General features: G+C 44.7%; 104 protein-coding genes, 1 riboswitch and 1 other annotated feature. Of the genes, 78 read left to right on the top strand and 26 right to left on the bottom strand.

The window, feature by feature from the left end; translation table 11 throughout:
- Positions 1-136 precede the first annotated feature (136 nt).
- From NBH03_RS10755 to NBH03_RS10735, 5 genes are all read left to right on the top strand, one after another.
- A complete protein-coding gene (locus tag NBH03_RS10755) occupies positions 137-1,135 on the top strand; it encodes a metal ABC transporter solute-binding protein, Zn/Mn family (protein ID WP_117539980.1) in 999 nt (332 codons plus the stop codon).
- A 9-nt stretch (positions 1,136-1,144) separates the two neighbouring features.
- Positions 1,145-1,855 (top strand): metal ABC transporter ATP-binding protein, encoded by a 711-nt coding sequence (locus NBH03_RS10750; protein ID WP_015513656.1) that lies wholly within the window; start codon positions 1,145-1,147, stop codon positions 1,853-1,855.
- The gene (locus tag NBH03_RS10745; protein ID WP_015513657.1) at positions 1,839-2,654 is read left to right on the top strand and encodes a metal ABC transporter permease; all 816 of its coding nucleotides are present in this window, start codon (positions 1,839-1,841) and stop codon (positions 2,652-2,654) included. The genes NBH03_RS10750 and NBH03_RS10745 overlap by 17 nt, the downstream gene beginning before the upstream one ends.
- Before the next feature lie 138 nt (positions 2,655-2,792).
- Complete coding sequence (locus NBH03_RS10740) at positions 2,793-3,812, top strand: glycosyltransferase family 2 protein (protein WP_117528871.1); 1,020 nt, start codon at positions 2,793-2,795, stop codon at positions 3,810-3,812.
- A 44-nt stretch (positions 3,813-3,856) separates the two neighbouring features.
- Positions 3,857-4,528: a zinc ribbon domain-containing protein gene (locus NBH03_RS10735; protein WP_250799590.1), complete on the top strand. Its 672-nt coding sequence runs from the start codon at positions 3,857-3,859 to the stop codon at positions 4,526-4,528.
- A gap of 186 nt (positions 4,529-4,714) precedes the next feature.
- Here NBH03_RS10735 and NBH03_RS10730 read toward each other — a convergent pair whose 3' ends face one another.
- Both NBH03_RS10730 and NBH03_RS10725 read right to left on the bottom strand, forming a co-directional pair.
- Entirely contained in the window at positions 4,715-5,770 is a 1,056-nt protein-coding gene (locus tag NBH03_RS10730; RefSeq protein WP_250799589.1) for a site-specific integrase, read from the bottom strand.
- A gap of 228 nt (positions 5,771-5,998) precedes the next feature.
- Entirely contained in the window at positions 5,999-6,433 is a 435-nt protein-coding gene (locus tag NBH03_RS10725; RefSeq protein ID WP_250799588.1) for a helix-turn-helix domain-containing protein, read from the bottom strand.
- Positions 6,434-6,615: 182 nt separating this feature from the next.
- On the opposite strand from NBH03_RS10725, the gene NBH03_RS10720 reads away from it, so the two are divergent.
- The 14 genes from NBH03_RS10720 (at position 6,616) to NBH03_RS10655 (ending at position 18,645) form a co-directional block, all read left to right on the top strand.
- Positions 6,616-6,801 carry a helix-turn-helix domain-containing protein gene (locus NBH03_RS10720; protein WP_250799587.1) on the top strand — a complete coding sequence of 62 codons (186 nt, stop codon included), beginning with the start codon at positions 6,616-6,618 and terminating at the stop codon, positions 6,799-6,801.
- A 41-nt stretch (positions 6,802-6,842) separates the two neighbouring features.
- Complete coding sequence (locus NBH03_RS16005; protein WP_331476121.1) at positions 6,843-7,202, top strand: hypothetical protein; 360 nt, start codon at positions 6,843-6,845, stop codon at positions 7,200-7,202.
- On the top strand, positions 7,199-7,555 hold the full coding sequence (locus NBH03_RS10710) for a hypothetical protein (protein ID WP_250799586.1): 357 nt from the start codon (positions 7,199-7,201) through the stop codon (positions 7,553-7,555). The genes NBH03_RS16005 and NBH03_RS10710 overlap by 4 nt, the downstream gene beginning before the upstream one ends.
- Positions 7,477-8,646: an AAA family ATPase gene (locus NBH03_RS10705; RefSeq protein ID WP_250799585.1), complete on the top strand. Its 1,170-nt coding sequence runs from the start codon at positions 7,477-7,479 to the stop codon at positions 8,644-8,646. Before NBH03_RS10710 ends, NBH03_RS10705 begins: the two co-directional genes overlap by 79 nt.
- 219 nt (positions 8,647-8,865) lie before the next feature.
- The gene (locus NBH03_RS10700; RefSeq protein WP_250799584.1) at positions 8,866-9,156 is read left to right on the top strand and encodes a hypothetical protein; all 291 of its coding nucleotides are present in this window, start codon (positions 8,866-8,868) and stop codon (positions 9,154-9,156) included.
- Positions 9,157-9,268: 112 nt separating this feature from the next.
- Entirely contained in the window at positions 9,269-9,658 is a 390-nt protein-coding gene (locus tag NBH03_RS10695) for a hypothetical protein (RefSeq protein WP_250799583.1), read from the top strand.
- Positions 9,659-10,239: 581 nt separating this feature from the next.
- Positions 10,240-10,770, top strand: coding sequence for a capsid assembly scaffolding protein Gp46 family protein (locus NBH03_RS10690; RefSeq protein WP_250799582.1), 531 nt, complete (start codon positions 10,240-10,242; stop codon positions 10,768-10,770).
- Between the two features lie 5 nt (positions 10,771-10,775).
- Positions 10,776-11,618, top strand: a complete 843-nt coding sequence (locus tag NBH03_RS10685; protein WP_250799581.1) for a phage major capsid protein — start codon at positions 10,776-10,778, stop codon at positions 11,616-11,618.
- A gap of 63 nt (positions 11,619-11,681) precedes the next feature.
- On the top strand, positions 11,682-12,557 hold the full coding sequence (locus tag NBH03_RS10680; RefSeq protein WP_331476119.1) for a sigma-70 family RNA polymerase sigma factor: 876 nt from the start codon (positions 11,682-11,684) through the stop codon (positions 12,555-12,557).
- Between the two features lie 158 nt (positions 12,558-12,715).
- Positions 12,716-13,711, top strand: a complete 996-nt coding sequence (locus tag NBH03_RS10675) for a rod shape-determining protein (RefSeq protein ID WP_015513659.1) — start codon at positions 12,716-12,718, stop codon at positions 13,709-13,711.
- A 115-nt stretch (positions 13,712-13,826) separates the two neighbouring features.
- Positions 13,827-16,049: an SF1B family DNA helicase RecD2 gene (gene recD2 / locus NBH03_RS10670; protein ID WP_250799579.1), complete on the top strand. Its 2,223-nt coding sequence runs from the start codon at positions 13,827-13,829 to the stop codon at positions 16,047-16,049.
- A gap of 17 nt (positions 16,050-16,066) precedes the next feature.
- Positions 16,067-17,092, top strand: coding sequence for a DUF6709 family protein (locus tag NBH03_RS10665; RefSeq protein ID WP_177999690.1), 1,026 nt, complete (start codon positions 16,067-16,069; stop codon positions 17,090-17,092).
- A 73-nt stretch (positions 17,093-17,165) separates the two neighbouring features.
- A complete protein-coding gene (locus NBH03_RS10660) occupies positions 17,166-18,161 on the top strand; it encodes a DUF4367 domain-containing protein (RefSeq protein ID WP_250799578.1) in 996 nt (331 codons plus the stop codon).
- Between the two features lie 10 nt (positions 18,162-18,171).
- Positions 18,172-18,645, top strand: coding sequence for a hypothetical protein (locus NBH03_RS10655; protein WP_250799577.1), 474 nt, complete (start codon positions 18,172-18,174; stop codon positions 18,643-18,645).
- A gap of 1,031 nt (positions 18,646-19,676) precedes the next feature.
- Here the strand turns inward: NBH03_RS10655 and NBH03_RS10650 are convergent.
- Entirely contained in the window at positions 19,677-21,062 is a 1,386-nt protein-coding gene (locus NBH03_RS10650) for a sigma-54 interaction domain-containing protein (protein ID WP_250799576.1), read from the bottom strand.
- A 325-nt stretch (positions 21,063-21,387) separates the two neighbouring features.
- Here NBH03_RS10650 and NBH03_RS10645 point away from each other — a divergent pair, with 325 nt between their 5' ends.
- The 22 genes from NBH03_RS10645 (at position 21,388) to NBH03_RS10540 (ending at position 46,979) form a co-directional block, all read left to right on the top strand.
- A complete protein-coding gene (locus NBH03_RS10645; protein ID WP_117539992.1) occupies positions 21,388-22,110 on the top strand; it encodes a ComF family protein in 723 nt (240 codons plus the stop codon).
- A 152-nt stretch (positions 22,111-22,262) separates the two neighbouring features.
- Positions 22,263-23,312 carry a sigma-54 interaction domain-containing protein gene (locus tag NBH03_RS10640; protein ID WP_250799574.1) on the top strand — a complete coding sequence of 350 codons (1,050 nt, stop codon included), beginning with the start codon at positions 22,263-22,265 and terminating at the stop codon, positions 23,310-23,312.
- A gap of 167 nt (positions 23,313-23,479) precedes the next feature.
- Positions 23,480-23,629, top strand: coding sequence for a 50S ribosomal protein L33 (gene rpmG / locus NBH03_RS10635; RefSeq protein WP_117528862.1), 150 nt, complete (start codon positions 23,480-23,482; stop codon positions 23,627-23,629).
- Between the two features lie 28 nt (positions 23,630-23,657).
- Positions 23,658-23,864, top strand: coding sequence for a preprotein translocase subunit SecE (gene secE / locus NBH03_RS10630; protein ID WP_015513667.1), 207 nt, complete (start codon positions 23,658-23,660; stop codon positions 23,862-23,864).
- A gap of 36 nt (positions 23,865-23,900) precedes the next feature.
- Complete coding sequence (nusG, locus tag NBH03_RS10625; RefSeq protein WP_215689789.1) at positions 23,901-24,443, top strand: transcription termination/antitermination protein NusG; 543 nt, start codon at positions 23,901-23,903, stop codon at positions 24,441-24,443.
- A gap of 86 nt (positions 24,444-24,529) precedes the next feature.
- Positions 24,530-24,955: a 50S ribosomal protein L11 gene (rplK, locus tag NBH03_RS10620; protein WP_015513669.1), complete on the top strand. Its 426-nt coding sequence runs from the start codon at positions 24,530-24,532 to the stop codon at positions 24,953-24,955.
- Positions 24,956-25,019: 64 nt separating this feature from the next.
- Positions 25,020-25,712: a 50S ribosomal protein L1 gene (rplA, locus tag NBH03_RS10615; RefSeq protein WP_215689744.1), complete on the top strand. Its 693-nt coding sequence runs from the start codon at positions 25,020-25,022 to the stop codon at positions 25,710-25,712.
- Between the two features lie 54 nt (positions 25,713-25,766).
- Positions 25,767-25,913 (top strand) — a sequence feature (ribosomal protein L10 leader region).
- 31 nt (positions 25,914-25,944) lie between these two features.
- Positions 25,945-26,439, top strand: a complete 495-nt coding sequence (gene rplJ / locus NBH03_RS10610; RefSeq protein ID WP_015513671.1) for a 50S ribosomal protein L10 — start codon at positions 25,945-25,947, stop codon at positions 26,437-26,439.
- Between the two features lie 25 nt (positions 26,440-26,464).
- Positions 26,465-26,836: a 50S ribosomal protein L7/L12 gene (gene rplL, locus NBH03_RS10605; RefSeq protein WP_215689745.1), complete on the top strand. Its 372-nt coding sequence runs from the start codon at positions 26,465-26,467 to the stop codon at positions 26,834-26,836.
- 168 nt (positions 26,837-27,004) lie between these two features.
- Positions 27,005-27,880, top strand: a complete 876-nt coding sequence (locus NBH03_RS10600; protein WP_250799569.1) for an N-acetylmuramoyl-L-alanine amidase family protein — start codon at positions 27,005-27,007, stop codon at positions 27,878-27,880.
- Positions 27,881-28,033: 153 nt separating this feature from the next.
- Positions 28,034-29,524, top strand: a complete 1,491-nt coding sequence (locus NBH03_RS10595) for a YARHG domain-containing protein (RefSeq protein ID WP_250799564.1) — start codon at positions 28,034-28,036, stop codon at positions 29,522-29,524.
- Positions 29,525-29,728: 204 nt separating this feature from the next.
- Positions 29,729-33,586 (top strand): DNA-directed RNA polymerase subunit beta, encoded by a 3,858-nt coding sequence (gene rpoB / locus NBH03_RS10590; protein WP_015513675.1) that lies wholly within the window; start codon positions 29,729-29,731, stop codon positions 33,584-33,586.
- A 17-nt stretch (positions 33,587-33,603) separates the two neighbouring features.
- Positions 33,604-37,329: a DNA-directed RNA polymerase subunit beta' gene (gene rpoC / locus NBH03_RS10585; protein ID WP_015513676.1), complete on the top strand. Its 3,726-nt coding sequence runs from the start codon at positions 33,604-33,606 to the stop codon at positions 37,327-37,329.
- 168 nt (positions 37,330-37,497) lie between these two features.
- On the top strand, positions 37,498-38,367 hold the full coding sequence (locus NBH03_RS10580; RefSeq protein WP_250799560.1) for a YitT family protein: 870 nt from the start codon (positions 37,498-37,500) through the stop codon (positions 38,365-38,367).
- A 122-nt stretch (positions 38,368-38,489) separates the two neighbouring features.
- Complete coding sequence (locus NBH03_RS10575; protein ID WP_250799557.1) at positions 38,490-39,692, top strand: ABC transporter substrate-binding protein; 1,203 nt, start codon at positions 38,490-38,492, stop codon at positions 39,690-39,692.
- Positions 39,693-40,032: 340 nt separating this feature from the next.
- Entirely contained in the window at positions 40,033-40,908 is an 876-nt protein-coding gene (locus NBH03_RS10570) for a branched-chain amino acid ABC transporter permease (protein ID WP_250799556.1), read from the top strand.
- 9 nt (positions 40,909-40,917) lie between these two features.
- Complete coding sequence (locus NBH03_RS10565) at positions 40,918-41,985, top strand: branched-chain amino acid ABC transporter permease (RefSeq protein ID WP_250799592.1); 1,068 nt, start codon at positions 40,918-40,920, stop codon at positions 41,983-41,985.
- Entirely contained in the window at positions 41,985-42,743 is a 759-nt protein-coding gene (locus NBH03_RS10560) for an ABC transporter ATP-binding protein (RefSeq protein WP_117541146.1), read from the top strand. Before NBH03_RS10565 ends, NBH03_RS10560 begins: the two co-directional genes overlap by 1 nt.
- 13 nt (positions 42,744-42,756) lie before the next feature.
- Positions 42,757-43,467, top strand: coding sequence for an ABC transporter ATP-binding protein (locus NBH03_RS10555; protein WP_117528225.1), 711 nt, complete (start codon positions 42,757-42,759; stop codon positions 43,465-43,467).
- Between the two features lie 24 nt (positions 43,468-43,491).
- Positions 43,492-44,121 (top strand): cytidylate kinase-like family protein, encoded by a 630-nt coding sequence (locus NBH03_RS10550; RefSeq protein ID WP_117528228.1) that lies wholly within the window; start codon positions 43,492-43,494, stop codon positions 44,119-44,121.
- Positions 44,122-44,292: 171 nt separating this feature from the next.
- Positions 44,293-46,314, top strand: a complete 2,022-nt coding sequence (locus NBH03_RS10545; RefSeq protein ID WP_250799555.1) for a M28 family peptidase — start codon at positions 44,293-44,295, stop codon at positions 46,312-46,314.
- A gap of 5 nt (positions 46,315-46,319) precedes the next feature.
- Positions 46,320-46,979 (top strand): GNAT family N-acetyltransferase, encoded by a 660-nt coding sequence (locus NBH03_RS10540; RefSeq protein ID WP_250799554.1) that lies wholly within the window; start codon positions 46,320-46,322, stop codon positions 46,977-46,979.
- A gap of 122 nt (positions 46,980-47,101) precedes the next feature.
- Here the strand turns inward: NBH03_RS10540 and NBH03_RS10535 are convergent, their stop codons facing one another.
- The 7 genes from NBH03_RS10535 to NBH03_RS10505 form a co-directional block, all read right to left on the bottom strand.
- Entirely contained in the window at positions 47,102-48,280 is a 1,179-nt protein-coding gene (locus NBH03_RS10535) for a UxaA family hydrolase (protein ID WP_221718578.1), read from the bottom strand.
- A complete protein-coding gene (locus tag NBH03_RS10530; RefSeq protein ID WP_178438442.1) occupies positions 48,280-48,591 on the bottom strand; it encodes a UxaA family hydrolase in 312 nt (103 codons plus the stop codon). Before NBH03_RS10530 ends, NBH03_RS10535 begins: the two co-directional genes overlap by 1 nt.
- 52 nt (positions 48,592-48,643) lie before the next feature.
- Positions 48,644-49,579: a thiamine pyrophosphate-dependent enzyme gene (locus tag NBH03_RS10525; protein WP_250799553.1), complete on the bottom strand. Its 936-nt coding sequence runs from the start codon at positions 49,577-49,579 to the stop codon at positions 48,644-48,646.
- A 12-nt stretch (positions 49,580-49,591) separates the two neighbouring features.
- Positions 49,592-50,773 carry a pyruvate ferredoxin oxidoreductase gene (gene porA / locus NBH03_RS10520; RefSeq protein WP_178438447.1) on the bottom strand — a complete coding sequence of 394 codons (1,182 nt, stop codon included), beginning with the start codon at positions 50,771-50,773 and terminating at the stop codon, positions 49,592-49,594.
- Complete coding sequence (locus NBH03_RS10515; protein ID WP_178438450.1) at positions 50,773-51,078, bottom strand: 4Fe-4S binding protein; 306 nt, start codon at positions 51,076-51,078, stop codon at positions 50,773-50,775. Before NBH03_RS10515 ends, porA begins: the two co-directional genes overlap by 1 nt.
- A gap of 2 nt (positions 51,079-51,080) precedes the next feature.
- On the bottom strand, positions 51,081-51,659 hold the full coding sequence (locus tag NBH03_RS10510; protein WP_250799552.1) for a 2-oxoacid:acceptor oxidoreductase subunit gamma family protein: 579 nt from the start codon (positions 51,657-51,659) through the stop codon (positions 51,081-51,083).
- Between the two features lie 136 nt (positions 51,660-51,795).
- Positions 51,796-53,343 carry an L-lactate permease gene (locus tag NBH03_RS10505; protein ID WP_221718580.1) on the bottom strand — a complete coding sequence of 516 codons (1,548 nt, stop codon included), beginning with the start codon at positions 53,341-53,343 and terminating at the stop codon, positions 51,796-51,798.
- A gap of 410 nt (positions 53,344-53,753) precedes the next feature.
- Here NBH03_RS10505 and glpK point away from each other — a divergent pair, with 410 nt between their 5' ends.
- The 9 genes from glpK (at position 53,754) to NBH03_RS10460 (ending at position 64,358) form a co-directional block, all read left to right on the top strand.
- Positions 53,754-55,247, top strand: coding sequence for a glycerol kinase GlpK (glpK, locus tag NBH03_RS10500; RefSeq protein WP_250799551.1), 1,494 nt, complete (start codon positions 53,754-53,756; stop codon positions 55,245-55,247).
- 98 nt (positions 55,248-55,345) lie between these two features.
- Positions 55,346-56,134, top strand: coding sequence for a sulfite exporter TauE/SafE family protein (locus NBH03_RS10495; protein ID WP_250799550.1), 789 nt, complete (start codon positions 55,346-55,348; stop codon positions 56,132-56,134).
- Positions 56,135-56,454: 320 nt separating this feature from the next.
- Positions 56,455-57,621: a diphosphate--fructose-6-phosphate 1-phosphotransferase gene (locus tag NBH03_RS10490; protein ID WP_015513687.1), complete on the top strand. Its 1,167-nt coding sequence runs from the start codon at positions 56,455-56,457 to the stop codon at positions 57,619-57,621.
- A gap of 63 nt (positions 57,622-57,684) precedes the next feature.
- Positions 57,685-58,521, top strand: coding sequence for a triose-phosphate isomerase (locus NBH03_RS10485; RefSeq protein ID WP_250799549.1), 837 nt, complete (start codon positions 57,685-57,687; stop codon positions 58,519-58,521).
- A 51-nt stretch (positions 58,522-58,572) separates the two neighbouring features.
- Complete coding sequence (locus NBH03_RS10480) at positions 58,573-59,364, top strand: ABC transporter permease (protein ID WP_015513689.1); 792 nt, start codon at positions 58,573-58,575, stop codon at positions 59,362-59,364.
- Positions 59,340-60,131, top strand: a complete 792-nt coding sequence (locus NBH03_RS10475; RefSeq protein ID WP_227081788.1) for an ABC transporter ATP-binding protein — start codon at positions 59,340-59,342, stop codon at positions 60,129-60,131. Before NBH03_RS10480 ends, NBH03_RS10475 begins: the two co-directional genes overlap by 25 nt.
- A 150-nt stretch (positions 60,132-60,281) precedes the next feature.
- Entirely contained in the window at positions 60,282-61,376 is a 1,095-nt protein-coding gene (locus NBH03_RS10470) for an ABC transporter substrate-binding protein (RefSeq protein WP_215689759.1), read from the top strand.
- A 223-nt stretch (positions 61,377-61,599) separates the two neighbouring features.
- Complete coding sequence (locus tag NBH03_RS10465) at positions 61,600-63,075, top strand: lactate racemase domain-containing protein (RefSeq protein WP_250799548.1); 1,476 nt, start codon at positions 61,600-61,602, stop codon at positions 63,073-63,075.
- A gap of 20 nt (positions 63,076-63,095) precedes the next feature.
- Positions 63,096-64,358, top strand: coding sequence for a phosphoglucose isomerase-related protein (locus NBH03_RS10460; RefSeq protein WP_250799547.1), 1,263 nt, complete (start codon positions 63,096-63,098; stop codon positions 64,356-64,358).
- 33 nt (positions 64,359-64,391) lie between these two features.
- On the opposite strand, the gene NBH03_RS10455 is transcribed toward NBH03_RS10460, so the two are convergent.
- The gene (locus tag NBH03_RS10455; RefSeq protein WP_250799546.1) at positions 64,392-65,459 is read right to left on the bottom strand and encodes a LacI family DNA-binding transcriptional regulator; all 1,068 of its coding nucleotides are present in this window, start codon (positions 65,457-65,459) and stop codon (positions 64,392-64,394) included.
- A gap of 128 nt (positions 65,460-65,587) precedes the next feature.
- Between NBH03_RS10455 and NBH03_RS10450 the strand changes: the two genes are divergently transcribed.
- The 16 genes from NBH03_RS10450 (at position 65,588) to NBH03_RS10375 (ending at position 83,862) form a co-directional block, all read left to right on the top strand.
- Positions 65,588-66,412 carry a sugar phosphate isomerase family gene (locus NBH03_RS10450; protein ID WP_215689762.1) on the top strand — a complete coding sequence of 275 codons (825 nt, stop codon included), beginning with the start codon at positions 65,588-65,590 and terminating at the stop codon, positions 66,410-66,412.
- Positions 66,413-66,501: 89 nt separating this feature from the next.
- The gene (gene nagA / locus NBH03_RS10445; protein ID WP_250799545.1) at positions 66,502-67,668 is read left to right on the top strand and encodes an N-acetylglucosamine-6-phosphate deacetylase; all 1,167 of its coding nucleotides are present in this window, start codon (positions 66,502-66,504) and stop codon (positions 67,666-67,668) included.
- 22 nt (positions 67,669-67,690) lie between these two features.
- Positions 67,691-68,842 (top strand): class II fructose-bisphosphate aldolase, encoded by a 1,152-nt coding sequence (locus tag NBH03_RS10440; protein WP_117528244.1) that lies wholly within the window; start codon positions 67,691-67,693, stop codon positions 68,840-68,842.
- Between the two features lie 39 nt (positions 68,843-68,881).
- The gene (locus NBH03_RS10435) at positions 68,882-69,601 is read left to right on the top strand and encodes a sulfite exporter TauE/SafE family protein (RefSeq protein WP_250799544.1); all 720 of its coding nucleotides are present in this window, start codon (positions 68,882-68,884) and stop codon (positions 69,599-69,601) included.
- Between the two features lie 186 nt (positions 69,602-69,787).
- On the top strand, positions 69,788-70,702 hold the full coding sequence (pfkB, locus tag NBH03_RS10430; RefSeq protein ID WP_178438497.1) for a 1-phosphofructokinase: 915 nt from the start codon (positions 69,788-69,790) through the stop codon (positions 70,700-70,702).
- 5 nt (positions 70,703-70,707) lie between these two features.
- Positions 70,708-72,615 (top strand): PTS fructose transporter subunit IIABC, encoded by a 1,908-nt coding sequence (locus tag NBH03_RS10425; protein ID WP_250799543.1) that lies wholly within the window; start codon positions 70,708-70,710, stop codon positions 72,613-72,615.
- 73 nt (positions 72,616-72,688) lie between these two features.
- A complete protein-coding gene (locus NBH03_RS10420; RefSeq protein ID WP_015513702.1) occupies positions 72,689-72,946 on the top strand; it encodes an HPr family phosphocarrier protein in 258 nt (85 codons plus the stop codon).
- Positions 72,947-73,086: 140 nt separating this feature from the next.
- Positions 73,087-74,739, top strand: coding sequence for a phosphoenolpyruvate--protein phosphotransferase (gene ptsP / locus NBH03_RS10415; RefSeq protein WP_215689766.1), 1,653 nt, complete (start codon positions 73,087-73,089; stop codon positions 74,737-74,739).
- 167 nt (positions 74,740-74,906) lie between these two features.
- Entirely contained in the window at positions 74,907-75,647 is a 741-nt protein-coding gene (locus NBH03_RS10410) for a DeoR/GlpR family DNA-binding transcription regulator (RefSeq protein WP_250799542.1), read from the top strand.
- 282 nt (positions 75,648-75,929) lie between these two features.
- Positions 75,930-76,673, top strand: coding sequence for an SDR family NAD(P)-dependent oxidoreductase (locus NBH03_RS10405; protein ID WP_250799541.1), 744 nt, complete (start codon positions 75,930-75,932; stop codon positions 76,671-76,673).
- 124 nt (positions 76,674-76,797) lie between these two features.
- Positions 76,798-77,670, top strand: a complete 873-nt coding sequence (locus NBH03_RS10400; protein ID WP_250799540.1) for an isocitrate lyase/PEP mutase family protein — start codon at positions 76,798-76,800, stop codon at positions 77,668-77,670.
- A gap of 28 nt (positions 77,671-77,698) precedes the next feature.
- Positions 77,699-79,003 carry a GntP family permease gene (locus NBH03_RS10395; protein ID WP_250799539.1) on the top strand — a complete coding sequence of 435 codons (1,305 nt, stop codon included), beginning with the start codon at positions 77,699-77,701 and terminating at the stop codon, positions 79,001-79,003.
- Positions 79,004-79,078: 75 nt separating this feature from the next.
- Complete coding sequence (locus tag NBH03_RS10390) at positions 79,079-80,233, top strand: hydroxymethylglutaryl-CoA reductase, degradative (protein WP_250799538.1); 1,155 nt, start codon at positions 79,079-79,081, stop codon at positions 80,231-80,233.
- Positions 80,234-80,468: 235 nt separating this feature from the next.
- The gene (locus NBH03_RS10385) at positions 80,469-81,884 is read left to right on the top strand and encodes a sigma-54 interaction domain-containing protein (RefSeq protein WP_250799537.1); all 1,416 of its coding nucleotides are present in this window, start codon (positions 80,469-80,471) and stop codon (positions 81,882-81,884) included.
- Positions 81,885-81,951: 67 nt separating this feature from the next.
- Positions 81,952-82,704: a substrate-binding domain-containing protein gene (locus NBH03_RS10380; RefSeq protein ID WP_250799536.1), complete on the top strand. Its 753-nt coding sequence runs from the start codon at positions 81,952-81,954 to the stop codon at positions 82,702-82,704.
- Between the two features lie 204 nt (positions 82,705-82,908).
- Positions 82,909-83,862, top strand: a complete 954-nt coding sequence (locus NBH03_RS10375; protein WP_015513705.1) for an L-lactate dehydrogenase — start codon at positions 82,909-82,911, stop codon at positions 83,860-83,862.
- 145 nt (positions 83,863-84,007) lie between these two features.
- Here the strand turns inward: NBH03_RS10375 and NBH03_RS10370 are convergent, their stop codons facing one another.
- The 5 genes from NBH03_RS10370 to tenA are packed head-to-tail and all read right to left on the bottom strand — an operon-like array spanning position 84,008 to position 88,585.
- Positions 84,008-85,108 (bottom strand): ABC transporter substrate-binding protein, encoded by a 1,101-nt coding sequence (locus NBH03_RS10370; RefSeq protein ID WP_250799535.1) that lies wholly within the window; start codon positions 85,106-85,108, stop codon positions 84,008-84,010.
- Between the two features lie 55 nt (positions 85,109-85,163).
- Positions 85,164-86,342 (bottom strand): M20/M25/M40 family metallo-hydrolase, encoded by a 1,179-nt coding sequence (locus NBH03_RS10365; RefSeq protein ID WP_250799534.1) that lies wholly within the window; start codon positions 86,340-86,342, stop codon positions 85,164-85,166.
- A gap of 54 nt (positions 86,343-86,396) precedes the next feature.
- A complete protein-coding gene (locus NBH03_RS10360) occupies positions 86,397-87,140 on the bottom strand; it encodes an ABC transporter permease (RefSeq protein WP_117541197.1) in 744 nt (247 codons plus the stop codon).
- Entirely contained in the window at positions 87,137-87,889 is a 753-nt protein-coding gene (locus NBH03_RS10355) for an ABC transporter ATP-binding protein (protein WP_117528296.1), read from the bottom strand. The genes NBH03_RS10360 and NBH03_RS10355 overlap by 4 nt, the downstream gene beginning before the upstream one ends.
- Before the next feature lie 36 nt (positions 87,890-87,925).
- The gene (tenA, locus tag NBH03_RS10350) at positions 87,926-88,585 is read right to left on the bottom strand and encodes a thiaminase II (protein WP_250799533.1); all 660 of its coding nucleotides are present in this window, start codon (positions 88,583-88,585) and stop codon (positions 87,926-87,928) included.
- A gap of 324 nt (positions 88,586-88,909) precedes the next feature.
- Positions 88,910-89,006: riboswitch (TPP riboswitch) on the bottom strand.
- Between the two features lie 175 nt (positions 89,007-89,181).
- Between tenA and NBH03_RS10345 the strand changes: the two genes are divergently transcribed.
- A complete protein-coding gene (locus NBH03_RS10345) occupies positions 89,182-90,093 on the top strand; it encodes a LysR family transcriptional regulator (RefSeq protein WP_250799532.1) in 912 nt (303 codons plus the stop codon).
- Between the two features lie 58 nt (positions 90,094-90,151).
- Here NBH03_RS10345 and atpC read toward each other — a convergent pair whose 3' ends face one another.
- The 10 genes from atpC to moaC all read right to left on the bottom strand — a co-directional run bounded on the left by atpC (position 90,152) and on the right by moaC (position 97,963).
- Positions 90,152-90,577, bottom strand: coding sequence for an ATP synthase F1 subunit epsilon (gene atpC / locus NBH03_RS10340; RefSeq protein ID WP_215689773.1), 426 nt, complete (start codon positions 90,575-90,577; stop codon positions 90,152-90,154).
- A gap of 17 nt (positions 90,578-90,594) precedes the next feature.
- Entirely contained in the window at positions 90,595-91,995 is a 1,401-nt protein-coding gene (atpD, locus tag NBH03_RS10335; protein ID WP_178440060.1) for a F0F1 ATP synthase subunit beta, read from the bottom strand.
- Positions 91,996-92,010: 15 nt separating this feature from the next.
- The gene (gene atpG, locus NBH03_RS10330; protein ID WP_250799531.1) at positions 92,011-92,907 is read right to left on the bottom strand and encodes an ATP synthase F1 subunit gamma; all 897 of its coding nucleotides are present in this window, start codon (positions 92,905-92,907) and stop codon (positions 92,011-92,013) included.
- Between the two features lie 23 nt (positions 92,908-92,930).
- Positions 92,931-94,433: a F0F1 ATP synthase subunit alpha gene (gene atpA / locus NBH03_RS10325; RefSeq protein WP_250799530.1), complete on the bottom strand. Its 1,503-nt coding sequence runs from the start codon at positions 94,431-94,433 to the stop codon at positions 92,931-92,933.
- A gap of 21 nt (positions 94,434-94,454) precedes the next feature.
- Positions 94,455-94,973, bottom strand: a complete 519-nt coding sequence (gene atpH, locus NBH03_RS10320) for an ATP synthase F1 subunit delta (RefSeq protein WP_250799529.1) — start codon at positions 94,971-94,973, stop codon at positions 94,455-94,457.
- Positions 94,951-95,403: a F0F1 ATP synthase subunit B gene (atpF, locus tag NBH03_RS10315; protein ID WP_250799528.1), complete on the bottom strand. Its 453-nt coding sequence runs from the start codon at positions 95,401-95,403 to the stop codon at positions 94,951-94,953. The genes atpH and atpF overlap by 23 nt, the downstream gene beginning before the upstream one ends.
- A gap of 57 nt (positions 95,404-95,460) precedes the next feature.
- Entirely contained in the window at positions 95,461-95,691 is a 231-nt protein-coding gene (gene atpE / locus NBH03_RS10310; RefSeq protein ID WP_015513717.1) for an ATP synthase F0 subunit C, read from the bottom strand.
- 44 nt (positions 95,692-95,735) lie between these two features.
- Complete coding sequence (locus NBH03_RS10305) at positions 95,736-96,422, bottom strand: F0F1 ATP synthase subunit A (protein WP_215689777.1); 687 nt, start codon at positions 96,420-96,422, stop codon at positions 95,736-95,738.
- Between the two features lie 394 nt (positions 96,423-96,816).
- The gene (locus tag NBH03_RS10300; RefSeq protein ID WP_250799527.1) at positions 96,817-97,254 is read right to left on the bottom strand and encodes an MOSC domain-containing protein; all 438 of its coding nucleotides are present in this window, start codon (positions 97,252-97,254) and stop codon (positions 96,817-96,819) included.
- Positions 97,255-97,489: 235 nt separating this feature from the next.
- Positions 97,490-97,963: a cyclic pyranopterin monophosphate synthase MoaC gene (gene moaC, locus NBH03_RS10295; RefSeq protein WP_117528314.1), complete on the bottom strand. Its 474-nt coding sequence runs from the start codon at positions 97,961-97,963 to the stop codon at positions 97,490-97,492.
- A 242-nt stretch (positions 97,964-98,205) separates the two neighbouring features.
- On the opposite strand from moaC, the gene NBH03_RS10290 reads away from it, so the two are divergent.
- From NBH03_RS10290 to NBH03_RS10240, 11 genes are all read left to right on the top strand, one after another.
- Positions 98,206-99,381, top strand: a complete 1,176-nt coding sequence (locus NBH03_RS10290; protein WP_250799526.1) for a CobW family GTP-binding protein — start codon at positions 98,206-98,208, stop codon at positions 99,379-99,381.
- Between the two features lie 442 nt (positions 99,382-99,823).
- Positions 99,824-100,774 (top strand): TIGR03943 family putative permease subunit, encoded by a 951-nt coding sequence (locus NBH03_RS10285; RefSeq protein WP_015513725.1) that lies wholly within the window; start codon positions 99,824-99,826, stop codon positions 100,772-100,774.
- 105 nt (positions 100,775-100,879) lie between these two features.
- Positions 100,880-101,911: a selenide, water dikinase SelD gene (selD, locus tag NBH03_RS10280; protein WP_250799591.1), complete on the top strand. Its 1,032-nt coding sequence runs from the start codon at positions 100,880-100,882 to the stop codon at positions 101,909-101,911.
- A 40-nt stretch (positions 101,912-101,951) separates the two neighbouring features.
- Positions 101,952-102,584 carry a sulfurtransferase-like selenium metabolism protein YedF gene (yedF, locus tag NBH03_RS10275; protein WP_250799525.1) on the top strand — a complete coding sequence of 211 codons (633 nt, stop codon included), beginning with the start codon at positions 101,952-101,954 and terminating at the stop codon, positions 102,582-102,584.
- A gap of 42 nt (positions 102,585-102,626) precedes the next feature.
- Entirely contained in the window at positions 102,627-102,863 is a 237-nt protein-coding gene (locus tag NBH03_RS10270; protein ID WP_250799524.1) for a putative Se/S carrier protein, read from the top strand.
- Between the two features lie 176 nt (positions 102,864-103,039).
- On the top strand, positions 103,040-103,462 hold the full coding sequence (gene rpsL, locus NBH03_RS10265; protein ID WP_015513728.1) for a 30S ribosomal protein S12: 423 nt from the start codon (positions 103,040-103,042) through the stop codon (positions 103,460-103,462).
- 158 nt (positions 103,463-103,620) lie between these two features.
- Positions 103,621-104,091 carry a 30S ribosomal protein S7 gene (rpsG, locus tag NBH03_RS10260; RefSeq protein WP_178440010.1) on the top strand — a complete coding sequence of 157 codons (471 nt, stop codon included), beginning with the start codon at positions 103,621-103,623 and terminating at the stop codon, positions 104,089-104,091.
- Positions 104,092-104,135: 44 nt separating this feature from the next.
- Positions 104,136-106,253 carry an elongation factor G gene (gene fusA, locus NBH03_RS10255; protein ID WP_250799523.1) on the top strand — a complete coding sequence of 706 codons (2,118 nt, stop codon included), beginning with the start codon at positions 104,136-104,138 and terminating at the stop codon, positions 106,251-106,253.
- Between the two features lie 170 nt (positions 106,254-106,423).
- Positions 106,424-107,611 (top strand): elongation factor Tu, encoded by a 1,188-nt coding sequence (tuf, locus tag NBH03_RS10250; protein ID WP_215689782.1) that lies wholly within the window; start codon positions 106,424-106,426, stop codon positions 107,609-107,611.
- Between the two features lie 211 nt (positions 107,612-107,822).
- The gene (locus tag NBH03_RS10245) at positions 107,823-108,833 is read left to right on the top strand and encodes a response regulator transcription factor (protein ID WP_250799522.1); all 1,011 of its coding nucleotides are present in this window, start codon (positions 107,823-107,825) and stop codon (positions 108,831-108,833) included.
- Between the two features lie 174 nt (positions 108,834-109,007).
- The gene (locus NBH03_RS10240; protein WP_250799521.1) at positions 109,008-113,450 is read left to right on the top strand and encodes a Spy0128 family protein; all 4,443 of its coding nucleotides are present in this window, start codon (positions 109,008-109,010) and stop codon (positions 113,448-113,450) included.
- Positions 113,451-113,961: the final 511 nt, after the last annotated feature.

The following is a 113,961-nucleotide window of genomic DNA, read 5'->3' as shown; positions in this document are numbered from 1 at the left end:
CCAATCCACAGCACCTTATATATCATAGTCGAACCTGTAGAAAAGGTAAAGAAAAGGACTATGACTTAATAGTTATGAAGACCTTGGAGAGGGTCTCTAAACACTACTACTATATAATACGAGAGAGTGTAATGATATGATAAAGAATAGAATAAGATTACTGCCGGTGCTTTTGCTTGCTGTGTGGGTGCTGGCAGGCTGCGGGCATCAGGTGGCATCCGCTGATAAAGCGTCTGACGGCAGACTGCAGGTGGTGACAACCTTGTTTCCTCAGTATGATTTTGCCAGACAGATCGGCGGCGATCATGCGGATGTGAGCCTGGTCCTGCTGCCGGGAATGGAGAGTCATATGTATGACCCGACACCGGGAGATATGATCCGAATTTCTGAGGCTGATATGTTTATCTATACCGGCGCCGAGATGGAGCCCTGGGCTCAGGAGCTGGCAGACAGTGTCGATATGTCGAAAGTAAAGGTTGTGGATGCTTCTTCCGGCGTTTCTATGATGAAGGAAGAAGATGAGGAACATGAACATGCGGAGGCGGAGGAAGATTCAGCCCATGCGGAGGAAGACAGTCATGACCACAGCAGCCATCACCATGAGCATACGTATGATCCGCATATCTGGCTGGATATGCAGAATGCCATACAGATGGTGAAGAATATCGAGGATGCCTTTTGTGAGGCAGATCCGGCCAATGCTGAGACGTATAAGGCCAATGCAGAAGCTTACATTGAGAAACTGGAGGCTTTGGACAGTGAACTGAAGTCAATCACAGCAGGCGGTAATCGCCGGGATGTTGTTTTCGGCGGACGTTTTGCCTATGGGTATTTCATTCACGGTTATGGCTTGGAGTATGAGAGCGTTTATGACAGCTGTTCGGCGGATACAGAGCCGAGCATGGCACAGATGGCGAATGTGATCAACTATATGAAAGAACACCATGTGAAGTATATTTTATATGAGGAGCTTTCAACGCCGAATGTAGCCCGAGCTATTGCAGATGCAACAGGTGCGCAGATGCTGATGTTTTCCACCTGTCATAATGTAACGAAGGATGAATTCGAATCCGGCGTGACCTTTATTGATCTTATGCAGCAGAATGCCGATACGCTGAAGAAGGCATTGGAGTAGGAGGAAGAAATGTCAATTCTGGAAGTCAGAGATGTGTCGATCATTTACAGCGATGATAAGCGTGTCGCTGTAGAACATGCATCTTTTAAGATAGAGGCAGGCGAGTATGCCTGCATCATAGGCAGCAACGGTTCAGGCAAGAGCACCCTTGTCAAGGGGATTGTGGGACTGGTGCCTGTTACATCCGGTGAGGTCATTCATGCACTGTCACCGGAGCAGTACGCTTATTTATCACAGATTACGGAGATAGAAAGAGATTTTCCGGCAACCGTCAGAGAAGTTGTTTTGGCGGGCATGCAGCGTTCCGGAAGACGTTTTCCTTTTTATACGCGAGAAGACAGGAAGAAAGCTGCAGATGCCATGGAGACATTGGATATTACAGATCTGGCAGATTACAGGATCGGCAACCTTTCAGGCGGTCAGAAGCAGCGTGTGCTTCTGGCAAGAGCTCTTTGCAGAGAACCGAAGCTTTTGATCCTGGATGAACCATGTGCAGGCCTTGATCCGGCGATCACAGCGGAGTTTTACAGTTTGATCGACCATATCAACAAGAAGCAGGGTGTGACCATTCTTATGGTTTCCCATGATCTGGATCAGGTGGAACAGTATGCCAGCCATATTATTATGATGAATCAGACCGTGGAATTCGACGGCGATCATGAAGCATGGTGTAGAAAGTGTGCACAAGAAGGAGGACATTATCATGACACAGTTAATTGAGGCCCTGTCTTATCCGTTTGTACAGAGAGCTATTGCAGCTGGTGTGATGATTTCTCTTTGTGCGGCACTGCTGGGGGTTATTCTTGTATTGAAGCAGTATTCCCTTATTGGCCATGGACTCGGAGATGTCGGTTTTGCATCCACATCCCTGGCCGTAGCGCTCGGACTGCCGGTTATGGCAGTTTCGATTCCAATTGTTGTGATTGCAGCCTGCCTGATCATGTTCTGGTCCCAGCGGTCTAAAACCGGCGGGGATACAGCGATTGGCATGGTAGCCACCGGTGCATTATCCATTGGTGTGATCATCACTGCCATGAGCAGTGGATTCAATGTAGATGTCAACGGTTATATGTTCGGCAGTATTCTGGCTATGAGCAGAGAGGATGTGATCTTCAGCGTTGTGCTGTCGATTGTCATTCTTGTGCTGTTTGTCGTATTTTATAATCGGTTGTTCCTGATCACATTCGATGAGAATTTCGCAAAGGCCAGCGGTATCAGAGTCGGGTTTTATCAGTTTTTGATTGCGCTGCTGACAGCATTGACCGTTGTTATGGGTATGCGGATGATGGGAAGTCTTCTGATCTCCAGTTTGATCATTTTTCCTGCGGTGATTGCGCGCAAGCTGGTTGTCAGCTTCAAGGCAGTGGCAGTATTATCCGTTTTTCTGTCTGTGATCTGCTTCCTGGCAGGGCTGATCCTGTCATTTGAGATGAATCTTCCAACGGGTGCCAGCATTGTTATCATCAATCTGATCGTGCTGATTGCAGTGACGATTTTGAATAAATTACGCGGAAGATAGGTCCGTTTAACCATTAGTTATAAAAAAGTAAGATTTTTATACTGGTATTTTATGGATTGACCTGTTAAGATATAACAGACAGGAGTTGTCTCCTGCTCATTATACGCTTAAAAACATCTAATCAGGAGGTTGGGAAGATTGAAGATTCTGTCTTTTGCGGTTCCTTGTTACAACTCGGAAGCTTATATGCGCAAGTGTATTGATTCACTGCTGCCGGGCGGCGAGGACGTGGAGATTATTATTGTAGATGACGGTTCCAGCGATGGCACAGCTGCCATTGCGGATGAATATGAAGCAAAGTATCCGGGGATCTGCCGTGCGATCCATCAGGAGAATGCAGGTCATGGTGGTGCAGTGAATACAGGTATTACCAATGCCAGAGGCATGTATTTCAAGGTTGTGGATTCAGACGACTGGCTGGATACAGACAGCTACAAGATTGTGCTGAATAGATTGAAACAGTTCAGAGAGGATCGCAAGCGTGTGGATATGTTTATCTGCAATTATGTCTATGAACATGTGGAGGATGGTACATCTCATACAATCGGCTATCATAAGGTGCTCCCGGAAGAGAAGATATTCGGATGGGATGAGGCGCGCCATTTCAGAATGGATCAGAATCTGCTGATGCACTCTGTGATCTACAGAACCAAAGTGCTGAGAGAGAGCGGGCTGAAACTGCCGAAGCATACATTCTATGTGGACAATCTGTTTGTCTATATACCGCTGCCGTATGTGAAGACGTTGTATTATTTAGATGTGGATCTTTACAGATATTTTATTGGACGTAATGACCAGTCTGTCAACGAACGCGTGATGATCAGCCGTATTGATCAGCAGATTTATGTGAACAAGCTGATGATCGATGCCTACTGCCTGCCGCAGGATGTATCCAATAAGCATCTGGCGCGTTATATGTTGAGCTATCTGGCCATGATCTGCTGCGTGACATCTATTATGCTTCTGATCTCAGGAACACCTGAGAATCTTGAGAAGCGTCGTGAACTGTGGCAATACTTCAAGAAGAAGTATCCGAGCATGTACTGGAGAGTTCGCCTTGGCGGCCGTGGTATTGTCAGCAATCCACCGGGCAAGATTTCCTATGGAATTGTTGTGCGATGCTACAGAATGGCTCAGAAGATTTACAAGTTTAATTAAGAGAAATGCCCGATGCTTCGGGAATATGAGTTGGGGGAATGACAATGCGTTGTCCGAATTGTGGCCAGCGCCTCGCAGATGAGGCGGGAAGATGTCCTGTCTGTGGGACAGTAATTGATGAAGAGACAAGAAGGAAAGCCATGAATGAAGATGATTTTGCTTCATCTTCATTTGAAGGTACACGTCAATCAATGGGAGAACAGGCATCAGCCGCACAGAGCGGGCGTACTGATCAGATGGCTCCGGATGAGAAGCGTTATCCGGCGAGACCGATGAAGTGGTACAAGTTTCTGATCTATTTTTCCTTGGTTCTGACAGGCTTTGCCAATATATGGACAGGTGTAGAGGCTGTTCTGGGGATGCAGTACGAGACGAAGAGTCAGGCAGCACAGGTTTATGCTGTCTATCCGGGGCTTCATGTGTTGGATATTGTTTACGGTGTGCTGTTGATTCTGTTGGGGGTCTATGCGCTGATTGTCCGCCAGTATCTGGCCGGATTTAAGGCGAAGGGACCGAAGATGCTGCTGATCATGTATATTGTTTCACTGGTTATTGAGATTACTTACATTGCAGCAAGCTCTCTGATCAGCGGGTTGAATCTTCTGACAGCATCCGAATCAGGAACGATGCTGATTTCAAGCATGATCGTGTCATTATTTATGATCGGGGCCAATAAGGTTTATTTCGATAAACGAGCACATCTGTTCAATAAATAGTACATTTTTGATTCAGAATACAAAGAGAACATGGGGAATGGCGCCGGATGGTGCGGTTCCCTTTCTTTTTGTTCATGAGCTGTAAAAACCAGTGGTAATTTATCAAAAATACGTTATAATACAACGAAAAGACCAGAAAACATTGAAAAACCTTGCTTTCTGGCCTTTTTATAATTCCATATGATACTATTTTGATACTAATTTGTTGAGTTTGTCGGCTACTTCCTGGTGCCGGTTCGGGTACAGATGCCCGTAAACCTTGTTGATCATCTCCGGGGTATCGCCGATACGTTCAGCGATTAGAAACGGCGTGAAGCCCATATCAATTAGCATAGATACGTGACTATGTCGGAGCTCATGTATCCGGATGCGTTTGATGCCGGTGCCCTCACAGCCGTTTTTTATTGCCGTCTGAAGCTTTGATTGTGTGACGGGCTGAAATATCCGGTCTTCTGGCTGCATGTCGTAAAAATGGGTCAGATATTCTTTCAAGACATCCACCAGGAACGGTGGCAGCGTAACAGATCGGACGCCCCGCACTGATTTTGGCGGTCCTACATGGTCGGCGCTGCCATAGCGCTGATAGGTTTTATTTACCAGTAGAGCGCCGTTATCCTGGTCAAAGTCTGCAAGGGTGAGCGCTTGCAGTTCCCCAATCCGTAACCCGGTAAAGAACGACACTTGAAAGGCCGTGTGTAATGCGGGATCTGTCACTGTATTCAGAAACTTCCGGAACTCTTCCAAGGTCCAGAAATTCAAGCGCCTAACACCGGCTTTGCCCATAGCCCCGGCAAGCTTGCACGGGTTCTGTTTGAGGCCGTAATATTTCACGGCGTAATTCAATATCTGAGCAAGGATGGAATGCACCAGAAAACAGTATGACTCGCTGTATTCCTGGTCAATAATAGCCTGCTGCCACTTCCGGACACTGGCCGGTGTGATCTTGTTGATTGCTGTATCTTTCCAGTACGGTGATATATGCTTTTCTATGGTCTGTTTACGCATTCTATAACTTGTGAACCGCACCCGGCTTTTATAATCTTTTAAAAACAATTCTACCAGGGCGGAAAACTTCATGTCTGATTCGCCCGCCTGCTGCGTGAGAAAGTCATTTTCCCACTCTTTAGCATCTCTTTGGAGCTTAAAGCCCCGCTTCATCTTCTGGCGCTTCTGGCCAGTCCAATCCGTATAATATAACTTCACATACCATGTACCGTGTTTTTCATCCTTGTATACCGGCATTGTATCCCTTCTTTCATTTCGTGGTGCTGGGGAGCGGCTTTGAAATGATTGAAAGGGTGTGCATAGTATTCCTACCCTTACGTCCTGGGAAGGCAGAACGATTCGTTCACCGTCTGCAGGGTGCCGAAATTTCGACGAAACGGGGGACTAATTCGGTTTCTATTTTTTTAGAAAGCAAGTTTACAAGTGTACTTTAAGTACGGCTGTTTTTGCCAACTTTGACGATAACTATTCGTCCTGATCGGAAGGGGCCGAAGATTCGGCGGCTGGGTTCTGATCAGCGCGGTATTCGGGTATTTTCGTGAGCATTTCTATTTGCTCGATGGCTTTTTCCTTACCCTGCTCATTAAGGCTTCTGTAATTGGTGAGTAATTTATTTTCTGCTTCCATGCTTCTATCCATTGCGGCAAAAGCTTGATGCATGAGGTCCATTATAGAATCAAAACGTAATGAAAAATCTGAACGTAATGAATCTACTGGAACATGTAGTGCATTGGCGATTTTCTGTAATGTTTCGATTTTGGGATTAACTTTACCGGCCTCATATTTTCTTATTTGCGATTCATACATATTGCATTTTTCAGCGAGCTGTTTCTGTGTAAGACCTTGTTGTATCCGGGTTTGTTTGATTTTTTCCCCAGTAGAAACATCTTTATTCGGCATATTTTTTCACATCCTTTCTATATTTCATAATAGCATGAATTTTAATATCTGTACAGATAAAAAAATATCTGTTTGACTGTTGACAGATAAAAAAGTATCTGATATGATGATTGTATCAGATAAAAATATATCTATTTTTTATCTGTCATAGATAAAAAAGTATCTGAAAGGAGATGTGTGAGATGCGAATTAACAAAGAGAAATATCATTTAGCTATGGCAAGAGCCTGCAAGAGCCGCAAGGACCTTGTTGAAGCAGGAATTCCACTTGGAACAATAACCCATGTAGGCAATAGCGAAATGAAACCGGTGACGGTCGGTAAGATTGCCCGCGTCCTGGGCTGTGACGTAACAGACATTATTGATTAACCCGCTGGGGAGCGGCTTTGAAATGGATGAAAGGAGAAAGCATGAAGTTTAAAACATTCAATCAAAACGAGGATGAACCGGCCAACGGCTGGACCGGCGAAACGGTACGGCATGCATTGCAGCAGGGGAAGAAACTTGTCGTTGATCATGGCGGTGACATCTGGGAACTTGACCAGGAAGGCCGCCCGAAAGAATACTGCGGGAAGATATTGAGAAAGGAGAAGCAAATGAGCGAATACATGAACGCCAAAGAACTGGCCGAGATGGTCAGCGTATCAGAAAGTAAAGCATACTGCTTTATCCGCCAGATGAATGAGGAGTTAAAAGCCAAGGGCTATTTTATCGTTCGCGGCAAAATACCGCGTAAATACGCCCGTGAGCGCTTCGGGGTGAGCGAATGAAGCATGAAGCCCTAGAAAAATTTATCAACAGCTTTAAGCCTATGCCGCTGACAAAAGCGTTCTTCCTGAAAATCTATGGCTATGAACTGACATGGTCTGGCAGCGCTGAAAGATGCCTGCAGAGATTGGAAGAACTTGGCAGCAGCAGGGCCCGCAAGCTTTACGCTGCAGTTGTGGCGGATTATGAAGAGAAACAGGAGAAAACGACTCAAGAGGTGGCCGCCTGGTATGCGAAACAGCTTGAGAGGCAATGGAAAAATAAGGAGGTGAGAACGTGGAACCAGAAAGAACAGATCCCGAATACTGGGAGCATCTATCAAAGGAAGAAGTTGCTATTGAGCTTGCTAAACTAGAGCAGCAGGAGAAACAGCAGACGCCCGCTGTCTGTGATCAGGGCAAAGCCCGGCCGGTGAAACAGAGTAAACCGGTTGAACTAGGCACGGCTAATTCAGTTGAAATAAAGGAACCGGAATGGTTGGTGCCCGGATATATACCGCGGTACGGTATAACAACACTTGGCGGCGAGGGTGGCACTGGCAAGACTTCCATTATATGCAACATAACAGCAGCCATCACAACGGGTAATTATCCGTTTTTTATGGATGGCGTTGATATTCCATTCAAAGGAAAGCCCGGCAAAGTGTTATTCTTTTCAGCTGAGGACTCATGGGAGTATGTATTGGCAAGGCGTCTAAAAAGTAATGGCGCTGATATGAATAAAATCAAATATCTGGCACCATCTGACCCGAATTTCGTTGACTTAAATCTAAATGCGCCAATGTTGGAAGATTTCATAAAAGCAGAACGCCCTGAGTTGGTTATATTTGACCCCATACAGTCATTCATACCGCCGAATTTAAAAATGGGTGACCGGAATGCCATGAGAAAATGCTTTACACCGCTTTTGGGATATGGAGAAGTCTATAAGACCACTTTTATTATAGTTGTTCATGTCAACAAGCAAAGCGGCGTCTATGGTAGAAAACGTATTGCAGATAGCTCTGATATCTGGGACTCTTCCAGATCGGTGCTGTTGCTAGGTGAAACACAAGAGAACGGCATTAGATACATGAGTCAAGAAAAATCTAATTACGGCAAATTGGAGAAAACCGCTTTATACGCTTTAAAAGATGGCGGGGTGCCGGTATTTAAGGCGTACACTAATAAAAAAGACCGTGATTTCGTGCTTGCTGATGCAAAAGAAAAGAGTATCCGGCCAAAGCTGGAGGATGCGAAAGAGTTTATTTTACTAGTTTTACAAAGTCAAAAACAAATGGAGGTAAAGGAATTAGACCAGTTGGCAAAGGATAGCGGAGTATCTGAGTATTCCTTAAAAAATGCAAAAGCTGAGTTGAAACAGGAAGGTCAAATACATATTTGGGCGGTTGGGTTTAAACCTAAGAAATGGCTTATATCTCTTAAAGCCAGTACAAAAACCAACTAATACGATTAAAAGCCTTATTTTATAAGAGGTTAGCGTATTAGTTGAGCACCAACGAATACGGCAAAATGCACGTACTTGTTGGGTGGTAGTGAATATGCACGTACTAGTTGACTACACTCTGGTACGTGAGAGCCTCTATTTATGCAGGTTTGAACCGTACTGGTTGGTTTTCTATGGGTATATAGGAATAGGCGGCGACTATTGAAAGGAGAATGAAAAATGAATGCATTTAGAGAAGGAAATAATAAAATGCGGGTGACTGATGAAATGAAAGAAATGATTAGATTATCTAACATTTTGAAAGAAGAATCCGGGCTTTCTTTCAGTGAGGTTATGGAAATGCTCAAGGTGTCAGCAATTCGCGACCTTAACGACACGCTTCATGATATCAGCAACACTATAGAACGTGAAGGGGAATTTATTCATGGGAGCATAGACACCATTGAAGAGGATATCCGCACCGGCAAGGCCTTTGTTAAAGGCGAGATTAGCACTTACAACCTTAACTAGATACATATTAACCAGAACATAAAAAAGCCCTCAGAGGAGGGCCACAGCCGGAGCTGTTCAAGATTTAGCACCCTTAGAATAGCACATAACCGGCGGAAAGGAAAGAGAAAAAATGACAATAAAGGAATTTGAATTACAACATGCATTTTGTATTCTGGTGAAAGCCTTGTCTAGCTGGTCGGTGGATGACTATGAACAGGCTCGGATTATAGCGTATTCGGTGCATTCGGAACACGTTGAGCAGGACTACATGCAGCGTGTTTTTGAAGAAGCTGACAAGCGCCGGCCGCTGCTGATCGAAGGTGTGGTGAACTCCGAGCAAACTCCGAGCGAACCCCGAAAATACACCCCGTGCGGGCTTCCAGTAAGACAGAGCACGGCCGAATTTGTAGCAACTGCACCGGCGAAAACTTTAAGTATGAAAGCAGCTTTGGACAGATGTTCGGCCAGAGAGCTTCGGCTTGTTTATTTCTTCATGAAAGGTCTTGGACTGATTGAATAATTTCCCCACCTGCTGCCATCGTTACCAGAGACGGCAGCAGGGCTTTAATACTCGGAAATACTCGGTTTCACATAGATATATATCACAGGCACAAATTTACAGGAAGAGAGGCGATACAATGGTAAGGTCTTGATAGAAAGAACTTGTCAAAACTTGACTTTTGAATTTAATGTTAATAAATGTTAACATTTGTTAGTATTTGTTAGTATTGAAATAGTTATATAACACGATAACGCGCGTGCACACAATGTAATTAATGAACACGATGCGCGCGCGGAAGAGTTATAAAATATCTTTTTATCGGTTTACAAAAAACCGATAAAGGAGTATAATAAAACTGCTCAGATATATGAGTGATTGTGTTTTTTTGTTAAGAACATGTCTGTCTAGCATCACACAAAGAAGAAGCGACGAAGACGAAGGCGCGGCCCATCCAACCCGCGCTTTTGTTGTATCTGAGCATTAAATACCTCACTTTCCCGGCTGGTATTCTCCGCCAGCCGGAAGAGATTTGTCATCTGAGTGCGGCGACACTGTAAAACGCGAATTAATAGACGGCGGTCTTTAAACGGGTAAAATGTATGGATGAATTAAACAACACCACTACAGAAGAAATGGACGGCACGAATGCCGCTGCTGAGACTTCCACAGACACAAAGGAAGTAAGCCCGGGCACTGAACAGAATGATTCTGATCAGACACCACCGGCGCCAGAAAAGAAGTATACGGACGCCGATGTTGACAGGATCATAGCTAAGAAGATAGCCCAGGAACGAAACAGAATGCAAAAGCTTTTCACTGAAGATCAGCAGGAAAGCGAACTTGATAGACGAGAAAGGGAAGTCACAAAACGAGAGCTGCGGGCGGATGCCATGGAGGCATTAGCACATGACGGGTTTCCGTGTTCTCTGGCGGATACGTTTAATTACAGCAGCAAAGAAGCATTTGATGAGAGTTATAAAACTTTAACAGATGCATTTCAAAAAGCTGTTAATGAAAAGGTCAGAAATATATTTATGTTTGATGATAGGGTTGCGCATGAAGCGCCAAAAGTAGGCACGGGAGCCCCTCCGGACCAGTCGCGCGCGGCTTTCTTTTCTGGCAAGAGATAAAATAAATGGCAATTAATTTAGTCACTAAATTTCAGCCCTATGTTGACGAAGCTTTCACAGCAGGAAGTAAGGCGTCAATGCTGACCAATAAAGACTTTGATTGGTCGGGGGCTCATACAATTAAGATTCACAAGGTGAACACCGTGCCGATGAGCGACTATGACAGAGCGGGCACCGGCGAAAATGCTTCCAGATATGGAGCACTCGGTAAGGTGGAAAACACTATTGAGGAAATGACACTGACAAAGGACCGTTCTTTCACATTCGTTATTGATACACTTGATAACGATGAAACAGACGGTGTGTTAAGTGCGGCCGCTGCATTAGGCAGACAGCAGCGCGAAGTTATTATTCCGGAGGTTGACACATACGTTTACAGCGTCATGACTGCCAACGCCGGTACAAAGGTAACAAGCGTAACGCTGACCAGTAACAATCTCTATGATGAGATCATCCAGGCCACAGAGACCATGGATAACAACGATGTACCGGATACCGGCCGTATTCTGACGGTAACACCGGCTACATACAGACTTTTAAAGAAGTGCCCTGATCTGGATATTGACTGCGATATCACAGCTGATCAGAAAGCAAAGGGCGTTGTTGGCATGATTGATGGTATGGACGTTGTAAAGCTGCCAGCTAAGCGACTGCCAGCGAAGTTCGGCTTCATGATCGCTCACCCAGTGGCGACCGTGGCACCGACAAAGCTTGAAGAGTACCGGACGCACGATAATCCGCCCGGCATTTCCGGTAAGCTGGTAGAGGGTCGAATTGTCTATGACGCTTTTGTTCTGGACAACAAAAAGATGGCCATCTATTACGAAGAGAACAAACCGGCTGAATAATCCATCCGGCTGTAGGAGCTGATATAATTCAGCACCTATTGTTATTGGGGGGGGGGCTCTGGAATGATTCCAGGGCCCTTTTATTGTTGGAGGGTATATTTTATGAACAATGAAGAATTAATTGAATTATGGGACGAGCACCGGCCATTTATTTATAAAATAGCTCTCCAATATTCCGGATATGCTGAAATGGATGATTTAATGCAAGAGGGATACTTAGGGCTTTACTCCGCTGCCATTCGCTTTGATCAGAACGCGGGGGCGTCATTTCTTACTTATGCGGCCTTCTGGATCCGCCAACGGATGCGCCGATACATTGAAAACTGCTGCAGTACGGTCCGGATATCTTCCGGAATGGCTGCCAGGGTCCAGAAATACAGAAAGCTACAATCAGACTATCAAAAACAGTTTGGTCACAAGCCCTCTGCTGACGAGATACGGGCGCTGATGGGAATAAGCCGGTCAGAAGACACCATGCAGCAGGCCATCAGAATGGGCACCATAGCGAGCCTGTCAGCCCCTACAGGTGAGGGTGATACCACTACCATCGGCGACACCATAGGTAACGAGGGCATAGAAGATGATATTATTGACCGTATCGACCAAGAGAACATGAAACGGGACATACATGCAGCCGTTGACAAGCTGCCGGACCGTGAACGCGAAGTGATCACCTTGCGATACTTCGAGGGGCTTACTATGGAACAGGTCGGAGAGCTTGAGAGCCGGAGCAAGGAGAGCGTCCGTCAATGCCAGGCTAAAGCCATGAGGCATTTAAGAAGCCCAAGCTACAGACGGCCATTAGAATGCTATGTGTTGTCAGACAGACAGCTTTCTGCAGCAATGCACAGCACTGTGAGCGGGTTCAATCGGACATGGACCAGCGCAACAGAAAAAGCGGCTTTTATCGGCCTTGCTGCCGATCGTGTGCGATACTAATTTGATACTAAAAAAGTGTATAGACTGTAAAAACTGTCTATTTTGAGCAATAAAAGTAGTGCAAAAATGCTAAAATATAGTGTATAATGTTGTGGAAAACGCAAAGCCAATACGTTATAATAAATAGAGATGCCAACGGGTAGAGAAAGGGGAAACATATGGCAAGTTCAGATATAGGAATTGACTTGGGTACAGCCAGTGTCCTTGTCTATGTGAGAGGCAAGGGAGTCGTACTGAAGGAACCTTCAGTTGTGGCTTATGATAAAGATACAAATGAAATAAAGGCCATCGGTGAGGAAGCACGTCAGATGATGGGACGAACTCCAGGGAATATTGAAGCTGTACGTCCGCTGCGTCAGGGTGTGATCTCAGATTATACTATTACAGAGAAGATGCTGCGCTACTTTATTCAGAAGGCTATGGGCAGAAAGACATTGAAGCGTCCGCGAGTCTGTGTAGGTGTACCGAGCGGTGCAACAGAAGTTGAGAAGAATGCGGTCTGGCAGGCAGCGCTGGAGGCAGGTGCCAGAGACGTGATGATTATTGAAGAGCCGATTGCAGCGGCCCTTGGAGCAGGTATTGATATTTCGCGTCCATGCGGCAACATGATCATTGATATAGGCGGCGGTACGACGGATATCGCTGTGATATCGCTGGGGGATACAGTTGTCAGCCGTTCACTGAAGCTTGGCGGTGATGATTTCGACGAAGCAGTGATCCGATATCTCAGAAAGCAGCATAATCTGCTGGTGGGTGATCGGACAGCGGAAGATGTGAAGATTCGCATTGGCGGCGTGTATGAGCGTGTCAGTCCGCTTTTGATGCAGGTGAAGGGCCGTGACCTGATCACCGGTATGCCGAAGACAGTGGAAGTCAGCAGCACAGAGATGCTAGAGGCTTTCAAGGAGAATATTATCCAGATTCTGGAAGTGGTTCATCAGGTACTGGAAGATACACCACCGGAACTGGCTGCAGACATTGCCACAAGAGGTATCTTGCTGACAGGCGGCGGCAGTATGCTCTTTGGTATGGATGACCTGATTGGAGAGACAACAGGCATACAGACAACAGCAGTGGATGATCCGATTTCTGCAGTGGCCATTGGAACAGGCCGTTATACAGAATTTATTGAGGGCAAACAGACGAGAGCCTGATGACAGACGAGAATGGATGGCGAATCAGATGCCGCAGCAGACTGCGGTATCCGGTTCGCTATTCTTGGTTAAGTTAGGGTATTAACCATCAATACATGATAGTAGGAGTAATGGAATGGAAAGCATACAGGGACTTGTGGAGCATATTGTCTATCACAATGACACCAATGGATATACAGTTTTTTCCCTGATGTGCCAGGGGGAAGAGATTGTCTGTGTGGGAAATGTCACTTCGCTGGATGAAGGAGAATATCTCAAGGCAGAGGGTGAATATACGGAACATCAGGTATATGGAAGACAGTTCAAGGTGACTTCCATGAGCGTGGAAGTGCCGGAGGATGAATATTCCATTGAAAGATATCTCGGTTCCGGGGCCATCAGGGGTGTGGGACCGTCACTGGCAGCCCGCATTGTCAAGAAATTCAAAAAGGATTCTTTCAGGATCATTGAAGAAGAACCGGAGCGCTTGGCTGAGATCAAGGGCATCAGTGAACGCAAAGCCAGGGAGATCTATCAGCAGTTTCATGAGAAGCAGGATATGCGTCAGGCCATGATGTTTCTGGCGAAATACGGGATTACAACAACCTTATCCCTGAGAATTTACAAACAGTACGGCGAGGAGATGTACCGGATCATTCAGGAGAATCCGTACCGGCTGGCCGATGATATGAACGGCATCGGTTTCAAATTGGCGGATGAGATCGCCAAAAAGGCCGGGATTGGTTCCCATTCAGATTTTCGAATCCGCAGCGGCATTATCTATATGCTGCAGCAGGGAACTCTTTCCGGGCATATTTACATACCGGCGGCATTGCTGGTGGAGAAGACGGCCCAGATGCTGGGGGTGGAAGAAGAAGCTGTGGACCATCTGCTTCAGAGCCTGCAGATGGACCGCAAGATTGTTGTGAAGAAAATAGACGATGTGTCGGTGGTGTATGGAGCCTCACTTTACCGCCTGGAGCTGGAGACCGCGGGACTTCTGAAGAATCTTGGTGTCGATTACAGCGTGGATGAGAAGGAAGTAGGAAAGGTTCTGGACCGTATTGAGAAAAGGGAAGGCATTGATCTGGATGATCACCAGCGTGAAGCGGTGTATTCTGCTGCAGGCAATGGGGTGCTTGTCATCACCGGCGGTCCCGGTACCGGTAAAACCACGACGATCAATGCCATTATCAAATACCTGGAATATGAAGGGTTGGAGATGCGTCTGGCGGCGCCGACGGGAAGAGCGGCCAAACGTATGTCAGAAGCCACAGGACGGGAGGCCCAGACCATTCACCGGATGCTGGAATTATCAGGCGGACCGGATGACGACCGCCTGCGAACACAGTTTGAGCGCAATCAGGACAATCCCCTGGAAACGGATGTGGTCATTATTGATGAGATGTCTATGGTGGATATCTATCTGATGAATGCCCTTTTGAAGGCCATAGCCGTGGGCACAAGGCTGATCCTTGTAGGGGATGTGAACCAGCTGCCGAGTGTCGGACCGGGCAATGTGCTGAAGGATATCATTGATTCTGAATGTTTTCAGGTGGTACGTCTGACGAAGATTTTCAGACAGGCACTGGAAAGCGATATCATCAAGAATGCCCATCTGATCAATGAGGGAAGGCAGATTGAACTTAGCAACAAAAGCCAGGACTTTTTCTGCCTGAAACGATATGATGTCCAGCAGATTCTGGGGGTCATGGTGCTTCTGATCAGAGACAAGCTTCCGAAGTTTGTCAATGCAAAGCCTTACGATATCCAGGTGCTGACGCCGATGCGCAAAGGAGAACTGGGGGTAGAGCGGCTGAATACCGTACTGCAGCACTATCTGAACCCGCCGTCCCCGGACAAGAAAGAGCGCGAATTTCATCAGGGTGTTATCCGTGAAGGGGACAAGGTCATGCAGATCAGGAATAATTATCAGATCGAATGGGAAGTGCTGGGACATTATAATCTGCCTTTGGACAAGGGCGTGGGCGTTTTTAACGGCGATATGGGCGTTGTCCGGGAGATCAATCATTTTGCGGAACAGCTGGTGGTAGAATTTGATGAAGGACGCAGGGTGACCTATGGCTTTGCACAGCTTGACGAACTGGAACTGGCTTATGCCATTACAATCCACAAATCTCAGGGCAGTGAGTATCCGGCTGTCATTATGCCGCTGCTGTCCGGCCCGCGCATGCTGTTTAACAGAAATATTCTTTATACAGCAGTGACCCGTGCCAAGCAGTGTGTGGCCATTGTGGGGGATGAGCATACCGTCCGTCATATGATCGAGAATGAAAAACAACAAAAGAGATATACGTCTCTGAATCTGCGTCTCAGAGAAATGAATACACTTTCATAGAATATCAGGGGGAGAATATGGAACGAATGAAAATCAGAAATCCAAAAATCAAAAAGTGGCGGGGACTGCTTATTTTGGCATTGATCGGAGCAATCATTACCGTGGCCATGGAAATTTATCTGAGTGATCATGCACTGACACCGGATCAGATCAGCAAAAAGGGGCAGTACTGTGCGGTTACAAGCCGATGGATGAGTGATGCCTTTGCAACGGAAACCATGAACGGTGAAGATACATATGATTATTTTCTTGTGTTAAGCGAGGATTCCGACAGATTTTTTATGATCAGAAGCTGGACGGATGATGAACAATGTCTGAAATACATTGATTCCCTTTATGAGAGCGGCGAATATGAGAAAATCGACCAGGAGTGGACCGGAGGATCGCAGCCGGTGGATGACGAGGTGAAGAATTATGCGATCCAGTATGTGTCCGAGTATCTGGGGATGAATCTGACGACAGATATGTATGATGACTATTTCTACAGTTACTGTATGGATCTCACCAGCATGGGGGATATGGATACAGTCATCGGCGGTATGCTGCTTATGTTTGCTCTGCTGCTGATCGGTCTGTTGGGATGCCTCATTTCAGCGATACGCTGGCACGGACGCATTGCATCCCTTAAAAGACAGGATTTCTTTCCGAAGTTTGAGCAGAATTGGATGCAGAGCGGCGAGAAGATGGACACAAAACATCGTCAGGTGGTAGTTGTCAAAGACTTTTTGCTGGTGCCTTCTTATAAGAATATCGTTATTCCGCTGGATCAGGCTGTCTGGTGCTATGTGCTGCCTCTGGCAAAGAAAAACTATGGCCTGTATATCATGGGAACGGACGGCAAAGCGGTTCTGGTGTGCCGGGTGAAGGAAAAGGGTTCCGTCTACGTCCGGGAATACCTTGAGCAGATTCATCTGTCGGCACCGTGGATGGCCATTGGTTATTCGGCCGAGAACCGTCAGGCATTCGGCGCCTACGAAAAAAGTGAAACGATTGCAAAAATAATTGCAAAAAAAGATAAAATGATGTCACAGTTTCCCTTCTAAAGAGGTTATATAAGTGTATGCTTCACGGAGGGACGCTAGTCAGTTATATTTCAAATGAAGGGGGAGTTGCAATATGTATGGAGAGACTGGAGAACCAAAGGACGGCAATACGAAGATTGCAGGTCAGGGACATTGCCGGACAGAGAATATGGAATGCGGCAAGGAACTTGATATGCAGAAAGAAACAGATAAACAGATTCTGTCAACGCTGAATCAGGACAATTTTCAGAATTCCTCTGGTGGAAAGAAAGCAGCGGAAGATGACGAGATGGGACTGTTTTCACAGGGGTTTATGGACCGCATGCGTGAGATGGTGTCGGAACAGTTTGGTGAGGAAGCCGCAGAACGGTTTATGGTACAAAATAAAGATATGATAAAAGAAGAAAAAACAACAAGCGCCGTACCAGAATCCGAAAAAAGATTGCCTCAAACAAAAAACGCGGATGTTCCCACCGAACAATCGGTACCGCTTACCGCAGAGCATCCGGATATCTCTGAGGAGACAGCCACTAAAGGGCCATCGAAGCGTTCATACCGTAGATGGGTCTGGCGCGCAGCTGCAGTACTTGTGGTTGTACTGGCGGGTTTTGGTGTGCACAGGGCAGGCAGTGTCAGTGCCACGAAGATACCTGCTGTGAACACGGCACCGGAGACAACAGCCGGCATTGATTATTCCAAGATCGGCTCGCTGAAGGATATTATATCAACCCTGGATTATACCAGTTTTCCGCAGGAGATTAAGCAGGTTTATGTGCCTGGGGTGATCGCGGAAGGGTATAAGGAAACTTCGAAGGAAGAAGGCTCAAAGTTTGTCAATATCTTTTATGAAAATGACGGTGACGGCTGGTATCAATATCGACAGGTTGTAGTTGAAAATAGTACTTTTCTGGATACAGAGGAGGGGAATTGGGACTCTCTGACTATCGGACAGTATCCGGGTGGGTATATCGATAAAGGCGAGACAGGGAATCTCTGGTGGTTTGATTATACCTATGCCTATCAGCTGCAGGGCAATCTTTCTGAAAAAGAGATGATAGCGGTGGCGGAATCCCTTTCGGCAGAAAAGTAGGGAATGTATTATGAGAAAAGTGATTGCGTTTTTGATGACAGTAACGGTCTGCCTGTCCTTGATGATCATGCCGGCCATGGCGGCGGAGGACTACCCGGAGGTGGGCTTCGACTTTGAAGCTTTTGAGGCCCAGGAGCGAATTGACGGCACACCGAAGGTGGCCAGATGGAAGTATACGTCTTCCACATCCCAGGGCATCGGTGTGAAGGATAAAATTGCGACGGCTAATATCAGTGTCACAGGATATAAAGGTACTGCCACACGCATTGTGGCCTATATGTATATCCAGCAGTTAAGCGGTGGCAACTGGATCACACTGGATTCCCACCGTTATGAATTCAACAGCTGGCATGGTTCTAAGGAGATTACTTATTCGCCGTGTCCGCACGGTTATACCTATCGATTGAAGGCATCCTATTATGTATATTCTGGTTCGCAGTATGAGTATATCTCTGCAACCAGTGCGAACTTCGTATACAATTAGGATAGATGATCTGCAGCAACTCCCCCCTAAAAGCTTACAGCTGTAGATTGTACCCTGCGGGGGCGCCCATGGCCGGAAAGCGAAGGTCTGGCGCCCCTGCATAAAATAACTTATTTTAGATCCTTTCTCAACCTCATATAAAGGATAGATGGCCCCTTCCGGGTGTTATAATTCGGAAGGGGCCGATTTTTTATTTACGCGAGCAACGAGCCAAAGTCCGTGCTTGCACGAGACCTTGGCGTTGCTAAGCGCCAGTGGCGCTTGTTTAGCAACGACCGAAACGGAGTGTAGAGGCCGCGATAACTTGAGAAACTCGCGGAGCGTGTTTCTCATAGTTTGCAGGAAACATGCATCAAGAGGTTCACGCAGGATTGGATGATGTCGGATGTTCTGCTGTCTGTGCCGGTTTATGTCGATGAATGATCGTTGAAAAAGGCGAATAGACCATGTATACTGAGCCTATCCCCGAAATACATAGAATAGTCATCGGAGGGAAGTGCAGTGGATATTGAAATGCAGGTACATCCTGAAACACAATAAAGCTGCGTATAACCGTTGGCGTCAGTCATTCGCAGCTTTATTGTGTGTTATATTATTTATAGGGAGGATGATTACCTGTTGGATGGGTGCCAACAGATAGCCATTATAACAGGATCAGTACAACAGTGTGACTGTCCTGGAGAAGATCGGGTAGGTGAATGTGGTTCAAGCATTCTTAATTATCTTCTCGCCTATATAATATAGCAAAAGGCGTGCCAACTTTTTTTGATATGGAAAAAGGCCATTTTTTGAAAAAATAAGCCAAAACAGGTCGATTTATTCAAAAAAACAGAAGATAGCGAAAATGATATGTCTATTAAATAGACATAATTAGCAGGCGAAGAATAGAAAATTACGTAAAATAAAGCAAAAGAAGCGTCTATAAAACGGACATGCATAAAATCACAATGTTCGTTTTATAGACACTTCCTGAGAATATAAATTCAAAATAACATAATAAAGATAAATGTACTTATAAAAATACAATAAAGTTATTCGTGAATGCCAAGATCCTTCATTTTTTTGTACAGCAGCGAGCGGTGAATACCGAGCTGTCTGGCCGCAGCCTGACGATTTCCGCCATTGTCCCGCAGGGCCTTGGTGATCAGTTGGCGTTCCAGGCAGGCAATCTCATAGTGATAATAGCCATCACTGCTCTCAAGGGGTGAAGACTTCCGGTAGGCCTGGATATATTCCGGCAGATGCTGAGGCAGAATCTCACTGCCTTCACAGATGATGGCCGCACGGTCGATGACGTTGCGCAGCTCGCGGACGTTGCCGGGCCAGTTGTGGAGACTCAGCAGATCCATGGCTTCCTGTGACATATGCAGCCGGGACTGATGGTACAGTCCTTCCTTCTGGGAGAGCATGCTGCTGCACAGAACCGGCAGGTCTTCAATACGCTCCCGAAGGGGCGGGATATTGATATTGATGACGTTCAGACGGTAGTAGAGATCTGAACGGAAACTGCCGTTTTGCATGGAGTTGGAGAGATTCTCATTGGTGGCGGCAATGACACGGGCCTTGAAGGGAACCTTCTTGTTGCTGCCAAGGGGAACGTATTCCTTAGATTCCAGGACACGGAGCAGCTTGACCTGCATGTCCATAGGCATGGTTCCGAGTTCGTCCAGAAAGAGCGTACCTTCGCCGGCCAGTTCGAATTTGCCGATCTTGCCGTCTTTGCGGGCACCGGTGAAAGCGCCGCTCTCATAGCCGAACAGTTCGGCTTCCAGCAATTCCTTTGGAATGGAGGAACAGTTCAGGCTGACAAAGGGCTGATGACTGACCAGACTGGCATTGTGGATGGCCTGGGCGAAGAGCTCCTTGCCGGTACCACTTTCGCCCTGGATCAGAACACTGGCATCACTGCGGGCAATGGTCTGTCCGAGATGCTTCAGGTTCAGCATTTTCTGATTGTTGGTGATGATATCGTCGAAGTGATACTGGGCAGCGTACATCTTGGCAATCTCACTCCGATAAGCCTTGAAGTTGTCTTCCAGCTTGGACATCCGGCTGTGCAAGTGGGCGATTTCCTTGATGTCACGGAAGATGATGGTACCGGCTGCACCGATGACTTCATGATTGTGAATCAGAGGGATTCGATTGGTGATGACCATGGAGCCATTGATCTCCTGAAGCTGCATCAGCTCCCTGACACCGGTCTGTGCCACAACGTGAAGCCGCGTGTTCTCAATGACTTCCGTGACGTGGCGTCCCACAGCGGCAGATGCCTTTATATTAAAGAATTTCTCATAGTACCATTTGATGATATAGCCGTCTTTATCGACGAGACACATACCATAGTGTTCGGTATCCAGAATATCGGACAGCGTATCAATACTGTCCGTCAGTTTGTCGAAGTATTCCTGATGCGTCATAATGTGATCCAACCTCTTGGTAATATAGATAATGCGAAGTGTTGACAGTATACGGATTCATTATAGCATAGATGCGATAAAAGGAAAAGGACAGCCAACGAACGGCTGCCCTTTTGGAGAAGGTATATTTATTATTTGGGGTGTAATAAAAATATAATGTATTGGGGGTTTACGCCTATTATATTATCACGGACCCGACTGTAAGTGTTCACAAATAATGCATGAAATATAGAAACTTTGTATACAAAATGACGCGTGTCAGGGGGCGATTAGACAATATGATTAAAAAATATCTAATTCCTATTGATATACTGGGGAAAATGTCATGAACTGGAAGGAATGGACGGCACTGCTGTATCCGCCGGAGTGCCCGGTATGTCAGAAGCTGCTGTCGGATACTGAGGACAGAAGGCGTCACATTCATGGTGACTGCTATCGGAAACTCAGACGGATTGTGGAACCTATGTGCAAACGCTGCGGCAAACCGCTTTTGTCAGCACAGCAGGAATACTGCTATGACTGTCAGAGACGGCCATCGGCCTGTGAAGCAGGACACAGTCTGTGGATGTATGATGCTGTCAGTTCAGAAAGTATATTTGCTTATAAGTATGACGGAAAGAGAGCTTATGCGGATTTTTACAGTCAGGCAGTCCTGCATTTTTACAGGGACTGGATTGAATCATTGCATGTGCAGCAATTGATCCCGGTTCCCCTCAGCCGGAGAAAGCAGCGGCAGAGAGGTTTTAATCAGGCGGCATTGCTGGCGGAGAAAATCGCCGAAGGGTTGTCGTTGCCTGTGAATACCCGGGGACTCAGAAGAATTCACAGTACTGCACCCCAGAAGAAACTGGGCAAGTATGAGCGGGGTGAGAATCTAAAGCATGCTTTTGTTGCGGATGCCCGGTATTTGCAGGGGGTCAGGCGGGTCCTTCTGATCGATGATATATATACCACCGGCAGTACGGTGAATTATTGTGCAGGGGCGTTGAAACAGGCAGGAATCGAGAAAGTCTGGTTTCTGACACTTTGTACAGGCGGTGTTTTTTAAGGAAAAGCGGAGAGATTGTGTACATATTGCAACGGTCATCCAATCAAAAACTGTGTCATATATTCACTTTTTAATGGAGAAATTGTTGCCTTTTGATTCACATAAAGCGTATAATAGAAGACAGAATACGACAGTGAAGAAGGTGGACATAAATGGATGCCGAAATGAACAGAAAGTTATCTGCTGTATCTCCGGAAGAAGTAGAGACGGATACAGTTAAGCAGGAATACGGAGAGCGGATGAAGAAAGAGAACGGATTTGAAAATTTCAAGGGCAATGATCCAAAGATCCGGCATATCAGGGAACTTGGTCAGCGTATTGCCCGGACAGATTTTCCCGTACTGATCACCGGTGAGACCGGTACAGGAAAAGAAGTTATCGCCAGGGCAATCCATATGGAGAGCGGACGCAGTGAAGAGCCTTTTGTGGCGATCAACTGTGGGGCCATCCCGGCGGAACTGTTGGAATCAGAATTATTTGGTTATGAAGGCGGTTCCTTTACCGGGGCTAAGCGTCAGGGAAAGATCGGCAAATTCGAGATGGCGAATAAGGGAACCTTTTTTCTGGATGAGATCGGAGATATGCCGCTGTATATGCAGGTGAAGCTCTTAAGAGTTCTGCAGGAGCATGAGATTGAGCGTGTGGGCGGCAGCGGACCGATTCCGATTGATGTGAGGATCTTATCGGCGACAAGGATGAACCTGATGGAGATGGTGCAGGCAGGTACATTCAGGGAGGATTTGTATTATCGTCTGGCTGTTGTTAATATACAGACGGTAGCTTTAAGAGCCTGCCCGGAGGATATTATTCTACATGCGTTGGATTATCTGGATGAATTGAACCGGCAGTACAAGACCCATGTGGATTTAAGCGATGGTGCAAGGCGGTGCCTCAAGGCACATAGCTGGCCGGGAAATGTGCGGGAACTGCAGAATGTGATATCCAGTGCCTATGCAACCTGTGAAGATTCACTGATCACACTGGATAATCTGCCGAAGATTATCACTGTCAATCAGAAAGAAGAGCAGATTATGGAGGATATAGAGCATCTGCCACTGAAGGAGAAGATGAACCGTTTCGAGAAGATGCTGCTGGAGGAGGCGCTGCGCAGCAACAAGAGTATGACAGCTGCAGCGACATCTCTGGGAATTGAGCGCAGCCTGCTGTACAAGAAGCTGAAGAAGTATCATTTGAAAGAATAAAAAAATTTCAATAAAATATTGACGAATAGGGTATAAATGTGCTATAGTTGTAAAGCTATGTAATGGAAGTGGTCTTTTTTTTATGCCTAAAATTAAGACCAGGTAACTTATCCTGCTTTAGCGGAGCAGGAGACACACTCAGATTAAATATAACGGAGGTGGAAGTTGTGCGCGTTAAGATAACATTGGCATGTACAGAATGCAAACAGCGTAATTACAACATGACAAAAGAGAAGAAGACTCATCCTGACAGAATGGAAACAAAGAAATATTGTAAGTTCTGTAAGAAACACACATTACACAAAGAAACAAAGTAATTTAGGATGACTGTGAGGAGTGAATAACATGGGCAATGCAACTAATGAGACAACTAAGAAAACAAATTGGTTGGACGCCATTAAAGCTCAGTTCAAGAGAATCATCTGGCCGACAAAGGAAGAAGCTGCCAGAAGGTCCGCTGTTGTCCTTGCTGTTTCCGTACTGCTTGGAGTAATTATTGCTGTATTAGACAGAGTTTTACTTCTGTTGACAGACGTAATTATTTCATTATAACAGAAGGGTGAGAATATGGCAGACAGGAATGAATATTTGGAAGACCCGATGTGGTATGTAGTTCATACCTATTCCGGTTATGAGAATAAGGTTAAAACGAATATTGACAAGTCTATTCAGAATCTTCATCTGGAGGACCAGATCCTTGATGTTCAGGTGCCTGTTCAGGAGGTCATTGAGGTAAAAGACGGCAAGAAGAAAACGGTTCAGAAGAAACTTTTCCCGGGCTATGTTTTACTCCATATGATCATGAACGATGAGACATGGTATGTTGTCCGCAATACCCGCGGTGTCACAGGTTTCGTTGGTCCGGAATCCAAGCCGGTTCCTCTGACTGAGGAAGAGATGACTGCAATGGGAATCAATATGAATGACGCTGAGAAGGATGAGCCGGATCAGATGATTCTTGTTGATATTGAAGAGGGCGACATGGTCAATATTGTATCTGGTGCATGGCAGGACAAAGAAGGCATCGTGCAGTCTGTGAATTCAGCGAATGGAACAGTAACTGTCGGACTTGATATGTTTGGCCGTGAGACAGCAGTCGAAATCAGTTTCTTAGATATCAGGAAAATGTAACATTTACGTACGGTTCATGACCTGGGTCATGGACAGTGGGAGGGAAATCCCCGACATTACCACAATTTTCAGGAGGTGCGCTAATAATGGCGAAGAAAGTAACAGGATATATTAAATTACAGATCCCTGCAGCAAAGGCTACACCGGCTCCACCAGTAGGTCCGGCATTAGGCCAGCACGGTGTTAATATTGTACAGTTCACAAAGGAATTCAATGCTAGAACAGCTGATCAGGCTGGTATGATTATCCCAGTTGTTATCACTGTTTATAATGATAGAAGCTTCAGCTTCATCACAAAGACTCCACCTGCAGCTATGTTATTAAAGAAAGCTTGCAAGATTGAGTCCGGTTCTGCAAACTCCAAGAAGCAGAAAGTAGCTACTATCTCCAGAGCAGAAGTTCAGAAGATTGCAGAACTGAAGATGCCTGACTTAAATGCAGCATCCATCGATGCAGCTATCAGCATGATCGCTGGTACAGCAAGAAGCATGGGTATCACAGTAGAAGACTAATACGAATACTTGTTAAATAACAGTGGGAGGGTCGCTCCCGATATTACCACAAGGAGGATTTATCATGAAAAAAGGTAAGAGATATGTAGAATCTGCCAAATTAGTAGATCGTACAAATCTTTATGATGTAGAAGAAGCAGTTAGTATCATTAAGAAGACAGCAAACGCAAAGTTTGACGAGACAATCGAAGCTCATATCAAACTGGGTGTTGATGGCCGTCATGCTGATCAGCAGGTACGTGGCGCAGTTGTACTGCCTCATGGTACAGGTAAGAAGGTTAGAGTACTTGTATTTGCTAAGGGCGACAAAGTAGAAGAAGCTCAGGCAGCAGGTGCTGATTTCGTAGGTGGACAGGAACTCGTTCCGAAGATCCAGAACGAAGGATGGCTTGACTTTGATGTTGTAGTTGCTACACCGGATATGATGGGTGTTGTTGGTCGTCTTGGTCGTGTACTCGGTCCTAAAGGCTTAATGCCAAACCCAAAAGCTGGTACAGTTACAATGGATGTTACAAAGGCTGTTAATGATATCAAAGCTGGTAAGATTGAATACAGACTGGATAAGACAAACATTATCCACGTACCAGTTGGTAAAGCTTCTTTCACAGAAGAACAGTTAGCGGACAACTTCCATACATTAATGGGCGCAATCGTTAAGGCAAAACCAGCAGCTGCTAAGGGTCAGTACCTGAAAAGTGTAACAATCACATCTACAATGGGCCCTGGTATCAAATTAAACCCAGTTAAACTTGTTTAATTATTTTTAATTTGTTGTGGTTTTTTGATTGACAACCAACATAAATGATGATATAATATCAGAGCAAAACTGCCAAAGACAGTAGGTGCCGTAAGGCATAAGGAGAAAACGCCTACCGAGGGAGATTATAGGTGTTCTTTATGAACTCGACTTATATCAAGACCTCTCTGGGCAGCCGGAGAGGTCTTTTTTGGCGGTACACACGATTATTCTATAAGGAGGTGCACCAATAATGGCAAAAGTAGAAATCAAACAGCCAATCGTTGATGAGATCGCTGGTTATTTAGCAGATGCTCAGGCAATGGTTCTGGTTGACTATCGTGGTCTGACAGTAGAAGAAGATACACAGCTTCGTAAGGCTTTAAGAGAAGCTGGCGTTGATTATAAGGTATACAAGAATACTTTAATCAAACGTGCAGTTAAAGGTACAGTATTTGAAGCTGTAACAGATCTTTGCGAAGGCCCAACAGCTATCGCAACAAGCGCTTCAGATGCAACAGCTCCAGCTAGAGTTTTATATGAAGCAGCTAAGAAAATGCCGAACCTTGAACTTAAGGGCGGTGTTGTAGATGGTACATTCTATGATGAGAAGATGATCCAGGTTATCGCTACAATTCCATCAAGAGAAGTACTGCTCGGAAAATTACTTGGAAGTATCCAGTCCCCTATTACCAACTTTGCTCGTGTTATTAAGCAGATCGCTGAAAGCAAAGAAGAAGTTGCATAAAATCTAAAAACGGAGGTATTTTAAAATGGCAAAATTAACAACAGCTGAATTTATCGAAGCTATTAAAGAGTTATCAGTATTAGAGTTAAATGAATTAGTAAAAGCATGTGAAGAAGAATTTGGTGTATCCGCAGCAGCAGGTGTTGTTGTAGCAGCAGCAGGCGCTGGTGAAGCAGCAGAAGAAAAGACTGAATTCGACGTTGAATTAACAGAAGTTGGCCCTAACAAAGTTAAGGTTATCAAAGTTGTTCGTGAAATCACAGGTCTTGGTCTTAAAGAAGCTAAAGAAGCAGTTGACAGCGCTCCTAAGACACTTAAAGAAGCTGTTAGCAAAGAAGAAGCTGAAGAAATCAAGGCTAAACTTGAAGCTGAAGGCGCTAAAGTTACAGTTAAATAATTGTACTTTTCAATTTGATATGGAAGGCATCTCTTCGGAGGTGCCTTTTGTTGTATGTGTATCCAGCAAAGCTGAACCACACTTGCCGGTGTGAGTCATCATATGGGAAACGTGAGAGGGCATATTTTTTTAATAATTCATTGCACTAAAAAGGAGATTTATACACAGATGAAGCAGAGAAAGCCTGGATGCTATATAGCTGCGGTGCTTCTGGCAGGATTAATGCTTGGGGGATGCGGTAATCCGAATGCTAAAGCGAATACGGCAGAATCGGTGTCGGCGAGTGATTCTGAGACAGTGTCTGAATCAGAGGAGATCGTGTCGGCAGAAGCAGAGACAGAAAATGGGTTTGAGACAGAAACTGAAATAGAAACGGAAACAGATCCGATTGTGATTGTGTTGGATCCTGGGCATGATTCGGAGTATTGCACGAGAAATCATCCGGATCTGGGGGTGAATGAGCAGGATCTGAATTTGACGATTGCGCTGGCCTGCAGAGACAGACTGCAGCAGTATCAAGGCGTGGATGTTTATATGACAAGGGAGGATGGCAGCTGCCCGGATGCCGAACATCAGGGAGAGTACTGCATTGAGAAAAGGACAGGATATGCCACGGATTTGGGTGCAGATCTTTTTGTAAGCCTGCATAATAACGGGACAACCGGTGTATACGGGGCAGAAGCCAATGGGACAGAAGTCTATGTGTCGAATTACAGTGCCTATACGGAAGAGGGCAAAAAGCTGGGACAGATGGTGCTGGATAATTTGGCACAGCTTGATCTAAATCCGAGAGGGGTATTTGTCCGGACAAAAGAGGAAAAAGGACATTATGATGACGGCAGTGTACAGGACTGGTATTATCTCATCAGTTACAGTGTGGAGGGAGGACATCCTGGGATGATCATTGAGCATGCTTATATGGACAATCCACACGACAATGCTATTTTGAAAGACGAGGCGCAGTTGAAGGCAATGGGAACGGCTGATGCAGATGCCATTGCTTCCTATTATAATTTGCAGATAAAGACAAAAACTGAGAATTAATGGAGAGATTCAGAACAAAATTTCCAAAATAATAACGAAAACCTTAAGATTTTGCAGATTGCGCGGGGGAGGAACAGTTCAAATTGACTTTAAAGGGTGAATGGTTTATAATTTGTAATATATATGTAACAAGTTGAGAATGGAGGGGAATGAATGAGCAATACAGAAGATAGAAATGATGAAACCATCAATTTGGATTTAGATGAGCATACATCTGCGGAAGATGCTGATATGGATGTGAATACAGAGGCGAATGCGAATGCAGATGATGATTTTGATTATCTGAAGGAAATAGAAGAGATTGAAGCTCAGGAGAAGGAGCTGGAAGAACAGCGCCAGAAGAAAAAAGAAGAGTTAGAAAGACGTCGTGAAGAGCGTGAGAAGGACGATAAGAAGAGTGCCGCACAGCGCAAACGTGAAATGAAGGAACGTAAGAAAGAGGCAGAATGGCTGGGAGAGCCTTTTGAGGATGACGTTGAAATCGTTCCGACTGCAAAGAAGAAAAAGAGCAAAAAGGGTCTTGTTGCAATTGTTGTTATTGTGTTGATCGCATTGGCAGGCGGTGCTGCTTTTGCTTACAAGATGCAGGCAAATAAGAAGGAACTGGCTGATTTTTCACAGAAAGTGGCTGCATTCCAGTCTGAGAAACTGGACGGCAGGGATTTTGGTTCCCATCAGTCCTATTTTACAGATTTCATGAAAGAGTGCCAGGATGCGATTGATGCCGGAGACCTCAAGAAGATGGAAGAACTGGACAAGAAATGGGGTGAAGTAGAGAATACTTACACAACCGTTTCCAACGGCAAGACGTCACTGGATGCTTTTGCTTCCGGTATTGATCAGGCACTTTCAACGTATTCCATCACAGATGATTATAAGGCCACATATGAGACATTGAAGAAAGATGTCGAAGCAGCTCAGAAGGACTGTGATTATGAGAAGGTCAGCGATTTCCAGAAACAGCTGGATGCCTTAGCTACGAATCTGAAGTCAGACAATCTGAAAGTGATCCAGAATCTGAAGAATGACATTTCCAGTGTCAGCCTCGACAAGGATTATGTCAGTGCGGATGACCAGAAGAAACTGGATGCCTACAGTAATGAAGTGGAGAAGTACACCAAAGAAGAGAATTACGCACAGGCAGTGACAACACTGAATTCCTGGAAGACAGATGTTACAGCCTTGAAGAAGACCATCGATGACAAGAAGGCGGCAGAGCAGGCGAAGGCAGAGTCAGAGGCTGAGGCAAAGCGTGCAGCTGAATCTAAGGCTGCAGAGTCCAAGGCAGCCGAATCAAAAGCGGCTGAATCCAAGAAGAATCAGACAACTGAGACGAAGAAGGACAGCAGTAAGAACAACAGCAGCAGTTCTAACAGCAGCGCATCGTCAGATTATGTTTTGCCGGGCAGCAGCAGTCAGTACCTGTCAGCTTCCGATGTGAAGAATCTTTCCAGCTATCAGCTGATGATCGCACGTAATGAGATTTATGCCCGTCATGGACGTAAGTTCAACGACAGTGAACTTCAGGCTTATTTCAACGGCAAGTCCTGGTATAAGGGCACTGTGAATCCGGAAGATTTCTCTACATCTGTATTTAATGATTACGAAATTAAGAATATTCAGTTAATTCAGTCTTATGAATAACACACAGGAGACTGTCGTACGAAGGAAGAAAAGTGCGGCAGTCTCTTTTTTATGTAAAAAATTAATTTACAGAACAGAAACTTGTTGACAGAACTTGAAAATTATGTTAGTATATATTACTGCATTATTATGGTATATTAGGCGCATTAGCCTGATAAGCAGATAGAACTTGTTGATTTATCATTCAGGGAGTGAAAAACGTCAATGAATAAAAGCAGAATTAAACCGGTTAAATCAGGTAGAAACATCCGTATGAGCTATTCCCGTCAGAAGGAAGTTCTTGAGATGCCGAATCTCATTGAAGTTCAGAAAAATTCCTACGATTGGTTCCTGAAGAAGGGCCTGAAGGAAGTTTTTGAAGACATTTCTCCAATCACAGACTATAGTGGTCATCTTAGTCTTGAGTTCACAGATTTCAGTTTATGTGAAGAGGAAGCAAAGTATTCCATCGAGGAATGTAAAGAGCGTGATGCAACATATGCGGCACCTTTAAAGGTGAAAGTTCGTTTAATTAATAAAGAAACAGATAGTTTCAGCGAGCATGAGATCTTCATGGGAGATCTGCCGCTGATGACAGCAACAGGTACATTCGTTATCAATGGTGCTGAGCGAGTTATCGTCAGCCAGCTGGTACGTTCCCCTGGTATTTACTATGGTGTGGGTCATGATAAGCTTGGTAAGGAGCTTTACTCCGCAACTGTTATCCCGAACCGTGGTGCATGGCTGGAATATGAGACAGATTCCAACGATATTTACTATGTACGTGTGGACAGAACACGTAAGGTACCTGTTACAGTGCTGATCCGTGCACTGGGTGTTGGTACGAACCAGGAGATCATCGATCTCTTCGGTGAGGAACCAAAGATCATGGCAACACTGTCCAGCAACAAAGATGTATCAGACAGTTACCAGAGCGGTCTGCTTGAATTATACAAGAAGATCCGTCCGGGTGAACCTCTGGCTGTAGAAAGTGCTGAGAGTCTGATCAATGCGATGTTCTTCGATCCTAGAAGATATGATCTGGCTAAGGTTGGCCGTTATAAGTTCAACAAGAAGCTGGCATTGAAGAACCGTATCACAGGTTTTGCACTGGCTGAAGATGTTGTAGATGAGACAACAGGCGAGATTATTGCAGAAGCAGACACAATGGTAACAGAAGATCTGGCTCAGAAGATCCAGAATGCAGGCGTTGCTGCTGTGTATGTTCAGACAGAAGAACGTGTTGAGAAGGTCCTCTCCAACATGATGGTAGAGCTTACTAGTTTCGTGGATGTTGATCCAGAAACACTGGGCATTACTGAAAAGTATGTTTATTATCCGGTTCTTCGTCAGATCCTTGATGAGAACGAAGACATTGAAGATATTAAGGATGCAATTAAGAAGAACGCAGCAGATCTTGTTCCTATGCATATCACAAAGGAAGATATCTTTGCTTCTATCAACTACAACATGCATCTTGAATATGGTGTGGGCAATGCAGATGATATTGACCATTTGGGCAACCGTCGTATCAGAGCTGTCGGCGAGCTGCTTCAGAACCAGTACAGAATCGGCCTTTCCAGAATGGAACGTGTGGTACGTGAACGTATGACGACACAGGATCTGGAAGGTGTTTCTGCACAGTCTCTGATCAATATCAAGCCTGTAACTGCAGCAGTGAAGGAATTCTTCGGAAGCTCCCAGCTGTCACAGTTCATGGATCAGAATAACCCACTTTCTGAGTTAACACATAAGAGACGTCTTTCTGCCCTGGGTCCTGGCGGTCTTTCACGAGACAGAGCCGGTTTCGAAGTTCGAGACGTACATTATACACATTACGGCAGAATGTGTCCTGTCGAGACGCCTGAAGGCCCTAACATCGGTCTGATCAACTCCCTTGCAAGTTTCGCAAGAATCAATCAGTACGGTTTCATCGAGGCACCTTACAGAATCCTTGACAAGACAGATCCTAAGAATCCGCGTGTTACAGATGAGGTTGCTTATCTGACAGCCGATGAAGAAGATAAGTTCAGAGTTGCACAGGCCAATGAGCCAATCGATGAGAACGGTTACTTCGTGAACAAGACAGTTTCCGGTCGTTATCGTGAAGAGACAACATCTTTCCAGCGTTCACAGGTGGATCTGATGGATGTATCTCCTAGAATGGTATTCTCTGTTGCGACATCTATGATTCCTTTCCTGCAGAACGATGATGCGAACCGTGCCCTGATGGGTTCCAACATGCAGCGTCAGGCCGTTCCTTTGATGCTGACTGACTCACCGGTAGTCGGCACAGGTATGGAAGCCAAAGCAGCCGTAGACTCAGGTGTCTGCGTTGTTGCAAAACGCGGCGGTGTTGTAGAGCGCTCCGCATCTAATGAAGTCATTATCAAGGCTGATGACGGTACAAGAGACACTTACAAGCTGCTCAAGTTCTCCGGATCCAACCAGGGTGCATGCTACAACCAGCGTCCGATTGTATTCAGAGGCGACAGAGTAGAAAAAGGCGATGTTCTGGCCGATGGTCCTTCTACATCACAGGGTGAATTAGCCCTTGGTAAGAACCCACTGATCGGTTTCATGACATGGGAAGGCTACAACTTCGAGGATGCCGTTCTGTTAAGTGAACGCCTTGTACAGGAAGATGTTTATACATCTATCCATATTTCCGAATACGAAGCAGAAGCCAGAGATACAAAGCTCGGACCTGAAGAGATCACACGTGATGTACCGGGTGTCGGTGATGATGCGCTGAAGAACCTGGATGAAAGAGGTATCATCCGTGTTGGTGCTGAGGTTCGTGCCGGAGATATCCTTGTTGGTAAGGTTACACCAAAGGGTGAAACAGAGCTGACAGCAGAAGAAAGACTGCTCCGTGCCATCTTTGGTGAGAAAGCACGTGAAGTCAGAGATACATCCCTGAAGGTACCACATGGTGAATATGGTATCATTCTGGATGCAAAGGTATTTACAAGAGAAAACGGTGATGAACTGTCACCTGGTGTTAATCAGTGTGTACGTGTTTATATTGCACAGAAGAGAAAGATTTCCGTTGGTGATAAGATGGCCGGCCGACATGGTAATAAGGGTGTCGTTTCCCGTATTCTGCCTGTTGAAGATATGCCATTCCTTCCAAACGGTCGTCCGCTTGATATCGTGCTGAACCCTCTGGGCGTGCCTTCACGTATGAATATCGGACAGGTCCTGGAAATCCATCTTGGTCTTGCTGCAAGAGCACTTGGATTCAAGATTGAGACACCTGTATTCAATGGTGCCGATGAAAATGACATCATGGATACACTGGAACTGGCCAATGATTATGTCAATACATCCTGGGAAGAATTCTCCGCGAAGTGGAAAGATACCCTGGATGAAAAAGTATACAATTATCTTGATGAGAACAAGGCTTACAGAGAAGAGTGGAAGGGTGTTCCGATCAGCCGTACAGGTAAGGTTCAGTTAAGAGACGGCCGTACAGGTGAAGAATTCGACAGCCCGGTTACAATCGGTTTCATGCATTATCTGAAACTGCATCATCTGGTTGATGATAAGATCCATGCACGTTCCACAGGTCCTTATGCCCTTGTTACACAGCAGCCTCTTGGTGGTAAAGCTCAGTTCGGCGGACAGCGTTTCGGTGAAATGGAGGTTTGGGCACTGGAAGCATACGGTGCAGCATATACACTTCAGGAAATCCTGACATTCAAGTCCGATGATGTGACAGGTCGTGTGAAAGCATACGAAGCCATCATCAAGGGCGAGAATATTTCCGAGCCGGGTATTCCTGAATCCTTCAAGGTATTGCTCAAAGAGCTGCAGTCACTGGCACTGGATGTCAGAGTCCTTCGTGATGACCAGACAGAAGTTGAACTTGGTGAAACGGTTGATTACGGTGATGACGATTTCAACAGCATCATGCAGGGCGATGGCGGTTTCAGATTTGATACAGAAGAATCCCTTGGCGATTATGTCCACAAACAGCAGACTGTCAACAGTGATGGTGAGTTTGTAGATGTTGAAGATGAGGGCAGTGCCGATGACGATACAGAAGAGTTTTATGGAGAAGATTCTGACAACGAATAGAGAAGGGAGTGCCATTCATGCCAGAAACAGTTAGTAATGAAGCTTATCAGCCAATGACTTTCGACGCCATTAAGATTGGTCTGGCTTCCCCTGAGAAGATCAGACAGTGGTCCCATGGCGAAGTCAAGAAGCCTGAAACGATTAACTATAGAACATTAAAGCCTGAGAAGGATGGTCTGTACTGCGAAAAGATTTTCGGACCTAGCAAGGACTGGGAATGCCATTGCGGTAAGTACAAGAAGATCCGTTACAAAGGCGTAGTCTGCGATCGATGCGGCGTTGAAGTTACAAAATCCAGCGTTCGTCGTGAACGTATGGGCCACATTGAGCTTGCAGCTCCGGTTTCTCATATCTGGTATTTCAAGGGTATCCCTAGCCGTATGGGTCTGATCCTGGATATGACACCGAGAAACCTTGAGAAGGTTCTGTACTTTGCATCCTATGTTGTGCTGGATAAAGGCAGCACAACACTGGAGAACAAGCAGGTATTATCTGAGAAGGAATACCAGGAAGAGTGCAAGAACTTCGGTGAAGACAGTTTCCGTGTAGGTATGGGTGCAGAAGCGATTATGGAGCTTCTGCAGGCCATTGACCTTGAAACAGAGGCTGTTCAGCTCAAGAAAGACCTGAAGACATCTTCAGGCCAGAAACGTGCAAGAATCATCAAACGTCTGGAAGTTGTTGAAGCTTTCAGAAGCTCAGGCAACAAGCCTGAATGGATGATCATGACCGTTATTCCGGTTATTCCTCCGGATATCCGTCCAATGGTACAGTTAGACGGCGGACGTTTTGCAACATCCGATTTAAATGATCTGTACAGACGAATCATTAACAGAAATAACAGACTGAAACGTCTTCTTGAACTGGGCGCACCTGACATTATTGTCAGAAATGAAAAGCGTATGCTTCAGGAAGCGGTTGATGCCCTGATCGATAACGGTCGTCGTGGCCGTCCTGTTACAGGTCCTGGCAACAGAGCGCTGAAATCTCTTTCAGATATGTTAAAAGGTAAACAGGGCCGTTTCCGTCAGAACCTTCTTGGTAAACGTGTTGACTACTCAGGTCGTTCCGTTATCGTCGTTGGTCCTGAACTTAAACTGTATCAGTGCGGTCTGCCGAAGGAAATGGCTATCGAGCTGTTCAAGCCTTTCGTCATGAAAGAACTCGTATCCAGAGGCATTGCACACAACATTAAGTCTGCCAAGAAGATGGTAGAACGTCTTCAGACAGAAGTTTGGGATGTACTGGAAGATGTTATCAAAGAACATCCGGTTATGTTGAACCGTGCACCTACACTGCATCGTCTTGGTATCCAGGCCTTCGAACCTGTACTGGTAGAAGGTAAGGCAATCAAGCTGCATCCGCTGGCTTGTACAGCTTTCAACGCCGATTTCGATGGTGACCAGATGGCTGTCCATGTACCGCTGTTTGTAGAAGCTCAGGCAGAATGCCGTTTCATTCTGCTTTCTCCAAACAACTTGTTGAAACCTTCCGATGGTGCGCCTGTAGCCGTTCCTTCACAGGATATGGTCCTTGGTATCTACTATCTGACACTTGAGAAGCCTGGGGATAAAGGTGAAGGTATGTTCTTCAAGGATGTCAATGAAGCACTCCTTGCTTATGAGAACCACATTATCACACTTCAGGCTCCGATTAAGGTCAGAAGAACAGGTATCGTGGGTGGAGAAGAGGTAACAAGAGTTGTTTCCTCCACACTGGGCCGTTTCATCTTCAATGAAGGTATTCCTCAGGACCTTGGCTATGTAGACAGAGAGAACCGTGATAATGACCTTGTACCGGAGATCAACTTCCTGGTAGCGAAGAAACAGCTGAAGCAGATCATTGACAAGTGTATTCATACACATGGTGCAACAAAGACTGCGGAAGTTCTGGACTACATCAAAGCAACAGGTTATAAATATTCAACAATCAGTGCCATCACTGTATCTATTTCAGATATGACAGTGCCTGAAGCTAAGAAAGAGCTTCTTGCAAGTGCTGAAGCAACAATTTCCAAGATTACAGCACAGTACCGTCGTGGTCTTGTTACAGACGAAGAACGTTACAAAGCTGTTATCGAGACATGGAAACAGACAGATGACCAGCTGACAAAGGCTCTGTTGGATGGTCTTGATAAATACAACAACATTTACATGATGGCCGATTCAGGTGCCCGTGGTTCCAACCAGCAGATCAAACAGCTGGCCGGCATGCGTGGTCTGATGGCTGATACATCAGGCCGTATCATCGAGTTGCCGATCAAATCCAACTTCCGTGAAGGTCTTGACGTACTGGAGTACTTCATTTCTGCCCATGGTGCCAGAAAGGGTATGTCCGATACAGCCCTCCGTACAGCCGATTCAGGTTACCTGACGCGTCGTCTTGTTGATGTATCCCAGGATCTGATCATTCGTGAAATCGACTGTAGCGAAGATTCAGAGAACATTCCGGGTATGTGGATCGATGCATTCATGGATGGTCGTGAAGTTATCGAAAGTCTGGAAGAACGTATGACTGGTCGTTACGCTGCTGCCGATATCGTAGATCCTGCAACAGGTGAAGTCCTTGTAAAAGCAGATCACATGATCACACCAAAGCGTGCAGCTATGGTTGCAGAAGCAGGCGTGACAAAGGTGAAGATTCGTACAGCACTTTCCTGTCGTTCACATCTTGGTATCTGTGCGAAGTGTTACGGTGCCAACATGGCAACTGGTCAGGTTGTTCAGGTGGGTGAAGCTGTCGGTATTATCGCCGCTCAGTCCATCGGTGAACCTGGTACACAGCTGACAATGCGTACTTTCCATACCGGTGGTGTTGCTGGTGATGATATCACACAGGGTCTTCCTCGTGTCGAAGAACTTTTCGAGGCAAGAAAACCAAAGGGTCTTGCCATCATCGCAGAGTTCGGCGGTACAGTTTCTATCCGCGATACGAAGAAGAAACGTGAAATCGTTATTACAAACGACGAGACAGGTGATTCCAAAGCATACCTCATCCCTTACGGTTCCCGTATCAAGGTTCAGGAGGGACAGGTACTTGAAGCCGGTGATGAACTGACAGAAGGTAGCGTCAACCCACATGATATTCTGAGAATCAAAGGCGTGCGTGCGGTTCAGGATTACATGATCCAGGAAGTACAGCGTGTATACCGTCTGCAGGGTGTTGAAATCAACGATAAGCACGTTGAGGTTATCGTTCGTCAGATGCTGAAGAAGATTCGTATCGAGAACAGCGGAGATACAGAATTCCTGCCTGGTACACTGGTTGACGTCCTTGACTTCGAGGAAATCAACGAGAACCTCAAGGAACTGGGTGAGAGACCGGCTGAAGGTGTCCAGGTTATGCTTGGTATCACAAAGGCTTCTCTTGCTACAAACTCCTTCCTGTCAGCTGCGTCCTTCCAGGAGACAACAAAAGTCCTGACAGAAGCTGCTATTAAGGGTAAGGTTGACCCACTGATCGGTCTGAAAGAAAATGTTCTTCTCGGCAAGCTGATTCCTGCCGGTACAGGTATGAAGCGTTATCGTACCATCAAACTGGATTCAGAAATCGACGAGAATGAAGAACTGACACTGGCCGATGATGACGAAGCATATCTTGATCTCAGCGACGGCATCTCAGGTGAAGAAGCAGATGAAGATATGGCTGAAACAGAAGAAACAGCTGTTGAAACTGCACCTGAAGAAGCAGAAGATGATGCATTCGACGGTGAATCTGAAGACGATACAACAGATGAAAACTAATCGTTATGAAGGTCTTGAACTTTCATTAACATAATACAAGTCTAAGAAGCAGTATGGTTGCTGATCACATCGTATCAAAGGCCATACTGCTTTTTTACTATCTGCTTTCATAAAACAGGCCTTTGCGGGATGACGACAGGCCTGAATCATGGATACGGAGGCGTAAATGTGAATAAAAAACTGAATGTGAAAGGTTTTTGTACGGATCTGGCCTATGATCTGGTTGGTTCCGTATTGTATGCAGCCGGTATTGTCTGCTTTGTTAATCCGGCGAATATGGCTCCGGGCGGGATGTCCGGTGTGGCCATTTTGTTAAATTATCTTTGGGGACTGCCAATCGGTACCATGACCATTGTGCTGAACATCCCTCTGCTGATTTTGTCCTATATTTTCCTTGGCAAATCTCTGACATGGAAAACAGTGAAATCACTGGTGATCAGCAGTTTAATGGTGGATTTGGTCATGGCCAGATATGCACCGGTTTATGCAGGTGACCGAATGATTGGCGGCGTTTTTGGCGGTGTACTGATGGGTGCCGGTCTGGCGATTATTTTCCTGCGGGGTTCCACAACCGGCGGTACGGATATTATTTCTTTCCTTGTGAAGAAGTGGTATCCTCATGTGCCTATCGGCCGAATGATCATGGTGGTGGACTGCATTATCATTGGTGTATCTGTCCTTGTATTCGGCAATCTGGAATCTGCCCTGTATGGTCTGATTTCCCTGTATTGCTGTTCTATGGTCATTGACAGTATTATTTATGGTCTGGACAAAGGCAGTATGGTGATGGTAGTTTCAGAGAAGAATGATGAAATCGCGGCACAGATCATGGATGAACTGGAACGCGGCGTTACCTTGCTGAAAGGTCAGGGAGCCTATACCGGTACGGACAGGGATGTGCTGATGTGTGCAGTACGCAAGCAGCAGTTTGCCAGAGTCCGGGCGATCATTTACGAAAAAGACCCGAATGCTTTTGTGATTGTCAGTGAAACCAGTGAAGTTTTGGGCGAGGGATTCAAACAAGTGTCCGGCCTATAAAGACAAATGCTTATTTGTCTTTAGCACAATGACAAAGTGAAGAGATATGACTGGAAACTGTTGACAAATGAAAGTCATAATAATAAAATTGAACGTAAAGCATGAGAGAAGGAGGATTTAAAATGAAAAAGTTAGTTAGTTTCATGTTAGTTGCTGCTATGGTAGCGGCAACATTAACTGGCTGCGGCAGTTCAGATAATGCAAAGTCAACTGAGGCAGCTGGCGAATCAAGTGCCGCTGGCGAATCAAGTGCCGCTGCAGGTACAACATTTAAGATTGGTGGTATCGGCCCTGTGACAGGCGGTGCTGCTCTGTACGGTCTGGCAGTACAGCGTGGTGCGCAGATCGCTGTTGACGAGATCAATGCAGCAGGCGGTATCAATGGTACTCAGATTGAGTTCAATTTCCAGGATGATGAAGCAGATGCTGAGAAGTCAGTTAACGCTTACAACTCCCTGAAAGACTGGGGTATGCAGATGCTGATGGGTACAGTAACAAGTACACCATGTGTTTCTGTAGCTGCTAAGACAGCAGAAGACAATATGTTCCAGTTAACACCATCCGGTTCATCCGTAGAATGTGTACAGAACGACAACGCATTCCGTGTATGTTTCTCTGACCCAGACCAGGGTAAGAAATCCGCACAGTACATCGGCGAACACAAACTGGCTACAAAGGTAGCAGTTATCTATGATAGCTCTGATACTTATTCAACAGGTATCTATGAATCTTTTAAGAGCGAAGCAGCTAATCAGGGTATCGAAGTTGTAGCAGAAGGTGCATTCACTGCTGATAACAAGACAGACTTCTCTGTTCCTCTTCAGCAGGCACAGGCAGCTGGTGCAGAACTTGTTTTCCTGCCAATCTACTATACAGAAGCTTCTCTGATCATTACACAGGCTAACAAAATGGGCTATGCACCACAGTTCTTTGGTTGTGACGGTCTTGACGGTCTGATCGGTGTTGAAAACTTCGACCAGTCTCTGGCAGAAGGCGTTATGCTTCTGACACCATTCGCAGCAGATGCTCAGGATGATCTGACACAGAAATTCGTTTCTGCATACAAGGACAAATACGGCGAAACACCTATCCAGTTCGCAGCAGATGCATATGATGCTATCTATGCAATCAAGCTTGCAGCTGAGAAAGAGAATGTGACACCTGATATGAGTGTTTCTGATATCTGCGAAGCTATGAAGAAGGGCATGACAGAGATCTCTCTTGAAGGTCTGACAGGTACAATCACATGGACAGCATCCGGTGAACCTGATAAGGAACCTAAGGCTGTTAAGATTGAAAACGGTGCTTACACAGCCATGGAATAATCGGTGTGTCTGACGCGATTGTACAATCGATTTAGATTTTACTAAAAGATAAAGGGGACAGGATTTTCCTGAGCGGGAATTGAAGTGGATTCCTGAAGGAAGATCTGTCCTCTTTTTTATTAGGTACATGGAGAATTACCGGACAGGCCGGACGGTCGGACTGGATACCGAACTGCGTTGGCAAGACATCATAGCATAGCTATAACTTCTGATTAGAGCTGATATCAGCAATCGTTATAACCTGCATTTATGAGGCGGAAGTCAAGAGGTTGAATTCAGATTTTTCATGTGCTATACTTTTTGATAAGTATCTAAAAAAATACAACAGAGAGGTGTTATTATGCAATTTATTTCTTATTTGATTAATGGCATCAGTCTGGGAAGTGTTTATGCGATTATTGCTCTGGGGTATACAATGGTATACGGCATTGCCAAGATGCTGAACTTTGCCCACGGTGATATCATCATGGTCGGCAGCTATGTGGTTTACATTGCTGTCAGCTCTCTTGGACTGAATCCGATTCTTTCGGTGGTTATATCAGCCATTGCCTGCCTTGTTCTGGGTGTTGTTATTGAGAAGGTGGCCTACAAGCCTCTGCGACATGCATCCAAATTGGCCGTATTGATTACTGCCATCGGTGTCAGCTATTTTCTTCAGAACGTAGCACTGCTGATATTTGGTGCAAACACGAAGTCATTTACATCCGTTATACCGGCGGTTTCTCTGAAACTGGGATCTCTGACAATCACAGCTGAGACAATTGTTACCATTTTAGCCTGTGTGATTATCATGATCTGTCTGACTTTATTTATCAATAAGACAAAGGCAGGACATGCCATGCAGGCTGTATCTGAAGATCAGGATGCGGCACAGCTCATGGGTATCAATGTCAATGCGACAATTTCCCTGACATTTGCTATTGGTTCAGCACTGGCTGCCGTTGCCGGTGTGCTCCTTTGTTCTGCATATCCGTCCTTGACACCTTATACAGGTGCCATGCCGGGTATCAAAGCCTTCGTTGCCGCTGTATTCGGCGGTATCGGCTCTATTCCGGGTGCGCTGATCGGCGGTATCCTTCTTGGTGTGATCGAGATCCTTTCCAAAGCCTATATTTCTTCACAGCTGTCAGATGCCATTGTATTCGGTGTCCTGATCGTTGTTCTGGTTGTGAAGCCGACAGGTATCCTTGGTAAGGTAATACAGGAGAAGGTGTAGGTGACAGTGATGAAGAAGAAATTGAACAAAACAACAAAGAGCAATCTGATTACATATGCAATGGTGGTCATTGTCTATATTATTGTACAGCTGCTTGTTTCAGGCGGAGCCGTTTCCAGTCTGATGAAAGGCCTGCTTGTGCCATTATGTGTTTATTCCATTCTGGCTGTTTCACTGAACTTAACAGTCGGTATTCTCGGTGAGCTGAGCCTTGGTCATGCAGGTTTCATGTGTATAGGTGCTTTTACAAGTGCGACATTCTCAAAGCTTACCAATGGTGTGATCCAGCCTGCAGGGTTCAGATTTTTCCTGGCAATTCTTGTGGGTGCGGTATTTGCAGGTATCTTTGGTCTTTTGATCGGTATTCCTGTTCTGAGACTGAAAGGCGATTACCTGGCCATCGTTACACTGGCTTTTGGTGAGATCATTAAGAACATTGTCAATGTTATTTATCTTGGCCGTGACAGTCATGGTATTCACTTTTCTATCAAAGATGCTGCCTCCCTTGGAATGGATGCGGACGGTGAGATGATCATCAAAGGCCCTCAGGGTATCACGGGTACACCGACGGATTCCACATTTACCATCGGTATTGTCCTGATTCTTGTGACATTATTCATTGTTTTGAATCTGATTCATTCCAGATCCGGACGTGCGATTATGGCGATTCGTGATAACCGTATTGCAGCAGAATCTGTTGGTATTAATATCACAAAGTATAAGTTAATGGCATTTTCCATCTCAGCTGCACTGGCAGGCGTGGCAGGTGTGCTTTATGCCCACAATCTGTCCACGTTGACAGCTCTGCCGAAGAACTTTGGCTACAACATGTCTATCATGATTCTTGTATTTGTTGTTCTCGGTGGTATCGGCAATATCCGTGGTTCCATCATCGCTGCAGTTCTGCTGACAATGTTGCCTGAACTTTTACGAGGTCTGAACGACTTCCGTATGCTGATTTACGCTATTGTACTGATTGCGACAATGATTATTACGAACAATGAGAAGATCATGAATACAATCCGTCGTTTCCTGCCGAAGAAGCAGGCACAGCCGGTAAAGGAGGAGACGAAATAATGGCAATGCTTGAAGTGAAGAACTTAGGAATATCCTTTGGCGGTCTGCGTGCGGTAGACGGTCTGGATATGACAATCGAAAAGGGTGAACTGTACGGACTGATCGGACCGAATGGCGCCGGCAAGACCACCGCTTTCAATATGCTGACAGGTGTCTACAAACCGACAGACGGCGTGATCAAGCTGGATGGTGAAGACATCACAGGCAAGAGTACTATTGAGATCAATAAGGCAGGTATCGCCCGTACATTCCAGAATATACGTCTTTTCTCGGAATTATCTGTTTTGGACAATGTCAAAGTCGGCCTGCACAATCATTACAAATATTCTACAATCGCAGGTATCTTAAGACTGCCTGCTTACCGTAAGGCAGAGAAGGAAATGGATGCGAAAGCCATGGAGCTTCTGAAGGTGTTTAATCTTCAGGATGAATGGGATTACAAAGCATCCAATCTTCCATATGGTAAACAGCGTAAGCTGGAGATTGCCCGTGCCCTTGCAACGGAACCGAAGCTTCTGCTTCTGGATGAACCGGCAGCCGGCATGAACCCGAATGAAACAGGAGAACTGATGGATACCATCCAGTTCGTATGCAAGAACTTTGATATGACGGTTCTTCTGATTGAACATGATATGAAACTTGTATCCGGTATCTGCCAGAAGCTGACGGTATTGAACTTCGGTCAGGTACTGGCTCAGGGCAAGACAAGTGATGTTTTAAATGACCCGAAGGTTATCAAGGCCTATCTGGGAGAATAAGGAGAGTAGTATCATGTCAATGTTAAAAGTCACAGATTTACAGGTATATTACGGTGTGATCCAGGCGTTGAAAGGCATCTCCTTTGAAGTTAATGAAGGAGAAGTTATCGCGTTGATCGGTGCCAATGGCGCCGGCAAGACAACCATCCTGCATACCGTTACCGGCCTGATCAATCAGAAAGCCGGCAAGATAGAATTTGAAGGCAAGGATATTTCCCATACACCGGCCTATAAGATTGTAGCAGAGGGCATGGCTCATGTGCCGGAAGGCAGAAGGGTCTTTGCAGAACTCTCTGTTTATGATAATCTAATGATGGGAGCCTATACACGCAAAGATAAGAAAGAAATCGCAGAGACACTGGCAATGGTTTACAAGCGTTTCCCACGTCTTGAGGAACGTAAGAAACAGATGGCCGGTACATTGAGCGGCGGTGAGCAGCAGATGCTGGCTATGGGCCGAGCGCTGATGTCCAAGCCGAAGATCATCCTGATGGATGAGCCTTCCATGGGTCTTTCTCCGATTTTCGTTAATGAGATTTTCGATATCATCAAGGCTGTCAGTGCCAGCGGTACAACCGTTCTTTTGGTAGAACAGAATGCCAAGAAGGCACTGTCCATTGCTGACAGAGCTTACGTCCTTGAGACAGGCAAGATTATCCTTGAAGGCGATGCAAAGGTATTGATGAATGATGAGAGAGTCAAGAAAGCTTATTTAGGCGAATAGAGGGATCTTTGAAGGAGGGGTTTTATGGGCAGCAACAGAATCATTACAATTGCAAGACAGTACGGCAGCGGCGGTAAGACCGTTGGTCAGATGCTGGCCAAAGATCTGGGCATCGACTGTTACGACCGTGAGATTTTGCGTATGGCTTCTGATGACAGTGGTCTGAATCTGCAGATGTTCGGCAATCCGGATGAACGCCGCAGAAACACATTTCTGACCCGGGCTATCAAGAAAGTCTACAAAGGTGAAGTGATTCCGCCGGATAGTGATGATTTTGCATCATCTGACAATCTTTTCAACTATCAGGCAAAGATTCTGAAAGAACTTGCAGAACAGGAATCTTATGTTGTCATCGGGCGATGTGCGGATTTCATTCTGAGAGACAATCCGAATGTTGTCAGCGTATTCATCCATGCACCATTTGATTACTGCGTAGACCGCGGTCTTGAGAAACAGAGTATGACAAGGGCGCAGATGGAGAAATACATCCAGAAGACAGACAAACAGAAGGGCGATTACTACATGTATCACACAGGCCAACACTGGTCCGATGCACGTAACTATGATCTCTGTCTGGACAGCAGCAAGCTGGGGTTTGAGGGATGTGTAGAGGCGATCAAGGCTTATATGGCGGTTCGCTTTAAAGAGCAATAATATAAAACGGGCTGCGAAGCCTATTTAGTACTAGAAAAGCAACACTATGAACGATTTATTTATGAATTCGTTCATAGTATTGCTTTTTTCTTATGATTCTGAAAAGAAATATGATATTATAATTAACAAGAATATTAATTTATTGATTGACGAGCGGAAAGAAGGCATAAAATGACAACAGAGCAGCAGTACATCGCATCATTAGACATAAAAGCATCCTACAATCTGGCCAAGCAGATGGAGGCCTACCGCACGAATCCTGTTCTCGGCTACCGACCGGCGGGCTCAAAGGCAGAGTTTGAGACTGGGGAGATGTTGAAGTCTTATATGGAAGATTTGGGACTATCCAATGTCCGTAAGGATGAGATTAAAGTGGACGGTTGGGAGTTTGAGAAGGCGGTTTTAGCCTATGCAGATGCAGCAGGCGAGAGACAGGAAGTTCAACTGGGTGCTTATCAGACGGATTTTGTGACAAAAGGCGCAGAAACATTTCAGGTTGTTTACGTGGGTAAAGGCGGCGAGAAAGATTATGCCGATAAGGATGTGACAGGAAAGATTGTGCTGGCGGAGATCAACCAGAGGGATGAATGGTGGATTAATTTTCCGGTGTATCAGGCCCATGAGAAAGGGGCAAAAGCGCTGATCGCTGTTCAGATCGGCGGATATGGACAGGTAGACGAGAAGGCTTTGAATGCCCAGGATATCGCGGGACCTCCGGAGGCAGCAGCTTTTTCTATGTCCTTTGAAGATTCTGAGAAATTGAAGGCATGCCTGGATGAAAAAGGTGAGATTACCGTCACTCTGGATGCCAGCAGCCGGGTCATGCGGGATGTTTCTACTTATAATATTCTCGGGGAGATTCCGGGCAGACGATCGGATCGAATGATTCTTCTGTCGGCTCATTACGATTCCTATTTCAGCGGTTTTCAGGATGACAACACGGCGGTGGCCATGATGCTTGGCATTGCCCGGGCTTTCATTAAAATGGGCTATCAGCCGGAGAATACATGGGTATTCTGCGCCATGGCTGCGGAAGAATGGGGCATTGCCGATTCCAAGTACGACTGGTCAACCGGCGCTTATGCGGAGGTGTTTAATGTCCATCCGGAATGGGCGGGCAAAGTGATCGGTGATTTCAATTTTGAATTGCCGGCACTTTCCAACGGCAATCTGGATGGTATTCGCTGTACATATGAATACAAAGACTTTTTTGAAGATACATTAAAGACACTGCCGGCACTTTCACCGGCCTATCCGGAAGGGGTTCTTGTATCGGCACCGATTGAAACCTGGTCGGATGATTTTTCCGTGGCTATCAGCGGCATTCCATCCATGGTCAATGAATTCAGTGCAGGTTCATTTATGACTACACACTATCACTCGCAGTATGACAGTGATGCATATTATAATGAAGCGGCTTATCGATTCCATCATGAACTTTACGGTCTGCTTTTGATGCATCTGGACAGACAGTCTGTGGCACCGCTGAATTTTGCGGAAGTTTTTGAGCAGGCATCTGCCAGCCTGGATGTGCTGATGTGCCAGAAATCCGGCAGCAGGGTTACTGCACTTTTGAACCTTCTGGGTCAGACAGAAGAGGTGGCAGAAGAAGTTTATGACCGTATTTATGATATCAATGAGGCGGGAGTGGATTCTGAACAATGCCGTGAGGCTGAGAACATTCTGCTGAAAGTATTCAAGATGGCTCAGGATAAATATGTTCGTCTCACATGGGAAGATGCGGTCGTGTTTCCGCAGGAGGCGGCTCAGAATAATCTGCGGTATCTGAAAAAAGCCATTCGCGCTTTGAAACGTAAGACACCGGATGCCGAGGCAGCTTTTGAAGCTTTATATGAGATTGATAATAATGCCTATGCTTTCCAGTTTTCAAAACAGGTCTATGAGCGGTTTACAGATTATGTTCTTGACCAGAATTCAGACCGTCTTCAGTGGGGACGGGGACGCATTGTACATCATGAAAATCTCTATGATTTGGTGGCACAATTGATGGATAAATATCATCAGGGGGCGACAGATTTTTCAGATGAGATCGTGGAGCTTGAAAAGGTTGCAAAACGGCAGAAAGCCTACCTTAGAGATGATATCGAATACATGCTGCAGTCCACAGAGAAAATGTTGCTATTGCTTCAGGCAGCCAATGAACGGCTGAAAAATATACAGGAGAAAAATTAATTATTATGGAAAGTGAAAGACTATATCAGGTGCAGAAAGAGGACCTGCCGAAACTGGAGAATTTGCTGACGCAGTGTTTTAGAGAGGACCCGCTTTATCATAGCCTGATTCCAAACAAAGACGTCAGGGAAAGGTTGATGCCGGAGCTTTTTAAATGTGATCTGACGGAGTTCTATGAATGCTGTGATATTTATGCAGACAGCCCGGAATGCAACAGTCTGTTGGTGGTTTCCGATGAAATGGAACCCTATGAGCATTTATTTAAAGCGTATTTTACAGAAATTGCGGCAGCATTAAAGACGGATGGTTATCTTCTAAAAGAAGATGTTTCCATGCATACATTCTGGAATTTCATTCTGGGGAGAGATTACTTGAATTCTGCATGGACAGACCAGCTGCATCAGAAACATCGCCTTCATGTAATTTATCTGGCGGTGCGACCGAATATGCAGCATCATGGGTTAGCGGATGTGCTGATGAATGAGGTGATTCGATATGCCGACAAACATCGGATGATGGTGTCTTTGGAGACACACAATCCGGTGAATGTGGAATTTTATCAGCGTTTTGATTTCAAGGTTTTTGGTATTGTACAGAAACACTTTGATCTGAAGCAGTACTGTCTGATCCGTGAAATCAGGAAAAGAGAATCTGCAGCAAAGTAATTGAAGGCTCAGGGAAGCAGGTTCACAAGAAATAGAAGATAAAATACATAAAGAATGCCGTCGCATCCGGGATGATAGAAATCTCCGGTGCGACGGCATTTTGTGGTAGAGTAGACCTTTTATCAGATGACAGGTCCGAGACAGTGGATATCGATGGAAGTAAAGTACTGGATGGCCTCATTTCGTGTCATTTCCCCGTTCAGGACACGCAGCATTTTCTCAAAAGCAGCTTCGCCGACTTCATTGATACTGTTTTTGCCCTCAATAATGACACCGGCGTTGAGATCCATATCGTTTTTCATCCGTTCGTAAGTATTTGGATTGCCGCAGATTTTGATCACCGGCATGCACGGAAAGCCCTGAGGGGCACCGCGGCCGGTGGAAAACATCATAAACTGGGCGCCTGTTGCAGCCATACCTGTCAGGATTTCCGGTTCACGTCCCGGAGTATCCTTGATCCAGAGGCCTTTGCAGCCGGCAGCATGCTGAGGATATTCAAGAACACCCTGAATCGGACGGCTGCCGGATTTCATAATAGCTCCAAGACTCTTTTCTTCAATAGAGCTTAATCCGCCGGCGATATTGCCCGGTGTTGGCTGACCTTTTCTCATATCGCAGCCGATGGCTTTGGCACGTCCCTCCATTTCATTGACGATCTGGTAGATCTTCCGGCCGACAGGACCGTTTTCACCGCCCACGGCACGGCGGGCCAGAAGATGTTCACCGCCAATGAATTCTGTTGTTTCGCCAAAGATAACTGTTGCACCAAGATCCACCAGTTTGTCAGCAACATAGCCGATGACACAGTTGGAAGCGATACCGGAAGTTGTATCAGAGGCACCGCATTTAATGGACATAACGACTTCGGAGATATCTGTTTCTTCACGCTGCAGGCCGGAAATTTCTATGGCCATATTCCGGGCGATATCGGTACCTTTCTGGATGGCGTTGGAGACACCGCCAAGTTCTTGAATACGGATAATTTCAACGTGTTTGCCTGTGGCAGAGACCTCTTTATACAGGCGTTCAACATCAGTACCTTCACAGCCCAGGCTGACGATCAGTACAGCTCCAAGATTCGGGCTTTTGCCGAGACTGATCAGTGTGTCCGTAACTCTTTCAAGATCCGGCGGCATCTGGCAGCAGCCCTGATGATGCGGAAATGTGACACAGCCCTGTACCTGTCGGCAGATGGCTGAGGCAACATCTGATGCGCAGGTAACACTCGGAATAATACCAACATAATTTCTGATACCGACCTGACCGTCAGGACGGCGATAACCATTGAATGTATAACCCATTACACTGTCCCTCCTTCCAGATCACCGCGTCCGCGCTGACTGTCCATGTTGTGGATATGGACATAATCACCTGCAGCAATATCCCTGGATGCGGCACCGATGGCCTCACCGTATTTAATAATTTCTTCGCCCTTTTTAATATCGCAGAGGGCAATCTTGTGTCCGTAAGGAACATCAGACAATAATTGAATTTCAAAGTGGTGGCCCTTTTTGTCTGCGACGTTGGCGATCATGCCGGCTTTGACGTCGTTGGTAAAGACGGTGGCCACATTATCGTGGTCAATTGCTTTTAATGCAAAAACTTCAGCCATTGTAAGTCATACGCTCCTTTCAGTTTTTCAGTTGCTGTTTTGTAAGTCATGATTATGCGTTGGCTCTTGTCAGAAGATTTTCCCAGCGTCTGTCGATTTCTCTCTGGATATCTTCAATGAGATGTTCATTTTCCGGTTTGAAAAGGTGGGCAAAACGTCCCTGACTTCTCAGGAAATCTTCAATTGGCAGTTTTTTCTTTGGAATGTAATTGACAACCCATTTTTCACCGTCATAACATTCAAATAATGGCCAAAAACAGGTATCCACAGCAGCTTTGCACAGATCAATGATATCCGGTGTATTATAGCGCCATCCGCGAGGACACGGTGCCATAATATTGAGGAAAGCGGCCCCGGGTGTGTATAAAGCTTTCTCGGATTTGATATGTAAATCCCTGAAATTTTGGACAAATGTTGTCTGGGCAACATATGGTACGTGATGAGCTGCGATTACTTCAGCCAGATCTTTGCGGTTTTGCGGTTTGCCGTTGCTGACTGTACCGACAGGTGTTGTTGTTGTATCCGCATACAGAGGTGTTGCAGAAGAACGCTGGATACCTGTGTTCATATAGGCTTCATTGTCATAGCAGACATAAACCATATCGGTGTTTCTCTCCATAGCACCGGAAAGGGACTGGAAACCGATGTCATACGTTCCGCCGTCGCCGCCTACAGCGATAAATTTGTAAGTACCGTCTATTTTGCCTTTTTTGGACATGGCTCTGTAAGCAGCTTCCACGCCTGAACAGGTTGCACTGGCATTTTCAAATGCTGTGTGAATGTAGGAATCCTGCCATGCTGTGTATGGATAGATAAAAGTGGAAACTTCCATACAGCTTGTTGCATTGCAGATAACTGCATGGTCTTCAGGATGAACAGCTTTCATCACATTTCTAAGGGCAATGGATGCACCGCATCCTGCACACATTCTGTGACCGGCAGTCAGTCTGTCGGGACGTTCCATATATTCTTTAAAATTATATGCCATTTCGATTCCTCCTTATCCCTTCAGGGACAGATAACGATATGTCTGTCCGACTGTGCCGTCAGCGGCAATTTTCATCATATCCTCATAGACACTTGTAAGGCTTGCAACAGTAACATCACGACCGCCGAGACCATATACATAATTAACGAATTTCGCGTGGATGCCGGCATCATAAAGTGCACATCTGACATCGGCGCCCAGAGGACCTGTGACCGTATTGAAACTTTCTGTACGATCCATGCAGGCAACAACTTTGACATTCTTTAATGCTTCTGCAATCTGGGATGCCGGGAATGGACGGAACATGCGGACTTTGATCAGGCCGGCACGGATACCCATGCTGCGGAGTGCATCAACAGCGTCCTTGCCTGTGCCGGCAGCACTTCCCATGATGACCATGGCATAGTCAGCATCTTCCATGCGGTAGGATTCAAAGAAGCTGTATTTTCTGCCTGAAATTCTCTCAAAATCTGCAGCAACATCTAACATAACCTTTTTGGAATTTTCCAGTGCCTGAAGATTAGCACGTTTGGCTTCCATAACATAAGGCGGATTCGCATAAGGTCCGATGGCCAGCGGCTCGGATGCATTCAGAAGATAGTGTTCGGGTCTGTATTCACCTACAAAATTTTTGACAACATCGTCTTCTAACAGTTCGATATTTTCAACACCGTGGCTGATGATAAAGCCATCCTGGCAGACCATGATCGGCAGACGGACATCCGGATGCTCGGAAATACGGAAAGCCATGACCATATTATCATAAGCTTCCTGGTTATTTTCTGAGAACAGCTGGATCCAGCCGGCGTCACGGGCACCCATGGCATCAGAGTGGTCACAGTTGATGTTGATCGGCCCGGAGAGAGCACGGTTGACAAGAGCCAGAGCCAGAGGCAGTCTGTCGGAGGCTGCCACATAAAGCATTTCCCACATATAGGCAAGGCCGCAGGAAGAAGTTGCGGTCATGGCGCGGGCACCGGCTGCGGAGGCACCGATGGTGGCACTCATGGCGCTGTGCTCACTTTCTACGGGAACAAAAACAGAATCGACTTTGCCATTGGCAACATAGCTGGAAAAATACTGAGGGATTTCTGTTGATGGCGTAATTGGAAAGGCTGCGACAACGTCAGGATTAATCTGGCGCATGGCAGTTGCAATTGCTTCATTACCGGATAATCTTTCTCTGATTGACATTATTCGTCACCTTCTTTCATGGTGATGGCACCGAATGGACATACTTTGGCACAGATACCGCAGCCTTTGCAGTGCATCAGGTCAAAATCTTCACGTTTCTGGTTTTTTACAGGAATGGAGGAATCCGGACAAACCGGCACGCACATCAGACATTGTTTGCATTTGTCCATATCCAGAACCGGCACATTGACACGCCATTCACCTGTATTGAATTCAGGAGCCGTGGCACCGCCTGTTACAACAGTACCGGGATTCAGATTCTGCCAGGTAACATCAATATCCTGTTTTCTGATATCAGTTTTCATACTCAATGTACCTCCTTTAAAGCAATTTCCAATGCTTTCATATTGCCGTCAATAATGGATGGCTTGGAAGCAAATTTATGGGCGTAGGATTTGCGCATATCTTCCAGAAAGGCCTTTTCCTCCATAACTCCGGTAATTTTGACAACGGCTGCCAGCATCGGAGAATTCGGAAAATATTTGCCAAGAGTTTCAATGGAAATCTTTCGGGCGTCAATGGTATAAATATGACCGTGATAACCTTTTTCCTCAAGAAGCGGTTTTAATTCATTGCTGCTTTTATGGGAGTTGATGATGATTGCACCGCCTTCCTTGGTACCGGCAGTAACATCGACGCTTTCAATTAAAGACTCATCGACAACAACCACGTAATCCGGCTCATAAATATTGGAATGAACGCGGATCGGGTTACGACTTAAACGATTATAAGCAGTAATGGGAGCTCCCATTCTTTCAGGACCGTATTCCGGGAAGCCCTGAACATAGAGACCATTATTGAAAGCAACATCAGCCAGCAGGAGGGCAGCCGTTTTAGCACCCTGACCGCCGCGGCCATGCCATCTGATTTCAATTAAATCCTTCATTTTCTTACCTCCTTTGATTTGTAAAAAATCCTCAAAAATGATTTTTATAAAGGATAAGACGCTTCAGATATCCAGCGGAATATCCAAGCGTCTTATCTGATATGTGTTCAAAGTGAACACATTGAAATGCGGGTTGTTAAAGAACAACAGCCAGCAGATAGGACATAATACATACGATGACACCTAATACAATACAGATACCAACAGTCTTTGTCATGATCTTGCCGTCAGAGCCTTCAAGTCCGATCGCAGCAACACCGATGGCGATACTCTGAGGGGAGATCAGTTTGCCGATACCGCCGCCTGCAAGGTTGGCGGCAACCAGCATAACAGGGTTGGCACCGATAAGTTCAGCAACCTCATACTGCATCTTGGCAAATAATACACCGGAAGATGTTGTGGAACCTGTTACGAATGTACCGAGGATACCGCAGATTGGTGCGAACAATGGGAAAATAGATCCGGTAAGATCAGCAAGTAAAGTTGCGATGGCTGTTGTCATACCGCTGTAGCCCATAACCTTGGCAAGAGCGATGATGGCAATAACAGTGACCATGGCTTTCCACATGTTCTTTAATGTCTGGCCAAGTGTTGAAATCATTTCGCCGATACTCATATGCTGGGCAAAACCGCCGATGATGCCGGCAAGCAGGATCAATGTTCCGGCATTGCCAATCCATGCCAGCTTGATGGTGGCGGCACCTTCACCGGCATATACAGAGAAAGCTGTTGAAAACTTGCCAAGGAAGGCGTTGATCGGTGGAACAAGCTTGGATGTACCAAGCAGGAAAACAAGCATCAGGATATACGGAAGCACAGCGGCACCCATACCGAATTTAACATCAGAAGCCTCTTCTTCACTGGCTTCGATCATATAAGCAGGATCTGTTGTAGGCGGCATTTTCTTTGCAAAAACGACCAGAACGATCAGACAGATCACACAGCCGATAAGGTCGACAAATTCTGCACCTACAAAATTACCAACGATGGCTGCAGGGATGATATAAGAAAGAGCAGCAACGATGGTGAAAGGAATCATGCCTTCAAAAGGTTTCTTGGAACCGCAGGCTTTACCGGTCATCCATACGATGATGAATGGAACGATAATGGCCGGAATAATCAGCATGTTGATGGCAGGACCCGATAAAAGAGCTGCATCAAGACCAACAGCGCCGGCTGCGGATGTTGTAGGAATGGCAACGGAACCGAATGGCGGTGCAATGGAGTTGGCAACCAGGCAGACAACAGCGGAGAAGATTGGGTCAAAGCCGAGACCAACCATCATAGCTGCAGGGATAGCAACAGGTGTACCAAAACCTGCGATGGCTTCCATGAAACCGCCGAAGCCCCATGTAAGCAGCATAACAAGGACACGCTTGTCATTGGTTACAGATGTAAGAAGGCGTTTGATCATTTCCATAGCACCTGTTTTTACACAGATATTGTAAGTAAACATGGCTGCCAGAATGATCAGACAGATTGGCCAGATCGCGCCGATACCACCTTCAATGGCTGCGGTCAAAGCTTCAGGTACTGTCAGGCTGAATGCCGGAATAACAAGACTCTCTACAATGGAGATAGCCAGTGCGATCAGACATCCGATGTAGCCGGGCATTTTCAGTACAAGAAAGGCAATGAAAAGCCAGATGATAGGAAGTAATGCAAGAATGAATTCCACGAACATAAACGTCGCCCCTTTCCCCTGACAATATATACAAAAAAAGATGCCTTTTGGATGTGCTTCACGGACAAGATGTTGTATATATTGCCTAAAAATAAATAGTGTACCGATGCTCAGATAATAAAAATGATGATCTGAGTGGTTAAACATAATTTAAGTATAATACAAAATGACGAAAAAGTCCATTAATAAAATGAAAAATTATTGAAAATAACAAAAGAAGATTAACACATTCCGTCAATTCATCGACAATAAATGAAATTATCAGATAAAACAGATGCGCTGTATTGTATCTGTATAAATACAATCAAATATGTTATAATAAAAGCGACAATAATCCGTGTGCATAGAGGACGGAATTTTGACCTTAGTTTTTGGGAAGCACAAAAAGGGGAATAAGGGGGATTTTACATATGTCGAAGTATATCATTTCACTGGATCAGGGAACCACAAGCTCAAGATGCATTTTATTTGACCATGGAGGAAGAATTGTCAGCGTGGCGCAGAAAGAGTTTACTCAGATTTTTCCGAATCCGGGGTGGGTGGAACATGATCCTATGGAAATCTGGCAGAGTATTCAGGATGTGATGGCAGAAGCCATGGGGAAGGCACATGTCACTGCGGAGAATATTGCCGGCATCGGTATTACCAATCAGCGTGAGACAACGGTTGTCTGGGATAAAAAGACGGGTAAACCGATTTACAATGCCATTGTCTGGCAGTGCAGAAGAACAGCACCTATCATTGAGGATTTGAAGGCAAAGGGCTATGAAGCCTTTATCAAGAAGACAACGGGGCTGATCCCGGATGCTTATTTTTCCGGGACAAAGATTAAATGGATTCTGGATCACGTGGAAGACGCCAGGGAGCGGGCAAAAAAGGGTGAACTGCTCGTTGGAACCATTGATACATGGCTGATCTGGAATCTGTCCGGCGGCAGGATCCATGTAACGGATTATACCAATGCCTCAAGAACCATGCTGTTTGATATTCACAGCCTTTGCTGGAATGAGCGTTTGCTGGAAGTTTTGGATATTCCGATGACTATGATGCCTGAAGTGAAACCGTCCAGCTGCATTTACGGGTATACAGATCCGGATGTAACCGGCGGCACCATCGCTATTTCAGGGGCAGCGGGGGATCAGCAGGCAGCTTTGTTTGGTCAATGTTGTTTTGAAGAAGGCATGGCCAAGAATACATATGGCACGGGATGTTTCCTGCTAATGAACACAGGGCATCATGCCGTTGAATCTGAGCATGGGCTCCTGACGACCATTGCAGCAGGCACGGATGAAAATGTGGAATATGCTCTGGAGGGTAGTGTATTTGTGGCAGGAGCGGCTATTCAGTGGTTAAGAGATGGCCTGGAGCTTTTGAAAAAATCATCGGAGTCGGAAGCATTTGCTGAAAGCGTGGATGATACGGCCGGCGGTTATGTGGTGCCTGCTTTTACGGGATTAGGTGCCCCTTATTGGGATCAGTATGCCAGAGGTGCGGTTGTCGGTATCACAAGAGGCTTTACAAAGGCCCACTTTATCCGGGCAACCCTGGAATCACTGGCTTATCAGGTCTATGATATACTGAAAGCTATGGAGAAGGATGCAGGTATTCTGCTGACGGATCTCAGGGTAGACGGCGGTGCCTGTGCCAACAATTTCCTGATGCAGTTTCAGGCAGATCTTCTGGACCGACATGTGCTTCGGCCGGAATGCATTGAGACAACGGCCCTTGGCGCGGCGTATCTTGCAGGGCTGGCTGTGGGCTACTGGAAGGATAAGGATGAGATCAAACAGAATTGGTCGCTGTCCAGGACATTTATTCCGGATATGCAGAATGAGAAGCGTGAGAAACTGCTTCGGGGCTGGCACAAAGCGGTTCGATGTGCTTTTGATTGGGAAGAACACTAAAAAAAAGGGATATAAAGCAAACGTTTTGCTTTATATCCCTTTGATTTTTGCCAGGTGAGTGTTATGCTTACATCATGTTAATGGAGGTGTAATGAAATATGATAGTGGTATTTTTTGCGGTCAGCCTGTTGGCATCCATCGTGGGCTCCATCTGTGGTATCGGCGGTGGTGTGATCATCAAGCCGGTATTGGACGCCATGAATGTGATGAGCGTATCATGTATCAGTTTTCTGTCCGGCTGTACGGTTCTGACTATGTCGGTGGTATCAGTATACAAGAACATGCGTGCCGGCAAGAAACTGAATCTTCGGATTGCGACCTTATTGGCCGTTGGTGCAGCTGTTGGCGGTGTGGCCGGCAAGATGATGTTTATGGCAGTGAAGACATCCGTGGGCAATGAGAATTTCGTAGGCATGGTGCAGGCGATCGTGCTGATTGGCGTGACAGGTATAACGTTTGTGTATACAATCTTTAAGAAGAAAATTCACACACTGACACTGAATAATGCAGCTGTGTGTGTGATTGTGGGCCTGGTGCTCGGCATTATGTCAAGTTTCCTTGGTATTGGCGGCGGCCCTATCAACCTGATGGTTCTGGGATTTCTCTTTTCGATGTCCACCAAAGAGTCAGCATTGGCATCCCTGTACATTATTGTCTTTTCACAGGTGACCAGTTTGGTTCAGACCGTCGTTACGGGAACGATTCCGCCTGTACAGCTGTCTTATCTTGTATTAATGGTCATCGGCGGTCTTCTGGGCGGTACGATTGGCAGTAAGATCAACAAGAAGATTGAGGATGAGAAAGTTGACAAATTGTTTATGGCATTGATGTTTATCATCATCTGCATCAATATTTACAATACTTATAAATTCGCAGTTGCTCTTTAAAAAGCAAACGTTTGCGTCAAAGCTTTAGCAGACTAAAATGGTTTTTGACCTTTTTAGTCTGCTTTTTTGTCACAAAAAGTCGGAATAAATTTCCAATTTTGTGTTAAAATTGAATATATCAAAATTGTATCGTTGAAAATACACAAAAAAAATTTTGTAAAATGTGCAAAAAGTAGGATAACGTTTGGATAAAATAGGCCTTATTTTAAACAAAAACTGTGTTAGGATAAGTATATCAAAAGAAACAAAGCATTGACAAAAAATGTAAAACATTTGTGCACATTATATAATTGTGTACAAAATGATAGGAGTGCAGATAAATGGCAGATAATCTTTTAGTTGTACATGGAGGCGGACCGACCGCAGTAATCAATGCATCTTTGTATGGCGTTATCCGTGAAGCTAAAAAGAATCCATCAATTGGAAAGGTTCTGGGAGCAATTGGCGGAACAGGCGCAATCTTTACAGAACAGTTTCTTGATCTGACAGCATTTTCAGATGAGAAGCTGAAACTTCTGCTTCACACACCGGCTTCGGCCATCGGATCATCCAGATATCCGCTGTATGAAGAAGATTATGCGAAGATGCCTGAGATTTTCAAGAAACACCATATCGGTTATGTTCTTTTAAATGGCGGGAATGGTACGATGGATGCATGTGAACATATTTATGAAGTTTGTCGGGATCACGGCATCGGTGTTGCAGGTATTCCGAAAACGGTGGATAATGATATTGCAATGACAGATCATGTACCGGGCTATGGCAGTGCCGCCAGATATCTGGCAGCAACGACACAGGAAGTCGGAGAGGATGTTAAGTCACTTCCAATCCATGTCAGTGTCATTGAGGCCATGGGAAGAAATGCCGGATGGATCACCGCAGCATCAGCCCTTGCAAGACGTAAGAAAGGTGATGCACCGCATCTGATCTATGTGCCGGAAAGACCATTCCATGAAGATGAATTTCTGGAAGATGTAGAAAGACTTTACAAGGAAAAAGGCGGCGTTGTTGTTGTTGCCAGTGAAGGTTTGACGAACGTGAATGGTGAATCCATTGTTCCTCCGATTTTCAAGAGCGACAGAGCTGTATATTATGGCGATGTCAGTGCTTATCTGGCTGAGTTGGTCATTAAGAAACTGGGTATCAAAGCCAGAAGTGAGAAACCGGGTATCTGTGGAAGAGCATCTATTGCCCTCCAGTCACCGGTGGACAGAGCAGAAGCAATTCTGGTAGGTGAGCTGGCTGTCAAAGCTGTGACTAGCGGCAATGGTGGACATATGATCGGCTTTAAACGTCAGCCCGGGGATATTTATCAGGTTGAACCGGTACTTGTACCGCTGAAGGATGTCATGCTTTATGAGAGAAAGCTTCCTGAAGCTTATATCAACGAGAGAGGCAATGACATCACGGATGAATTTGTGAAATGGTGCGAACCGCTGATCGGTGGCCCGCTTCCTGAATTCCTGAATTTCAGAGATTATATCTAAAAGTTTCTTATCCATATACTGGGAAGAGAATAGATGATACAATATAGGGAGGAAATTGTAACAATGAAACATATTTATCTGAATCTGAAGAGATTTGATATTCCAACAGAGGCAGGCGGCGTCAACCGCATCGCTTCGCCGGCGGAATGGGGACCATATATTGTCTCCCACACACAGGATCAGCTGGCGGCCTACAATCCAAAGGATGTAGAGTTTGCCATGTTTTTCCCGGAAGCCCATCTGATTGGTGCTGTTTCAGCAAGAAAAGCAGACAGTGCATTGAAGATCGGACCACAGAGTGTTCTGGGACAGGATACAGCCGTTGGCGGCAACTTCGGTGCCTTTACTTCAAATCGTACAGGTAATGCCATGAAAGCCATCGGGTGTGATGCTGTACTGATCGGTCACTGTGAAGAGCGCCGTGATAAGCTGAGTATCATTGCTGAAGGCAAGGGTACAGATGCAGCAGCTGTCAACCGGATCCTGAACAAAGAGATTAAGGCAGCTATTGCAGCTGGTTTGGATGTACTTTACTGTATCGGGGAGAATGCCGATGAACAACCAAGATGGCAGGAAGTTCTGAAGGAACAGTTGACAGTAGGTCTTGAAGGCGTAGACAAGAGTAAAGTCACCATTGCCTATGAGCCTGTATGGGCCATTGGACCTGGAAAGATTCCGCCGGATGCAGATTATATCCGGAAGATTGCTTCTTATGTCAAGGAAGTGACAGATGGCATGGATGTTGTCTATGGCGGCGGCTTAAAGACAGACAATGCGAAGATGCTTGCATCCGTCAAAGAGATTGACGGCGGTTTGATCGCGTTAACAAGATTTTCAGGAGAGATTGGTTTTTATCCAGATGAATATCTGGAGATCATTAAGACTTATCTCGGATATTAATTTACAGTACATATCGTTTACAGACAGAATTTAAAATGGAGGTTTTTTAGAATGGGCAAGAAGAGCAAAGGCGCTGATTTTGTCGGAAAGATTCCAAAGGGTGTCTGGCTGCTGATTTCATTAGTAGTAGCATTGATATTATGGACAGTTTTATCAATCATCCCAAGTACATCCAGATGTTTTCCGAATGCGATTAAAGTTATTGGTTCCATCCAGACGATGGTTTCAAGAGGTTTACTGTTCAAGGATATCGGAAGCAGTTTAATTTCCGTATTACTTGGTTTCCTGATCGGTTTCGTTACAGCCGTTCCGGTTGCGTTCCTGATGGCATGGTACAGACCTGTAAGATTCATCATTGAGCCATGGATCCAGTTCATCAGAAACATTCCACCACTGGCTTACGTACCATTGGTTGTTATCGGTGTTGGTGTCGGTCGTACACCTCAGGTCATCGTTATCTGGCTGGCTACATTCCTTACAATGACAGTCACAATTTTCCAGGGTGTTATCAACGTGGATGAGACATTGATCAAAGCTGCAAGAGTACTTGGTGCAAAGGATTCAGACCTTTTCGTTAAGGTTATTTTCCCAGCAACAACACCATTTATTATCACAGCTATCCGTCTTGGTATTTCAACAGCCCTGACAACACTGATCGCTGCCGAATCAACAGGTGCAGTTGCCGGTCTTGGTATGCGTATCAAAGCATTATCTAACTCTTATGAAACAACACCAATGCTTCTCTACATTATTATCATCGGTATCATCGGTATGCTGGCAGAGAAGATTCTTAAATATTTTGAAAGGAAGTTAACAGGATGGCAGGAAAAGAGGGAAATATAAAAGTCAGTATTCGTAATGTCGTAAAGAAATACGACACACGAAATGGTGAAATGATCGCTTTAAATGGTGCCAATCTTGACATCATGGAGAATGAGTTTATCTGTGTTATCGGACCTTCCGGCTGCGGTAAGTCCACACTTTTGAATATTATCGCAGGTCTTCTGGAACCGACATCCGGTGAAGTTATCGTAGATGGACACAAAGTTGAAGGTACAGGCGTGGATCGAGGCGTTGTCTTCCAGCAGTATGCACTGTTCCCTTGGCTGACAGTTAAGAAAAATGTTCAGTTTGGTCTGAAACTTCAGGGCAAGTCTCAGGCAGAAATGGATGCCATCGCTGAGAAGTATATCAAGATGGTAGGTCTTGAGAAGTTTATAGATTCTTATCCGAAGGAATTATCCGGTGGTATGAAACAGCGTGTGGCCATTGCAAGAGCTTATGCCGTTAATCCTTCTGTTCTTCTTATGGATGAGCCTTTTGGTGCTCTGGATGCCCAGACAAGAACACAGCTTCAGACAGAGTTGTTAAAGACATGGCAGGAAGAGAACAAGACATGTTTCTTTGTTACCCATGATATTGAAGAAGCCATCGTACTGGCATCAAGAGTTGTCATCATGAGTGCACGTCCTGGACGTATCAAAGAGATCATCGATATTGATATTCCTCATCCGAGAGATCAGGCAACAAAGATGAGTCCGAGATTCGTTGAATTGAAGAATTACATTTGGAGTCAGGTATATCAGGAATATCTGGAAGTTCAGAAATAATAAGTGAATTATTATCTTACAGACCGCACAGAAGCGTCATCTTCAGGAAATGACTGCTCTGCGCGGAATGTGAGATTATAATGATACAGGTGAACGGCGTAATGAACCGGTCACCGACACACTTTTTTTAGGAAAAGGAGAGATTGGGAAATGAAAAAAAGAATCATGGCAGTTGTTGTAACAGCAGCAATGGTAATGGGTGCTTTAGCAGGATGCGGAAGCTCATCTGCAAAAGAAACACAGGCACCTGCATCAACAGAGGCAGCATCAGAAACTGCTGCAGCATCTGAAACAACAGGGGAAACAGAAGCATCAGATGCAGCTTCAGGTGATCTGACACATGTGAACGTTGCTTACATGGCAAACTACGCATCACTGTGGCAGGTAGCAACAGCAATCAACAAAGGATACTTCAAGGATGAAGGTCTTGATGTTCAGCTTTACATGTTCCAGGACGGTCCTACAGAAATCGCTTCTATGGAATCCGGTTCAATTGATGTCGCTTACATCGGACCTGGCGCACACAAACTGTGTATTAAAGGTCAGGCAGATATCTTCTGCTTCTCACAGCTCGGCAACGCAGACTGTGTAATGGGTCTTAAATCTCATGGTGTAAACTCCCTTGAAGATCTGAAGGGTAAGAAAGTTGCTTATGCATCCGGTACATCTTCAGAAACAATCTTAAAGAGAGCACTTAATTCCGTTGGCCTGACAATGGATGATATTGAAGCATATGATATGGAAGTCAGCAACATGGTAAGTGCAATCGTTTCCGGTTCTATCGACGCTTGTGCTCCTTGGTCTCCAAGCTCAACAACAATTGCAAACGAACTTGGCGATGATGTTCAGACATTCTGTACAAATACAACATTCTCTGATATCGCAGCTGACTGTGCAAGCTGGATCTGCATGCCAAGCTACGCAGAAACAAACAAAGACGTTCTTGTGAAATTTACAAAGGCTCTTTACAAAGCAATGGATTTCGCTTCAAACCCAGACAACTATGATGAAGTTGCAGGTTATGTTGCTCAGGAATGCGGTACAGACAAAGAGAGCGCACTTGCTCAGACAGGCGACGGTGCTTGGCTTGACAGCGCAACACTTCTTAAATATGTAGGCGATGGTACAATCAAAGGTTACTATGAAGTACAGCAGAAGAACTTCATCGACAATGGTGATGTTGAATCTGAAGTGCCTGTAGACGACTATGTATTATTCGACGTTATGGAAGAAGCAGGTAAGTAATCTGAATTTTTAATTCTTTACTGCAGGGCAGTATCTGCCATCTTTAACAGTAAAATGGCAGATAAAAGCAGGTGCCTTGTGGCTCATTACCATGAGGCACCTTTTGTATGCCGAAAAATGTCAAATTTCGGTGTACCGGGTGGCGGCCTATCCGCCGGGTTTCCAATTTTCTGGAAACAGACGACTTATAACTCAGATAATATTATAATCGGGAGGAAATAACATGAAACTTGATTTTGAATATGGATTAGGCACAATGCAGGCAGAACTGCCGGATAATACAGATGTATTTATTTCTGGTGAAACAGTGAAGGATCCTGCATGTATTCCGGAGGACCAGTTAGAGGCTGCATATCTTGAGAGCCTGGCACATCCGATCGGCATGCCGACATTAACAGAGCTTGCACACAAAGGTACAACAGTTACGATCATTGTTCCGGACCGTGTTAAAGGCGGCGAGCAGCCAACAAGCCATAGAAAATTAAGCATAAAATATATTTTAAAAGAACTTTATGCAGCAGGCGTAGAAAAGAAAGATATCCTGTTTATCATTTCCAATGGCCTTCATCCGAGAAGTAAAGCATCCGATGCCAAGGCAATTTTCGGTGATGAACTGTTCAATGAATTCTGGCATTCAGGTCAGATCATCAGCCATGACAGCGAAGATCAGGAGCATATGATCTATCTTGGTACAACAAAGCGCGGTGATCCTGTTTATATGAACAAATATGTTTATGATTCAGATCTGCCGATTCTCATCGGTCACGTACAGGGCAACCCTTACGGCGGTTATTCAGGCGGTTACAAGCACAGTGCAACAGGTATCACAAACTGGAGATGTATCGCCAGCCATCATGTGCCGTCTGTTATGCACAGAGACGACTTTACACCTGTTAACGGCGGCAGCTTAATGAGACATAAATTCGATGAGATCAGTATGCATATGGAAGAGAAGATGGGCCATCCGTTCTTCTGCTGTGATGCCGTCTTGGATACTTATTCAAGACAGATTGCGATTTATTCCGGTTACGCTAAGAAAATGATGCCGATCAGCTGGAAACTGGCAGATAAGAGAACTTATGTCCACTGGGCAGAGAAGAAATACGATGTACTGGTATTTGGTATGCCTCAGAAATTCCACTATGGCGACGGCATGGGCACAAACCCGATCATGATGATGCAGGCTTTAAGTGCACAGGTACTTCGTTTCAAGAGAATCATGAGCGATAATTGCGTCATCATCTGTTCATCTGCATGCAACGGCTATTTCCATGATGAATTATGGCCATATCTGAGAGAACAGTATGAGCTGTTCCAGCATGATCATATGAATACACTGCCGGATATCGATCGTTACGGTGAATATTTTGCAACAAATGAAGAATATATCCGCAAATATCGTTTCTGCAATGCGTTCCATCCATTCCATGGTTTTTCCATGATGTCCTGCGGTCATATTGCTGAAATGAATACAAGTGCCATTTACATTGTCGGTGCTCAGGAACCTGGCTATGCAAGAGGCATGGGCTTAAAGACAAGAGCGACATTTGAAGAAGCCCTTGAAGATGCCAAGAAGAAATTTGTTGGTCAGAATCCAAACATTCTGGCGCTGCCTCTGACATACAAGAGAGCAGCTGTTCATTTGTGCATGAAGAATCCTGAAGAGGACTGCATGGATGAATATGGGCATCGTCACTAATACGGAGGCGTTTGAACAATATGATCCAATTTCAGATGTTTGATCATCAGCCGGAACGCTGTGAAAAATATCATCAGATGCTGAAGGACAATCTGCCGGTGCTTGAGGGCATCGGCAGTGAAGCCGATTTTGAAAAATACGGAGATTCTCTCGGATGGTTTGATATCGATACATGGGCCAATGAGGCGGAATTAAGTGCCATTGAAGAACTGGCAGCAAGGGTGCGCCGGGATGCAGATGTTTTTGTTCTCATTGGTGTGGGCGGTTCCAATAATGCAGCCCGCTCAGTGATTGAAGCTTTTCCGGAATGTGATGGGCCGGAGATCGTCTATGCCGGCAATTCACTGTCACCATGGGCTTTTGAACAGGTCATGAACAAGATTAGCGGCAAGTCCGTTTATATTGACTGTATTGCCAAGAACTTTCAGACACTGGAGCCGGGATCGGCATTCAGGGTACTGAGAGAATATCTTTATGAAACATATGGGGATAAGGCCAATGAGCGTATCATTGCAACAGGCTCCCGCAATAGTCTGTTGGAGACTATCTGCAAAGAGCATGGATACAGCTTTGTAGAATTTCCGCAGACAGTGGGCGGCAGATATACAGCGGTAACGGCCGTGGGACTTTTGCCTATGGCCGTGGCCGGCATTGATATCCGTGCCCTTGTTAAGGGGGCAGCCGATATGGCAGCTGAGTTAAAAGGCTGCAGAGACATCACACAGTCTGCTTATCGCTATGCGGTGGCAAGAAATCTCTATTATAACGAAGGATACAGAATGGAAATGCTGGCATCCTTTGAACCACAGCTTCACTGGTTCTATAAATGGTGGATCCAGTTATTTGCGGAGAGTGAAGGCAAAGAAGATCAGGGACTTTATCCGATCAGTGGTGAATACTCAGAGGAACTGCACTCTGTCGGACAGTTTCTTCAGGATGGCAGCCCTGTGATCTTTGAGACATTTTTACATGTGAAAGATCCGCAGGCGTCCATGATCGTCCATCCGGATGGTCGTGTGAAGGATGATTTTGATTATTTGAATGGCAAAGACTTCAGAGAGATCAATGAAGCTGCTTATGGAGCCACACTTCGTGCCCACAGTGAAAAGATGCCATGTATGGTGCTTGAGGTTGAGAAATTAACACCGTACAGTTTCGGAGAGATCTTTTATTTCTTTATGTATACATGCTATGTATCAGCGGGAATTCTGGGCGTGAATCCGTTTGACCAGGAAGGTGTGGAAGCCTACAAACAGCGTATGTTCAAAGCCCTTGGCAAGTAGAGGTATTTGGGCGTTAAAAAGAACAGGCCTCTCTTAATGAGAAGCCTGCTGACGTAAGGTTGAGAAAAGTCTGCGGTCACGGTTGAGGGGACAGCAGCTGTCACGTTTGGCAATATAATAAGGCAGAAAGGTTTTAAGCGGCATCCGGTGGCCGCCGTTTACACGGTCAAGGAGCACCTTGAAAGCCATTTTGCCCAGTTCATCTGTCGGAATATGAACGGTAGTGAGCATCGGAGACATATATTGTGCGATATCGATATCATCGATACTGATAACAGAAATATCTTCAGGTACACGGAAGTTCAGCTTTTTTAGAGCATGAAGAACACCGATGGCTGTACGGTCATTGGCACAGAGGATGGCGGAAAGGTCATCACATGTTCTGGCCAGCATTTTCATGCCTTCGTAGCCGCCCTCGGATGTCTGATGGACATTGGCGGTGTTGCGCTGGGCAAATGGCAGATCAAGTTTGGACAGGGCTTCCTTGTAGCCGCTGAAGCGGGGCTCCTTATCCTGCTCACCGATATAGCCGATAACACTATGACCCAGGGATTTCAGATAGGAAATCGCCGTATAGACAATTTCACTGCCGTCACAGACAACCTGATCGAATTGGAAATCCATTGGGATTAGGCCGGTGTAGACAACATTCTTGCTGAGATTGCTGACCAGAGAAGCAATCCGCTGGTCGTAACGGCCGAGAACAACAATACCGTCAGCGGGAAACTGGGTAAGCTGAGCAGCAGTTTCAGGTCGGCCAAGGTCTTGGGAAGTAAAAGAGTAGCGAATGAAATAGCGACTTTTGATGGCTTCCAGTTCCAAAGCCTTTACGATCTGTGAGAAGAAAGGATCTGACATATCCGTATGGGTTCTGGCATAAACACAGGCAATGGACTTGGGATCCGGATCGCGAAGCTCGGCAGACTGTCCAAGCTTCAGATTGCGGGCTGTTTTATTCGGTGAATAGCCGGTACGACGGATAATCTCCCATATACGGGCCTGCACTTTGGGACTGGCTGCTTTTGTATTTTCCTGATTGATGACACGGGAGACTGTGGATACAGAAACTCCCGCTTCCTTTGCGATTTCTTTAAGCGTCATAGATGAACCTCACTGATAGATAAGATGACCGGTTAACGAAAGGGTCATCTGTTATTCCGTTGACAAAGTGTCTATATAGTAGTATAGTACAAAATGTTTTTTTTTACAATAAAAGGTGGTAGCATAACATGAAACATGAATATTACCAGTATAATGCAGAGGAGATCCTGTCCAAAGGACCAAAGTTCCCTCTGATTATTATGAAAGACAATGCAGAAGTTTTTAAATCCATGGCAGATGAGATGGCAGATACGATCGTTGAGCATAATGCAAAAGGTGAGAAGACTGTATTTATCTGTCCTGTAGGCCCTGTAGGACAGTATCCTTATTTTGTTGACAGAGTCAACAGCGAGAAAATCAGCCTGAAAAATGTCTGGTTCATCAATATGGATGAATATCTGGATGATAACAAAGAATGGGTGAGCATCGATCATCCGTTAAGTTTCAGAGGCTTTATGAAACGTACTGTTTATGACAAAATCAATCCTGAACTGGTGATGCCGGAAGTACAGAGAATCTTCCCTGATCCAAAGAATCCGGGTCACATTCCAGAAGTGATCGGGCAGCTTGGCGGTGTGGATATCTGCTTCGGCGGTATCGGTATCAATGGCCATGTTGCTTTCAATGAAGCAGACGGAAGTCTCAGCAATGAAGAATTTCTGGCACAGCAGACACGTGTCTTAAAGATCACGCCTGAAACAAGAACAGCCAATGCGATTGGTGATTTTAACGGTGCCCTTGAGGATATGCCGCATTACTGCATCACAATCGGCATCAATGAAATTTCCCATGCACGTAAGATCCGTCTGGGCTGCTTCAGAAACTGGCATCGTGCCGTTGTAAGACGTGCTGTTTATGGTGAACAGACATCTGAATTCCCAGTCAGCTTATTACAGAATCATTCGGATATTAATCTGAAGATTACTGAATTTGTAGCAAGCCTTACAGATTAATATGTTTATCATAGGCGGGGCGTTCAGCAAATGGAAGTATGATTCCCTGCATTTACAGCAGTGTTAAAACAGACAGAGGCGATAACAAAATGAAAACATTAATAAAAAACGGACAGGTTTATATGAACCGCCATTTTGAGAAGAAAGATTTATTGTTGGATGATAGAAAGATTGCTGTGATCGGAGATTTTCTTGAGCCGGAAGATGCAGATACAGCAGTATATGATGCGGAAGGCTGTTATGTCACACCGGGATTTATCGATGTGCATACACATGGTGGTTTTGGTGTGGATGTCAATGCAGCCACACAGGAAGATTACGAGAAAATCGGCCATTTCTTTGCAAAGGAAGGCACCACATCCTGGCATTGCTCTATCTTGACGGATACTGAAGAGCAGACAGACTGGTGCATTAAAGAAGCTGTGAAGCATTATGAAACCAATACAGCAGCAGGACAGCCGCACGGCAATTGTGCGGATCTGATGGGAATCCATCTGGAGGGACCGTTCCTGGCATCGGAGTACAAAGGGGCGATGCCAGAATATCTGCTTCGTACAGCGGATATGCCGCTGTTAAAGCACTATCAGGAGACAGCAGGCGGTTTTATTCATTACATAACTGTATCACCGGAAGTTGCAGGTATTCCGGAGCATGTCAAAGATATCACTGAGATGGGCATCAAAGTGGCTATCGGTCATTCCGGTGCGGATTATGCCACATCCTGGAAATGTATCGATGCCGGTGCAGCAGCCGCAACCCATACATTTAATGCGATGCGCCTGTTCCATCAGCATGAGCCGGCCATCATGGGTGCGGTTCTTGAATCGGATGTATACTGCGAAGCTATTTGCGATGGCCGACATCTTCATCCGGGTTCTGTCCGTTTCCTTTTGAAAATGAAGGGGTATGACAGAGTCATTGCCATCACAGACTCCATTATGGCTGCAGGACTGCCGGACGGCAACTACAAACTGGGAGTCAACGATGTCATTGTTGAAGAAGGTGATGCCAAACTCAAAGACGGTACAAGAGCCGGCAGTACCCTGACAACGGGACAGGCATTCAGAAATCTGATGAAATTCACCGGCGAAAGCCCTGAGAAGATTCTACCACTGCTGACAGAGAACCCGGCCACCATGTTAGGACTGCAGAACAGCATTGGCTTCATCAGCGAAGGCAAAGATGCCGATGTGTTGATCATGGACAGCGAATTCCAGATAAAAGAAACATTCGTCAAAGGACGTCGAATTATTTAGAAAATAGAGAGGAGTTTTAAAAATGCCATTAATTCCATTAAGACCTTTACTTGAAACTGTTGATAAATATCACTATGCGCAGGGTGCTTTCAATGTCAACGCTGTTGCTCAGGCAAAAGCGGCCATTGAAGTGCATGAAATGTTCCGTTCTGCAGCAATCCTGCAGGGTGCAGATCTGGCCAACGGATTCATGGGCGGCCGTACAGATTTCCAGAATGCAACTCTGGAAGACAAGAAGATCGGTGCAAAAAATATTGCCAATGCCGTCAAGAAATATGCTGAGGATTCACCTATTCCTGTTGTTCTGCATCTGGATCACGGCAAGAACTTTGATTCCTGTAAAGCAGCCATCGAAGGCGGTTATACATCTGTTATGATCGATGGTTCTTCACTGCCGTTTGATGAAAATGTAGAGCTGACAAGAGAAGTTGTTAAATATGCCCATGAAAGAGGCGTTTCTGTTGAAGGTGAGCTGGGTGTATTAGCCGGTGTGGAAGATCACGTATTTTCTGCAACATCAACTTACACAAACCCATTAAAAGCTGTTGAATTCTTTAAGAAGACAGGCGTAGATGCGCTGGCTATCTCTTATGGTACAATGCACGGTGCGTCTAAAGGAAAAAATGTTAAACTGAGAAAAGAAATCGTTATTGCCATCAAAGAGTGCATGATGCATGAAGGTATCTTTGGCGTTTTAGTTTCTCATGGTTCTTCAACTGTTCCAAAATACATTGTTGATGAGATTAATGCCCTGGGCGGCAATATTCAGAATGCCCATGGTATTTCTGTAGATGAACTGAAAGCAGCTATTCCTTGCGGTATCGGCAAGATCAATGTTGATACAGATATCCGTCTGGCTGTTACAAGAAACATGAAAGAATTCTTCCATAACTATCCGGAGAAACGTAACAGCCCATCCATCGGCGGCGTCTATAAACTGCTTGAAGAGAAAAAAGATCAGTTTGACCCTCGTGCATTCCTGCCTCCGATCATGGATACCGTTATGTACGGCAATATTCCTGATGAAGATGTTGCTGCTCTGGTTGCTGTCATCGAAAAAGGTGTTAAAGAAGCTATTGGTACACTGATTGTACAGTTTGGTTCATTCGGTAAGGCACCGCTTGTTGAGCAGGCAAGTCTTGATGAAATGGCTGAACGCTATAAGAAGATGTAATTGCGTCAATAATAGAAGGTAAAGAAGGAATTGTACAACATGGTCTGGCTGATTGTTGCGACACTTGCTGCTAGTTTTATTAAGGGTGTCTGTGGATTTGCCAATACCCTTGTATTTACCACGATATTGAGTTTTTCGTTCAATAACATTCAAATTACGCCGATGGATCTGATTATTGGCTACCCGGCCAATGTGATCATTGCCTGGAAAGAGCGCAGGCAAATTAACTGGCGAATCAGCCTGCCGGTGGCAGCTCTGATCATTTTCGGCAACATTCCCGGCATTTTTATGCTGAAGAATGTGGACACGCGAACCATCAAAGTGATTTTCGGTTTTTTCATTATCGCCATGGGCATTGAGATGCTGATGCGGGAGAAAGCCGGAAAGAAGCAGAAACAGTCAAAAATCATACTTGGACTGATTGGTGTGCTTTCAGGTCTGTGCTGCGGACTTTATGGTGTCGGTGCACTGCTGGCGGCGTACATGGATCGTGTGACTGAGGACAGCCATGCATTCAAAGGCAATCTTTGTTTTGTATTCTGGATTGAATGTACATTCAGACTGATTGTCTATCCATGCATCGGCATATTGAACTGGCAGATCTTTCGTCAGGCGGTATGTATGATTCCGTTTATGGTGCTGGCGCTGGTTTTTGGCATGAAGTGCTGCGGACATTTGAACGAAATGGTCATCAAGAGGCTGGTCATTATCGTGCTGATATTGTCAGGAATTGCACTTGTTATCCAAAACCTTTGTTAAAACATCTTATGCCCAATCACTTTTCATTATACAAGAGGTGTCGGCTGTGACTGATTTGGTCACAACCGACACCTTTTTTGTGCATATTCAACCAAAATCGGTCATTATTTTTGTGAAGTAGTTTGATTGAATTTGACTGAATCTGGCGTTATAATATGAACATAATAAAGAGCAGGAGGTAACAAGATGATTTATACAGTGACTTTTAATCCATCACTGGATTATATCGTTGCAGTAGACGATTTTCAGCTGGGACTTACCAATCGAACAAGTTCAGAATTAATCCTTCCTGGAGGAAAAGGCATTAATGTTTCAACATTATTAATGAATCTTGGTATAGAAAGCACAGCACTTGGTTTTATGGCCGGTTTCACAGGTGATGAGATTGTCCGTGAGCTGCAGGAAATGGGTGTGAAATCTGATTTCATTCGTATTGATGAAGGCATTTCAAGAATTAATCTGAAGTTGAAATCCATTGATGGCACAGAGATCAACGGCAGTGGACCGGCAATCAGTGCTGACAAAGTTGAACAGCTGATGGTTCAGCTGGATGCACTTGGTGAAGGCGATGTTCTTTTCCTGGCAGGCAGTATCCCATCATCTATGCCGGATGATATGTATCGCCGTATTATGGCAAGACTGGAAGGTAAAGGCGTGATGATCGTTGTGGATGCAACAAAAGATTTATTGCTGAATGTTTTGGAGTACCATCCATTTTTGATCAAACCGAATAATCATGAGTTGGGTGATATTTTCGGTGTAGAGTTAAAGACAAGAGAAGAAGTTGTTCCTTACGGCAAAAAGCTTCAGGAAATGGGGGCACGCAATGTGCTGATCTCCATGGCCGGCGAAGGTGCCGTTCTGATCGCAGAAGACGGACAGGTATTTGATAAGCCTGCACCGAAGGGCCATCTGGTGAACGCAGTAGGCGCGGGCGATTCTATGGTCGCAGGTTTTATGGCCGGATGGATGGACAAACAGGATTATGAGCATGCCTTCTGTATGGGTATTGCATCAGGAAGTGCCAGTGCATTTTCTGAATATCTGGCTACAAAGAGCGAAATTGAAGCAATTTATAAACAGGTAAGAGTGGAGGATTAAAAACCATGAGAATTACTGACTTATTGGATAAGCAGAGTATTTCCCTTAATGGTGCGCCGAAAGATAAGAAAGAGGCGCTTGATCAGGTCGTAGATCTGATGGCAAAAAGCGGCAAGATCAACGATGTTGAAGCTTACAGACAGAGAGTTTATGCAAGAGAAGAAGAGAGTACAACCGGTATCGGGGAAGGTATTGCCATTCCTCATGGTAAATGTGATGCTGTTACAAAACCGGGGCTGGCAGCTATGGTTGTCAAAGACGGTGTGGATTTTGATTCCCTGGATGGTGAACCGGTGCATCTGATCTTTCTTATTGCAGCTCCGAACACAGAAGATAATATCCATCTGGACGTATTGAGTAAATTATCAGTTCTTCTGATGGATGAGCAGTTTACAGCAGATCTGCTGAATGCCAAATCTGTGGATGAATTTCTTGAAATCGTGGATAAGGCTGATGACGAGAAGAGCGATATTGATGAACGTCTGGCAAATACCGGTGAAGCTGAAGGTGCGCAGGCAAAACTTCTGGCAGTAACAGCCTGCCCGACAGGTATTGCGCATACGTATATGGCGGCAGAAGGCCTTGAGAAGGCTGCAAAGGCAAAGAATTGTTTCATCAAGATTGAGACAAGAGGATCTGGCGGTGCAAAGAACGTGATCACCGATCAGGAAATTGCTGAAGCAGACTGTATTATCGTTACAGCGGATACTCAGGTACCGTTGGATCGTTTTGACGGTAAGAAAGTCATTATCCGACAGGTGTCCGATGGTATCAGCAAGGCGGATGAACTGGTAGATCTGGCTCTGTCAGGCAATGTACCTGTTTATCATGCAGCTGAAGGTGCTAAGACAGAGGTTAAATCTTCCAGCGGCGGCATCGGCCATCAGATTTATGCACAGCTGATGAATGGTGTTTCACATATGCTTCCATTTGTTATCGGCGGCGGTATCCTGATCGCCATTGCATTTCTGATCGATGGTCTTTCAATTGATATCAATTCACTGCCGGCGGATCAGAGAGCCAACTTCGGTACCATTACACCAATCGCAGCGATGTTCAAACAGATCGGCGGTGTTGCATTTGGCTTTATGCTTCCGATACTGGCAGGATTTATCGCCATGGCCATCGGCGACAGACCGGCACTTGCCCTTGGTTTTGTAGGTGGTATGATGGCTGCAAATGGTAAATCCGGTTTCCTGGGAGCTTTGGTTGCAGGTTTTGTTGCCGGCTATCTGATTCTTGCACTGAGAAAAGCTTGTGATAAACTGCCGACAGCACTTGAGAAGATTGCACCGGTTCTGATTTATCCGGTGGTGGGTATTCTGGTAATGGGATTCTTTATGATGTTCATTGTAGAGCCGATCATGGGTGGTATCAATACAGGTCTTAACAATGCCTTGACAGGTATGGGAAGTTCAAGTAAAGTGGTATTAGGATTAGTTCTCGGCGGCATGATGTCCATCGATATGGGCGGCCCATTCAATAAGGCGGCTTATGTGTTCGGTACAGCAGCTATTGCAGCGGGCAATTATGATATCATGGCAGCAGTTATGATCGGAGGTATGACACCACCTTGTGCCATTGCCCTTGCAACGATCCTGTTTAAAGATAAATTTACAAAAGAAGAAAGAGAGTCCGGTCCGACAAACTTTATCATGGGTCTGGCCTTTATTACAGAAGGTGCCATTCCATATGCGGCTGCGGATCCACTGCATGTTTTACCAGCCTGCATCGCAGGTTCAGCTGTTGCAGGCGGAATTTCAATGTTCTTTGGATGTACACTGATGGCACCTCACGGCGGTATCTTCGTATTCCCGGTTGTGGGCAATGCATTGATGTATCTGGTTGCGCTGGTTGTAGGTATGGCAGTTTCTACAGTATTACTTGGTTTGTTAAAGAAAAAGGTTGCTTAAGTTAAAGATTGAAATAATAAATGATGATTGTCAATAAAGTCAACGAATAATATGAATTGAGGAGGAATTTATCATGAAGGAATTTAAGTATGTGATCACAGACAAAGAAGGTATCCACGCTCGTCCAGCCGGTGAACTGATCAAAGTTGTTAAAGGATTCAACAGCACGATCAAGATTGCCAAAGACGGCAAAGAAGCAGACTGCAAGAGAATGTTCGCTGTTATGGGTCTTGGCGTTAAGAATGGTCAGGAAGTTGTCTTTACATTTGATGGTGAAGATGAAGATGCTGCATGTGAAGCAGTCAGCAAATTCATGAAAGAAAATCTGTAATTTATAATTATTGTAACGACGGCGTTATAAGGAGTTAAACGTGTTCCCGTATCAGCGGGGCGAATTGAAGAGACTGTTGCATGATGGGTGCCCTGTAATGGGTTATGCAGCAGTTTTTTCTTTAACGGAGGAGAATCAGGATGCAGATATATAAAGGTAAAAGTGTTTTTGGCGGTATTGCCATTGGTAAGATCAGTGTTTACAAAAAAGATGAACAGCTTGTTAAGCGTGTCAAAATTGAAGATGCAGATGCAGAAATGGAGAGATACACAGATGCCCGTAATATTGCGGCTGCACAGCTTCAGAAGTTGTATGATAAAGCGTTAAAAGAAGTAGGAGAGGCTAACGCTGCTATTTTTGAAGTGCATCAGATGATGCTTGAAGATGAAGATTACAATGAATCTGTTGAGAATATTATTCATTCCCAGATGGTGAATGCGGAATATGCGGTTGCCTCCACAGCAGATAATTTTGCCCAGATGTTTGAGGCCATGGACGATGATTATATGCGCGGCCGTGCGGCAGATGTCAGAGATATTTCAGAACGTGTGATCACTGTTCTGGCAGGCGGTGCAGGCAGCGGACTTGATTCTGATGAACCTGTTATTATTGCGGCAGACGATCTGGCACCATCAGAAACCGTTCAGCTGGATAAGGATAAGGTTTTATCCTTCGTTACAGCCCACGGTTCAGAGAATTCCCATACGGCCATCCTTGCACGTACCATGGGTATTCCGGCATTGATCGGTACCGGTATTGATCTGGATGAGACCGTTGACGGCAAGCTTGGTATTGTAGATGGTACCAATGGTGTTGTTTATGTTGATCCGGATGCTGAACTGCTGGAAGAAATGAAGAAGAAACAGCAGGAAGAGCAGGAGAAAAAACGTCTTCTTCAGACATTAAAGGGCAAAGAAAATATTACACTTGACGGTCAGAAAGTGATGCTGTATGCTAATGTAGGTAATATCAAGGATCTCGGTATTGCGCTGCAGAATGATGCAGGCGGTATCGGACTTTTCAGAAGTGAATTTATTTATCTGGGACAGGATCATTATCCGACAGAAGAGGAACAGTTCCAGATTTATAAGACTGTGGCAGAGACTATGGCCGGAAGAAGAGTTATCATCCGTACACTGGATATCGGTGCTGACAAGCAGTGCGATTACTTTGAATTGGACAAAGAGGACAATCCTGCAATGGGGCTCCGTGCCATCCGTATCTGTCTGACACGTCCGGAGATTTTCAAGACACAGTTGCGTGCGCTTTTCAGAGCCAGTGTTTACGGCAATATCAACATTATGTATCCGATGATTATCAGCGTTGATGAGGTCCGTCAGATTAAAGCCATTGTTGAAGAAGTGAAGGCCGAACTGGCAGAACAGGGAATTGAATACGGCAATCCGGCACAGGGGATCATGATCGAGACACCGGCCTCTGTGATGATGAGCCGGGAATTGGCAGAAGAAGTAGATTTCTTCAGTATCGGTACTAATGACCTGACACAGTATACACTGGCCATTGACCGTCAGAATTCAAAACTTGACAAGTTCTTTGATTCCCACCATCCAGCAGTCCTTCGTATGATTCAGATGACCGTTGAGAATGCTCACAAGGCAGGTATCTGGTGTGGTATCTGCGGTGAATTGGGCGCTGATCAGGCTTTGACAAAGGATTTTCTGGCGATGGGTGTCGATGAGCTTTCTGTATCTCCGGGAAGTATTCTTCCGCTTCGTAAGATTATCCTTGAGACCGATGTCGAAGCGTATAAGAAGTCAAAACAGACAAAATAATACAAGATTCACTCGACATAAACAGATGAAGGATGTCTCTCATTTGCAAATGAAGATTAAAATAGGCAACAGATTAATTCAGACTGCGTCACCATCAGGTGGCGCTGTCTTTGCAGAGTAGAAGAAGTAACTGCGAGGGTACAACGCAGCTGCAATAAGAGGAAATTATGCTGACAGAGCAACGATATGAAACAATTTTACGAATGTTGGATGAAAGAGGAAGTGTGACGGTCACAGAACTGAAAGACCTGCTGGATGCTTCGGAATCTACGGTGCGCCGTGATATCACAGCTCTTGGCAAAGCCGGCCGTCTGATCAAGGTTTTTGGCGGCGCCGTTGCGATGGAGCATATTATGACAGGCAGCGAACCGACAGTGGCTCAGAAGGTAGAAGTGAATAAGGAAGAAAAGTGTCGGATCGCGTCTTATGCAGCCAGACTGATCGAACCGGAAGACTTTATTTTCCTGGATGCCGGTACCACAACGGGATACATGATGGATTATCTGGAGGAGAAGAACGCTACATTTGTCACCAATGCGGTGGCGCATGCCCAGAAGCTGGCCGAGATGGGGATGAAAGTGCTGTTGGTAGGCGGTGAGCTGAAGAGTTCCACAGAAGCGATTGTCGGGGGACAGGCGACGGAGATGATCCGTCGGTATCATTTCACGAAGGGATTTTTCGGTACCAACGGTGTGACGAAGAAAACGGGATTTACCACACCGGAAGCCAGTGAAGCGGTTGTCAAAGAAATCGCTATGGCTCATTGCCGCGACCGATATGTTCTTGCGGATCATGACAAATTCGGTAAAGTCAGTTCCGTAACCTTTGGAGCTTTTCAATCGGCAATTATCCTGACGGATCGCAAAGTTCCGGGAATTGAGGACGCCGGGAATGTGATTGTGGTATAAAGAGAATGAAATATTGCTGGCACGGAGTATCAGCAAAATAAATTATGAAAAATAAAAATCCACTTTTGTAGAAAAGTCTATGAAAGTGGATTTATTTTTCTACAAAAGTAGACGAAATAATAGAAGTGTAAATAGCATGAGGAAAAAAGTCATATATATTCTGAAATTAGGCATGAAATAGCTGGATTTTAGGGATTATATGGCTTTTTTGCGTTAAAAAACCATGTGGCACGGGAATTGCTTTTATATTAGGTATCAAAAATAAAACAGGGGGAATAAAACATGAGATTGGAAGGAAAAACAGCAATTATCACAGGTGCAGCGAATGGTATCGGTGCAGAAATTTCAAGACTTTATGCACAGGAAGGAGCAAAGGTTGTTCTGGCGGATTTGGCGTTAGAGAAAGCACAGGAAGTGGCAGATGCCATTGTGAAGGAATCTGGCTCAGAAGCCATCGCTGTTAAGTGCAATGTGGCATCAAAGGAAGAAGTCCAGAACGTGGTGGATATCTGTGTGGAAAAGTTTGGGAAAGTGGACATTATTGTTAATAATGCGGGAATTACTTTACCGGCCTGCCCAATTGAAGATATCAGTCCGGAACAGTGGAAAAGGGTGCTGGATATTGATTTGATGGGAACAATTTATGGCACTCAGTGTGTGATTCCGATTATGAGAAAGAATGGCGGCGGAAAAATTATCAACATGGCATCCATTGCAGGACAGGTAGGCGGTGTATTTACAGAAGCGACTTATCCGGTATCAAAGGCTGGGGTGATCTGCCTTGCGAAAGCCGTTGCCAAACAGGTGGGAAAAGATAATATTACTTGCAATTGTATAGCACCGGGGACGGTTTTGACAGCGATGACCGAGACACTGGGGTCGGCAGATGCTTCATTGAATGTACCGCTGCACAGACTTGGAAATGTCAGAGATATTGCCAATGCAGCATTATTCCTGGCATCCAATGAAAGTGATTTTATCACAGGCGCCACTATTGATGTCAACGGCGGCATGGGAATGAGATAGCCGGTGACAGAAAAATCAATTTGTCATATGAAAAATGTTAAATCTGAGACAGCGTTGAAATTCGGTGTCGGGATTTACAGGAATAATTGAGAAAAGAAAGTCTATGAATGCGGAGGAAAGAAAAATGATGGATATGCATGAAAAAAGAGAAAAATTACAGGAGTATTTAAGAGAGCCGGGTTGTACACCGATTATGTGTGCATATGATGTATTAAGTGCAAAATTAATTGAGAATGCAGGATTCCCGATTGTTTATACAGGCAGTTTTATCACAGGTGCTTCACAGTTTGGCATGGCAGATGTAGGACTTGTTCAGCTGAAAGATTTACTGCCGCTGGCAAGAGAAATTGCCAAAGAAGTTGATCTTCCGATTATTGCGGATGTAGATAACGGCTGGTATCATGCAGGCAATATCTGGCGTATGATTCATGAATTTGAATATGCAGGTATTTCCGGTATTCAGGTGGAAGATGGTATTATCGGCAAACATGTAGGCGGCGAACCGATTGATATGTCAAAAGAAGTGATGTGTGACCACATTCGTGCTATGGTAGATGCCAGAACAGACAAGAATTTTATGATTATTGCCAGAACAGATGCCCTCTGGCTGAAAAATGATTGGGAAGAAACAATTGACAGATGCAACGCTTATCTTGAAGCTGGTGCAGATGCGTGCTTTATCACATTTGCAGGCTCCATCAAAGAATTGAAGGAATATAGAGACCGCATTAACGGGCCTGTTGTCACAACAGCTATTCATTTTGAGGATTCTATTGCGGAGGAAACAGAAGCCGGAGCTAATATGTCCTGTTATTGGCCGACAGCATTATATGCTGCGTTCTCGGCGGTTAGAGCAACCTTGGAAAAATTCAAAGAAACACAGGATATCACAAAAATTGATTATGATTTCGAAGAACATGAAATCATGGACATTCTTCCATATGATAAATACTACAGAAATATGGAAAAATTCCACGGCGCGGATCAGTATAAATAATTCGTACAAATGATAATGGGGGGAAATCATGTTACAGGTTTTATTTGTTTTTTTGACACTGGCACTGGTTATTTTTCTTGTATTTAAAAAATGGAATATCATTCTTGTATCCATCGTGGCAGCGGCAGTTCTGGCAATTTTGGATGGACAAAATATTCTCACAGCTTTAACGGATACATTTATGTCAGGTGCATCCACCTATGTCAAAAACTTCTTCCTGCTTTTCTGTGTAAGTGCTTTATTTGGTAAAGTAATGGAGGAAACAGGCGCAGCGGCAGCCATCGCAAAGTGGCTGACAAAGCTTTTGGGTGAGAAATTTGCGATTCTGGGTGTATTTTTTGCAGGTATGTTATTAACTTATGGCGGTATTTCAGCACTGGTTATCGCGTTTACCATGTATCCGATTGCACTGGCGGTATTTAAGAGCGCAAATCTTCCGAGAAGACTCATTCCGGGCGTTATTGCCGCAGGCTGTTTTACATTTGCGGCGACTGCATTTCCGGGTACTCCTCAGACAATTAATCTGATTCCGCCTCAGTATATCGGCACAACGGTGAATGCAGCGCCGGTTTTAGGTATTGTTTGTGGTTTGATCGGTACATTTTTACTGGTTATTTATGTTTATCATGAAGGCTCCGCTGCCAGAAAAAAAGGCGAAGGCTTTGAGGCTGATGAAAAAACAATAAAGATTCTTGCAGAAGCAGAAAAATTAGGGGACGGTGTGAATCCGATTCTTGCGCTGGTTCCGATTATTGTTATTATTGTTCTTCTGGTAGCAGCAAAAATGAATGCACATATCGCATTGTTGATTGGCAGTATTTTATGTGCAGTGCTGTTCCACAAAAATCTGAAATTATCAGGCATTCAGGAATTACTTGTGGCTGCTATCGGCAGCGGCACCAATGCAGTTATTACAACCGGCTGTATCGTTGGTTACGGTACAGTGGTATCTGCCAGTGCAGGCTACGCTATTCTCAGTGATGCGCTGATTCATATGGGCGGTAACCCGTTAGTGTCCTTTGGTATTGCCACAACTGTTTTGGCCGGTGCAGCCGGTTCAGGTACAGGTGGTCTGGCGATTGCCATGTCCAACATTGCACCGGAATATATTGCCATGGGTGTGAACCCTGAGGTGCTGCACAGAATCGGTACAATGGCCGCAACAGGTTTGGATTCCCTTCCTCACAGTGGTGCAGTTGTTGTGTTGTTGACATTATGCGGTATGACCCATAAAGACTCTTATAAACAGATTTTTGTTACGACTGTTGTGATTACATTGATTGTGGCTTTTATCGGTATTGCCATTGGAAGTGTGATGTATCCGATAGGATAGCAGATAAGAATAACCATATATTAAAATCCAGGATATGAATCATAGTTTTTATAAACCATAGAAAGAAGGTATGGTATGGGAAAATATGCAGATATAACAAAAATGACAGTGGATGAGAGGCTGCAACAAATTGCAGATATGACGCAAATGTCAGAATCCGATATCGAGATTTTAAAAAAGAAAAATGCTCTTAGTCTTGAAACGGCTGACAGTATGATTGACCACGTTATTGGTACTTATGCTTTGCCAATCGGTGTAGCCAGAGGTTTTGTGATTAATGGCAAAGAGTATGTTGTTCCGATGGTGTGTGAGGAACCATGGGTTGTCAGCTGTGCGGAAAAAGGTGCGCTGCTGGCGGCAGAATGTGGCGGTTTCAAAGCCACCCATACGGGTTCGGTGATGATTTCGCAGATTCAGCTGACAGGTATTAAAAATATTGAAACCTGTTCTATGATGATCCTTGAGCATAAAGCAGAAGTCTTGGCTAAAGCCAATGAAGCAGACCCGGTTCTTGTATCCATGGGCGGCGGTGCTTTTGAGGTGGAGACAAGACCTTTGCAGACAGAGGAAGGACCGATGGTGATTGTTCATCTTTTGGTAGATACAAAAGATGCCATGGGCGCCAATGCAGTGAATACAATGGCAGAGAAGGTGGCTCCTCTACTGGCTGAAATTACAGGCGGCAGACCGTATCTGCGAATTCTGTCCAATCTGGCAGTACATCGTCTGGCAAGAGTCCGTGTGCATGTAACAAAGGAAGTGCTGGGCGGAGAAGCTGTTGTGGATGGTGTTTTGCAGGCTTATGCATTTGCAAACAATGATCCATACAGAGCTTGCACCAATAATAAAGGTATCATGAATGGTTCTAGCCCGGTGGCATGTGCAACAGGAAATGATATTCGTGCACTGGAAGCAGGGGCTCATGCATATGCAGGTATCAGCGGCCATTATCGGCCGATTGTTCACTGGGAAAAGGATAATAACGGCGATTTGAATGGTATGATTGAATTGCCGACGGCTGTAGGTATTGTAGGCGGCACAACTAAAACCCATCCACTGGCTGGGGTAATGCTGAGAATGATGCATGTGGAAAGTGCAGAAGAATTATCGATTGTCATCGCAGCTACAGGACTTGCAGAAAATCTCTGGACACTCCGAACACTGGCAACCGGCGGTCTTCAGGCTGAATTTGTGCCATCATTGGAAAGAAGACAGGAAACAGAAGAATAGAGTAGTTTCGAAACAATCATTAGAAATGGAAAAACGTCCGTTAGGGCGTTTTTCTGTTATATTTTTGGTATTTTTTAGCTATGGGAAAAAGAGAGATGAAAAGAATTATCCCGAATGAGTAATGAACTTTTGAGATATTTGTTGTAAAATAGAAAGGTAATATAATTTTGATGCATGGGGAGGCATGTCAAGGGTACACTTTGTTTTTATGAGGTAAAAAGGGGGAGCAACAAGCATGCAGGATGAAATTGAATTATTACATATGATTCTAAAAAACTGCTTTGGAAATATTTTTGTTATAGATAAGGATGCCAATATTGTCTATGTGAATGATAATGCGGCCAATGCCCTTAGATTGCCGGCGGAAGAACTGATGAGGATGAGTGCCTATGAGTTGTTGGACAGAAAACTGGCAAGCAGTGTGGCTGCTTTAAAAGTGCTTGAAACGAAACAGGAGCATATCCAAGCAGTTACTTTTGCAAATGGCAATACCATGGCGGTGAATGCCCGGCCGGTTTTTGATGAGAATGGTGATATCAAAAACGTTGTTGTTTTCAGCCAGGAGCAGAAGGTCATCGAGCATTTTATGCAAAGTATTCAGCATGAAAATCAGGTCATCAGTCAGACATTATCCCATGTGCTGCAGGATTCAGAAAATAATGAGCTGATTGCTGTCAGCGATACGATTAAGCACTGCCTGATGATGGCAAAAATAGCCGCATATCGGGAGAGTACCATTATGCTTTATGGGGAATCTGGGGCCGGCAAAGAGGTGATTGCCAGATATGTACATCAAAATAGCCAGAGAAATAAGAAAATATTTTTGCCGGTTAACTGTGCGGCTATTCCACATGAATTAATGGAGTCGGAATTTTTTGGTTATGAAAAAGGGGCTTTTACAGGGTCAAGCCGTTATGGAAAGCTGGGATTGTTTGAATTGGCCGATGGCGGCACAATTTTTATGGATGAAATCGGTGAACTGGATTTGTCTATGCAGTCGAAACTTTTGAGGGTGCTCGAAAGTAAAGAGATTATGCGTGTGGGCGGAACAAAGATTAAGAAAGTGAATGTCCGGGTGGTAGCTGCAACCAACCGTAATCTGCAGGAAATGGTAAGCAGGGGAGAATTCAGGGAGGATTTATTTTATCGTTTAAATGTTATTCCGATTACTGTGCCGCCACTTCGGGAGAGAAAAGAAGATATTGCTGTGTTTGCGGACTATTTTATGGAAAAACTAAATCGCAAATACAATATGAATAAGAAATTTACCAATGAAGCAGTGACTGTTTTTCAGGCTTACAGGTGGCCGGGAAATGTCAGGGAAATGCGAAATATTGTGGAGCGAATTTTTGTCGTTGTTCAGGATGATATCATTACAGCCCGGCATGTCCGTGAAATTTTGGGTATCGGAAAGAATGTGCAATTTGATAATGAGAATGAAAAAGAACAGCCAAATTCTTTGATAGCATGTGACGAGCAGACCATTCATGAGGCAACGGAAGCATTTCAACGGCAGTATATAGAAAGTATATTGAGGAAATTCAATGGAAATGTTGAGAAGGCTGCAGCGGCAGCAGGAATTGGACGGTCGGGCTTCTATAAGAAAATCGATAAGCTGGGAATGAACAGCAAGGCTTTTAAAGAAAAATAGACAAAAATTAGTAGGTTCTATGATATAATAAATCCATTGGATCAATTTTAAGGAGGACAATTTCTGAATGAAAAAAAGAATTTTGGCGGTTGTGATGACAGCGGCTATGGTGCTGGGAGCACTTACAGGCTGTGGTCAGTCTTCTAAGGATGATAAGACAGAATCAGCCACAGCAGCAGAAACAGAAACTATCAGCTATGATGTACTGACCCAGGTGCGTGTAGGTTATATGCCGAATTATGAATCTCTCTGGGAAGTGGCCACAGCGATTAATAAAGGTTATTTTGAAGAGCAGGGACTGGATATCAAGTTATCTTCTTTTCAGGTTGACGAGGCGGGAATAGGGTTAATGGCATCAGGGTCTGTTGATGTGGCTTATATCGGAGCGGATGTGCATAAGCGGTGTATTGAAGGCGCGGCGCAGATTTTCTGCAGTAGCTTGAAGGTTTCCGGTGAAACTGCCGATTGCCAGGGCTGGGGATGCCTGCCGGGTTATGCGGAGGCCAACAAGGATATCCTTGTGAGATTTACAAAGGCACTTTATAAGGCTATGGATTATGGCTCACAGGAAGTCAACTATGATGAAGTGGCCGGTTATGTTGCGGATATCTGCGGTGCAGATAAAGCAACTGAATTGGAACAGGCAAAAGAAGGCAGCTGGATTGACAGCAAGACACTTCTTCAGTATCTGGGAGACGGTACATTGAAGAAATACTATGAAAGCCAGCAGAAGAATTTCATCGATGCTGGTGATGTAGACAAGAAAGTACCGATTGAAGATTATGTACTGTTTGATGTGATGGAAGAAGCCGGCAAATAGTGTTTTATAACTTTATAAATGAGTGAAGAAAGAGATGAACAAATCGGAAATGGATGCGTTTGTCTCTTTTTTTGTGGAAATTAAATGTGTAAAATTGAATACATAATACAAAATACTAATATTTTGATTGAATACTGTATACAATAATGGTATAATCAAATTACAAAAGAGATAAAACATTATTTGACATAAGGAGGTACCGTTATGGGTAGAGAGATTAATCAGAGAAAAGCAGCGATTATTGGTTGTGGTTTTGTTGGTTCAGCAACAGCATTTACATTAATGCAGAGTCAGCTTTTTTCAGAGCTTGTTTTGGTAGATGTAGATTTTGACAAGGCAGACGGAGAAGCAAAAGATATTGCTCATGGTATTCCTTTTGCGGGTCAGATGAAAATACATGCAGGGGTCTATGAAGATTTGAGTGATGCGGCTATTATTATTGTGACTGCCGGAGCCGGTCAGAAGCCGGGAGAGACAAGATTGGATTTGGTGCATAAGAATGTGGCGATTTATGAAAGTATTATTCCGAGAATTGCAGAACAGAATAAGGATGCGATATTATTGATTGTTTCCAATCCGGTAGATATTCTGACTTATACAGCTTTGAAACTCAGCGGCTATCCTGAGAATCGTGTACTTGGTTCAGGAACGGTTCTGGATACAGCACGATTAAAATATGCTCTTGGTGAGCATTTGAGTGTAGACAGCCGGAGTGTCCATTCCTTCATTATCGGTGAACATGGTGACAGTGAGATTGCCGTATGGAGCAGTGCCAATGTGGCAGGTGTGCCGCTAGACCAGTTCTGCGAGATGAGAGGCCACTATAATCATGAGACAGCTATGAAGGAAATTGCAGAATCTGTTAAAAACAGCGCTTACGAGATTATTGCCAAGAAGCATGCCACTTATTATGGCATTGCGATGTCTGTAAAACGTATCTGCGAATGCATTATGCGCAATGAAAAGTCTGTTATGCCGGTATCTTCAATGATGCATGGTGAGTATGGAATTGAGGGAATGTGTCTGAGCATGCCGGCTGTTGTCGGCAGTGAGGGTGTAGAGACTCATGTGCCGATTACTATGAACGAAGAGGAAACAAAGAAACTGCAGGAATCAGCAGCAACATTGAAAGAGATTATTGAGGATATTAAACTGTAAAAATCTTAGATGGCATAAGGAATAATGCGTAAATGAGCCGGGAGAACACAATTTTGTGAAGCTCCCGGCTTTTCTATTAATGATAATATACGCATATGCGTAAAGTAAAACAAGATAATATGGAAAGATAATGCAAACCAGAAATTTACTGTGGAATATCCGTTACCAGTGCATCGATATCAGCAGCCTTTGTGATGATGCCCATCTTCAGCAGCCAGTCAGCTGTATTCTGCCAGCTTTCTTTGTTGATAGTCAGGAAGTCAGCGCTGTTGTCAGCCATCAGAGGAAGAAGGATTTCCATACTCTTTTCTTCAACTTCTGAATCCAGAGGATAGTTGGCTTTGTCCTGGTTGTTCAGAAGAATCTGCAGGCAGCCCTGTGGATCATCGAGGACATCCTGGAAGCCTTTTCTGGAAGCGCGGATGAAGCGGGCCAGTTTGTCACTTTCGTTTTTGACCTGATTTTCACCGGTGACAAGGACAAGCTCTTCATAATCCGGACAGCCTTCTTTTGTAATATCGAAATAAGTCACGTCGTAGCCCTCTTTCTGAAGAGCTGGATATTCGTGGTTAATATAGGTACCGATGACAGCGTCTACATTGCCACTGATCAGGGATGTATTCAGGTCGAAGCCCACATCCTGCATCGTCACATCGTCATAGGAGAGTCCATTGTGTTCCATCATCGCTTTGACAAAATATTCATTGTCGACAGTGCCCGGATAGCCGATGATTTTGCCTTTCAGGTCTTTGGCACAGGTAATGTTGCTGGATTTCATAGACATGACGATGTTCAGCGGATGCTTCACAATCGTACCGAGAATTCTGACAGGAACATCCTGATTTGTTGCAGTAGAGATGATGTTTGGCTGGTAGTAAAGACCGGCATCCGCCTGTCCGGCCGCTGTCATCGTGATGGCATCATTTGTATTGGACGGGAACTGTACATGTACATTCAGTCCTTCTTCTGCATAGTATCCTTTTTCAATGGCAGTGTAGATAAAGGAATGCACCGCATTCGGATACCAGTCAAGGACAATGCTGAAATCTTCAAGGTCACCGTTGGATGCTGTGCTTTCAGCAGCTTCTGAAGATGCTGTGTCAGTCTGTGTTTCAGCAGTACTTTCTGAAGCATTTGAAGCAGCCTCAGTAGTGGATGTGCCTGCGGAAGAATTGCCGCAGGCAGCCATGGAAAGCGTCATAGCAGCAGTCAGTAAAAGTGCAGAAAATTTTTTCATCTTTTTCATAATATAACCCCTTTTTTATTAGTGATCGCTTAGAATTGACATCTAAGCCACTGAATTATTGTTCTTCTTTCATAATACCCAGCATAGCTGCAAAAAGTGCGGTTTTCTCGGTGATTGTTGGAATATAGACCTTTTCCTCGGTTGTGTGCATGCCGGATTCCACAGGACCGAATGCGTCAACGGCCGGCACACCGAAGGAATAGAACCAATTGGCATCTGTTGCTGTCGGTTCGGCAATTTCTTCCATGGTAATACCGAGGAGCTGACCTGCTTTTTCAGCAATCTGGAAAGCTTTGTGGCCCATTTCGTTCTTCTCAAGGGCAGGGAACAGAATACGGTGTGAAACAGTTGTTTCACATACAGGATCTTCGTTGGAAGCGGCCAGAGATTCGATATTGGCTTCGGCTTCGGCAAAGGAAGGACCATTGTCAGGAAGACCTGCTACACAGAATTCCATATGGGCATCACCGGCAACGATACCATTCGGACGCCCGCCGGAGATTGGTGCTACATTATAGTAGATCTCTCTGTCATAGTCATTGAAGCTGTACAGCTTGAGAATCTTATGCGCCAGTTCCTTGACGGCACTGTGCCCTGCCATATAAGCACCGCCTGCATGGGCTTCAACACCCTTGATATCCAGAGCACCCAGGATAACACCTTTACGCTGGCTGACAACACCGTAACCTTTGTCTGTTTTGGCAGCGCTCTCGAAGATGTAAGCACATTCTGTACCAGGTGCTTCTTTCTCGAAGACCTTGCGGCTGGTAATGGAACCGATTTCTTCATCGCAGCTGTAGAGCATAACGAGTTCTTTGTTTGGCAGTAAGCCTAATTCGCTGGCGATCTTGACAGCATAGGCAGAAACGGCGAACCCGGCTTTGCAGTCACCGCTTCCCAGGCCGTGGAGCCAGTTGTCTTCATCGACATAAGGCGGGAATTTGGCAGCATAGCCAACAGGGAAGACGGTATCCATATGCGAATTCAGGATGATCTTGCCTTCCGGATGTTCCGGTTTGATGCGGGCGATCAGATGGGTGCCGCATCCTTCAAAGAACATTTCTTCCATTGTCACACCGGGGATGGTTTCAAGGACAGCCCGGGCCATATCAATGACCTGCCTATTGCCTTCCACATAATTCGACTCACTGTCAACGGAGGTGAAGCGCATCAGCAAATCTACCTGCTCCTGCAGATAACCTTCTGCTAATTCTTTGATTTTGTTGATATCCATTTGTAAAACTCCTTTCATAGAGGGTGTTGTTCTAAAGGTGTTTGATCATTGTATTTACAGTTCTTTTCGCCATGGGATCGCAATTCTTTCTATAATACCGACAATCGCGACGATCAACATAGCCACTGCGGATAATAAGACAATCGGGGCGAAGACACCGGCACCATCCAGCTGTGTCAGCATACGTTTGCTGAAATAGCCAAGACCGCTTTGTGCACCCAGCCATTCTCCGATGGCCGCACCGATGATACTGATCGGAATCGCCATTTTGATGGCTGAAAAGAAATAAGGCAGTGCATTCGGCAGTTTCAATTTCATGAAAATATCCATTTTGCTGGCATTGAAACTGAGCATCAATTCCTCCATTTCACGTTTCGTGGACTGAAAACCGTCATAAACCGTGATGGTGATCGGGAAAAAGGTCATCAGTACTGTTACCAGAACTTTGCTCCAGATGGAATAGCCGAACCAGAGAACAAACAGCGGCGCAATGGCTGTTGTCGGGATCGTCTGGGAGGCGATGACCAGCGGATAAAGGGTACGGCGGATGCCTTCATGCATGTCCATGGCGATGGCCAATGCCAGACCCAGGACGATGGAGATGCCAAGACCGATGAAGGTAACGGACATGGTAGCCGGCAGATGCACCATGAACAGCGGTTCACGCAGTTCCCATAACTTCTGGATAACCTGGATCGGTGTCGGAAGAATATAGGCGGCATTGATGCCAAGTGCCAATGCTTGCCAGCCGATTAAAAGAAGAAAGAAGAGAATCAGCGGCGGTAAATATTTTCTCATATAATCACCTGCTTTCTCAACTGATCGATCAGATATTCTTTTAATTCGACAATCTCCGGTCGTCCCATATCATTGCGGTTTCTAGGATAATCCATGGGAACTTTTAGAACTTCCAGCTCATGGATCGGTGTCTGCTTGACCAGATAAATTTTGCTGGACATAAAGATGGCTTCCTCTACGTCATGGGTGATGAACATAATTGTTTTGTGGAAATGCTGCCATTGCTTCAGCAGCCATTCCTGCATGCTGATTCGGGTTAATGCATCCAATGCACTGAAAGGCTCATCTAAGAGCAGAAGATCAGCATCTGTTAAAAGTGTTCGGGCAAAAGAGATACGCTGACGCATACCGCCGGACAAATCCTTTGGATACTTGGCGGCATAATCAGAAAGTCCGACTTCCTTCAGAATATCAGAAACACGCTGTGTCTGTTCTGACTGAGGAACTTTGGCAATTTCCATGGGAAGGCATAGATTCTTCTCAATGGTGCGCCATGGAAAGAGCAGATCCTTCTGGGGCATATAGCCGGCAGCATGTTTCACGGAAGCAATATCCTGCCCGTTCAGAAGGATATTGCCGCTTTTTCTTTTCAAAAGGCCGTTGGTCAGCTTGAAGATCGTACTCTTTCCGCAGCCGCTGATACCGATAATGGAAATAAACTCCTCGGGTTCCACGGTAAAGGAAAGATCGTCAATGATATTGAAATCTTCGCTGTCATATTGAAAGGTGACATGTTGAAATTCTAACATTTTAGAATACTCCTTGGTAAAAGTTTTGCGTGCGGTCTAAAGCGTCATATTCCAGGCCATATCCCAGAAAAATGCTTCAAAGCGGCTGCATGTCCTGAAGATATCTTTGAGGTGGGCGATATCTGCTTCAGAACAGTGTTCACCGAGACGATCGACGGTGTCCAGGATGCTCTGGTTGCAGGCCACATATTCTTCAGAAACATAGCCTTTGATCCAGTCACCGTAGAATGGATGGTCAGCGGCTCCCGGAATCTGATTCAGTGCTTCTCCGATCATCTGATAGCTCCATGAGCAGGAGAGAATGGAAACAAGCAGTTCCAGAATGCCTTCATTGTGTCCGACTTCCAGCATATAGTGGGTATAGGAAGTGTTTATGATAGAAGGCTTCACATTCGCTACTTCTTCCGGGGTAATGCCAAGGCGGGCCATATAGCCGCGATGGATGTCCATTTCACCGTTTAATGTGTCGTTGACAAGCTGTGAGAAGAACTGCATCATCTCCGGTTCACGGGACTTGACGATACCCAGGGCATAAACTCTGGCATAGTCATAGAGATAAAGATAGTCCTGGAGCATATAAAAACGAAAACGTTCCAGGGAAAGGGAGCCGTCACCGATGCCGGAGACAAAAGGATGCTTCAGATAGCCGTCCCAGATCTCTTTGACGTCTTCGTATAAGATTTCTGTTAATTTCATAAATTTCCTCCTTAAACGAAGGCGTCTCAAAGAACTGTCAATTTATGGCAGGTCGTTCTCACTGCCAACGTCTCGCAGCGGTACATAAGGCGTTAAAAGACAACGCCTAGTACCGGCGGTCGTTGAAGCACCTGCCCATAAATTGACAGTTCTTCGAGACACCATATAGTTTATTGAATGATGAATGATTTAGTTTAAATGAAAAAGGAGCTCTGCTAAGAAATGAAGCAGGACTCCCGATTAGGTACATGTGTATTCATTACTTATGGCTGCTTATAAAAAGATAATTGAGGCAATCAATCATCATAGCATATAACCATAAATAGTTCATTTACATTGCTTTCCTGCGTTGGGATTATCCACATCAAGTTCAAAGGGTCGGCACAGGCCTCTCAGCAATTAAGCACCCCTAGCAAATTCAGTTTTATTATACAGTATTTGTATACAAAAGTAAATAAAAAAATGAATTGATAAAGAAAGTTATTGTCTGTTTGCGAATTTTGTTTTATACTTTGCGTTATGAGTAGGTTAAGGAGAAATAGATCAAAGTAATATAACATCAAGCAAGGCTTGAATATTAGAGAGGAATTGACAGAATGAATCTTGATTACTACAAAACCTTTTATTATGTGGCTTTGAGTAAGAATTTTACGAAAGCTGCAGAGCTTCTTGGCAATAATCAGCCTAATGTAACCCGTTCGATGAATAATCTGGAGGCGGAGCTTGGATGCCGGCTATTTGCGAGAAGCAACAGAGGGGTATCGTTGACACCGATTGGAGAACAACTATTTCAGTATGTGTCAGCAGCCATGAATAATCTGGAACAGGGAGAAGAGGAGATTAAGAAGACGCTGAATATTGAGAATGGGCTTGTGACTATAGGAAGTAGTGAGACGGCTTTAAGGTTAATGCTTTTGGAGCGATTAGGCAGTTTTCATGAAGAACATCCGAAAATCCATTTTCGAATTTCCAGTTATTCTACACCGCAGACTATACAGGCACTAAAAGAGGGCAAAATTGATTTTGCTGTGATTTCCACACCGGTGGACATAAAGAAACCGCTTCATAAAACACCGCTGATGACTTTTCAGGATGTTTTAATCGGCGGCTCGAAGTACAGAGAGCTGGCATCGAAGACGCGCAGTCTCAATGAATTGATGAGCTATCCATTTGTCTCACTTCCCCCGGAGACTGGGACAAGAATGTTTTATACACAGTATTTTATGAATCAGCATTTATCTTTTCATCCGGAGATTGAGGTGGCAGCCACAGACCAGATTCGTCTGATGGTTCGCTATAATCTGGGTATCGGTTTTTGCCCGGATGACCTGGCAGCAGATTACATTGCAAGGGGAGAGGTGTGCCAGATCCATCTTCAGGAAGAAATCCCAAAACGCCAGATTTGTCTGGTGACGGATGAATCAAAGGTATTAAGCTCTGCAGCCCGGAAGCTGAGAGATGCACTGGCAGCGGATGCCAGCTACAGGCCTTTTTTCTGTGATTGCTGAAGCGAAAGAACGTGTATAAAAAGAAAGAGTATATAGCTATTGAAGAGACAGCCGCCGGTTAAATACGGATCTTGCCGGCTGTCTGTCTTGATGTTTTCAAACGAGCCATGGCTCTGGCCAGTGAAGCGCTGGAATGGTAGTATTCCTGAATACTCTGTTTCTGACGCAGCTGTTCCAGAGCCCTTTCTTTGGCTTCTTCGGCACGGCGAACATCGATTTCTTCCGGTTTTTCTGCACTTTCTGTCAGCAAAATGACACGGTTGTTGGCAATCTGGACGAAACCGCGGCCAACATAACCGATATGCCAGGTACCGTCTTCCGTTTTATAACGCATTTCTCCGTCCGTGACGGCAATAACCATGGATTCATGGTGGGCTAAAACCTCTTTTTCACCGTCAAAAGCGGGAACGATCAGAGAGAGGCAGGGACCTTCATAGAAGACCCTGTCTGCTGCGATGATTCGCAGATTATACATATCACTCATTAGAAACGCCTGCCTTTCTATTTGACAGAAGCCTGCATTTTTTCAGCTGCACGTTTCACATCATCGATGGTGCCAACGTTAAAGAACGCATTTTCAGGGTAATCATCCATTTCACCGCTGATAATGGCTTTAAAACCACGAATGGTTTCTTCAATAGGTACATAAACACCTTTGATGCCTGTGAAGTTTTCTGCCACGTGGAATGGCTGAGAAAGGAATTTCTGGATCTTACGGGCACGATAAACGGTAATCTTATCTTCATCGGACAATTCTTCCATACCCAGGATAGCGATGATATCCTGAAGATCTTTGTAGCTCTGAAGAATTTCCTGTACCTTTCTGGCAACTTCATAATGTTCCTCACCGACGATATCCGGTTCAAGAATTCGTGAGGAGGATTCAAGAGGATCGACGGCCGGATAAATGCCCTGTTCTACAATTTTTCTTGAAAGAACAGTTGTGGCATCCAGATGGGCAAATGTTGTTGCAGGAGCAGGGTCCGTTAAGTCATCGGCAGGGACATAAACGGCCTGTACAGATGTAACAGCGCCATTTTTTGTGGAAGCGATTCTTTCCTGAAGTTCACCCATTTCAGTAGCCAATGTCGGCTGATAACCAACGGCAGAAGGCATACGGCCAAGCAGCGCAGACACCTCGGAACCTGCCTGGGAGAAACGGAAGATATTATCGATGAACAGAAGGACATTTCGGTGCTCCTGATCACGGAAATATTCAGCCATTGTCAGACCGGTTTCAGCGACACGCATTCTGGCCCCAGGCGGTTCATTCATCTGACCAAACACCAGGGCTGTTTTTTCAAGAACACCTGAAGCTTTCATTTCGGACCAAAGGTCGTTGCCTTCACGGGAACGTTCACCAACACCGGTGAAGATAGAGTAGCCACCCTGTTCAGCTGCGATATTACGGATCAGTTCCTGGATAAGGACTGTTTTACCAACACCGGCACCGCCGAACAGACCGATTTTACCGCCTCTGGCATATGGTGCCAGAAGATCGATAACTTTGATACCTGTTTCAAGCACTTCAGCTACAGGATTCTGATCTTCGAAAGCAGGAGGATCTCTGTGAATAGACCATTTCTCCACATCTTTTAATTCTTCGCCGCCATCAATGGTTTCACCTGTGACATTGAAAAGACGGCCAAGAGTCTGTTCGCCGACAGGAACTTTGATACCGCCGCCGGGAGCAATAACTTCCATATCACGGTAAAGACCTTCACTGGCGGAGAGCATAACACAGCGGACTGTGTGATTACCGATATGCTGTGAAACTTCCATGATACATTTCTGGCCATTATTATCAACTTCAAGGGCATCCTTGATATATGGAAGATCATCATCTTCGAATTCTACATCGACAACAGGTCCCATGACCTGTACAATTTTTCCTTTTTTCATATCGGACACCTCCTTTTAATTTTTTCCTTTTTTCTGAGCCTTGGCACCGGCAATGACCTCAGTGATTTCCTGAGTAATAGCGGCCTGTCGGGCTCTGTTATAAAGTGTTCCAAGCTCCTGAAGAATAGCAGATGCGTTATCAGCGGCAGCCTGCATCGCCATCAGACGGGCATTCTGCTCACTGGCATAAGCTTCTACAAGGGCACTGTAAATATAACCGACGATATAATCCGGTACGATCTGTCCCATGACGGCTTCTGGTGACGGTTTCATGGCGATGTGTTCCATCGGAAGATCGACGGGGATATCTTTGATCATGAAATCCGGACGTTCAAGGGGAAGAAGACGCATGAACTGTGCTTCTTCTGTCATGGCATTTTTCATGCTTGTGTAGACCAGATAGATTTCATCTACCTTTTTTGTACGATAAGCATCGATCAGTGTTTCAGAAATATTTCTGGCACGGCTTAATGTCGGATTCTGAATGGTATAGTGGAACTGGTGGGCAATCGGTATTTTTTTCTGTTGGAAATAATGTCTGCCGATTTCACCAATGACATACAATTTTGCGTTTTTATCGTTTTGAATATGCTCTTCAGCCAGCTTGAGGATATTGTGGTTGTAGGCACCGGCCATACCTTTATCCGCAGTGACGACCACATAGGCACGGCGAATGGTATTCTCATCTATGACAGCATTCGGATCACGGAAGTATTCTGAATGCATTTCAGGAAGATGACGAAGGATTCGGCTCATGGTAGACTGAAGGGTATAGAAATACGGCTCTGTATTCGCTAACGCTTTTTTTGCTCTTCTCAGTTTCGACGAGGAAATCATATACATGGCATTGGTGATTTTCATCGTGTCCTGTATACTTCTCATTCTGTCTCTGATTTCTCTGGCATTTGCCATATCAGATACGCCTCCTTCCTGTCTTACTGCTGTTTGAAGGCTTCAGCGGCTTCATCAATCTGCTTTTTCAGTTCATCTGTCAGCTGACCACCTGTCTGAATGGCTTCACATATATCTGCATGCTGCAGATCAAACCATGCCAGAAGGTCATTCTGGAATTTCTTGACAGATTTGAGCTCCACATCATCAAAGTAACCTTTGTTAGCCAGATGAAGGGTAATAACCTGCTGGTTCAGCTGAAGCGGTTTACCGAGCGGCTGCTTCAAAAGCTCAAGAAGGGCATGGCCGTGTTTTAACTGTTGCTTTGTAATATCATCCAGATCAGATGCGAACTGGGTGAAAACTTCCATCTCACGATACTGCGCCAGATCGATACGGATACTGCCGGAAGCTTTCTTCATAGCGCTTGTCTGAGCAGCACCGCCGACACGGGATACAGACAGACCAACGCTGACGGCAGGACGCATACCTGAGAAAAACAGATGGCTTTCAAGGAAAATCTGACCATCTGTAATGGAAATAACATTGGTTGGAATATAAGCGGATAAGTCACCGGCCTGTGTCTCAATAATAGGGAGGGCTGTTAATGATCCGCCGCCAAGTTTTTCACTGAGTCTGCTAGCACGTTCCAGAAGACGGGAATGCAGATAGAACACATCACCTGGATAAGCTTCACGTCCGGGAGAACGCTCCAGCAAAAGGGAGATGGCTCTGTATGCAACGGCATGTTTGCTCAGATCATCATAGACGATCAGGGCATCTTGTCCTTTGTACATAAAGTATTCTGCCAGTGCTGTACCTGCGTATGGTGCGATGTACTGAAGAGAAGAGGAGTCGCTGGCCATGGAAGCCAGAACGATGGTATATTCCATGGCACCATGTTTTTCCAGGTTGTTGACAACTCTTGCAACGGTAGAAGCTTTCTGACCGATGGCAACATAGACACAAACAACGCCTTTGCCTTTCTGGTTGATGATTGTATCTTCTGCAATAGAAGTTTTACCTGTCTGACGGTCACCGATGATCAATTCACGTTGACCACGGCCGATTGGGAACATGGAGTCAATGGAAAGGATACCTGTTTCCAATGGTGTATCAACAGGCTGACGATCAATGATCGCCGGTGCCGGTTCCTCGATGGCACGATATTCAGTGGAAGTAATATCACCTTTGCCATCGATAGGTTCACCCAGGGCGTTGACAACTCTTCCTTTAAAGGCATCACCGACGGGAATGCCGGCTCTTTTGCCTGTACGGATGACCTTGCAGCCTTCACGAATGGATTCGTCGTGGCCAAAAAGGATACAACCGATTTCATTTCGACGGATATTCTGTACCATACCTTTGACGCCGCCATCGAAGACAACGATTTCGCCGTACATCGCATGGTCGATACCGTAAACTGTGGCAATACCATCGCCGACCCAGATGACTTCACCGGTCTCTTTGGCTTCATTGTCCCAGTCGTAATTTTCTATTTCATTTTTTATAATCGATATAATATCGTCTGCACTAATGACACTCACATTATCACCTCTTTCAGAGTTTTAAATCTGTCCAACGGCATCCTTCAGCTGACGGATGCGTGCTGCAAATGTCCAATCGTATTCTTCGTTGCCGATACGGATGCGCACACCGCCCAGGAGAGAAGGATTTATGCTGATCTGATAAATCAGTTTTTTGTCGGGATACTTCCGTGAGAGGAAAGCTTTTATTTCATTTTCTTTTTCAGGGGATGGTGTTTCGGCAAAAACACATTCAACCCGTACACGGTTATGAGAAGTATCCCAGATTTTCTGCCATTCAGCATAGATGTCTGCCAGTTCTTCAATTCCGCCGTCATTGCACATGACCTTGTAAAAGTTGATCAGATGGCGGGGGAGACCGGAGCCGTCGAAGACGCGTTCAATCAGATGATGTTTTTTCTCAGATGTCACAAGAGGACTCCGAAGAACGTTCAAAAGTGCAGGAACTTTTTCTGTGATCTCACGGGCAGTCTGAAGTTCTTCAGATGTAATACCCAGCTCATACAGAACAATTGCATTATTTACCGCTCTTTGCGTCATACTGATCACCTGTCATAATAATTTTCTTTGCAGCCAGCATGGCAATATCCATGATCTGTGACTGCAGTTCTTTCTTGGCATTTGCCTGTTCTTTTTCAATATCTTCACGGGCCTGAGCCAGCATTTTGACTCTTTCAGCCTCTGTATCAGCAATCGCCTTGCTGTGTTCTTTTTCGGAACGAACACGGGCAGCTGCGATAATATCGGCGGCCTGTTCTTTAGCAGTGTCAAGCTGCTGCTCATAGTCGGTTTTCATTTTGTTGGCTTCATCCTGCGTTTTCTGTGCAGCATTAAATTGCTGCCTGATCATTTCGTTTCGCTGCTCGATCACACCCATAACCGGCTTGATCAGAAAATGCCGAAGTGCAACAAAAAGGACAAGGACATTGACGACGGTCCAGAAGATTGTCCAGGGTTCCAAACTTAACATAGCTGCACCTGCCTCTCATTCTTACTGTTCCATAAGTTCTATTAAATATCGCAATAATTATTTCAGGAAAAGAATGATCAACAGGGCAATAACGAAACCGTAAATAGCTGTTGCTTCGGCAAGGGCACAACCAAGAAGCAAAGATTTACTGATTTTGCTTTCTGCTTCAGGCTGTCTTGCGATAGCGTCTACTGCGGAAGAAGTTGCTTTACCGATACCAACACCGGCACCAATACCTGTTAATACTGCAATACCTGCACCAATTGCTACGAATAATGTTGCTGACATAATAACTCGCTCCTTTTCTTTTAAAATTGACGGATCATTGAGGATCAGTCGATAGCTTCTTTAATAAATAATGCGGTCAGGAATACAAAAACGTATGCCTGGATCAGCCCGTCGAATATATCGAAGTAGCAGCTGAATACCGCCGGCAGGATGGCCGGGACGACCATCTTCAGCAATTCCATAATGACAAACGAGCCAAGAACGTTGCCGAATAATCGCATACATAATGAAAGCGGTCTGATGAAAATCTCAAGGATGTTGATCGGTAAAATGACAACCATCGGTTCTGCGAAGCTTTTCAGCCAGCCGCGGCCGCCTTTAGCCAAAACACCAGACAGCTCGATCAAAATGATGCTGAGAATTGCCAGTGAAGCCGTTACATTGATATCCTTTGTCGGTGGTTTGAAACCGAGAATGCCGATGAGATTGGCAATACCGATATAAATTCCCACACTCATTAAATAAGGAATAAAACGTTTGCCTTTCTCGCCAAGGATATCTTCGAAGAAGCTATAAATACCACTGACAGCCGTTTCAAGAAGCAGCTGTCCTTTACCTGGGTTTGTGACCTTCAGGTTTCTGACAAAAATCGCACACAGGAGAATCACAACAGCCATGATTAACCATGTTACAAAAACTGATTCAGCCACCGGTATGCCGCCGAAAATCGGAATCGTAAAAGCTGTATCACAGTTTAATTCTTCCATGAGATTTTTTACCAGCTCATCCATATTTATTCACTTCCTTTTCACTTCCCTCTCGGGCTGTTCACAATTTTAGCCTCGTCAAAGGCAATTGTCAAATGTCGAAAAAATAATGAAAATTCACAAATTGAACACAGCTTTGTGGATATTATGCCCTAAAAGTGTGTTTAAGTTGTATTTGAAACTGGTAAAATTTGATTAACGGTCTGTAGAAGAGAATTAATTTTCTCCCATTTGACGTATATTAGAATTATGAAACTTTATGGAATATAATCATGATACATCTTTGATATGTCAGAATTGTTTGAAGAATAGTAGACAAATAAGAAAAGTGTGTCGGAAATCTTACACACTTTTCTGTAAAAAAATAAAAATTGTGAATGGCTTAAAGGGTAAAATCCTTGAGGAAGAACACAAAAACTTACAGAACAGAAATGCTGTCTCCTATATGGATGGTTCCTTCTTTGATGACTTTGGTAAAAATTCCCTGGGTAGGCATGATGCACTTGCCTACTTTCTGCTGAATGGCACATCCTTTGTGGCATTCCTTGCCAATCTGGGTAACTTCCTGAATGGTTTCACCAATCTGAAGACGAGTGCCCACAGGCAGTTCATAGAGACAGATGTCCTTTGTTGTCAGATTTTCTGCAAATTGCCCCGGCGTCAGGTCTTCAACACCCATTTCAGTCATGATGTCGATACTCTCCTGAGCCAGAAGGCTGATCTGGCGGTGCCAGTTGCCGGCGTGGGCGTCCCCGACAATGCCGTGATCGCATTTGCAGATGGCAGTGTCAACAGGGGTTTTAACCACACCTTTTTCTTTGGATATGTTAATAGATGTAATAGTGCCTTTGATCATATGTTGATAACCTCGTTTTCGTTGATTAGGTATATTTTACTGTAACTGTTCAGAGCTAACCTCCAAAATGCTACGCATTTCGTCGGTGTGGCGTATCCGCCAAATAAAATTTAAAAAACAGTCTTAAAAATGCAAGCATTTTATACCTGTTTTTTGAAATTTTGCTTGGCTCTGAACAGTTACATTTTACTTTTATTTGCACAAAGAAGCTAAATGTCCGGTGATATGCGGAGGGTTACTGCTGTGTGAAATGGCCGGATTTGCCGCCGTCTTTCTCAATCACCCGCAGATTTGTGATATGCATGCCACGGTCTATAGCTTTGCACATGTCATAAATGGTCAGTGCAGCAGCTGAAACGGCATGCAGGGCTTCCATTTCCACGCCGGTCTGGCCGGTTGTTTTGACGGAGGCCTTGATGTGGACGGCATTTTCCTCTGTGTCGGTCTCAAAATGGATATCAATGCCTGACAGCATCAGAGGATGGCACATCGGGATGATTGCGGATGTCTGTTTGGCAGCCATAATGCCGGCTACCTGGGCGACAGCCAGTACATCGCCTTTCTTGATCTGTCCGTCGATGATAGCCTGTAAGGTCTCCGGCTGCATATAAATACTGCCGGCGGCCACAGCGATTCGATGCGTGATGGCTTTCTCGGAGACATCCACCATTCGGGCACGTCCCTGGTCATTGATATGTGTAAGAGGCATAAAAACCTTCTCCCTTCAATAGATATGTTGAAATTCGATAGCTGCAATATAGACCATTATAGCTGAAATGAGAAGAAAAATCAAAAAATTTCATAAACTTTAGCGCAATGGTATTGATTTTATAAAAGGGACGCTTTAAAATAGGAAGATGCGGGATAAGATGTCTTGTCAGCAGGACAGAATCCTGTATGTTTTTGACGTTGACAGAAGATGATTGATAGATGAAGAAGGAGGCATGCCTTATGGCAAAGATCGATATTATTTCCGGTTTCCTTGGAGCAGGAAAGACAACACTGATTAAGAAGCTTCTTAGCGAAGCATTAAAGGGACAGCAGGTTGTCCTGATTGAGAATGAATTTGGTGAAATCGGCATTGACGGCGGATTTTTAAAGGATGCAGGTGTGAACATCACAGAGATGAACTCCGGTTGTATCTGCTGCTCACTGGTTGGTGATTTTGGTACAGCGCTGAAAGATGTGATCACGAAGTTTAATCCTGACAGGATCATCATTGAACCATCAGGTGTCGGCAAGTTATCAGATGTTATCAAAGCCGTTCAGGGTGTGGCAGAAGATGCACCGATTGAACTGAACAGCCTTGTAACAGTTGCAGATGCCAACAAGTGCAAGATGTATATGAAGAACTTCGGTGAGTTCTACAACAACCAGGTTGAGAGCGCACACACCATCGTGCTCAGTCGTACCCAGAATATGAAGCAGGACAAGTTGGAAGCCTGTGTTGCTATGATCAGAGAACACAACAAGGACGCGGCAGTGATCACAACACCTTGGGATGAACTGACAGGTGAACAGCTTTTAGCGGCTATGGAGAAACCGGTGTCTCTGGCTGATATGGTGATGGCTGAAGAGGATATCTGTCCTGTATGCGGCGGCCACCATGATCACGACCATAATGATCACGATCATGAGCATGAACATGAACACCATCATGACCACGATGACCACGATCATGAACATGAACACCATCATGACCACGATGACCACGATCATGAGCATGAACATCATCATGATCACGATGACCACGATCATGAACATGAACATCATCACGACCATGATCATGACGATCATTGCGGATGCGGTCATGACCACGATCATGATCACCATCACCACCATCACGCAGATGAAGTCTTCACAAGCTGGGGCAAAGAGACACCTCGTAAGTATACAAAGGAAGAAGTGGAGACAATTCTGAAGGCGCTTTCCGCTGACAACAATGAATACGGTATTATCCTTCGTGCAAAGGGTATGCTGCCAAGCCAGGACGGTACATGGATATACTTCGATATGGTTCCTGAAGAATACGAGATCCGTGAAGGCCAGCCGGAATATACAGGCCGTCTTTGTGTCATCGGCTCCAAGATTGATGAGACTAAGCTTGAGAAGCTGTTTATGCTTTAATCACAGCTGATAATCCTATAAAGTCACATATAAAAGACAGATATCCAATAAAAAGTTGCATATCTGTCTTTTTTATTTACGCGAGCAACGATCCAAAGTCCGTGCTTGCACGAGACCTTGGTGTTGCTAAGCGCCAGTGGCGCTTGTTTAGCAACGACCGAAACGGAGTGTAGAGGCCGCGATAACTATGAGAAACTCGCGGAGCGTGTTTCTCATAGTTTGATTTTATTTTTTTACATACATGGGGAAAAGGGAGAAGGCAAAGAAAATCCATATCGTTCATAAAAAAATTCTCCCTTTTATCTAAAATATAAAGAGGCTGTTGTTATAATGAATCAGGCATTATAGCAGCAGCCCTTTTCGACTTGAATTTCATAGATTTATTTGATATGATAATGAATAGCAAAAGAAATATGAATAAATAGAAAGTTTGGTGATAGAAATGGATAAACTGGAAGTACCGGTATACCTGATAACAGGTTTCCTTGAGAGCGGTAAGACTTCTTTCCTTCAGGAAATCTTTGAAAGTGGTGAATTTGCGGATGGTGAGAGAGGGCTTTTGATCTCTTGTGAGGAAGGCGAAGTTGAACTTGATGAGAAGGCAACACTGGCCTGCAAGATTGATACTGTAACACTGGATGAGGAAGAGGAACTGACGGCAGATTTTCTTGAGAACTGCAAGAATGTTTACAAACCGAAGCGGGTTTTTGTGGAATACAACGGCATGTGGGACCCGGATACAATTCTCAGCGTGGATATGCCAAGAGGATGGGAGATTTATCAGATTGTGACTATGATCGATGCAAGTACCTTTGCTGTTTATCTGAATAACATGAAGTCCATTATCGGCAATATGATCAAGTGTACAGAGCTGGTTATCTTCAACAGATGTTCTGAAGAACAGGATCTGCCGATGTTCAGAAGAAATCTGAAGGCTTTGAATTCCAATGTCCAGATGATGTTTGAACACAAGGACGGCCGAATGATCGAACTGGGCAAGGATATCCCGCCATATGATCTGAATGCACCGATCATTGACATTACAGATGATGATTACGGCATCTGGTATATGGATGCGGCAGATGACAAGGATCGCTATGAAGGCAAAACCGTTCGCTTTACAGCAAGGATCATGAAGAACCGTAAATTGCCGAAGAATTTCTGTGTACCAGGCCGTAAAGCCATGACATGCTGTGCGGAGGATATTCGTTTTATCGGTTTTTTGTGTAAATACCCGGAACTTGATAATTTAAAGAATGGTGATTGGGTGACACTGACAGCCAATATGCATTATGAACGCAGAAGAGAATACGGCGGTGTAGGTCCTGTGCTTTATGCAACAGAGGTTGTAGAATGCGCAGCACCGGAAGATGAATTAGTTTATTTTAATTAACAGAGTAAAGGGACTGCATATATGCGGTTCCTTTATCTTAAGCAGAATACCCTTTGGCATGTCTTTAAATGCGTGCCTGAAGGGGGAGAAGGTGTGGCTATTAATATGGAAGAAAAAATTGTTTTCTGCAAAGGCGGCGGATGTACCGCCAAGCTCGGTGCGGGGGTTCTGAGCCGTGTACTGGAAAAACTTCCGAGGGGGGAACAGGATTCATCACTGCTTGTGGGGTATGACAGCAGGGATGATGCTGCGGTATACAAGATTTCTGATGATACGGCCATTGTGCTGACATTGGATTTCTTTCCACCGATGGTGGATGATCCTTATACATTCGGACAGATTGCTGCTGCCAATGCGCTCAGCGATATTTATGCCATGGGCGGGGAGGTCAAGACAGCGCTGAATATCGTCTGCTTTCCAGAGAAGATGGATTTGAATATTCTGGGTGAGATTATGAGAGGCGGTTCAGAGAAGGTCATAGAAGCCGGTGGCACATTGGCCGGTGGTCATTCTATCGCAGACAGCGATGTGAAATACGGCTTGTCTGTTATGGGAGTGGTTCATCCGGACAGAGTATTGGCCAATAATCAGGGTCAGCCCGGGGATAAGCTGATTTTGACTAAGAAGCTGGGGGTTGGCATTATCTGTACGGCTAACCGGGTTGGCGAAGCATCTGAGGCAGCCATGTATGAAGCAATCAGGTCCATGACAACCTTGAATAAATATGCGTCGGAGATCTGCAGAAAATACGATGTGCATGCCTGTACAGATGTCACTGGGTTTAGTTTCCTGGGGCACCTGCATGAAATGTTGGATGGTAAGTTGAACTGCCATATCGACGCTTCAAAAGTACCGGTCATTGAAGAGGCCCATCGTCATGCGAACGAATTTCTACTGACAGCGGCCGGTCAGCGCAACAGAAATCACACAGGCCCATTTGTCGAGTTCAGAAATATTCCATTCTCTATGGAAGAAATCCTGTTCGACCCGCAGACATCAGGAGGCCTTCTGGCAGCCGTCAAAGCCGAACAGGCAGAGACACTGGAAGCTGAATTACAAAATGCAGGCCTTCCGGCGAAGATTGTCGGAACATTGTTGGAAAAGAATAGTGAGGCGCCTGAAATAGTTGTAGAATAAATCACCGGGCCAATATGAGCAAATCAAGGAGGAAACTATTATGTTAAAAGTCGTTAATGCCATGGGTGATGCATGCCCGATCCCTGTTGTTAAGACAAAAAATGCCATTAAAGAATTAAGTGGTGCAGGAATGGTAGAAACACTGGTAGACAATGAAATTGCCGTCCAGAATCTGACAAAGATGGCACAGCAGAAGAACTATGGCGTCCGTTCAGAAAAACTGGGCGAGAACCAGTACAGAGTGATTATGACCATCGGAGAATCAGCGGATGAGGCAGGAGTTGAAGCTGATGAAGAAGTAAGGGCAGAAGAAACCGGTATACCGGACGGAAGAAAGGGCAATAAAGTCGTTGTTATTTCATCTTCCTGTATGGGCAGCGGGGATGATACCCTTGGTGCGGCTTTAATGAAAGGTTTCATTTATGCATTGTCCCAGCAGGATGAACTTCCAAAGACAATTCTGTTCTATAATGGCGGTGCAAAACTGACATGTGAAGAGGCACCGATGCTGGAAGATTTGATGTCGCTTGAAGCAAATGGTGTGGAAATCCTGACATGTGGTACCTGCCTGAATCATTACGGTCTGACAGAGAAACTGAAAGTCGGCGGCGTGACCAATATGTATGTGATCACTGAGAAAATGATGCAGGCGGATCTGATCGTTAAACCATAATTTAAAATATAGAATCATGGAAGAACAGGATGGCGGTGTATCGTGCGTCAAAAGAAGAATTATATGATATTGACATTTAAGACTACAACGGCAGCTATGGCCATGGAGAAGAAGTGCAACGAGGAGGGGATTCCGGGACGGCTGATTCCGCTCCCGGGAGAAATCAGCGCCGGATGTGGACTGTCCTGGCGGACATTGCCGGAGGAGTATGAGACATACAAAGACAAGATTATGTCCTTGGATATTCCGGTGGAACAAACTGTCGAAGTGCGGATATAAAACAGAAAAATACAGGATGACAAAAGACAATCGTCGTATGTTGAGAAAATTTAAAGAAAAATTCTTGACAAGGATGATTGCCTTTGTTATAATATGCAAGTGTGCGCAATAGGCGTGTATACACCGTTATGTAAATGACGGCAACCAGTTCATTTTATTACCAGGAGGTGAAAATAATGCCAACATTTAACCAGTTAGTAAGAAAAGGAAGACAGACTGTTGAGAAGAAATCTACAGCTCCTGCTCTGCAGAAGAGCTACAACTCTCTTCACAAGAAAGCAACAGACTTATCATCACCACAGAAGAGAGGTGTATGTACAGCTGTTAAGACAGCTACTCCTAAAAAACCTAACTCAGCTCTTAGAAAGATCGCCAGAGTTCGTTTATCAAACGGAATCGAAGTAACAAGCTACATCCCAGGTGAAGGTCACAACCTTCAGGAGCATAGCGTTGTACTGATCAGAGGTGGTCGTGTAAAGGACTTACCAGGTACAAGATACCATATCATCAGAGGTACACTTGATACTGCAGGTGTTGCTAAGAGAAGACAGGCCCGTTCTAAATACGGTGCTAAGAGACCAAAGGACGCTAAGAAATAAGAGTTTCACAGGTTTATACTATTTGCGACGAATGTAGCATTATTTTACCGCAATGAATATAAGGTTGCGATTAAAGATAGATATACAATTCGAGCGCGAACACATAGTCAGACTACGTGAGTACCCAAGATTGAATAATCTATAAGGAGGGAAGTAACGTGCCAAGAAAAGGACATATCCAGAAAAGAGACGTATTGGCTGATCCGATTTACAACAGCAAAGTCGTAACAAAGCTTGTCAACAACATCATGCTTGACGGTAAGAAAGGCGTTGCTCAGAAGATCGTATACGGCGCATTTAATAGAATTTCTGAAAAGACAGGCAAGGAAGCTCTCGAAGTTTTCGAAGAAGCTATGAACAACATCATGCCTGTTCTTGAAGTAAAAGCAAGACGTATCGGTGGTGCCACATATCAGGTGCCTATCGAGGTTAGACCAGAGAGAAGACAGGCTCTTGCTCTCAGATGGTTAACAGTATATTCTCGTAAGAGAGGCGAAAAGACTCAGGAAGAGAGACTTGCCAACGAGATTATGGATGCTGCAAACAACACTGGTGCAGCAGTTAAGAAAAAAGAAGACATGCACAAAATGGCAGAAGCAAACAAAGCTTTCGCTCATTACAGATGGTAGTCTGTTTTTAGCGACTGCTTAGCTGAGAAAAGGAGGAATTATCCTTGGCTGGAAGAGAATATCCATTAGAGAGAACCAGAAATATTGGTATTATGGCTCATATCGATGCTGGTAAAACAACAACAACTGAGCGTATCTTATATTACACTGGTATTAACTACAAGATTGGTGATACTCATGACGGTACTGCAACTATGGACTGGATGGCCCAGGAGCAGGAACGTGGTATCACAATTACTTCCGCTGCTACAACATGTCACTGGACACTTCAGGATCACTGCAAGCCAAAGGCAGGTGCTTTAGAGCATCGTATCAACATCATTGATACACCAGGACACGTAGACTTCACAGTTGAAGTTGAACGTTCCCTTCGTGTACTTGATGGTGCTGTAGGTGTCTTCTGTGCCAAAGGTGGTGTTGAGCCTCAGTCCGAAAACGTATGGCGTCAGGCTGACACATACAACGTACCTAGAATGGCTTTCATCAACAAGATGGATATTCTTGGTGCTGATTTCTACAGTGCTGTTGAGCAGATCAAGACAAGATTAGGTAAGAATGCTATCTGCATTCAGCTCCCAATCGGTAAGGAAGATGAATTCAAAGGTATCATTGACCTTTTTGAAATGCAGGCTTATATCTACAATGATGAAAAGGGTGACGATATTTCTATCGTTGATATCCCAGAAGATATGGTCGAAGATGCAGAACTTTATCATACAGAATTAGTTGAGAAGATCTGCGAATTAGATGACGATCTGATGATGGCTTACCTTGAAGGTGAAGAACCATCTAATGATCAGTTAAAAGCTGTATTAAGAAAAGCTACATGCGAATGTACAGCTGTTCCTGTTTGCTGTGGTACAGCTTACAGAAACAAAGGTGTTCAGAAGCTCCTTGATGCAATCATCGAGTATATGCCATCTCCATTAGATATCCCACCAATCAAGGGTACTGATTTAGATGGTAACGAGGTTGTAAGACATTCTTCTGATGAAGAACCTTTCTCCGCTCTTGCATTCAAGATCATGACAGACCCATTCGTTGGTAAGCTGGCATTCTTCCGTGTATATTCCGGTACTCTGAATTCCGGTTCTTATACACTGAACGCAACAAAGGACAAGAAAGAACGTGTTGGTCGTATCCTTCAGATGCATGCCAACAAGAGAAAAGAGCTGGATAAGGTTTACTCCGGTGATATTGCAGCTGCTGTAGGTTTCAAGTTTACAACAACTGGTGATACAATCTGTGATGAACAGCATCCGGTTATTCTGGAATCCATGGAATTCCCAGAACCTGTTATCGAGCTTGCTATCGAGCCTAAGACAAAAGCAGGCCAGGGCAAGATGGGTGAAGCTTTAGCAAAACTTGCTGAAGAAGATCCTACATTCAGAGCTCATACAGATCAGGAAACAGGCCAGACAATCATTGCCGGTATGGGCGAGCTCCATCTGGAAATCATTGTTGACCGTCTGCTTCGTGAATTTAAAGTAGAGGCAAACGTTGGTGCACCTCAGGTTGCATACAAAGAAACATTTACAAAAGCCGTTGATGTAGACAGCAAATATGCTAAACAGTCCGGTGGTCGTGGTCAGTATGGTCACTGTAAAGTTCACTTTGAGCCAATGGATGCCAATGGTGAAGAACTCTTCAAGTTCGATTCTACAGTCGTAGGTGGTGCTATTCCTAAGGAATACATCCCAGCTGTCGGCGAAGGTATCGAAGAAGCTGCTAAAGCTGGTATCCTCGGCGGATTCCCTGTACTTGGTATCCATGCAACAGTATACGATGGTTCTTACCATGAAGTCGATTCAAGTGAAATGGCATTCCACATTGCTGGTTCCATGGCTTTCAAGGAAGCTATGCACAAAGCAGGCGCTGTTCTTCTTGAGCCGATCATGAAAGTTGAAGTTACAATGCCTGAAGAATACATGGGCGATATCATCGGCGACCTGAACTCACGTCGTGGTCGTATCGAAGGTATGGAAGATATCGGTGGTGGTAAGATGGTTAAAGCATATGTACCACTTTCTGAAATGTTCGGTTATTCTACAGACCTGCGTTCAAGAACACAGGGCCGTGGTAACTACTCCATGTTCTTCGAGAAATACGAACCAGTTCCGAAGTCAATTCAGGAAAAGGTATTAAACAACAAAGATAAATAAATTATCCTTGCTGTGTACAGGTATTGTACAGCTTTTAAATACGAAAATATTTTAAAATAGGCTTGAATATATGCTGTAAATGCAATATAATCGTAATTAGCCGAGCAAAAATAATAAAAATCTGCCTCTCCCGAACGGGGGAGAGGCGCCTATAAAAGGAGGACGTTAAAATGGCTAAAGCTAAGTTTGACAGAAGCAAACCACATTGTAATATCGGTACAATTGGACACGTTGACCACGGTAAAACAACTTTAACAGCTGCTATCACAAGAGTATTAGCAGAAAGAGTACCTGGTAACGAAAAAGTAGATTTCGAAAACATCGATAAAGCTCCAGAAGAAAGAGAACGTGGTATCACAATCTCTACAGCTCACGTTGAGTACCAGACAGCAAAACGTCATTACGCTCACGTAGACTGCCCAGGACATGCCGATTATGTAAAGAACATGATCACAGGTGCTGCTCAGATGGATGGTGCTATCCTTGTTGTAGCTGCTACTGATGGTGTTATGGCTCAGACAAAAGAGCATATCCTTCTTTCCCGTCAGGTAGGCGTACCTTACATCGTTGTATTCATGAACAAATGTGATATGGTAGACGATGAAGAACTCCTTGAATTAGTAGAAATGGAAATCACAGAAGTTCTTGAAGAATATGACTTCACAGATTGCCCAATCATCAAAGGTTCCGCTCTTAAGGCTCTTGAAGATCCAAACGGCGAATGGGGCGACAAGATCATGGAACTTATGGATACAGTAGATAGCTATATCCCAGATCCACAGCGTGATACAGATAAGCCATTCCTTATGCCAGTCGAAGACGTATTCTCTATCACAGGTCGTGGTACAGTTGCTACAGGCCGTGTAGAAAGAGGTGTTCTGCATCTTTCTGATGAAGTAGAAATCGTTGGTGTTAAAGAAGAAACACGTAAAGTAGTTGTAACTGGTATCGAAATGTTCCGTAAACTCCTTGACGAAGCTCAGGCTGGTGATAACATCGGTTGTCTTCTTCGTGGTGTTCAGAGAAATGAAATCGAAAGAGGACAGGTCCTCGCTAAACCAGGTACAGTACACCCACACAAGAAATTCACAGCTCAGGTTTACGTACTGACAAAAGACGAAGGTGGTCGTCATACACCATTCTTCAACAACTACCGTCCACAGTTCTACTTCAGAACAACAGATATCACAGGCGTTATCACTCTTCCAGAAGGTACAGAAATGTGCATGCCTGGTGATAACGTAGAAATGACAATCGAACTGATCCACCCAATCGCTATGGAACAGGGTCTTACATTCGCTATCCGTGAAGGTGGCCGTACTGTAGGTTCAGGTCGTGTTGCTACAATCATCGAATAATATTCGCTAAGCAATGAGCAATGCAAATCCAACGAATGATGAGTTGTGCATTGCGAGTATAACGCGCATATCGTATATAAATGAGTGTCAGGAGTACACTCTGTGTCCAAACGTAAGATGCCCCGGAACCGTAAGGTTTCCGGGGTTTTTCTGTTGTGTGGAACGTTGGAATAATGTTGAAAAAGTAATTTTACAAGAAGTGATGAAAGAAATGAAACTATCTGACAGAGTCATCCTTCCTTTGGTTGGAAGTGCATTTCAACCGGGAAAGGCAGCAGAAGCAATTGAAAAAATAGAAGATAAGGAATTGGCGCAGATTGCACAGGGAGAATATTATTTTTTCTCAGCGCAGGCGGAAAAATGTGTGGAGACGGTAAAAGATTATCTGGATCACGATGATGTGATGCTCCGGCTATCGGCGGATATGCTTTATACATTTGCGAATCTGACACTTGGAAATCCGCAGGCAGCACAGTGTACAAGGGAAGATGTACAGCAGTGTCTGACTCGTGCAATGCAGATGGACGCATCTGTGGATGTAAAGGCAGCCTGCCTATTCGCATTTTATGTAATCAGCATATTTCTTTATATACCGCCGGAGGAAGGAACACCACCGCTTCAGCAGTATATTCCATATCTGCCAATCGGACAGCGGTTATTTGCGGTGAGCCTTCTGGCGCATGAGATTTATCTGAAACAGGATTATGCTAAGGCAAAAGGTGTTGTGCAGGGCGCATTTTTGATGGCAGACGGAGTTTACCCGATCGCCATGATTTATCTGGGCTGTGTGCAGGCAATGTGTCAGATTAATCTGAAAGAACAAGAGGAGGCGATTCAGACGATGACCCAGGCATGGGAGCGGTCGAGACTTGATAAATTCATGGAACCATTTATCGAGTATCACGGTTTGCTTCAGGGCGTTCTGGAAGTCTGTATCCGAAAAAAAGAGCCGGAAATGTACAAGAAGCTGGTAGATGGTGTACTTGCATTCAGCCGTGGATGGATGAAGATTCACAATCCCAAGATGCAAAAGGCAGTGACGGATCTTTTGAGCCCCCTGGAATATTCCATTGCCATGCTGGCGTGCAGGGACTGGACGAACCAGGAAATTGCAGAACATCTGGGATTGTCCGTGAACACGGTTAAACACTATGTCTCCGGAATATTGGAAAAACTACAGATTGATAAACGTGATAAGATTAAAGATTTTGTAAATCAATAGAATAATAAGATACGAAAAAGTGCCTGTTTTACGTGGATTATGTAAAAAGGCACTTTTTTTGCCTGAAAAGAGCCTGTAAAGGTGAACAGTGTGGAGATAAAATAGTTAGAAGAAATAAGATATTTACTTTCATGTATTAAGAATATCAGAGTAGATCAGGGAGGATACAGGAAGATGAAAAAGATTACACAAGTCATCACATTTATCATGATTGTGGTTATGTTGTTCGGTCTTGGACAGCAGCAGGTAAATGCGGCAGACAATATTACAAAAAGTACAGTGGCGGATAGTGAGACGATCAACAACTGGCATGCGGCAAATGCCTTTGATGACAGTACAAAAAATGTGGGACGCATATGGACGGACAAATCTGTATCCACAGGGGACGTCACACTTACAGGCAGACAGGATGAGCCGCAATCAGCTACAATAAAGAAATGTGCAGATTCTGACTTTCTGGTGGGTCTTTCTGCGCTTTCTGCCACTGCTAAAATAGTGGGAGAGACAACAGTTCCGTTGGATATTGTGCTGGTACTGGACGTATCAGGAAGTATGGAAGATCCTGCTGGACTGACAGACCGTACGAAACGGATAGACCGGCTTAAAGAAGCTGTGAATGATTTTATTGATAGTTCTGCAAAGGAAAATGATAAAAGAGCTGATGAAAATAAGCAGAGCCGGATTGCAGTTATAAAATTTGCTGGAGAAGAGAGTGACAAGATTGGAAATGAAACATATCGTAAGGGTCAATATTCGTACAATTATACGCAGGTCGTCAGTGGATATAAGGCATATACGAGTAGTGATAAATCAGAATTGCAAAATAAGGTGAACGCACTCAGGCCGGCTGGTGCTACTTTAGCAGATAATGCTATGGAGCTGACACAGAAGCTTGTGAATCAAAGCAAAACCGATGAAGCGAGTAATGAAAACCGAAAAAATGTGAAACGGGTAGTCATATTTTTTACAGATGGAGTGCCGGCAAGCGTTAGCAACTTTGATAAAGATGTAGCAGAAAGAGCAATAAAATCAGCAAAATCAATAAAGAAAGATGCGGATATTTATACAATTGGTATATTTAACAATGCAGATGCAAAAATCACAGGACATACAGGAGATGGAGAATGGACGGATATAGAAAAGGCCAATGCATTTATGCATGGACTTTCCAGCAATTATCCAAATGCAGAAAGTTATGATAATCTTGGAACCCGTGCAAAAGACAGTAATGGAAATGATGCAACATATTATAAAGCGACAGATGCCTCAAGTTTGAAAGATATTTTTAATCAGATTGGAGATGAAATCATCTCCTCAGACCAATCCCCGACTGAGGTGGGAAAAGGTGAGAATCCAAGCCAGGCAGGCTATATAACAATTACAGACCAGCTTGGAGATTACATGCAGGTAGATGATATCAACACCCTGGTATATGCAAACAAGTTATTCACAGATGCTAAAGTAAGTGAAACGACAGAAAATAACAAAAAAATTGTAACATATACTTTTAAAGAGGATATCCCGGATACAAATCATGTATATCCGGAAGGAAATCTTAAGGATATCCGGATTACAGTGGAAAAGACAATTGAAGATGATCAACTGCAGACAGGAGATATTGTTACGGTTCAGATTCCTGCAAATCTGATTCCACTTCGATATTATGAAGTCAACAGAGATGGCAGTATGAGTATTGATGAGACATATCCGATGCGGCTGTTTTATGATGTGAGTTTGAAAGACGGTGTAGCTGACAAGCTGAAAAATCCAGATGCACAGATGAAGGCTTATATCAACGCTAATAAGAATGAAAATAATCAGGTATATTTCTACAGTAATCAGTATGATAAGACCCAGAGTGGGGGAGAATCTGGCGGCGTGGGTGCATATGTAAAATTCGTACCGGCGGCAACAAATGACTTTTATTATTTCCAGAATGATACGGTATTATATACAGACGAAGCCTGCAAGAATTCTGTGACAGATTCCATCGACACCAGTGGGGCAGCAATGTATTATTATCAGCGGGATTATTATGAACAGGGAAATAATGGCAAAGCTGTAAGCAGGAGTAATACAGTAATGATTCCGGGAAACAGTAATCTGTTACTGGGCAATTATGCAAAAAAGAATGCTGCAGGTGAGTATTACATTCCGGCAGGAACACCGAGAACAACAAGTTTGTCATCTTTTGCAGAAGATAAGGCAGAAGAATCAAATGTAACAGGAACAGCGTCACAATCCATCAAGCCTGTATGGAATAATCAGGATAAAAGTGTGACTGCATATCTTGGCAATAACGGACGCCTGGCCGTGGCTGTTCCTGATGCGCCGGTAACACTGATTGGAGATACGGCCCTTAGAGGAACAAAGACTCTTACAGGACGGGATATGAAGGAGAATGAAGCTTTTGAATTTACATTAACGGCGGGAGATGACAATACTCAGACAGCCATTCGGGACGGTGTGGTGACGATTGCGGAAAATGGAGACATAGCAGTTGTTGCAGGTGCAAAAGACGGTGAAACAAAAGAATTCCAGTTTGGCGATGTCACATTTACAAAAACAGGAACTTATACATTTGACATTAAGGAAAATGTTCCGCAGACACATGCAGGAGGCATGACTTACGACGCGCACACAACAAAAGTGAACGTCAATGTAGTGCGTGATACAGAAGATTTTGCAAAATTAAAAGCTTCCGTTGCTTATAATAGTGGCACAGCCGGAATTGCAACAGATAAGGTTACATTTGAAAACAGCTATAGCAGTTCTACAGAAGCAGAAGGCGGAACAAGTGCAGAAGTTATAGCGAACAAGATTCTGAACGGTCGGCCGCTGAAAGCAGGGGAATTTCAGTTTAAGCTGGCAACACGTCCAACAAATGGAAGTAATGGAACAGTGATCCAGGAAAAACAAAACCAGGAAAATGGAAATATTTCTTTTGATTCATTGACGTATAAAACGTCCAATACAGCAGCCGGAGATACTGCAATTGTACTTAGTCAGGCGGTAAGAGATGGCTATGCTGAAAAATCAACAGATCAGAATGGCAACACAGTATATACACTCAAGTATAGAATTTATGAGGAAGCGGCAGAAGGAACTCTTCAAAATGGAGTAAGCGCTGTAACGAACTTTTATGATTTTACGGTAACAGTAACAGATAATGGTAACGGTACGCTGACAGCAGTGACCAATTATCCGGAAGGCAAGGGTAAGTTTGAGTTTGTGAACCAGTACGGTGCTTCCGGTGTTCCGATGGAAATTACAGGAAGTAAAATTTTGTCATATGAAGAAGGGCTGACACCGGACAGTATTACAGGAAAATTCACATTTACACTGGAGGCTCTGACTGAAGGAGCTCCGATGCCGGAAAATACGACAGCCGTAAATGATGCGGCAGGTAATGTCAATTTCGGACAGATTACTTTTTCTCTTAGTCAGTTGGAAGGTGTGCCAACGGACGAGAATGGAACGAGAGCGAAGGAATTTGAATATAAGGTTACAGAATCCGGCAATGTTTCCGGTGTGACAAATGATACTGGTGCATCAACAGGCAAGACTTTCAACCTGACATTGCATGATGACGGGGAAGGGACTCTGACCGTGACAAGAAATCCGGCAGAGGAACCATTGTTCAGTTTTACGAATACTTATAACGTGAGTGAATTATCGAGCAGTGTCACGGACCAGGTTAAAGTTAATAAGAGTCTGACTGGAAAAGAACTAAAAGAGAAAGAGTTCCGTTTTGAACTACTAGAAGGAAGCAGTGTGATTGCAACAGGAACTAATGATGCAGACGGAAATGTAGCATTTGACAAGATTACATACACGAAACCGGGAAATCACCTTTACATGGTGCGTGAAGTGAATCAGGGAGAAACCGGAATTACCTACGATGATCAGACCTACATGATTCATACCAAGATTACAGATAATGGTGATGGAACGCTTAAGGCAGAACATCAGGTCCTGGCAGGAATCGGTGAAGATGACCAGATGATTCCAGCAGAAGGAAATGCAATTACTTTCCAAAATAGTTATAAGGCAGAACCGGCAAATATAACAATTGAAGCTGTCAAGAAACTGGAAGGAGGAACTCTGAAGGAAGGGCAGTTTACTTTCCAGCTTAAGGATAAAGATGGAAAAGCAGCTGCGGAGGTCAAAAATAAAAAAGATGGAGCAGTCCGTTTTGAAAATCTGACATTTGATTCAGAAGGTACTTATGAATACACGATTTCAGAAGTAAATGATAAACAGACCGGTGTTACATATGACGAAAATGTGCACAAGCTTACGGTCAGTGTGACAGATGATGGAAGTGGTGTGTTGTCGGCAAAAGTAAGTGGTGATAAAGCGATATTTACAAACATCTATAAAGCAACAGATGTGAAGACAGATCAAAAAACAGATATCGATACAAAACCAAAGACGCCGACAACAGATGCGAAGACAGATTCAAAAACAGATATCGATACAAAGCCAAAGATGCCGACAACAGATGCGAAGAATAAAGCTCCGGAGACGGGAGATAGCAGTTGTATGGCATTGTATCTGGTTCTGATGGTGATTGCAGCAATGTCAGGAGCGCTGGTATGTAAGAAGAAAAAATAAATAACAAAAGGGCGTATCGGTGCAGATATCAAGATTTTTTATTTCCTCCTCTCATGTGTAATACCTCTGGGAGGGGGATTTTTATAACCACATACCGAAGACTATGACAATTCAAACAACATAGATACAATATCATATAAAGTGTGTTAACATAAATTGTATGCCTTATGTATGTGCTTAAGAAGGAAATTAAATAAATTTTTAAAATTATCAAAAAAACTGTTGACAATTCAAAATAGGAGTGGTATCATAATCAAGCTGTCAGCGAGAACAACGCGAAACAGCACAGATTCCATCAGATCAAAAAGAAATTTGAAAATAAATGAAAAAAGTTGTTGACAAACTTCAAGAGATTTGATAAAATAGTTGAGTCGCTCAGAGAGCGGTACATGAACTTTGATAATTGAACAACAAAACAATCCCGAAAATTCCTAAAAAGAATTTTTAAGAACACAAACCAAAGTAAAACGGGAAGAGATAACAGCTAGCTGTGAATCTTAACCAAAATCAA

It is taken from the genome of Coprococcus intestinalis (assembly GCF_023656595.1).
Classification (GTDB): domain Bacteria; phylum Bacillota; class Clostridia; order Lachnospirales; family Lachnospiraceae; genus Coprococcus_A; species Coprococcus_A intestinihominis.
The sequence above is the reverse complement of the archived record's forward strand: the minus strand, read 5'-3'. Positions and strand labels throughout refer to the sequence as shown.

Coding starts and splice junctions, on each gene's coding strand:
- NBH03_RS10685 (WP_250799581.1), top strand. CDS start 10,776: ATGGCAATTAATTTAGTCACTAAATTTCAGCCCTATGTTGACGAAGCT.
- NBH03_RS10285 (WP_015513725.1), top strand. CDS start 99,824: ATGGATAAACTGGAAGTACCGGTATACCTGATAACAGGTTTCCTTGAG.
- NBH03_RS10395 (WP_250799539.1), top strand. CDS start 77,699: ATGTTACAGGTTTTATTTGTTTTTTTGACACTGGCACTGGTTATTTTT.
- secE (WP_015513667.1), top strand. CDS start 23,658: ATGGGCAATGCAACTAATGAGACAACTAAGAAAACAAATTGGTTGGAC.
- NBH03_RS10470 (WP_215689759.1), top strand. CDS start 60,282: ATGAAAAAAAGAATCATGGCAGTTGTTGTAACAGCAGCAATGGTAATG.
- NBH03_RS10380 (WP_250799536.1), top strand. CDS start 81,952: ATGAAAAAAAGAATTTTGGCGGTTGTGATGACAGCGGCTATGGTGCTG.
- moaC (WP_117528314.1), bottom strand. CDS start 97,963: ATGCCTCTTACACATATCAATGACCAGGGACGTGCCCGAATGGTGGAT.
- NBH03_RS10540 (WP_250799554.1), top strand. CDS start 46,320: ATGGAAAGTGAAAGACTATATCAGGTGCAGAAAGAGGACCTGCCGAAA.
- atpC (WP_215689773.1), bottom strand. CDS start 90,577: ATGAGTGATATGTATAATCTGCGAATCATCGCAGCAGACAGGGTCTTC.
- rplK (WP_015513669.1), top strand. CDS start 24,530: ATGGCGAAGAAAGTAACAGGATATATTAAATTACAGATCCCTGCAGCA.
- tuf (WP_215689782.1), top strand. CDS start 106,424: ATGGCTAAAGCTAAGTTTGACAGAAGCAAACCACATTGTAATATCGGT.
- glpK (WP_250799551.1), top strand. CDS start 53,754: ATGTCGAAGTATATCATTTCACTGGATCAGGGAACCACAAGCTCAAGA.
- NBH03_RS10525 (WP_250799553.1), bottom strand. CDS start 49,579: ATGGCATATAATTTTAAAGAATATATGGAACGTCCCGACAGACTGACT.
- NBH03_RS10300 (WP_250799527.1), bottom strand. CDS start 97,254: ATGATCAAAGGCACTATTACATCTATTAACATATCCAAAGAAAAAGGT.
- NBH03_RS10365 (WP_250799534.1), bottom strand. CDS start 86,342: ATGGATATCAACAAAATCAAAGAATTAGCAGAAGGTTATCTGCAGGAG.
- NBH03_RS10290 (WP_250799526.1), top strand. CDS start 98,206: ATGGCAAAGATCGATATTATTTCCGGTTTCCTTGGAGCAGGAAAGACA.
- NBH03_RS10695 (WP_250799583.1), top strand. CDS start 9,269: ATGACAATAAAGGAATTTGAATTACAACATGCATTTTGTATTCTGGTG.
- atpF (WP_250799528.1), bottom strand. CDS start 95,403: ATGTTAAGTTTGGAACCCTGGACAATCTTCTGGACCGTCGTCAATGTC.
- atpE (WP_015513717.1), bottom strand. CDS start 95,691: ATGTCAGCAACATTATTCGTAGCAATTGGTGCAGGTATTGCAGTATTA.
- NBH03_RS10555 (WP_117528225.1), top strand. CDS start 42,757: ATGTCAATGTTAAAAGTCACAGATTTACAGGTATATTACGGTGTGATC.
- atpH (WP_250799529.1), bottom strand. CDS start 94,973: ATGACGCAAAGAGCGGTAAATAATGCAATTGTTCTGTATGAGCTGGGT.
- NBH03_RS10600 (WP_250799569.1), top strand. CDS start 27,005: ATGAAGCAGAGAAAGCCTGGATGCTATATAGCTGCGGTGCTTCTGGCA.
- NBH03_RS10570 (WP_250799556.1), top strand. CDS start 40,033: ATGCAATTTATTTCTTATTTGATTAATGGCATCAGTCTGGGAAGTGTT.
- NBH03_RS10410 (WP_250799542.1), top strand. CDS start 74,907: ATGCTGACAGAGCAACGATATGAAACAATTTTACGAATGTTGGATGAA.
- NBH03_RS10425 (WP_250799543.1), top strand. CDS start 70,708: ATGAGAATTACTGACTTATTGGATAAGCAGAGTATTTCCCTTAATGGT.
- rplA (WP_215689744.1), top strand. CDS start 25,020: ATGAAAAAAGGTAAGAGATATGTAGAATCTGCCAAATTAGTAGATCGT.
- NBH03_RS10575 (WP_250799557.1), top strand. CDS start 38,490: ATGAAAAAGTTAGTTAGTTTCATGTTAGTTGCTGCTATGGTAGCGGCA.
- NBH03_RS10400 (WP_250799540.1), top strand. CDS start 76,798: ATGATGGATATGCATGAAAAAAGAGAAAAATTACAGGAGTATTTAAGA.
- selD (WP_250799591.1), top strand. CDS start 100,880: ATGGAAGAAAAAATTGTTTTCTGCAAAGGCGGCGGATGTACCGCCAAG.
- NBH03_RS10440 (WP_117528244.1), top strand. CDS start 67,691: ATGCCATTAATTCCATTAAGACCTTTACTTGAAACTGTTGATAAATAT.
- NBH03_RS10375 (WP_015513705.1), top strand. CDS start 82,909: ATGGGTAGAGAGATTAATCAGAGAAAAGCAGCGATTATTGGTTGTGGT.
- NBH03_RS10535 (WP_221718578.1), bottom strand. CDS start 48,280: ATGGGTTATACATTCAATGGTTATCGCCGTCCTGACGGTCAGGTCGGT.
- porA (WP_178438447.1), bottom strand. CDS start 50,773: ATGTCAATCAGAGAAAGATTATCCGGTAATGAAGCAATTGCAACTGCC.
- NBH03_RS10565 (WP_250799592.1), top strand. CDS start 40,918: ATGAAGAAGAAATTGAACAAAACAACAAAGAGCAATCTGATTACATAT.
- NBH03_RS10465 (WP_250799548.1), top strand. CDS start 61,600: ATGAAACTTGATTTTGAATATGGATTAGGCACAATGCAGGCAGAACTG.
- NBH03_RS10370 (WP_250799535.1), bottom strand. CDS start 85,108: ATGAAAAAGATGAAAAAATTTTCTGCACTTTTACTGACTGCTGCTATG.
- NBH03_RS10385 (WP_250799537.1), top strand. CDS start 80,469: ATGCAGGATGAAATTGAATTATTACATATGATTCTAAAAAACTGCTTT.
- NBH03_RS10505 (WP_221718580.1), bottom strand. CDS start 53,343: ATGTTCGTGGAATTCATTCTTGCATTACTTCCTATCATCTGGCTTTTC.
- NBH03_RS10665 (WP_177999690.1), top strand. CDS start 16,067: ATGGAACGAATGAAAATCAGAAATCCAAAAATCAAAAAGTGGCGGGGA.
- rpoC (WP_015513676.1), top strand. CDS start 33,604: ATGCCAGAAACAGTTAGTAATGAAGCTTATCAGCCAATGACTTTCGAC.
- NBH03_RS10530 (WP_178438442.1), bottom strand. CDS start 48,591: ATGGCTGAAGTTTTTGCATTAAAAGCAATTGACCACGATAATGTGGCC.
- NBH03_RS10560 (WP_117541146.1), top strand. CDS start 41,985: ATGGCAATGCTTGAAGTGAAGAACTTAGGAATATCCTTTGGCGGTCTG.
- NBH03_RS10490 (WP_015513687.1), top strand. CDS start 56,455: ATGGCAGATAATCTTTTAGTTGTACATGGAGGCGGACCGACCGCAGTA.
- NBH03_RS10720 (WP_250799587.1), top strand. CDS start 6,616: ATGCGAATTAACAAAGAGAAATATCATTTAGCTATGGCAAGAGCCTGC.
- NBH03_RS10420 (WP_015513702.1), top strand. CDS start 72,689: ATGAAGGAATTTAAGTATGTGATCACAGACAAAGAAGGTATCCACGCT.
- NBH03_RS10745 (WP_015513657.1), top strand. CDS start 1,839: ATGACACAGTTAATTGAGGCCCTGTCTTATCCGTTTGTACAGAGAGCT.
- NBH03_RS10750 (WP_015513656.1), top strand. CDS start 1,145: ATGTCAATTCTGGAAGTCAGAGATGTGTCGATCATTTACAGCGATGAT.
- NBH03_RS10355 (WP_117528296.1), bottom strand. CDS start 87,889: ATGTTAGAATTTCAACATGTCACCTTTCAATATGACAGCGAAGATTTC.
- NBH03_RS10455 (WP_250799546.1), bottom strand. CDS start 65,459: ATGACGCTTAAAGAAATCGCAAAGGAAGCGGGAGTTTCTGTATCCACA.
- NBH03_RS10690 (WP_250799582.1), top strand. CDS start 10,240: ATGGATGAATTAAACAACACCACTACAGAAGAAATGGACGGCACGAAT.
- NBH03_RS10345 (WP_250799532.1), top strand. CDS start 89,182: ATGAATCTTGATTACTACAAAACCTTTTATTATGTGGCTTTGAGTAAG.
- pfkB (WP_178438497.1), top strand. CDS start 69,788: ATGATTTATACAGTGACTTTTAATCCATCACTGGATTATATCGTTGCA.
- NBH03_RS10735 (WP_250799590.1), top strand. CDS start 3,857: ATGCGTTGTCCGAATTGTGGCCAGCGCCTCGCAGATGAGGCGGGAAGA.
- NBH03_RS10655 (WP_250799577.1), top strand. CDS start 18,172: ATGAGAAAAGTGATTGCGTTTTTGATGACAGTAACGGTCTGCCTGTCC.
- yedF (WP_250799525.1), top strand. CDS start 101,952: ATGTTAAAAGTCGTTAATGCCATGGGTGATGCATGCCCGATCCCTGTT.
- NBH03_RS10450 (WP_215689762.1), top strand. CDS start 65,588: ATGAAACATGAATATTACCAGTATAATGCAGAGGAGATCCTGTCCAAA.
- NBH03_RS10680 (WP_331476119.1), top strand. CDS start 11,682: ATGATTCCAGGGCCCTTTTATTGTTGGAGGGTATATTTTATGAACAAT.
- recD2 (WP_250799579.1), top strand. CDS start 13,827: ATGGAAAGCATACAGGGACTTGTGGAGCATATTGTCTATCACAATGAC.
- NBH03_RS10480 (WP_015513689.1), top strand. CDS start 58,573: ATGGGCAAGAAGAGCAAAGGCGCTGATTTTGTCGGAAAGATTCCAAAG.
- NBH03_RS10460 (WP_250799547.1), top strand. CDS start 63,096: ATGATCCAATTTCAGATGTTTGATCATCAGCCGGAACGCTGTGAAAAA.
- NBH03_RS10725 (WP_250799588.1), bottom strand. CDS start 6,433: ATGCCGAATAAAGATGTTTCTACTGGGGAAAAAATCAAACAAACCCGG.
- NBH03_RS10240 (WP_250799521.1), top strand. CDS start 109,008: ATGAAAAAGATTACACAAGTCATCACATTTATCATGATTGTGGTTATG.
- NBH03_RS10730 (WP_250799589.1), bottom strand. CDS start 5,770: ATGCCGGTATACAAGGATGAAAAACACGGTACATGGTATGTGAAGTTA.
- nagA (WP_250799545.1), top strand. CDS start 66,502: ATGAAAACATTAATAAAAAACGGACAGGTTTATATGAACCGCCATTTT.
- NBH03_RS10305 (WP_215689777.1), bottom strand. CDS start 96,422: ATGGATGAGCTGGTAAAAAATCTCATGGAAGAATTAAACTGTGATACA.
- NBH03_RS10595 (WP_250799564.1), top strand. CDS start 28,034: ATGAGCAATACAGAAGATAGAAATGATGAAACCATCAATTTGGATTTA.
- rplL (WP_215689745.1), top strand. CDS start 26,465: ATGGCAAAATTAACAACAGCTGAATTTATCGAAGCTATTAAAGAGTTA.
- rplJ (WP_015513671.1), top strand. CDS start 25,945: ATGGCAAAAGTAGAAATCAAACAGCCAATCGTTGATGAGATCGCTGGT.
- atpG (WP_250799531.1), bottom strand. CDS start 92,907: ATGGCAAATGCCAGAGAAATCAGAGACAGAATGAGAAGTATACAGGAC.
- NBH03_RS10650 (WP_250799576.1), bottom strand. CDS start 21,062: ATGACGCATCAGGAATACTTCGACAAACTGACGGACAGTATTGATACG.
- NBH03_RS10245 (WP_250799522.1), top strand. CDS start 107,823: ATGAAACTATCTGACAGAGTCATCCTTCCTTTGGTTGGAAGTGCATTT.
- NBH03_RS10755 (WP_117539980.1), top strand. CDS start 137: ATGATAAAGAATAGAATAAGATTACTGCCGGTGCTTTTGCTTGCTGTG.
- NBH03_RS10640 (WP_250799574.1), top strand. CDS start 22,263: ATGGATGCCGAAATGAACAGAAAGTTATCTGCTGTATCTCCGGAAGAA.
- NBH03_RS10475 (WP_227081788.1), top strand. CDS start 59,340: ATGGCAGGAAAAGAGGGAAATATAAAAGTCAGTATTCGTAATGTCGTA.
- NBH03_RS10510 (WP_250799552.1), bottom strand. CDS start 51,659: ATGAAGGATTTAATTGAAATCAGATGGCATGGCCGCGGCGGTCAGGGT.
- NBH03_RS10495 (WP_250799550.1), top strand. CDS start 55,346: ATGATAGTGGTATTTTTTGCGGTCAGCCTGTTGGCATCCATCGTGGGC.
- NBH03_RS10675 (WP_015513659.1), top strand. CDS start 12,716: ATGGCAAGTTCAGATATAGGAATTGACTTGGGTACAGCCAGTGTCCTT.
- NBH03_RS10485 (WP_250799549.1), top strand. CDS start 57,685: ATGAAACATATTTATCTGAATCTGAAGAGATTTGATATTCCAACAGAG.
- tenA (WP_250799533.1), bottom strand. CDS start 88,585: ATGAAATTAACAGAAATCTTATACGAAGACGTCAAAGAGATCTGGGAC.
- NBH03_RS10435 (WP_250799544.1), top strand. CDS start 68,882: ATGGTCTGGCTGATTGTTGCGACACTTGCTGCTAGTTTTATTAAGGGT.
- NBH03_RS10545 (WP_250799555.1), top strand. CDS start 44,293: ATGACAACAGAGCAGCAGTACATCGCATCATTAGACATAAAAGCATCC.
- NBH03_RS10710 (WP_250799586.1), top strand. CDS start 7,199: ATGAAGCATGAAGCCCTAGAAAAATTTATCAACAGCTTTAAGCCTATG.
- ptsP (WP_215689766.1), top strand. CDS start 73,087: ATGCAGATATATAAAGGTAAAAGTGTTTTTGGCGGTATTGCCATTGGT.
- NBH03_RS10515 (WP_178438450.1), bottom strand. CDS start 51,078: ATGAAAACTGATATCAGAAAACAGGATATTGATGTTACCTGGCAGAAT.
- rpoB (WP_015513675.1), top strand. CDS start 29,729: ATGAATAAAAGCAGAATTAAACCGGTTAAATCAGGTAGAAACATCCGT.
- NBH03_RS10360 (WP_117541197.1), bottom strand. CDS start 87,140: ATGAGAAAATATTTACCGCCGCTGATTCTCTTCTTTCTTCTTTTAATC.
- NBH03_RS10645 (WP_117539992.1), top strand. CDS start 21,388: ATGAACTGGAAGGAATGGACGGCACTGCTGTATCCGCCGGAGTGCCCG.
- NBH03_RS10700 (WP_250799584.1), top strand. CDS start 8,866: ATGAATGCATTTAGAGAAGGAAATAATAAAATGCGGGTGACTGATGAA.
- rpsL (WP_015513728.1), top strand. CDS start 103,040: ATGCCAACATTTAACCAGTTAGTAAGAAAAGGAAGACAGACTGTTGAG.
- atpD (WP_178440060.1), bottom strand. CDS start 91,995: ATGAAAAAAGGAAAAATTGTACAGGTCATGGGACCTGTTGTCGATGTA.
- NBH03_RS10550 (WP_117528228.1), top strand. CDS start 43,492: ATGGGCAGCAACAGAATCATTACAATTGCAAGACAGTACGGCAGCGGC.
- NBH03_RS10660 (WP_250799578.1), top strand. CDS start 17,166: ATGTATGGAGAGACTGGAGAACCAAAGGACGGCAATACGAAGATTGCA.
- NBH03_RS10405 (WP_250799541.1), top strand. CDS start 75,930: ATGAGATTGGAAGGAAAAACAGCAATTATCACAGGTGCAGCGAATGGT.
- NBH03_RS10390 (WP_250799538.1), top strand. CDS start 79,079: ATGGGAAAATATGCAGATATAACAAAAATGACAGTGGATGAGAGGCTG.
- NBH03_RS16005 (WP_331476121.1), top strand. CDS start 6,843: ATGAAGTTTAAAACATTCAATCAAAACGAGGATGAACCGGCCAACGGC.